Origin of the sequence: Streptomyces sp. NPDC101776 (assembly GCF_044766845.1) — a bacterium.
GTDB lineage: Bacteria > Actinomycetota > Actinomycetes > Streptomycetales > Streptomycetaceae > Streptomyces.
In genome coordinates, this window is record NZ_JBIWMV010000012.1 from 169,226 (window position 1) to 284,568 (window position 115,343).

Below are 115,343 nucleotides of genomic sequence, written 5' to 3' on the forward strand. Positions count from 1 at the left end.
CGCGAGGGGCCGAGGAGAAGGTGACGATGACCGAGGCACGGGGGTCGGCCGGCCTGAACGGCGACACGCACACTCGGCGTACGCAGGGCTCACCCTGCTGGGTGAGTCTGATGGTGCACGGGATGGCCACGACCCAGGAGTTCTACGGAGAGCTGTTCGGTTGGGAATTCCAACCCGGTCCCCAGCAGCTCGGCCCCTACGCGCGGGCCCTGCTCGACGGGCAGGAGGTGGCGGGCATCGGCCAGCTGCCGCCGGACCGGCATCTGCCCATCGCCTGGACGCCGTATCTCGCCTCGGACGACGTGGACCAGACGGCCGAGACGGTACGGATGTGCGGCGGCACGGTCGGAGTGGGGCCCCTGGACGCGGCCGAGGCCGGCCGCCTGGCGATCGGTTCCGACCCGTCCGGGGCGGTGTTCGGCATCTGGCAGGCCTCGGCGCACCTCGGCACGATCATCACCGGGGTCCCCGGGACACCCGCCTGGAACGAACTGCTGACCTCGGAGACCGCGAGCGTCGCCAAGTTCTACGAGGCGGTGTTCGGCTACGAGGAGGTGCCGGTGGAGTCCGCCGACCTCGACTACGTCACCCTGCACCTGGACGGCCACCCGGTCGCCGGCATCCACGGCGTCGGCACGGCCCTGCCCCGCGACCGGGGCCCGCACTGGATGACGTACTTCGAGGTGGCCGACACGGACGAGGCCCTGACCCGCGTCACGGACCTCGGCGGCCACATCCTCAGGCCACCGCACGACAGCCCGCACGGGCGCGTGGCGACGGTCGCCGACCCGGAGGGCGCGATGTTCTCGGTGATCCAGGGGCCGCGCTAGCTCTTCGGGGCGATAGCGGTGTGAGGCGAGTCGCTTCCGGGGCGGGGCGGGGCGGGTCGCTTCCGATGTGAGGCGGGCGCCGCGGCTCTCCGTATCGTTGAACGATTGTCGTTGAACGATCCTACGGAGAGCTAGGCCGACGTCATCGGCAGGACGTCCGGTGACAGGGCCGCCGCGCGGGCCGTGGCCGACGTCATGCGGCGGCGGTGGTGACGGCGGCACAGGACCTCGTAGCCGACCGCCTCCGCCTGGTTGACGTCGCCCACGACGACCTGGGCGCCCTCGACGACCATCTCGCCGCCTATCGTGCGGGCGTTGTGAGTGGCACGGGCGCCGCACCAGCACAGGGCCTCGACCTGGAGGACCTCGACGCGGTCGGCGAGTTCGACCAGGCGCTGGGAGCCGGGGAAGAGCTTGGAGCGGAAGTCGGTCGTGATGCCGAAGGCGTAGACATCGAGGCCCAGGTCGTCGACCACGCGCGCGAGTTGGTCGATCTGCACCGGCGTCAGGAACTGTGCCTCGTCGGCGATGACGTAGTCCGCGCGGCCGCCCTGGGAGAGGTGGTCGACGACGTAGCCGTACAGATCCTGCTCGTCCTCGACCTCCACCGCGTCGGTGACCAGACCGAGCCGGGAAGAAAGCTTTCCCTCGCCCGCGCGGTCGTCCCGCGTGAAGATCATCCCCGCCAGGCCGCGCGCCGAGCGGTTGTGCTCGATCTGGAGCGCCAGGGTCGACTTCCCGCAGTCCATCGTTCCGGAGAAGAACACCAGCTCGGGCATGGGGAGTTGAGCACCTTTCGGCGGAGAGGAGGACGGTGGGGCTTCAGGAGCGTACTTCGAGCAGGGGGACGAGCTGCTCGGCAGGGGTCATCGAACCGTGGTTGCCGACCATCGCCGACTCCTTCGGCTCCCGCTCGGACGCGATGATCAGGACGTCGTCCCGGGCGGCGGCGATCACGTCGCCGAGGCGGTCGTACACCCGCTCGTCGATCTTCGGTCCGAACCAGCCCGCCGCGATCGCCTCGTCCCGCGAGGCGACCCAGAACTGCTCGCCGAGCACCTCGCGCCAGCAGGTCAGCACGTCGCTCTCGGCACCCCGCACCGCGTAGACATGCCGGGCGCGGCCCTCGCCGCCGAGCAGGGCGACCCCCGCGCGCAGCTCCCAGTCCGCGTCGAAGTCGATGCGGTGGTCCTCGTCGAAGGGCACGTCGATCATGCCGTGGTCGGCGGTGACGTACAGCGCGCTGCGCGGCGGCAGTTGCTCGGCGAGGCGCTGGACGAGCCGGTCGACGTACATGAGTTGGCCGCGCCAGGTGTCGGAGGCGACGCCGTGGCGGTGGCCCGCGCCGTCCAGTTCGGCGTAGTACGTGTAGACCAAGGAGCGGTCCCCGGCGGCCAGTTGCTCGGCCGCGAGGTCCATGCGCTCCTCGCCGGTCAGCCGCCCGTGGAACGTTCCCCCACTGAGCGCGACCTTCGTCAGCGGGGTGTTCTGGAAGGTGGGGGACGACACCTGGGCGGCGTGCACGCCCGCGTCCTGGGCCAGTTGGAAGATCGTGGGGTACGGCTGCCAGGACTTCGGCTCGGTCCACGGCTGCCAGCGCAGCTGGTTCATCAGCGCGCCGGTGGCCGGGTTGCGCACGGTGTAGCCGGGCAGGCCGTGCGCGCCGGGCGGCAGGCCGGTGCCGACGGAGGCGAGCGAGGTCGCGGTGGTCGCCGGGTAGCCGGCGGTGAGCGGACGTCCCGTGCCGCCGCGCGAGCTGCCCAGGAGGGCGTGCAGATAGGGCGCCTCGTCGGCGTGGTCCTTGATCTGCTCCCAGCCGAGGCCGTCGATCAGGAAGACGCAATTGCGGTCGGCCGCGGTCAGTTCCGGGATCGCCGCGGTCGTGCCGGGTACGCCCATGCCCGCGGCCAGCGTGGGCAGCAGATCGGCGAGGGAGCCGGAGCCGTACTCGGGAACGGGCGCGGACTCTACGGCGAGGGGTTCGGGGTGGTCCCAGGTGGCGTGCTGGGACATCAGCGCGTGACGTCCGCGGTCGCCTCGGAGAGCGCCTGTGCGAAGGCGAGGGTCTGCTGGACCGTCTCCGGGCCGTCCCCGGCCTCGCTGACGCGCAGGCTCAGGTCGTCCGCCGTCGAGTTGCCCGTGTAGCCGTGGTCGGCCTCGCAGTTGGGGTCACCGCAGGCGGCCGGCTCCAGGTCGATGCGGGCGACGGCGCCCCAGCCGATGGTCAGCACGACCTCGCGGGGCAGGGTGCCCGGCACGTACAACTCCGGGTTGGCGACCACGCGGCTGAGCACCACGGACGAGATCCGGCCGAGCTTCACGGACTCCGTGGACGTCGTGGCGTACGGCGTCGGGGAGGTGGTGTCGGCGGACTGCTCGTCGGTGTGGCTGACGATGAAGCGGTTGCCCGTGAGGACCAGCACCGTCACGTGCCGGCGCACCTCGTTCTGGTCGAACGTGGTCTCCTGGTGGACCAGGAACGACCGCATGGGCTCGCCGCCGACGGCGGCCTCCACCGCCTCGGCCACAAGGGCCGGGTAGTAGCCGCTGCGCTCGATCGCCGCACGCAGCCCCTGGGTCGTCGTACTGGTCTTGGCCATACGTCCATCCTACGGTGGACCACTGACTGCGAGGCACCGCTCAGGACGGTCCGATCCCACCTGTCTCAGTGGGCGGTCGGCACACGGTCGACGCCCGGTCAGTACACGGGAAGCGTCCTCGGGCCGAGGTCGTCCCGGACGGGCGGCGGGGCCACGCGCACGGAGGCGCCGAGCACGCTCAGGCCGTGCGCGGCCACGACGACCGGCTCCAGGGCCACGGCGACGACCTCGGGATGGTCGTCGACCAGCCGCGACACCCGCAGCATCAGCTCCTCCAGGGCAGGCGTGTCGACCGGCGTCGAACCGCGCCAGCCGAACAGGAGCGGCGCCGTCCGGATCGACCGGATCAGCGAGGCGGCCTCCCGGTCCGTGACCGGAATCAGCCGGTGCGCGGTGTCCCCGAGCAACTGCGAGGCGGCTCCGGCGAGTCCGAACGACAGCACGGCCCCCGCCGCCGGATCGATGACGGCCCGTACGACGGTGTCGACCCCGCGCGGCGCCATCCGCTGCACCACCGGCCGCAGCTCCTCGGGCGTCCCGAACAACTCGCCCAACTCGGCGTACGCCCGCAGCAGTTGGTCCTCGTCGGCGAGATCCAGTCGTACGCCGCCCAGGTCGGCCCGGTGTCGCAGGTGCGGGGCGGTGGCCTTCAGGGCGACCGGGTAGCCGAGGGTGCGGGCGGCCTCGGCGGCGTCTTCGGGGGTGGGGGCGGGCAGCGCGCGGTGGACGTCGACGCCGTACTTGCCGAGCAGGTCGCACGTCTCGTCGACGCCGAGCGTGAGGCCCTGCCCGCGCGCGAGGAGCCCGCCGATCAGCCCGGCGGCGCCCTTCTCGTCGATGTCCTCGTACTCGGGCACCCGGCCGGGGTCGACGGCCTCGCGCCGCCACTGCGCGTACTTCACGGCTTCGGCGAGGGCCCGGACGGCGCGCTCGGCGGCGGGGTAGGCGGGGATGAGGCCGGCCCCTTCGGGGGCCTGCGCTGCGGTGGGCGGTCGCTCCGCGGGGCGCTGGGGGTCCCCGCGCTTCGAAACAGCCTGGGGTGCCGTGCTCATCGCGGCCGACAACGCCTCGGCGAGCCCTCCGAGTTCCACATGCACCACCAGCACGGGCTTCCCGGGGACCTCCTCGGCGGCCGACCGCAACGCCTCCGCCAAGGCCGCGTCCTCCGCCGGGCCCTCTCCCACCGCCGGTATCGCCGTCACGACCACCGCGTCGCACGTCTCGTCGGCCAACGCCTCCGACAGGGCCCGGTGGAAGTCCGCCGCCGTCGCCGCCGTGGTCAGGTCCAGCGGAACGAGCGGCCGCAGCCCCTCGGAGAGGCACGCGTCGTAGGTCAGCAGCCCCAGTGACTCGGAATTGCCCAGGATCGCCACCCGTGCCCCGCCGGGCAACGGCTGGCGCGCGAGCAGCAGCCCCGTGTCGACCAGTTCGGTGATCGTCTCGACACGGATCACGCCGGCCTGGCGCAGCAGCGCGGACACGGTCGCGTGCGGCAGGCGCGTCGCGCGTACGGCGTGTCCCTGAGGGGCGGATCCCGCGCCCTGGACCACGACCAGCGGCTTCGCCGCCGCGGTGCGCCGGGCGAGGCGGGTGAACTTGCGGGGGTTGCCGATGGACTCCAGGTACATGAGGGCGACGTCGGTGTCGGGATCGTCGTACCAGTACTGAAGGACGTCGTTGCCGGACACGTCCGCGCGGTTGCCGGACGACACGAACGTGGAGACGCCGGTGACGCCGGTGACCCCGCCGCCGCGCCGGTGCAGCCGGGAGAGCAGGGCGATACCGATGGCGCCGGACTGCGCGAACAGGCCGATGCGTCCGGGGCGGGGCATCTCGGGGGCGAGGGACGCGTTCAGCCGTACGTCGGCGGCGGTGTTGATGACCCCGAAGGCGTTCGGTCCGATGATGCGCATGCCGTACGTGCGCGCGTGGCGCACGAGTTCGCGCTGGCGCTCGCGTCCCTCGGGGCCGCTCTCGGCGTATCCGGCGGTGACCACGACGAGCCCCTGCACCCCGTGCTCGCCGCACTCGGTGACGACTTCGGGGACGTGCTCGACCGGAACGGCGACGACCACGAGGTCCACGGGGCCGTCGATGTCGCGCACCGAGCGGTACGCCGGCACCCCGTCGAGGTCCTTCTGCTCCTCGGGGAGTGCCTTGTTCACGGCGTACAGGCTGCCGGTGAACCCGGCGTCCCTGATGTTGTCGAGAACGCTGCGGCCCACCCCTCCAGGGGTACGCCCCACACCGACGACGGCGACCGAGCCGGGCACCAACAGCCGTCGCACGGACCGCGCTTCGGCGCGCTGCTCCCGCGCGCGCTGCACGGCGAGGGACCGATCCGTGGGTTCGAGGTCAAACTCCAGGCGTACGACGCCGTCCTCGAAGCTGCGCTTCTGGGTGTAGCCGGCGTCCGTGAACACCTTGATCATCTTGTTGTTGGCGGGCAGCACCTCGGCGGCGAAGCGGCGGATGCCGCGCTCGCGGGCGACGGCCGCGATGTGCTCCAGGAGGGCGGAGGCGACGCCCCTCCCCTGGTGCGCGTCCTGCACCAGGAAGGCGACCTCGGCCTCGTCGGCGGGGGCGGAGGCGGCACGCCCGTCGGCACTAATGCGGTCATAGCGTACGGTGGCGATGAACTCGCCGCCGACGGTGGCCGCGAGTCCCACCCGGTCCACAAAGTCGTGGTGCGTGAAGCGGTGGACATCCTTGGCGGACAGGCGAGGATACGGCGCGAAGAAGCGGTAGTACTTCGACTCGTCGGAGACCTGCTCGTAGAAGCTGACCAGGCGCTCGGCGTCGTCGGCGGTGATGGGCCTGACGCGCGCGGTACCCCCGTCGCGCAGCACCACGTCGGCTTCCCAGTGGGCGGGGTACTCGTGCCGGTCCGACGAGGTCTGCTGCATGGGGCCCAGCGTACGGCTCGCGTCCGACATCAGCGCGAGGCAGTCTGTGGGTGAAAAGCAGCGAGGCGAAGTCGGGCCGAGGCCGCGGTCCGACGACTCGCTCCGGACGGTCCACGGGACCGGTCCGGGCTCGCTTCACGTGTGGGAAACTGGTCTAGACAACCCTGAGACTCTGAAGGGCAGCATCACATGGCTGAGCGCCGCGTCAACGTCGGCTGGGCGGAGGGCCTTCACGCCCGCCCCGCCTCCATCTTCGTCCGGGCCACCACGGCCTCGGGTATCCCCGTGACGATCGCCAAGGCCGACGGCAACCCCGTCAACGCGGCCTCCATGCTCGCGGTGCTGGGCCTGGGCGCCCAGGGCGGCGAGGAGATCGTCCTCGCGTCGGACGCCGAGGGCGCGGACGCGGCCCTCGACCGACTGGCGAAACTGGTCGCGGAGGGTCTCGAGGAACTCCCCGAGACTGTCTGAACAACCCGCAATTGATGGTTGCGGTGATTTCGCCGCAAAACCGATGTGCCGCAACCTCGAAGGGCTCGCCCGAATTACCGGGCGAGCCCTTCGCAATTCCATTTGCGGGCAGCAGAAATAATCCCCCGCGAATTATCCTCTCTTTGTATACGGCGCCCGTGTTAATGCCGCAGACCCGACATGTTTACGGGAGGTTGCGAAGTCCTCACACGGTCCGCGCCGCCCGCCCCGCCGGGAAATCGCAGCCGGTGCGCGGTGCCGGCCCGCTCGGTGTGCAGGGCGGTGATCGCCCGCGCGCGCTCGCTGTCGCCGCGCGCCACCGCGTCCACGATGGCCCCGTGCTCGGCCCAGGACTCGACGGGGTTGGCCGGTGCGTCGACCGCGTACATCCAGGCGATCTTGTGCCGCAGCTGGGTCAGCATCGAGGTCAGCGCGGGGCTCCCGGAGGCCTGTGCCAGCGTCTCGTGGAACCAGCTGCCCAGGGAGCGCAGATCCTCGCTGTTGCCCCGCCTGGCGCGCTCCTGGCCCAGCCTGACGAGGCCGCGCAGCACCTTCAGGTGGGCCTCGGTGCGCCGCTGGGCGGCCCGCGAGGCACCGAGCGGCTCCAACAGCATCCGCATCTCCAGCAGGTCGGCGGCCTCCTGCTCGGTCGGTTCCGCGACGCACGCGCCCGCGTGCCGCCGGGTCACGACGAACCCCTCGGCCTCCAGCGTGCGCAGGGCCTCCCGCACGGGGACGCGCGAGACGCCGTACCGGCGCGCGAGGAGTTCCTCGGTGAGCCTGCCGCCGCGCTCGTAGACACCGGCGACGATGTCGTCCCGGATCGCCGTGCATACCGAGTGCGCCGGAATACGCATGTCCGACCTCCGCCTTAATCCCCGTGAAACGTCGACGATTGACGTGTGTTCCGTGACTCTATTGCAATGAGCGGGAATTTCCGATGGCGGGCCGGAATCCATGGATATTTTTTGGACAGGTGGGCTCCGGAAACGCCGAAAGCCCCGGCCGGGCGGGCTGGGGCTTCAGGAAGTGCGGCGCCGTGTCGTCAGACGTTCACGCCGTGCTTGCGGAGGTAGGCGACGGGGTCGACGTCCGAGCCGTACTCGGCGGTCGTGCGGGCCTCGAAGTGGAGGTGCGGTCCGGTGACGTTGCCGGTCGCCCCGGAGAGGCCGATCTGCTGGCCCGGGGTGACCGTCTGGCCGACCGAGACACCGATGGACGACAGGTGGCCGTACATGGTGTACATGCCGTCGGCCATCTTGATCACGACCTCGTTGCCGTACGAACCTCCCCAGCCGGCCTCGACGACGGTGCCGGAGCCCACCGCGTGCACGGAGGTGCCGGTCGAGGCGTGGAAGTCGATGCCGGTGTGGGCACCGGAGGACCACAGGGAGCCGCCGGTCTTGTAGCCGGTGGACACATAGGAGCCGGCGACCGGCGCGACGAAGGTGTTGAGCCTCTTGCGCTCGGCCTCGCGGGCGGCGCGCACCTCGGCCTCGCGGGCCGCCTTGGCCTGTGCGGCGGCCTTGGCGCGGGCGGTCTCCCTGGCCTGCTGCTCGGCGGCGGCCTCCCGCTGTGCGGCGGCCTGGGCGTCGATCTTCTCGGCCACGGAGTCGTTGATGGCGACGACGGGGGTGAGGCCGGTCTGTTCGGGGGCGGGCTCCGCGGCGAACGCCGGGGCGGCGGCCAGGGTGCCTACGACGCCGGAGGTGGCGAGAGCCGCGACACTCGCGGCACGAACGGTGGTGCGGTGGGTCCGGCTCGGGCGACGGTGCTTCCCGGTGGCGCGGGTGAACGCCATGAAGTGGCTGGTCCTTTCCTTCCTTCTCGCCTACCGGGTTAGCTGACGGGTTCGGAGCAGGAAGGTCTCCTACGGACTCCCTCGCGGTGCGCGGGCGTCCGATTCACCCCAGGGACGTGGGTCCCCGGCTCCCCTGGCTCGCGCCGTACGGGGACTCGGCGATGACTGTCCGGTGCCACGAGTGCGGCGCGGTGCCTGACGGACAGCCGGGTTGACGCTAAAGGGGGCCACTTTCAATCCCCAAACGGATCACGGTTTTTGTTGCACATGCCACAGGGCAGACAGGCAACCTCTCCCCCAATTCGGACAATAGGGAGCCCTGGTGACGCTTCAGTCACCAGGGCTCCCCACGCGCGTGTGCAGCTACCGCGTCTACTCCGCCGGAACGACGGTCACTTCGCCGATACCGAGGGCCTCCACGGGCTCCTTGATCTGCTCCGCGTCGCCTACGAGGATCGTCACCAGACGGTCCACCGGGAAGGCGTTCACGACCGCCGCGGTGGCCTCCACGGTGCCGGTCGCGGCGAGTTGCTGGTAGAGCGTCGCCTGGTAGTCGTCAGGCAGGTGCTGCTCGACCTGGTCGGCCAGCGTGCTCGCGACGGCCGCGGCGGTCTCGTACTTGAGCGGCGCCACCCCGACGAGGTTCTGTACGGCGATGTCCCGCTCGGCGTCCGTGAGTCCGCCCTCGGCGAGCTTGCGGAGCACCGTCCACAGGTCGTCGAGCGCGGGACCGGTGTTCGGGGTGTCCACGGAGCCGCTGATGGCGAGCATCGACGCGCCCGTGCCGTCCGGTGCCGAACGCAGCACCTGGCCGAACGCCCGCACACCGTAGGTGTAGCCCTTCTCCTCGCGCAGGACACGGTCCAGGCGGGAGGTGAGGGTGCCGCCCAGGCAGTACGTGCCGAGCACCTGCGCGGGCCACACGCGGTCGTGCCGGTCGGATCCGACGCGGCCGATGAGCAGCTGCGTCTGGACGGCGCCGGGACGGTGCACGATCACGACCCGCCCGGTGTCGTCGGCGGTCACCGGCGGCACGGGGCGTGGCTGCGCGGTGGAGCCCGTCCACGAGCCCAGGGTGTCCGCGAGCAGCGCGTCCAGGTCGATGCCGGTGAGGTCGCCGACGACCACTGCGGTGGCCGTGGCGGGGCGGACGTGCCGTTCGTAGAAGGCGCGTACGGCTCCGGAGTCGATCTTCTGGACGGTCTCCTCGGTGCCCTGGCGCGGGCGCGACATGCGCGAGGTCGCCGGGAACAGCTCCTTGGAGAGCTGCTTGGCCGCGCGGCGGGACGGGTTGGCCGTCTCGTGCGGGATCTCGTCGAGGCGGTTGCGGACCAGCCGCTCGACCTCGCTGTCCGCGAAGGCGGGCGCCCTGAGGGCGTCGGACAGCAGACCGAGCCCCTTGGCCAGGCGCGAGGCCGGGACCTCCAGGCTCAGGCGCAGCCCGGGGTGGTCGGCGTGCGCGTCGAGGGTGGCGCCGGAGCGCTCCAGCTCCGCGGCGAACTCCTCGGCGGAGTGCTTGTCGGTGCCCTCGGAGAAGGCACGCGCGGTGATCGTGGCGACACCGTCCAGGCCGGCAGGCTCAGCGTCCAGGGGCGCGTCCAGGAGCACCTCTACGGCGACGACCTGCTGGCCGGGGCGGTGGCAGCGCAGCACGGTCAGGCCGTTGCCGAGCGTCCCGCGCTCGGGCGCCGGGAAGGCCCAGGGCCTGGCCTCGCCGGCCTGGGGCTGCGGGTGGAACTCCATCGTGGCGAGCTCGGTCACTTGGCCGCCTCCTCGTTCTCGTCGGTGGCCTCGGCCGCTGCTTCGTCGGCGGCGGCTGCGTCGTCGTCATCGTCTTCGTCCGCGATCGGCTCGTAGACGAGCACCGCGCGGTTGTCGGGGCGCAGACGGGCCTTGGCGGCCTCCTGGACCTCCTCCGCCGTCACGTCGAGGACGCGCTGCACGGCGGTCAGGGCGAGCTGCGGGTCGCCGAACAGGACGGCGTACCGGCACAGTTCGTCCGCACGGCCCGCGACCGTGCCCAGCCGGTCCAGCCACTCGCGCTCCAACTGGGCCTGGGCGCGCTCCATTTCCTCGGCCGTGGGGCCCTCCGCGGCGAACCGGGCGAGCTCCTCGTCGATGGCCGCCTCGATGACCGGCACCTCGACGTCACCGGACGTCTTGACGTCCAGCCACCCCAGGGAGGGCGCTCCGGCCAGCCGCAGCAGACCGAAGCCGGCCGCCACGGCCGTACGGTCGCGTCGTACCAGGCGGTTGTAGAGGAGCGAGGACTCGCCGCCGCCCAGGATGGTGAGAGCGAGGTCGGCCGCGTCGGACGCGCGCGTGCCGTCCTCCGGGAGCCGGTAGGCGCACATCAGGGCGCGGGCCGGGACCTCCTCGACGACGACCTCGCGCAGTTCGCCGCCCATCGTGTCGGGCAGTGAGCCGTCACGGGGAGCGGGCTTGCCGTCGTGCGCCGCGATGGACCCGAAGTACTTCTCGATCCAGGCGAGCGTCTGCTCGGGGTCGATGTCGCCGACCACGGACAGGACCGCGTTGTTGGGCGCGTAGTAGGTGCGGAAGAACGCGCGCGCGTCCTCCAGCGTGGCCGCGTCCAGGTCCGCCATCGAGCCGATGGGCGTGTGGTGGTACGGGTGCCCCTCTGGGTAGGCGAGGGCGGTCAGCTTCTCGAACGCGGTCCCGTAGGGCACGTTGTCGTAGCGCTGGCGGCGTTCGTTCTTGACGACGTCCCGCTGGTTCTCCATGGACTCTTCGTCAAGGGCGGCCAACAGGGAGCCCATGCGGTCGGCCTCCAGCCAGAGGGCGAGCTCCAACTGGTGGGTGGGCATGGTCTCGAAGTAGTTCGTGCGCTCGAAGCTGGTGGTGCCGTTGAGCGAACCGCCCGCGCCCTGCACCAGCTCGAAGTGGCCGTTGCCCTTCACCTGTCCGGAGCCCTGGAACATCAGGTGCTCGAAGAGGTGAGCCAGGCCGGTACGCCCCTTGACCTCGTGGCGGGAACCGACGTCGTACCAGAGGCACACCGCCGCGACCGGGGTCAGGTGGTCCTCGGAGAGCACCACGCGCAGACCGTTGGCCAAGCGGTGTTCGGTCGCTGTCAGACCGCCGGACCCTGCCTCGGCGGTGGCCGTGTGACCCATGGGCATGTACGTCCCTTCGATCGCGGATTCTCTGGCTGGAACCGCAGAAATCCTGCTCGTCCCGCCACTGTATGCAAGCGTGCGGACCGTCGGCGAAGTTCCCGGCGGACGTACGCCGAGAGCGAGATCGCGTAGCCTGCGGGCAGTCGCACACGTGGACCCACGCGGCAGCCGTCGGTGACGGAGCCGAGCGGCCAACGCCGGGTCCTGGTCCGCGTTGTCAGTGCCGCGGTCCACAATGGTTCACGTCAAGACCCCGTTCACGCTTCAGCAAGAGTGAGCCGAAGGGGAGCGACCCCCAGGCGAGCGACCAGAAAAGAGGAGCCGGCAGCGATGGCCCGCCGCAGCACGAAGACCCCGCCGCCCGACGACTCGTTCGAGGAGCGGATCCTCGACATCGACGTCGTCGACGAGATGCAGGGCTCCTACCTTGAGTACGCGTACTCGGTCATCTACTCCCGAGCCCTGCCGGACGCCCGGGACGGCCTGAAGCCGGTCCACCGACGGATCGTCTACCAGATGGACGAGATGGGCCTGCGCCCCGACCGCGGCTTTGTGAAGTGCGCGCGTGTCGTCGGCGAGGTCATGGGCAAGCTGCACCCGCACGGCGACGCGTCGATCTACGACGCCCTGGTGCGCATGGCCCAGCCCTTCTCCATGCGCGTCCCCCTGGCCGACGGCCACGGCAACTTCGGCTCGCTGGGCAACGACGACCCGCCTGCCGCGATGCGGTACACCGAGTGCCGGCCGTCCGAGGCCGCCAACCTGATGACCGAGTCGATCGACGAGGACACGGTCGACTTCACCCCGAACTACGACGGCCAGGAGCGGGAGCCGGTGGCCCTGCCCGCCGCCTTCCCGAACCTCCTGGTGAACGGCTCGTCGGGCATCGCCGTCGGCATGGCCACCAACATGCCGCCGCACAACCTGGGCGAAGTCATCGCGGCGGCCCGCCACTTGATCCGCTTTCCGAACGCGGACCTGGACACCCTGATGCGCCACGTCCCCGGCCCCGACCTGCCCACGGGCGGCCGGATCGTCGGCCTCACGGGCATTCGGGACGCGTACGAGACGGGCCGCGGCACGTTCAAGATCCGCTCCACGGTGACGGTGGACGACGTCACACCGCGCCGCAAGGGCCTGGTCGTCACCGAACTGCCCTTCACAGTCGGCCCGGAGAAGGTGATCGCCAAGATCAAGGACCTGGTCGGCGCGAAGAAGCTCCAGGGCATCGCCGACGTCAAGGACCTCACCGACCGCGCGCACGGCCTGCGCCTGGTCATCGAGATCAAGAACGGCTTCGTGCCCGAAGCGGTCCTGGAGCAGCTCTACAAGTTGACGCCGATGGAGGAGTCCTTCGGCATCAACAACGTCGCCCTGGTGGACGGCCAGCCCCTCACGCTCGGCCTCAAGGAGCTCCTGGAGGTCTATCTCGACCACCGCTTCGACGTCGTACGGCGGCGCAGCGAGTTCCGCCGCACCAAGCGGCGCGACCGCCTCCACCTGGTGGAGGGTCTGCTCACCGCGCTCGTCGACATCGACGAGGTCATCCGCATCATCCGCTCCAGCGACAACTCCGCGCAGGCGAAGCAGAGTCTGATGGAGCGCTTCTCCCTGTCGGACATCCAGACGCAGTACATCCTGGACACGCCGCTGCGCCGGCTCACCCGGTTCGACCGGATCGAGCTGGAGTCGGAGATGGAGCGACTCCGCGCGGAGATCGCGGAGTTGACCCGCATCCTGGAGTCGGACACCGAACTGCGCAAGCTGGTCTCGACCGAACTGGCCGCGGTGGCCAAGAAGTTCGGCACCGACCGGCGCACGGTCCTGCTGGAGTCGGCGGGCGCGCCCGCCGCCACCGTGCCGCTCCAGGTGGCCGACGACCCGTGCCGGGTGCTGCTCTCCTCGACGGGTCTGCTGGCCCGTACGGCGAACGGCGAGCCCTTCCCGGAGGACGCGGAGGCCCGGCGCGTCAAGCACGACGTGATCGTCTCGGCGGTCCCGGCGACGGCGCGCGGCGAACTGGGCGCGGTCACCTCGGCCGGCCGGCTGCTGCGGATCAACGTCGTGGACCTGCCCCAGCTCCCGGAGACGGCGGCCGCACCGAACCTCTCCGGCGGCGCGGCGGTCACGGAGTTCGTCTCCCTGGACGAGGGCGAGACGGTCATCTGTCTTACGACCCTCGACGAGTCCTCCCCCGGCCTGGCGATCGGCACGGAACAGGGCGTCGTGAAGCGCGTGGTCCCCGACTACCCCACGAACAAGGAGGAGTTGGAGGTCATCACGCTCAAGGACGGCGACCGGATCGTCGGCGCGATCGAGCTGCGCACCGGCGAGGAGGACCTGGTCTTCATCACGGACGACGCCCAACTCCTGCGCTACCAGGCCGCCCAGGTCCGCCCCCAGGGCCGCCCGGCCGGCGGCATGGCGGGCATCAAACTCACCGAGGGCGCGAAGGTCATCTCCTTCACCGCCGTCGACCCCGCCGCGGACGCCGTGGTGTTCACGATCGCGGGCTCTCGCGGCACCCTGGACGACTCGGTCCAGACGACGGCCAAGCTGACCCCGTTCGACCAGTACCCCCGCAAGGGCCGCGCCACCGGCGGCGTCCGCTGTCAGCGCTTCCTGAGGGGCGAGGACTGCCTCTCCCTGGCCTGGGCGGGCCCCGTACCGGCGAAGGCCGCACAGCGGGACGGCACACCGGCGGAACTCCCGGAGACGGACCCGCGCCGCGACGGCTCGGGCGTGTCGCTGGCGAAGACGGTGTCGGTGGTGGCGGGCCCGGTGTAGCCCACGCCTCTCAGCCCTCCGGCTCCGGGTCCAACTCCCCCTCCTGGTCCGGCTCTTGTACGTAACGCAGGACGCCCCACATGCCATGCTCGTCGGCGTGTGGGGCGTCGTCGTCCTTGCACGCCTCCAACTCCTTGCCGAGGGCGGGCAGATCGAGGCCGGTGCCAATGAGCACGAGCTGGGTCAGTCGCGAGTCGCCGTCGGCCCAGGCCTCGGGATAGAAGCGCAGGAAGCGTCCTACGGCGTGCACGGCGTACCGGTTATGGGGATCGTGGGCGCCGAAGTCGACGTACCCCTTGATGCGGTAGAGCCCCTCGGGCCTGCTGTCCAGGAACGTCATCAGCCGCCGCGGGTCCATGGGCGTGTCGTCGGAGGCGAAGGAGAGGCTGTCGTAGGCGGTGTGCAAGTGGTCGGCGTGCGCGGCGTGTTCGCCCTCCTCCGCACCGGCGTGGTCGTGCAGGTCGTCGAAGGTCAACTGCCCGACGCGCTCCTCGCTCGGCCGGCAGTCGAAGAGGAACTCCGGGTCGATACGGCCGTAGGTGGCGGGTACGACGGCGGCACGGTCGGTGAGCGAGCGGACGAGCCCGAGGACGCGCGGGGCGTCGACCGCCCGGTCGAGCTTGTTGACGACGACGAGGTCGGCGAGGGAGAGATGCCGGTCGATCTCGGGGTGCTTCACGCGCGTGGCGTCGAACTCGGCGGCGTCCACGACCTCGACGAGTCCGCCGTAGACGATCCCCGGATGCTCGCTGGCGAGCAGCATGCGCACCAGTTCCTCCGGTTCGGCGAGCCCGCTGGCCTCGATGACGATGACGTCGATACCGGCGGCGGGCCGGGCGAGGCGCTCCAGGTAGACGTCGAGTTCACTGGCGTCGACGGCGCAGCACAAGCACCCGTTGCCGAGCGAGACGGTCGAGTCGCCGAGCGCACCGGCCACGGCCAGCGCGTCGATCTCGATCGCCCCGAAGTCATTGACGACGGCTCCGATACGGCTGCCTCCGCTGCGGTGCAGGAGGTGGTTGAGCAGGGTCGTCTTGCCGGAGCCGAGGAATCCGGCGAGGACGAGGACGGGGATCTGCGGGGGGATCGGGAGCGGGTTCGGATCCGAGGTCGGAATCGAGGCGGGAGCGGGGGTTGTCGGGGCCGGAGCGGGAGCGGACACCGGGGCCTGGGCCTGGGCCTGGGCAGGAGCGGACATCGGGGCCGGGGCCCGATCGCGGGTCGGAACCGGTGTCGTAGGCAGGTCCGGAGCCGAGGCCGTGGGCAAGCTCGGAACCGAGCTCGCGGGCCGGCCCGGATCCGGATCCGTGCTCGGAACCGACGCCGGATCGATGCTCGGGCTCGGGCCTGTGCTCGGGCTCTGCTGGCTCAACGTGCGACCTCTTTCACGCCGACGCGTGCACCGGCTCGTGGTCCGGCACCCGTACGGAGGTTGAATGCGGCCCCAGGATACGAGCCGGAAGAATCGCCGCGAAGTGAACGATTGTTAGCAGCACTTGCGGGGCAGACGTTGGGGAAGGCGCCGGTTCGTGCGACCCTCGCTTCCCTCCGTGCGCCTCCTCTCCGCCTCCCTGCCGATCAGAGCCGCTCGGCACTCTGGGAGACGGCAAGCGCCGCCCATCGCTCGCCGGTCCCCATCAGTCGACCCGCACCCCGACGACCGGCGGACGGCCGCCTGATTCGGGGGTATTGACATGGCCACACAGAACGTGGGGATACGGGGGCTCAGCTCAGCCGTCAAGGCAGGGATCGTGGCCATGGCCGCACCTTTCGGCAGGTCCGTCTCGCGCCATCGACGCAAAGCCGCTCTCGCCGAGCAACACCGTCTCCACTTCGCCCTGCTGTGCAAGGCCATGGACGACCCGGCACTGGCCAAGGTCCTCGACACCTACGAGACCTCGGTGCCGCCCGAGAAGCAGCGCCAGTACCTCTTCGCGAACGCGCTCTACGCGAACGCCTTGTACTACCACCGGATCGGCGCCATGACGCTGCCGGAACTTCACGGCCATTTCCGGGTCATGTGCCAGAACCAGGTCTTCCGCGAGTACTGGGCAGCGACCAAGCACCACAGGAAGAGCCTGCCCGACTCCTCCGAGGAGGCCGGGCTCGGCCGCGTCATGGATGATCTGATCCAGGAACTCGACGAGTCGGACACCGATGAATGGTGGGTCGTCGGGGAGCCGCCGGGCGACTCGCCCTGACCCCAGGCGGGCACCGGCGCCCCGGAACGCGATTCGTCAAGCGAAGTCGGCGGAGTTCACCTCATCGGTTGCTCTTAAGTGACCCACCGCGAGCCACAGAGTAGATATCTTGTCCCCTGGCCCTCTCCGGGCACTCCGACGAACACCCTTCACGCTCGGAGACGTACGGCTCCGGCGTCACACCTGCCTGGGGCGCCGCCACGCTCGGAGGTCTTCCGTCCCTCCGAGCCACAAGGAGCCACACTCGGAGACGTCAATCACTCCGAGTAAGGCTGGTAAGTCTCAGTGAGAATTGTTCGACGTGTCGGGGCCTCGCCTCGCGAGCGAGGCAGCGCCACAGGCCAGACTTGCCCCGACATCTTCGAACTCAGCGACGGCGACTTCGCCGTCATTGGGCGCGAAGCGACCGCGGAGCTCGACCCCGAGCTCCCTCCAGATGCCGCACGTGCCGACTACGAACGCATCGTCGTCATCAGTCGCGCGACCTTGGTACGCGCGAAACTGGACATCCCCGACGCCTGACGCCTCCCCCTACGAAGGCGTACTTCTCCCTTACATACACAGCCAACCCGTACACAGAGAACCCGGCACCCCTTGGTGCCGGGCCTCCGACAACACCGGCCGCAGGCTCGCGTGTTCGCGCCGGGGACGACGAACCGGCCCACCGCGTCGCCCGGCCGGTTCCACGACGTCAGCTCTCGGTCGGCACCCGCACCGGCGCCCCCACATACCGAGCCACCGGCCTAATGATCTTCGAGTCCTCCGCCTGCTCCACCACGTTCGCGCTCCACCCCACCACCCGCGCCGCCGCGAACGTAGGAGTGAACATCTCCCGCGGCAGCCCGCAGAGTTCCATGACCAGCCCCGCGTAGAACTCGACGTTCGTGTGGAGTTCGCGGCCCGGTTTGAGCTCGGCGAGGATCGTCTCGACCTGGCGCTCGACCTCGACGGCGAACTCGACCCGCGAGCCGCCGAACTGCTGGGCGACCTCGCGCAGCATCCGCGAGCGGGGGTCCTCCGTGCGGTAGATCGCGTGACCGAAGCCCATGATGCGGTCACCAGCGAGGACACGCGCACGAATCCAGGGATCGATACGCTCCGGGGTGCCGATCGCGTCCAGGGTGTCCAGGGCGCGGCTGGGCGCACCCCCGTGCAGCGGGCCCGAGAGCGCCCCCACGGCCCCGACCAGGCAGGCCGCCACGTCCGCGCCCGTCGACGCGATGACCCGCGCGGTGAAGGTTGACGCATTGAATCCGTGGTCAATGGTTGAGATCAAGTATTGCTCGATCGCCCTGGCCTGCTGCTTGTCCGGCTCCGAACCCGTCAGCATGTAGAGGTAGTTGGCCGCGTAGGAGAGGTCTTCGCGCGGCTCGACAGGATCGAGCCCCTGCCCCAGCCGGTACAGCGCGGTGAGCAGCGTCGGTACGGCGGCGGACGCCACGACGGTGTCCTGGCGACGCGTGTCCGCGTCGATGTCGTACACCGGCCGGAAGCCCTTCGCCGCGCCGAGCAGCGACAGTGCCGTACGCATCCCGGACAGCGGTCCGGACGTACCGCTCGCCGCCGCCACGGCGGGCAGCGCGGCCCGCACCTCGTCGGGCAGCCGACGCAGCGCGGCGGTCTCGGCGGCGAAGGCGGCGCTCCGGTCGGCGTCCGGCAGTTCGCCGTGGGCAAGGAGATGCCAGACGTCCTCGAAGCCGCGGGTCCGCGCGAGTTCGACGGCGGAGTACTGGCGATAGTGGTAGAAGCCCTCGACCCCTCGGACGTCACCGATTCGGGTGTCGGTGACGACGACGCCCGCGAGTCCTCGCGGAACCTCGATACGCGTGGCCACGGCCCTGTTGACGGACATGTTTCCTCCCTGGACTTGATTCGACTGTCCATGCTTGACTCAATCTCTGTCAACATTGATTGAATCAATATGACCCAGGGATAGATACCGTGACCTCCATGCGCGATCAAGAGCCCGCCCCCGGTCACCCCGAGCGACGGTTGAGCACCAAGGAGACCGCCGAGCTGCTCGGCGTGAAGCCCGACACCGTGTACGCGTACGTGAGTCGCGGGCAACTGAGCAGCAGACGCGAGCCCGGCGGTCGGGGCAGCACCTTCGACGCCAGGGAGGTGGAGGCGCTCGCCCGGCGCAACAGGCGGGAGAGCAGCGGGAGTTCGGGTTCCGGGGGCGAGCTGTCCGTACGGACCCGCATCACGCTCATCGAGAAGGACCGGTACTACTTCCGAGGCGTCGACGCGACCGAGCTGGCCGCGCGCCACTCCTACGAGGAGATCGCCGAGTGGCTGTGGACCGGTGAGTCGCGCCCCGGGATCACGTTCACCGCGCCCAAGGCGGCCGTCTCCGTCGCCCGTCGGGCCGTCGACGCGCTGCCCGAACACACCGGCCCCACCGACCGGTTGCGGGTCGCGGCCATCGCGGCGGCGACCGCGGACCCGCTGCGCTTCGACCTGTCCGAGGACGCCGTGCTCGGCACCGCGCGCATCCTCATCCCCACGCTCGTCGCGGCCCTGCCGCCGGTGCGGCGCGCCCATCGCGACGAGGGTCCGCTGGCCCACCGCCTGTGGGCACGGCTGAGCGGACGGCCGGCTGACGAGGCGTCACTGCGCGTCCTGGACACGGCACTTGGGCTGCTCGTCGACCACGACCTGGCCGCCTCCACCCTCGCGGTGCGGGTCGCGGCCTCGGCCCGCGCGCACCCGTACGCGGCCGTCTCCTCCGGCCTGGGGGTCCTCGAAGGCCCCCTGCACGGCGCCGCCAGCGGTCTGGCGCACCGGCTGCTGCTCGACGTGCTCGACCAGGGCAGCGCCGGCCCGGTGGTCGCGGACGAACTCCGGGCCGGCCGCCGGATCCCCGGACTCGGTCACCGGCTCTACCCGGGCGAAGACCCACGCGCGCGTGCCCTGTTCGCCCTCCTGAAGGACATCCCGGGGGCCGCGCCCGCCCTCGCCGCGGCCCGGGACATCGTCGCCACCACCGCCCGCCACACCCCGCTGCACGCCAACGTCGACCTGGCTCTCGCCGTCCTCACCGTCTCCTCCGGGATGCCCTCCACGGCGGGCGAGACGGTCTTCGCGGTCGCCCGTACGGCGGGCTGGATCGCACACGCCCTGGAGGAGTACGGCGAGCGCCCGCTGCGCATGCGGCCCAGCGGTCACTACGTAGGCCCCAGACCGCCTCAACCACTGCCGGAGTAGGACACGAGTGCGGCCGGAAGTCGCCCCGGGTCAAGTCAGGTTAGGCTCACCTCTGTGAGTACGTGCGCGACCGTCTCTCAGGACCTCGACGAGCCCATCTCCGGAACCGCTGCCACGGCGACGACGTGGCTGCTGCTGGAACAGCCCGGTCCTTGGGGTGCCAAAGCGCTCACTTCGAGCCACCTGGACCCCGTGCTGGGCCGTGCCCTGGAGGCGGCCGCCGCGAACACGGGCGTACGGATCGCGCTCATCCGCCGTCCCGGACGGCATGCCGACCCCGCGGCGTCGCCGGTGCGCCAGGTGTACGCGGCCCACACCGTTCCCGGAAACGTATGGCTGCACAGCGCCACGACCACCGATCCGCGGGAACTGCTCGCGCTGGACTTCGCCGCTCTCGGCACGGGTGACCCGCGCTCGTTCGGCTCGGCGCTCGGCGGGCGGGCCCACACCGGCGACCCGCTCGCGCTCGTCTGCACCAACGGCAAGCGCGACCGCTGCTGCGCGCTCCTGGGCCGTCCCCTCGCGGCCGAACTGGCCGCCTCCGGGGTCGAGGGCGCCTGGGAGGTCACCCATCTGGGCGGCCATCGTTTCTCGCCCACGCTGCTCGTCCTGCCCTACGGCTACGCGTACGGGCGCATCGGGGCCCACACCGTCAAGGAGATCCTCCAGGGCGTCCAGGAGGGCCGTGTGGTCGTCGAGGGCTGCCGGGGCGGTTCGGCCTGGGAGCGGCCCGGACAGGCGGCGGAGCTGGCCGTGCGGACGGCGGCGGGCGAGTACGCGACGGACGCACTGACCGTCGTACGGACGGACGGCGCCGCACCGCGCTGGGAGGTGACCGTCGCGCACACCGACGGGCGCCACTGGCGCGTGATCGTCGCCCAGGGCGCCTCCCTGCCGCCGCGCCCGGAGAGCTGCGGGACGTCGGTCCTCGGCGCGCCGGCGCGGATGGACGTGGTCGCGGTGCGCGAGCTGACGACGGCACTGACGGGCTGAGCGGCTCGATACGGGTCCCCTGGTGACCTCGTAGGGAAAACGGCCGTCTCCTGGGGGCGCGCGGAAAATCGCCCTCTCCTGGAACCCGGTTTCCCCAAGAACCGGTCAAGAGATCCACGCCACACCCCTGGGGCAGCCCCCACCCCGCCACGTACCGTCATGGGCATGAGCCCCGCACCCCCCGCACGCCGCCGTCGCCTCGGGCTGCCGCGGCGGGTGTTCTCGCAGGTGCTGCTGATGCAGCTGACGATCGCCGCGGGAGTCGCGGTCCTGGCGACCGGGCTGTTCCTCGCGCCGCTGAGCAAACAGCTCGACCAGGAGGCGATGAACCGCGCCCTGGCCATCGCCCAGACCACCGCACAGCAGCCGCAGATCATCGAGGACCTCCAGAACACCCCGCCGACCGTGGACGGGCCCGTGCAGAAGGAGGCGGAGCGGGTCCGCAAGGCCACCGAGGCCGAGTACGTGGTGGTGATGGACTGGCGGGGCATTCGCTGGTCGCACACGACCCCGGGCGAGATCGGCCGGTTCGTCTCGACCTCTCCCGACCAGCCCCTGGCCGGCCAGGAGGTCAAGGAGATCGACAAGGGCACCCTGGGCCGCTCGGCCCGCGGCAAGGTGCCCATACGCGCCGCCGACGGCACGATCATCGGGGCCGTCTCCGTGGGCATCAAGTACGACAGCGTCCGCGCGCAACTGATCAGCGCGATCCCCGGGCTGCTGGCGTACGCCGGGGGCGCTCTCGCCGTCGGCGCGCTGGCGGCCTGGCTGATCTCCCGGAGGGTCCAGCGGCAGACCCGGGACCTCGCCTTCTCGGACATCTCGGCGCTGCTCTCGGAGCGCGAGGCGATGCTGCACGGCATCCGGGAGGGCGTCGTCGCCCTGGACCGCTCCGGCCGCATACGGCTCCTGAACGACGAGGCGCGGCGGCTGCTGGGCATCGGTGACGAGGCGGTCGGCCGCTCCCTGGACGAGGCGCTCGGTGAGGGCCGTACGACCGATGTCCTGGCGGGCCGGGTGACCGGCACCGATCTGCTCGCCGTCCGGGGCCAGCGTGTCCTGGTCACCAACCGGATGCCCACCGACGACGGGGGCGCCGTCGCCACCCTGCGCGACCGCACCGAACTGGAGCAGCTCGGCCGGGAGTTGGACTCGACGCACGGGCTGATCGACGCCCTGCGCGCCCAGGACCACGAGCACGCCAACCGCATGCACACCCTCCTGGGGCTGCTCGAACTGGAGATGTACGACGACGCGGTGGACTTCGTCGGCGAGGTGGTCGGCGATCACCGGGCGACGGCCGAGCAGGTCACCGAGAAGATCCAGGACCCGCTGCTCGCCGCCCTGTTGGTGGGCAAGGCGACCGTCGCCGCCGAGCGGGGCGTCGCCCTGTGGATCTCCGACCGGACCTGGCTGCCCGACCGGTTGATCGACCCGCGCGGACTGGTCACGGTCGTCGGCAACCTCGTGGACAACGCGCTCGACGCCGTCGCCGGCACACCGCACGCACGCGTGGAGGTCGAATTGCGGACGGAAGGGCCCACGGCCGTGCTCCGGGTGCGGGACACGGGCCCCGGAATCCCGGAGGAACAACGGGAGTTGGTGTTCACCGAGGGGTGGTCCACGAAGAAGCCCCCGGCTCATGGCAAGCGCGGTATAGGGCTCCCCCTGGTGCGTCGGCTGGCCGAACGGCAGGGCGGCAGCGCGGTGGTGACGGAGGCGTTCGGCGGGGGCGCGGAGTTCGTGGTCGTCCTGCCCGAGGCGCTGACCGAGCCTGACCTGGCGCCCGCCCTCGCCGCCCCCGGGGAGACCGCCGCCGAGGAGGAGTCACGATGATCGAGGTTCTGGTCGTGGACGACGACACACGGGTCGCCCAGGTCAACGCGGCCTACGTGGAGAAGGTACCGGGCTTCCACGTCGCCGCCGAGGCGCACAGCGCGGCCGAGGCGCTGAACCGGCTGGAGACGCTGCCACATCTGGACCTGGTCCTCCTGGACCACTATCTGCCCGACGAGACGGGTCTGGCGGTCGTCCAGGAGATGCGCCGGCGCGGCCACCAGACCGACGTGATCATGGTGACGGCGGCCCGGGACGTGACGACCGTACAGGCGGCGATGCGGCAGGGCGCGCTGCAGTACCTGGTCAAGCCGTTCGCCTTCGCGGGGCTGCGGGCCAAGCTGGAGGCGTACGCGGAACTGCGCCGCACCCTCGACGGCGGCGGCGAGGCCGAACAGGCCGAGGTGGACCGCATCTTCGGCGCGCTGTCCGCGCCCTCGGAGCCCGGGCTGCCCAAAGGGCACTCCCCCACCACGGCGAAACTCGTGCGCCAGTCCCTGATGAACGCCGAGGGCCCCCTGTCCGCCCAGGAGATCGCCGACCGCACCGGGGTGAGCCGGCAGACCGCCCAGCGCTATCTGAAGCTCCTGGAGCGCACCGGACGGGCCAGGCTGACGCTCAAATACGGCGACGCGGGCCGCCCGGAACACCGTTACGTGTGGGCGACCCGCGCCTGAGGGCACGGCCTGTGGGGGCGGGGGAAGGGGCCGTACCCCTTGCCTTCTGTACGGATGGCGACCGCGCGGCCGTCAGCCCGTCGCGTTCTTCACGAACTCGGTCGTGTACGTCTTGTCGAGGTCCACGTCGGCGTTCTTGATGGTGGGGTTGAACGCCTTGAGCACCTTCTCGACGGTCTCCGGACCGTTCGCCGGCATCACGCCGTCCTTGGTGAACATCGGCAGCGTGCTCTTGATCGCGTCGGCATAGAGGGACTTGTTGCCCTGGGAGTAGTCGGCGGGCATCTTGTCGGCGATCTCGGTCGCGCTGTGGGTGGACATCCAGTTGAGCGTCTTGACGAATGCATTGACCATCTTCTGCACAGTTGACTTGTGGCTGTTCACCCAGTCCGTCTGCATGTACAGACTTGACGACGGGTACGGACCGCCGAGAGCCGCCTGTGATCCCTCGGGCGTCCGCATGTCGACGAGGATCTTGCCGGCCTTCTTGTCGAGAATCGTCGCGACGGTCGGGTCGGTCGTCATCCCGGCGTCGATGGAGCCCTGTTGGAGCGCGGCGACGAAGGTCGGTCCCGCGCCCACGGCGACCGGGGTGAACTCGCTGACGTCGACGCCGTTCTTGACGGCGAGGTACTTGGTGAGGAAGTCGGTGGAGGAGCCGAGGCCGGTCACGCCGAGCTTCTTGCCCTTGAAGTCCTTGGCCGACTTGACCTTCCCCTCCGCCTTGGTGGACACGACCTCCACCTCGCCGGGCGCCTGCGAGAACTGCACCACGGACTCGACCGACTTGCCCTTGACCTGGAGGTCGAGTGTGTGGTCGTAGAAGCCGACGGCTCCCTGGACCTGCCCGGAGACGAGCGCGGTCTCGGCCTGGACGCCGGCCGGTTCGCTCAGCAGCTCGACGTCGAGGCCCTCGGCGTCGAAGTAGCCGAGCCGCTGGGTGAGCATCGCGGGCAGGTAGATGACCTTGTCCAGGCCACCAACCATGATCTTGACCTTCACGCCCTTGCCGTCGCCCTTGCCGCCCGAGCCGGTGGAGGCGGTGCTGGCCGCGTCGTTGGCGCAGGCGGTGAGCGAGGAGAGGGCGAGCAGGCCCGAGGCGGCCAGGGCGGCGTATCTGGCGGTCTTGCGCATGACGGTTCACGTCCTTGTGAGGGTGCGGTGCGGGGAGGAAGGGGGCTCTCCAACAGGGGCCCCAGGAGGGGCCGTTAGCTGTCGGAGCCCGACGGCTTCCAGCGGAAGATGCGGTTCTCGGCGAAGGTGAGGAGCCCTTCGGCGACTAGGGCGACGACCGCGAGGATCACCATCGCGGCGTACACACCGGCCGCGTTGAACGTGCCCTGGGACTGCGCGACGAGCAGGCCGATGCCCTTGGTCGCGCCGATGTACTCCCCGACGATCGCGCCGATGAGGGCGAAGCCGAAGCTGACGTGGAGGCTGGTGAAGATCCAGGAGGTCGCGGACGGGATGACCACCTGGAGGGTGACCCTGCGGTCGCTGGCGCCGAGGATGCGGGCGTTGGCGACCAGGTTGCGGTCGACCTCGCGGGCACCCTGGAAGGCGTTGAAGAACACCGGGAAGAAGACGAGCACGACGGCCGACGCGACCTTGGAGGCCGGTCCGAGTCCGAACCAGATCACGAAGATCGGGGCGAGCACGATCCTCGGTATGGAGTTGAGCACCTTGATGTATGGACCAAGTATGTCGGCCAGCAAGGTGATCCGCCCGAGCGCAATACCGAACACGACACCGGCGATCACACCGATGATCCAGCCCAGCAGCGCCTCCTGAAGCGTGAACCAGATCTGCTCCCCCAGGGAGCCGAGCGCGGTCCCGTGCGTCACCCAGGTGTAGATCTGGTCCCAGATCTTGGAGGGCATCGAGAAGTTGAACGGATCGATGACCTTGGCCCGGGAGAGCGCCTCCCACAGACCCAGAACGGCGACCAGGAGCAGCACTCTCGCCGCCCCGACGCCGACCTTGCGTTTGCGGGCGGCACGCGCGCGTGAATGGGCGCGGTCCGTCTTGGTGCCGGGCTCGGTCGTGGTGACCACGACCTTGTCCTCGGGCATGACGTCAGGCGACATTGGCCACACCTCTCTCGCGCGTGATGCGGACCTCTTCGCCGAGGGACTCCCAGATCTCGCGGTAGATCTCGATGAAACGCGGTTCCAGGCGCACCGCTTCGACCTTGCGGGGCCGCGGCAGATCGATGTCGAAGATCTGCTTCACGGTGGCCGGCCCGGCGGTCATCACGACGACCCGGTCGGCCAGCGCGATGGACTCCTCCAGGTCGTGGGTGACGAAGACGACCGAGGCACCGGTGCCCTCCCACAGCTCCAGGAGTTCGTCCGACATCAGGGCCCTGGTCTGCACGTCGAGCGCCGAGAACGGCTCGTCCATCAGCAGGATCTCGGGGTCGTTGACGAAGGTCGCGGCGAGCGCGACGCGCTTGCGCATACCGCCGGAGAGCTGGTGCGGATAGCGGTCCTCGAAGGCGGAGAGCCCGACCCGGGCCAGCCACTCACGCGCCTTCGCCCTGGCCTCCGCCTTCGGTACGCCGCGAAAGCGCGGGCCCGCCATGACGTTGGACAGGACCGTGCGCCAGGGGAAGGTGGCGTCCTGCTGGAAGACGAAACCGACCTTGTCGCCGACTCCGGAGACAGGCTCCCCGGCCACCAGCACATCGCCCTCGGAGGGCTCTTCCAGCCCGCTGACGAGGGTCAGCGTGGTCGACTTGCCGCAGCCCGTGGGGCCCACGACCGCCACGAACTCGCCACGTCCGACGGTGAGATCAAGCCCCCGTACGGCCGTGTGCAGACCCCCCGACGGGGTCCTGAAGGTCTTGCTCGCGCCCCGCAGCTCGATGGCGGGGCTGGTGTCTGCGCTCATGGCCGGGACCGTAGATGTGGCCCGGACCACAGCAGCAGTCTTCTGGGCGCAAGCCGTTCTTTTGCTCGCAAGAGCCTGTTGTGCTCGTTTTGCTCGCGCTACAACTGCGGAGCCGAAACACGGGCTTAACGCTCGCCATGGCCTTGGGGAAGGAGGCCCGATGATTGACGTCATGGTCGTGGACGACGACTTCCGCGTCGCCGAGATCAACGCCAGGTACGTGGCGAAGGTTCCCGGCTTCCGGGTCGCCGCCCGCGCGCACAGCGCCGCCCAGGCGCTGGCCACCGTGGAGCGCGGGGCCATCGACCTGGTGCTGCTCGACCACTATCTGCCGGACCAGACGGGTCTCGAACTCGTCCACCGCATGCGGCAACAGGGCCACGGCACCGACGTCATCATGATCACGGCGGCCAGCGATGTGACGACCGTGCAGGGGGCGATGCGCCTGGGCGCCCTGCACTACCTGGTCAAGCCGTTCACCTTCGCCGCGCTGCGCACCCGCCTCGACTCGTACGCCGCGCTGCGCCGCACCGTCGACCGCGTCGGCGGCCGCGGCATCGCCGGGCAGGAGCAGGTCGACCGCATCTTCGGCGCCCTGCGCACGACGACCGTGCCGGCCTCCCCCGGTCTGCCCAGCGGCCACTCGGAACCGACCACCGACCTGATCTGCGGCGTCCTGCACAGCGCCGGCCACCCGCTCTCGGCCCACGAGGTCGCCGCCGAGACCGGCCTGAGCCGCTCGACCGCCCAGCGCTACCTCCGCCATCTGGAACAGGCCGGCCGCCTCCGCCTCTCCCTCAAGTACGGCGACACGGGCCGCCCGGAACACCGCTACGCCTGGGTCGCGCCGTAGCCCCGCGTGGCATGGCACACGGGCGCCCTCCGCCGTCGTACGGGATCGGACCGCGCATGTACGACGACGACGGGCGCCCCCGCTACACGGCCCCCGCCCCCGTCAGTGCCCGTACCTCGGTCTCCGCGTGCTTGGCCTCGTCCGGGACCTCCGTCGAGGTGACCGTGCCGAGCCAGCCGGACAGGAAGCCGAGCGGGATCGACACGATGCCGGGGTTCTGCAGCGGGAAGAACTGGAAGTCGACGCCGGGGAACAGCGAATCGGGACTGCCCGACACGACCGGCGACAGCAGTACGAGCACGAGTGCGGGGATCAGTCCGCCGTATACGGCCCACACGGCGCCGCGAGTCGTGAAGCCGCGCCAGAACAGCGAGTAGAGCAGCACGGGGAGGTTCGCCGAGGCGGCGACGGCGAAGGCGAGGCCCACCAGGAAGGCGACGTTGAGGTCCCTGGCGAGCAGGCCCAGCGCGATCGCGACCACACCGATCCCGACGGCCGCCGTCCGCGCGACCGCCACCTCGCTGTACGGCTTGGCGCTCGGTCGGCGCAGCGACGCGTACAGGTCGTGGGCCACGGACGCCGAGGAGGCGAGCGTGATCCCGGCGACCACCGCGAGGATGGTGGCGAAGGCGACGGCGGCGACGATCGCGAACAGGACGGTCCCGCCTGTGGAGTTGGCACCGCCCAGGTCGAGCGCCAGCAGCGGGACCGCCGTGTTGCCCGCCGCGTTCGACTTGCGCATGGCGTCCGGTCCGACGATCGCGGCGGCGGCGAAGCCCAGCACGATGGTCATCAGGTAGAAGCCGCCGACGAGCCCGATCGACCAGATCACCGAACGGCGCGCGGCCCGCGCGGTCGGCACGGTGTAGAAGCGGGACAGGATGTGCGGCAGGCCCGCCGTACCCAGGACGAGGGCCAGGCCCAGGCTCATGAAGTCGAACCGCGCGGTCCAGTCCCCGCCGTACTTGAGTCCCGGCGCCAGGAACGCCAGGCCGTGACCGCTGCGATCGGCGGCGGAGAGCAGCAACTGGTCGACGTTTCCGTGGAAGCGCACCAGGACCAGCACCGTCAGCGCGACGGTGGTGCTGAGCAGCAGGACCGCTTTCACGATCTGGATCCAGGTGGTGGCCCGCATCCCTCCCAACGACACATAGATCACCATGAGCGCGCCGACGCCGATGACGGTCCACACCCGCGCGGCCGTGCTGGTCCCGCCCAGCAGCAGTGACACCAGGCTGCCCGCGCCCACCATCTGTGCCACCAGATACAGAACGGACACGGTGACCGAGGAAGTTCCCGCCGCGATCCGCACCGGCCGTTCGCTCATCCGCGCGGCGACCACGTCGGCGAGTGTGAACCGCCCGCAGTTGCGGACCAGTTCGGCGACCAGGAGCAGCACCACGATCCAGGCCACGAAGAAGCCGACCACGTACAGCATGCCGTCGTAGCCGTACAGGGCGATGAGTCCGGTGACGCCCAGGAAGGAGGCTGCGGACATGTAATCTCCCGCGATGGCAAAACCATTCTCCATCGGGGAGAAGAGTCGTCCGCCCGCGTAGAACTCCTCCGCCGAACCGTGCCGGTTGCGGCTCACCCAGGTCGTGATCCCCAGGGTGACGGCGACGAAGCCGCTGAACAGCAGCAACGCCAGCGTCTGATGATTGCCGGTCACGACACACCGCCTCGCACACCACGCGTCAATTCCTGGGTGTCCCAGCGCAGTTCGAGCGCGGCCCGGTCCCTGCGCAGCCGCGCGTGCCGGGCGTACGCCCAGGTGAGCAGGAAGGTGGTGACGAACTGGCCGAGCCCCGCCACCATCCCCACGTTCACGGCGCCCGCCACCGGCCGGGCCATGAACCCGGGCGCGGTCGTCGCGGTCACCACGTACGCCACGTACCAGGCGAAGAACATGGCCACCGCGGGCACCACGAACCTCAGATACCGGCTGCGCACCTCCTGAAAGGCCGCGCTGCGCTGCACCTCGAGGTAGATGTCCGCGGCGCGCAGCGCCCGTCCCTCGTCCTCCCGGCGGGCGGACGGCACTTCGGAGGCGGGCACTCCCACGCCGTCCGACTCGCCCCAGCCGGACGCGAGCGCGTCGTACCACGGGTCGTGGTACCTCACCTTTCCGGTTGCCTCGGCGGGGGTCAGGTCATGACCTTCGTGGTGCTCGGCCGGACTCTCGTGACCATTCCCGCCACCGCGGGGACGACCGTTGCTTGACTGCATGCCCAAGGATGGACAGAACGGGAAGATCCCCGACTCTTCTTCTCCGCTGTCTTCACCCCATCAGGTGACTCAACCCGCTGGTGGCCGCACCAGTCCCTTGCCGTAGGCGTAACGCACCGCCTGCGCACGGTCCTTGAGCCCCGTCTTGGCGAACAGGTTGTTGATGTGGGTCTTCACGGTCGCCGTCGAGACATGCAACTTGCGGGCGATCTCCTGGTTGGTCAGCCCGTCGGCGATCAGCAGCAGCACCTCGGTCTCCCGCGCGGTGAGCCCGTCCGGCGGCTCGGCGGGCCCCGACGACGGCTGCGGCTCGGGCTCCGACAGGCGCTCCAGCAAACGCCGTTGGATGCTCGGCGACAGCCCGGCGTCCCCCGACAGCACGCTCTGCACGGCCCGTACGATCTCCTCGCCGCCCGCGTCCTTGGTGAGGTAGCCCCGTGCCCCCGCGCGCAGCGCCGGGAACAGCGACGCGTCGTCGGCGAACGTCGTGAGCACCACGACCTGCGTTCCGGGATGCTCCGCGCGGATGCGCCGGGTCGCCTCGACACCGTCGCAGCGCGGCATGCGCAGGTCCATCAGGACGACGTCCGGGGCGAGTTCGGCGACGAGCCGCACCGCCTCGTCCCCGTCAGCGGCGGCGCCGACGACCTCGATCCCGGGCAGCAGCCCCAGCAGCATCACGATGCCTTCCCGTACGACGGTCTGGTCGTCCGCGACCACGACCCGCGCGGGTCTCCTCACGGCCGCCTCCGTCATGCGGGCACCTTCAGCGTCACCACGAATCCCTCCTCGTCCGGTCCTGCTCGCAAGGAACCGCCCAGCAGCTCGGCGCGTTCCCGCATGCCCAGCAGACCGTATCCACCTCCCGACCCGGTGAGTTCGCCGGGCGAACCGCCCGAGTCCCGTACGTCCAGCGTCACTTCATGCTCGCCGTAGTCCAGCGTGAGCAGCACCTTGGCGCCCGGGGCATGCTTGCGGACGTTCGTCAGGGCCTCCTGGGCGACCCGGCGTACGGCCTGCGAGGCCTCGGCGGGCAGTTGTCTGCGGTCACCCGTAACGGTGACCTCCGCACCGCCGGTCGTACCGACGATCTCGGTCAGGAAGTCCTCCAGCGGGCTCATCTCGCCCCGCAGCGCGGACAGGGCCTGCCGGGTCTCCACCAGGCCGTCGCGGGCCATCCCCCGTGCCGCCACGACCCGTTCCAGAATCGTCTCCCGGTCGGCGCCCCGCTCGATCAGCAGCCTGGCCGCCTCCAGGTGCACGAGCTGCGCCGAGAGGCTGTGGGCCAGCACGTCGTGGATCTCCCGGGCGATCCGGGCCCGCTCCGCCAGCGCGGCGGACTCCGCCTCCGCCGTGCGCGCCAGGCGCTCCTGGGTGAGCAGCCGCTGGGCGTTGCCCCGGGCCTCGGCGTCGAGGCGGAGCGTGTATCCGGCGAGGGCCAGCCCGGCCGTGGTGACCGTGGTGGTCAGCCATACGTCGTTGTTGACCGCGGCGAAGATCGCGAGGGACACCGATGTCACCGGCACGGCAACCGCGATGGGCAGCCGCTCCAGCGAGATGACGGCGCAACCGCACCAGACGACGAGGGCCGGGACCGTGAAGCCGATCGCCTGTCCCGCTATCGCGAGCCCGAGGAGCGCGGCGACGAGGGCCACTGACGGCCAGAGTCTGTGGGCGAGGGTGCTGCGCCAGAACGCCCAGCCGAGGGCCGCGGCCGCCAGGATGCCCGACGCACCTCCGGCCAGGGCCCAGCCGTGGATGTGGTTGCCACCGAAGGCTCCGCCCAGCAGCACGCCGATCACCAGCAGCCGGACGGCCCAGGCGAGCAGCCGCCGGGGCCGGGAGACTCCCTCTCGGCCCAGCGCCTCCCGCGAGGGCCAGCGCGTCCACGCGTTCTCCGTCACGCGCGCTCCTTCCGGGCAGGCCGCGCCGTAGCGAAACCGTACGCCGGGGCCGATCCGGCCGCCTCGGTGAAGGACTGGGCCCGCCAGGTCAGGACCCCGGAGCGGACCAGCAGCGTGGCCGCGAGACCGAGCATCAGGGCCGCGCTGTCCTGGTGCACACCGATCATCGCGCCCAGGGCGACGAGACCGACGCGCAGGGCTATGCCGACGACCCAGACGCCACCGCTCGCCTTGGTGCTCTTGCTCCACACGGTTCCGTCCGTCTCGACCCACAGGCGCGTGGTCCAGGCCCAGCCGGCTCCGGTGGCCAGTCCGATGACCAGCTCGACGCCGAGCAGGAAGACCGACTCGGTGTGGTGGTGCGCGTCGAGTATTCCGGGCTCGCGCAGCGCCACGACGGCGAGGATCACGGGGAGGAGCCACCAGCGCCGGTCGGTGTCGATCCGACGGGCGCGGAACTGCCGCACGATCACCACCGCGACGACGGCCACGATCACCAACGCGTTGACGAGCCCGGACATCAGAGCCTCCGTGAGCGGAAGGGATGTCGGCCGCGAGCGCTGCCGACGCCTTCGACGCTACGGAAATTCGCAGGTCGGCAGATCGGCGCCAGGGTGGATCGTGGGTGGATCCCCGAACCGTCCCGGCCTCCACCCACGGGTGGAGCCGACGGGCGGGGCCGGGGCGGTGCTGGGCGGTTGTGCCGGGCCTGGGTCGGGCGATCGCGCCGGGCCGGTGTGAGACGGCCGCGCCGAGCTTGCGTCAGGCAGTCGCGCCGAGCCAGTGGAAGGCGGCTGTGCTGGGCGGTTGTCAGGCGGTCGCGCCGGGCCCGGTCTCAGGCGGTCATGCCGGGTCTGCGTCAAGCAGTCACGCCGAGCCGACGGACGGCGGTCGTGCCAGGCCTGCGTCGAGCGGTCGCGCCGGGCCGGTGTCAGACGGCCGCGCCGAGCCTGCGTCAGGCGACCGGGCCGAGCCGGTGTCAGGCGGTCATGCAGGGCCGGTGGACGGCGGCCGGGCCGAGCCGATGTCGGGCAGTTGTGCCGACCGGTGTCAGATGGTCGCGCCGGACTGCGTCGAGCGGTCGCGCCGCGTCCGAGTCCGTGTCAGGAACGGAGCGATCGTGCCGGGCCCGGGTCAAAGCCTCCGAGCCGTGGCCCGGGCCCAGGTCGGACCCGGGCCCGGCACGGCGGTCAGGCGTCGATCCGTGACCGGTCCAGCGTCGCGGCCGAGCTGGAGATGAACTCCTTGCGGGGCGCCACGTCGTTGCCCATCAGCAGATCGAAGACCTGCTCGGCCGCGTCCAGGTCGGAGAGGTTGATCCGGCGCAGGGTGCGGTGGCGGGGGTCCATCGTCGTCTCGGCCAGCTGGTCGGCGTCCATCTCGCCGAGACCCTTGTAGCGCTGGATGGAGTCCTTGTACCGGACGCCCTTGCTCTGCAGCTCCAGCATCTTCTCGCGCAGCTCACGGTCCGAGTACGTGTAGACGTACTTGTCCTGGCCCTTCTTGGGCTGGACCAGCTCGATGCGGTGCAGCGGGGGCACCGCGGCGAACACCCGGCCGGCCTCGACCATGGGCCGCATGTAGCGCTGGAACAGGGTCAGGAGCAGGCACCGGATGTGGGAGCCGTCCACATCGGCGTCGGTCATCATGATGATCTTGCCGTAGCGGGCCGCGTCGATGTCGAAGGTACGCCCCGACCCGGCTCCTATGACCTGGATGATCGCCCCGCACTCGACGTTCTTCAGCATGTCGGTGACGGACGACTTCTGGACGTTGAGGATCTTGCCGCGGATCGGCAGCAGCGCCTGGAACTCGGAGTTCCGGGCGAGCTTGGCCGTACCGAGCGCGGAGTCGCCCTCGACGATGAAGAGCTCGCTGCGCTCCACGTCGTCGCTGCGGCAGTCGGCGAGCTTCGCCGGCAGCGAGGAGGACTCCAGGGCCGTCTTACGGCGCTGCGCGTCCTTGTGCTGCCGGGCCGCGATACGCGTGCGTGCGGCGGCGACGGCCTTCTCCATGACCACGCGGGCCTGGGCCGCCGCGTCACGCTTCGTCGAGGTCAGGAAGTCCTTGAGCTCCTTGGCGACCACATTGGCGACGATGCGGCGGGCAGCCGACGTACCGAGCACCTCCTTGGTCTGCCCCTCGAACTGCGGTTCGGCGAGCCGGACGGTGACGACCGCGGTGAGGCCCTCCAGGGCGTCGTCCTTGACGACGTCGTCCTCGGCGACGCGCAGCAGCTTCTTGGCGCGCGCCACCTCGTTCATCGTCTTGACGACGGCCTGCTCGAAACCGGCGACATGGGTACCGCCCTTGGGGGTGGCGATGATGTTCACGTACGACCGGAAGGTCGTGTCGTAGCCGGTCCCCCAGCGCATGGCGATGTCGACGCCGAGTTCGCGCGTGACCTCGGTGGGCGTCATCTGCCCGTGGTCGTCCAGGACGGGCACCGTCTCCTTGAAGGTGCCCTGGCCCGAGAGGCGCAGGACGTCGCAGACCGGCTTGTCGTTGGCCAGGTACTCGCAGAACTCGCTAATGCCGCCGTCGAAGCGGAAGGACTCCTCCCCCTTGCTGCCGCCCTCGCCGAGGCCGTACTCGTCGCGGACGACGATGGTCAGCCCGGGCACCAGGAACGCGGTCTGTCGGGCCCGCTGGTGCAGGCCCTCAAGGGAGAGTTTGGCGTCCTTGAGGAAGATCTGGCGGTCGGCCCAGTAGCGCACGCGCGTGCCGGTGCGGGTCTTGGGGATCCGCTTGGTCTTGCGCAGGCCGCCGGGCTCGAACGCGGCGTCCGGGCCGACGGCCGTGAAGGAGCCCGGCACACCGCGCCGGAAGCTGATGGCGTGAGTGTTGCCGCTGCGGTCCACCTCGACGTCCAGCCGCGCGGACAGGGCGTTCACCACGGAGGCGCCCACGCCGTGCAGACCACCGGAGGCGGCGTACGAGCCGCCGCCGAACTTGCCGCCGGCGTGCAGCTTGGTCATGACGACCTCGACACCGGAGAGGCCGGTCTTGGGCTCGACGTCGACCGGGATGCCCCGGCCGTTGTCCCGGACCTCCACCGAGGCGTCGTCGTGCAGGATCACCTCGATGTGGTCGCAGTAGCCCCCGAGGGCCTCGTCCACGGAGTTGTCGATGATCTCCCACAGACAGTGCATCAGGCCACGACTGTCGGTCGACCCGATGTACATACCCGGGCGCTTGCGTACGGCCTCTAGCCCCTCAAGGACGAGCAGGTGCCGCGCGGTGTAGTTGGAACCGTCCCGGTCTGCTCCTGCCAGCAGCGCTGTCGACGGCACGGACGTTTCGGCGGTCACGCGGTTCGCTCCTCGCTGAATTTCAGATGAGGCCCTTTTGGGTAAGGGCTCGGCTTCGGTTGCCGCTCAGAGGGTACCGAGGCCTGGTAGAGCCGTTGTAACGCCACCCTCGTCTCCTCCTCACCCTAATCCAGGGTCGTATGCCTGTTCGATCCCTCGATGGAGTGAAGTACATATCACGTTCCCTTCGGGGCATGAACCATTTAGGCTCCGGGCACGTCCTCATGAACAACCGGCAACCCAGCCGGATGGACCCGACCCTGACCCCACAGCGCGAACCCGTACAGACACATAGACACGCAATACGGCACATTCGCCGCCAACCGGCAGCAGACAGCCGCCCCGGAAGAATTTTTCGAGGAATAGCCACGAGCGGGAACGTTTTCGGGCTGGTTGGATGTTGACCCTGGTACGACAGCTCGTCGAGCTAGAGAAGAGGCGACGTGACTACTGTTCTGACCCCCGCGAGCCCACTGACGGCCGCCGATCGCTGCGACCGCTGCGGCGCCCAGGCATACCTGCGCGTCGTCCTGCTGAGCGGCGGAGAACTGCTCTTCTGCGCCCACCACGGCCGCAAGTTCGAGCCGGAACTCAAGAAGATCGCCGCTGAGATACAGGACGAGTCGGAGCGGCTGACCTCCGCTCCTGCTGCAAGCGTTCCTGAAGAAGACCGCTGACACTTCGCGTCCACGACGAGCCAGCACCGGCCCAGGCCGGCGACGGGCGGCCCCGCTCCTGAACCACAGGAGCGGGGCCGCCCGTCTTCGTGTACCCGCAGACGCCCCTCAGGCGCCGTCAGGCGCCCCTGTGCGGCCCGGGCGAGCCTCGGCGGCCGAGTGTCCGCAGAACGTCCGACACCCGGGTGTAGACGCCGGGGCTCCCGGCCCGCCCGCACCCGCTGCCCCACGACACGAGCCCGATCAGCCTCCCCTGGGCGACCAGCGGGCCCCCGCTGTCCCCCTGACAGGCGTCACGGCCTCCCTGAGCCTCTCCGGCGCACAGCATGGACTCCGGGAGGTAGGTGCCGTCCGCACCGGCCGGATACGCCTCCTCGCAGCTCGCGTCGGACAGGACGTGCAGGCGTGCCGCGTGCAGGCTGCCCGCGTAGTCGCCGCTGCCGGTGAGATCGCCCCAGCCGTAGACCGTGGCGGCCGTGCCCGGCGCGTAGGCCGTGTCGCCGGCAGCCGCCATCTTGATGACCGAGCTCTCTGGCAGCGGATCGGCGAGCGTCAGCACGGCGAAGTCGCCGGCGTTGCTGACGGCGTCGTAGCGCGGGTTGACCGACACGTCACGGACGGCGATCTCCTGGCCCCGGTCCGAGAGCAGGTCCGTACGGCCGGTGACGACCTTGAGGTCGGCCGCGCGGTGCGGCGGCGCCCCCAGGACGTCGTCGCCCATGCAGTGGGCCGCGGTCAGCACGGTGGTCCGGCTCACGGCCACGCCGCCGCAGAACTGTCCTGCCCGGGTACCCCCGAACCGGTCACGGCTGGACAGCGCCACCGTCCAGGGACTCACGGAGACATCGACCGGGAATCCGCCGACGACGATGCTGTCGGCGGCCACGGGGGACGCGGAGACCAGCGGTATGGCGGACGCGGCAGCCGCCAGGACCAGCGGCCGGGTCAGCGCCCGGGAAAGGGGACGACGCATGCACGTTCCTCACTCTGGGATGGTCATGGGAGACCCAGAGTGATCCAGCCCGCCGCGCCCCGCACCCGCGGCCAGCACGAAGGCCCGGCTCCCCGAGGGGAGACCGGGCCTTTCGTGTCGTACGACTACAGCCTAGTCGAGGTAGTCCCGCAGGACCTGCGAACGCGACGGGTGGCGCAGCTTGGACATGGTCTTGGACTCGATCTGGCGGATGCGCTCACGGGTGACCCCGTACACCTTGCCGATCTCGTCGAGAGTCTTCGGCTGACCGTCGGTGAGACCGAAGCGCATCGAGACCACGCCGGCCTCACGCTCGGACAGGGTGTCCAGGACGGAGTGCAGCTGCTCCTGGAGGAGGGTGAAGCTGACCGCGTCGGCCGGGACGACGGCTTCGGAGTCCTCGATGAGGTCACCGAACTCGCTGTCGCCGTCCTCACCCAGGGGGGTGTGCAGGGAGATGGGCTCGCGGCCGTACTTCTGGACCTCGATGACCTTCTCCGGGGTCATGTCGAGTTCCTTGGCCAGCTCCTCCGGGGTGGGCTCGCGGCCCAGGTCCTGGAGCATCTGGCGCTGCACGCGCGCGAGCTTGTTGATGACCTCGACCATGTGCACCGGGATACGGATGGTGCGGGCCTGGTCGGCCATCGCGCGGGTGATCGCCTGACGGATCCACCAGGTGGCGTACGTGGAGAACTTGTAGCCCTTGGTGTAGTCGAATTTCTCGACCGCGCGGATCAGACCGAGGTTGCCCTCCTGGATGAGGTCCAGGAAGAGCATGCCGCGGCCGGTGTAGCGCTTGGCCAGGGAGACCACCAGGCGGAGGTTGGCCTCCAGGAGGTGGTTCTTGGCGCGGCGGCCGTCCTCGGCGATGATCTCCAGCTCGCGCTTGAGCTTGGGGGCGAGCTTGTCGGCGTTGGCCAGCTTGTCCTCGGCGAACAGACCGGCCTCGATGCGCTTGGCGAGCTCGACCTCCTGCTCGGCGTTGAGGAGGGGGACCTTGCCGATCTGCTTGAGGTAGTCCTTGACGGGGTCGGCGGTGGCACCGGCCGCGGCGACCTGCTGCGCGGGCGCGTCGTCCTCGTCCTCGTCGGAGAGCACGAACCCGGCGCTCTCGGCACCCTCGGGCTCGTCCCCGGTCTTGCCGGGGGTCTCCTCGGTGGCCTCTTCGTCGACCAGCTCGGCATCGTCCTTCTTGGCGCTGGTCTTCTTGGCGGCCGCCGTCGTCTTCTTGGCGGCGACCTTCTTGGCGACCGCCTTCTTGGCGGGCGCCGTCTTCTTGGCAGCGACCTTCTGAGCGTCGTCCTCGGCGGAAGCGTCGGCGACGGGGGCGGCCGGAGTGGCGGTGGCGGTGGCCTTCTTGGCGGTCACCGTCTTCGCGGCGACCGTCTTGGTGGCGGTGCGCTTGGCCGGACTCTTCGCTGCGACGCTCTTTCGGGTGCGCTTGGGCTCCGCGGCACTGACCATCAGCGTCACACCCTCTTCCTCGAGGATCTGGTTGAGGCTGCGCAGTACGTTCTTCCACTGAGTGGCCGGAATCTGGTCAGCTTCGAAGGCCCGACGCACGTCATCGCCGGCGATCTGCCCCTCAGCCTTTCCCCGCTCGATGAGCGCCATGACAGAGACGGACTCGGCGATCTCCGGCGGGAGCGTACGGGATGTGCTGGCCGACACGAACAACCTCTCGGAACGATGGAAAACGGCTTCCGGCCCCGTCCGGTACGGACAGGAACCGACGACCGCCGACTGGGGATGGGCCGACGGCGCGGGCTGGGGCCGGGAAGAAACACAGCGCCTTGAACGGCGTCCGTATTCCCTTCCGCGGCTGTCACCTCTTAGGTCATCGCGCAGTGCCCGCGAGCGTTACGCCCAATCTGCGTGGCCCGAGTCACACCCCGTAAGCGTTCAAAAACGGTCAGACACGGGCAGAGGAGGTCACCCCCGGCCGTGACAGGCGCTCCTCAGAGAGATCCGACACCCCGTCGCACCGCCGGACCCCGCCGGATTCCCTGAGGATCCTGCGAGGTCCGGCGGAAAACGGGCGCCCCGGCCTGGCGCCACCACGAGAACGCGGCACACCTCGACCGCGCCGACCACCCGCGCGCGTCAGTGTTCGCGCGGGGCGGGCACCACGCGCTCCGGCTCGGGTTGCACGATGAGCAACTGCCGCATGGCCGCCTCGGCCGACGCGCTGTCACCGGCGGCGAGGGCGTCGACGATCCGGGCGTGGTGCCCCAGGGAGGCGTCGGTCGGGCGGTCACAACCCGTGACCGGGCCCCCGGAGACCTGGAGGGCCGAGGAGACGATTCCGGAAAGGTGCTCCAGCATCCGGTTGCCCGCGACCTGGATGAGCAGCGAGTGGAACTCGGCGTCCGCGCGGGAGAAGGTCAGCGCGTCACCCTGCCCCATGGCGTGGCTCATGATCTCGACCATGTCGGAGAGGCGCTGCTGGACATCCTCGCGCCCGTGCCCGGCGGCGAGGCGCGCGGCGAGCGGCTCGATCGTCCAGCGCAGCTCGCTCAGCTCGCGGCGCTGGTTGTCGCGCTGCGGGCCGAAGGCGCGCCATTCGATGATGTCCGGGTCGAGGAGGTTCCAGTCGCTGACGGGACGCACGCGCGTGCCGACGTTCGGGCGCGCGCTGACCAGGCCCTTGGCCTCCAGGACGCGGAGCGACTCGCGGACGACTGTGCGGGAGACCTCGAAACGCTGGCCGATCTCCTCGGGCACCAGCGGACGGTCGGCGCCCAGGTCCCCGGAGACGATCATCTGACCCAGCTGCTGGACGAGTTGGCCGTGCAGCCCGCGTCCGCGGCTGCCCGCGGCACGCCGGCCCACGCGGCCCAGCTCGGGGTCGGAACCGTCCCAGGAAGGGGCTCCGAGGCGCTCGGTGACGGGCGCCTCGGCATAGGGGTAGCGGTCGAGTCCGCCCGGGCCTGCGAGACCGGAGTCTGCGGAGTGGGCGGCGGTCATCAGGGGGTGCGCAAGGGTACTCACGGATCCTTTGTCGGCGCTGTCCCCAACTCCCTTGAGGTCTTTGGTGAAAAGCACACGAAAGGGTGATCGCTCACCCCGTCGCAATTGACGCCTTATCGGAAAGAAATGGGCTTTCTACGGGGAGTTGTGCGCAGAGCGGAACCCGAAGGGTGCGGACGGTCGTCATCGGACCCTGCTCCGCAGGGTCGTGAGCAGGTACGCGCACACCAGGGCGGTCAGCGACAACGTCAGTGCCCCGCCCACGGGTTGGGCGATCACCCGCGCCGCAGCGGACAGGTATCGCTCTCCCCCGAAGGGCCACTGCAGCAGGAACACCTTCCGCATCCGCACCGGAAAGCCCTCCGCGGTCCGCACGGCGGGCCCGTCCAGTGCCTTGTGCACGAGGGGTACGACGAGAATCGGTACGGCGACCACCGCGGCGAGCCCGGCCGTGGTGGACCGGAAGATGCCAGCGGCCAGAACACCGGCCCACGCACACCCCACGACCAGGCCGATCCAACTCGCGCCCATCGAAAGCCAGTCGGCGGGAACCTGCGCGAGCTCCCGTCCGTAGACGAGGTAGAGCACTTCGGCGTCGCAGCCCACCGTGAGGAACGCCAGCAGCAGCGCGGTGGCTGCGGAGACGAGGAGCTTCGCGACGAGCAGCCCCATCCGGCGGGGCACGGTGCCGCGGTCCGCCGCCAGGGCAGGGTGGCGGAACTCGTCACCGAACGCGAAGGCCCCGAGCAGTCCCGCACCGAGCGCCGCGGGCGGCAGGGGCAACTCCCGTGGCCACGCGGCCAGGAGACGTGACTGCGGGGTGTGCCCGATGCGGGCCAGCAACAGCGCGGTGAGGGCGGACACGACGAGCACGGCGGCCCCGGTGAGAAACCCGGTGCCGATACCGGCGGCACGACGCAGCTCGTAGCGGAGCGGGCGCAGTGGACTGGGGGCGGAGCGGACGGAGATGGGGGGCGGGAGCGGGGGCAGGGCATCAAGGGTGAGTGCCTGGGAGGTACGTGCGGCACGCGCGCGTGGGTGCGTGCCGGTCGACTCGTCGGGGTCTACGAGGGGGACCAGCCGGGAGTTCGCGGTGCGGGGGCCTGGAGGAGCCGGGTGAGCCTCGTGCGGCGGGTGGGGTTCAGCGACGGGTTCCCGTGCTTCGGCGACGGGCAGGTCGGGTCCGACGGCGGGTCTCTGCTCTTCGGCGGCGGGCTGCTCGGCGGTGGGCAGCGTGGCCGTGAGTGGCAGCGGGCCGTGGGCGGGAGGCATCACGGCGTGGGGTTGTGTGCTCTCGGCCGGCAACGTATCGGTGGAGGGCGCCTCGGCGGGCACGGTGGCTGTTCGTCGTGCCGACAGTGCGGGAAGTGCGGTGTCGGTGCGGGCCGATGGCAACTCGGCTGTCGACGAGGGGCCCGGCGCTCTCGGCTCGTCGACGGATTCCGTCTCGCCTTGGAGGATTCCTCCGGCGCCCGGCCCCATGTCCCCGATCTCGTCCGCGAGTTGATGGACGAGGATGTCGTGCCGGAACGCCGTCTCGCCGACGTCGGCGCATGTACTGCCGTACACGGAAAGGCGGTTGCCGTCCTCTCGTACGACTTCGACGGAGTGGTGTGCGGTGCGTGCCTCCTTGGTGAGGAGGGCGGCGAGGCGGTTGGCGTGCGGGCTGCGGACGACGACGCGGGGGCGCAGCCGGGTGCGGGCGAACTCTCCGGCCTCCTGGTCGGCGACGAGTCTGCCCTGCTCCAGGGTGACGACCCGGTCGGCGCTGCGGACGGCCTCCTTGGGGTCGGCGGTGGTGAACAGGACCGTGCCGCCCTGGGCCGCGTGTGCGCGCAGCATGCCGTACAGCCAACGGCTTTCGCGAGCGGAGAGCGCGTCCGCGGGTTCGTCCAGCACGAGCGTGTGCGGGTCGGACAGCAGGGCGCAGGCGAGGCCGAGGCGGCGGTCCATGCCGCGCGCGAGGCTGCCGAGGCGTTCGTCGCGCAGGCTCACGAGGCCCACCACTTCGAGGACTTCGTCGGCGCGCCGGGCCGGAACACCCGCCGCGGCGCACAGCATCCGGAGGTGGCCGCGGACCGATCGCGCCGGATGTCCCGGCACATCGCCCAGGAGGACCCCGACCTCACGCGAGGGATGGGCGATGCGGTGCAGGGGACGGCCCCTGAAGTAGGTGATTCCACGTCCCTGTTGGAGTTCGAGCATCAGCCTGAGCGCGGCCGTCTTACCCGCGCCCGGCGCTCCGAGGAGTGCGGTGACACGGCCCGCACGAGCCTCGAAGGAGACGTCGTCGACGGCGGGCGGATGCTCCTTGCGGGCGTTGCTGGTCAGTCCGAAGGCCTGGATCACCCACAGCAAGATAGCGCGCTATGTCCGTTTTTCCGGGCACCGAACGGCCCGCTCCGCAACGGTTGATCGCCTCCGCCGCTCCCTCGGTCTAGGCGATACGACCTCACACCTCGGGGCGCAGCATCGGCGGGTTGAGCAGCGTGGCCCCGCCGGCCCGGAACAACTGTGCCGGGCGGCCGCCCTGACGGGTCGTCGTACCGCCCGTCGGGACGAGGAACCCGGGCGTGCCGGTCACCTTGCGGTGGAAGTTGCGCGGGTCGAGCGCAACGCCCCACACCGCCTCGTAGACACGGCGCAGCTCACCCACGGTGAACTCGGTGGGGCAGAACGCCGTGGCCAGGGACGAGTACTCGATCTTCGAACGGGCTCGCTCCACCCCGTCGGACAGGATCTGGGTGTGGTCGAAGGCGAGCGGCGCCACCGGATCGCCGTCGCGTCCGAACCCCGCTTGTTGCAGCAGCTCCTCGACGGGCGCCCACCGTGCGTTGCTGGCGTCGCCGCCCGCGCGGGGTGCGGGCAAGTCGGGAGCGAGCGCGAGGTGCGCGACGCTGACGACGCGCATCCGCGGGTCGCGCTTGGGGTCGCCGTAGGTCGCGAGCTGCTCCAGGTGTGCTCCGTTGTCCTGGGCGGGGGCGGCCGGTTCGTGGGCGCGCAGTCCCGTCTCCTCTGCCAGTTCGCGCGCCGCGGCCTGCGCCAGATCCTCGTCGGCCCGCACGAAGCCGCCGGGCAGCGCCCAGCGCCCCTGGAACGGCGGCTCGCCCCTGCGTACCGCCAGCCCGCACAGAGCATGGCGGCGCACGGTCAGCACGACCAGGTCCACGGTGACGGCGAAGGGCGGATACGCTGACGGGTCGTAGGACATGCGGCGATCATAGTCGTCTGCCTGACGATAAACACTCCCTTCGCCGGTACCGCCATGACTGATCCACTTCGTTGCGATACACGGCCCGGCGTCCGTCTCGGACCGTCGGCCGGTACAGCCCCGTACGAGGTCACGCCCCCAATTGCAGGCCGTCGGCCGCCTCCTCGACCATGGCCACACCGAGTCGGCCGACCCGTACGGAGAAGGGGGCGCCCGCGATCCGCAGCCCGGTCAGGCCGATCTCACCCAGGGGCGCGCTGCGCACCGGGCGGAGGGTGACCGTGCGGGCGGGGGCGTCGGGGCGGATGCCCGCGAGGGTGGTCAGCAGCAGGACGCCGGCGGCCGCCGCCGTGGCGGCCGGACGGCAGGCCGCCGGGTGCGGGAGGGGAGCGCTCCCGTCCGTGCGCTGCTCTCCCGCGTACATCTCGGGGAGCCGGTGCCCGAACGCCTCGGCCGCGGCGAGGACGCCCCGCAGCAGCGAGGTCGCCTCCTTGTCGTACGCGGCGGCGGCCAGGCCCGCGACGGCGATCGCCGTATCCGCCACCCGCACGGCTCCGCCCCGGTGACTGAACGGGCTGTATCCCGGTTCCTTCGCGCCCAGGCCGCGCAGTCCCCAGCCCGAGTCCATGGCCGGGCCGCCGAGCAGCCGGGCGAGTTGTTCGGCCCGCACCTTGTCGAGCAGGCCTGGCGCGTACTCGCCACCGCCCAGGAGCCCGGTGTCGAGGAGGTGGGCCGCGGTCGCGCCCAGGTGCGGGACGAGGCGTCCGTCCGGAGCGCGGGCCGCCGCCGGGCGGCCGCCGCCCAGGTCTCCGATCCAGAAGTCCGCGCGGAAGGCGGTGCGCAACTCCTGGGCCCACTGCCGCAGTTCCGCGCCGCCGGGTCTGTCGAAGGCGTCGAGCAGCTCCGCACCGAGCAGCGCCGCCCGGTGGGCGTGGGCCTGCGTCTCACAGCGGCCGGGTCCGCCCGGGTGCGGGTCGCGCAGATACGTGCCGCCGCCCACCGTCGTCCGCAACCAGGTCAGACAGCGCTCGGCGGCCGGAAGTAACTCCCGTGTCTCCGACTCCGGGAGCCCCCAGCGACGGGCCTCCGCGAGCAGCACCGGGAAGAGCAGGGTCGCCTCGGTCCCCGTGCAACTCGGCGGCAGATGGGCACCGGCGTCCCGACGCGGTCCGGGAATCATGCCCAACTGCGCTCCAGCACGCTGGAGTTGGGTGCGGGCGAGGATCCGCAGGGTGCCCGCGGCGAGCCGCGTGCCGAGAGGCAGCGACATCCGCGCCGCCGTGAGCGACTCCGTCGGCGCCAGACCGCAGCGCCAGGGGGCCCCGGCCGCGAGGTGTGTGTCGGAGGGGTGCGCGGGGTCGCGCAGCAGCAGTGCCTGGAGGTCCTCGACGCTGGTCCGCAGGAGCGCTTGGACTCGCGGGTCGTCGCCGGTCGCCCGCGCGGAGGCCAGGGGACTGGTCGCCCCATGGCCCACGGCCCGGACCGGACCCGCGCCGTCCGGCCGTACCCGAAGTTCCACGCTCACCGTGCCGCCCGGTGGCAGTTCGAACTCCCAGCGCAGGAGCCCCGCGGAGGCCATCGCGTCGGCGGGGGGCGGGTCGGCCGTGACCGCCGAGCTGCCGGTGGCGCCGGACCAGCGCAGGCCTGAGTCGTGCACGCTGGCGGGCAGTTCGGGTCCGGTGCTGCCTGCGGCGATCGCACCCAGCTCGGCCATGTCGGTGCCGAGCGCCACCTCGACCGGTAGGCGTATCGAGCGCCGGGAGACGCTGCGCAGGGTGATGCGCTCGGTGCCGTCGGCGTGCCGGATCCGCTCGACGACAAGGTCCGGGTCGGGGCCGCAGTCCGGGGACACCCGCACCGTCCCGACGAAACGGGCGCGGTCCGCCGCCGTCATCCTGGCCTGAACCGCCAGCGGTTCCCGCCCGGCCACCCGCAGCTGGCAGCGCGAGAGCACGCGTCGGCCCGCGCGGTAGAACCCCTCCAACCCCCGGCCGTTCAACTGCCCTTGCTCAGTGGAAACGGCTAAGCCCGGGAGAGCTACGCAGATCAGGGTGGTGTGGGTCGGGGGCAGTTCGAGGGAACGGCGGGGCATCGGGCGAGACGGGGGCGGCTGGTGTGGCGGAGGGCTTTGAGGCGGGGAGACGGGAGGGGACTGGCGTGGGGGTGCGAGCGGTGGCGGTCGGCGGAGTCGGCCCGGCGCCCACCCTCCGGCCGGCCGATGGGACGGTTGCGGCGGATGCTCGGGATCGGCGGTGCCCGTGTGTGGCGGCGCTGAACCGGTGCCTGTGTTCGGCGGCGCTGAACCGGTGCCTGTGTTCGGCGGCGCTGAACCGGTGCCTGTGTTCGGCGGCGCTGAACCGGTGCCCGCGTAAGACGGCGACGAGTTGGTGCCCCGGATCGGGCGTGGCTCGGGATCACCTGAGTCAGGGCGGTCGTCGTCGGCGGAGGGCGGAGTCGGCTGGTGCATGGGCGGCTTCTTCTGCGCTCTGTGCGCCTCAGACGTGTTCGGCGCCGGATGGACGGTTCCGGGAGGACAAGGGCTGTCCGGCGACACGACCCGTTCAGACGTTCCGCCACTCCGGTGAACGGAGCCGGGCTCCTCCTGGTCACGCCCGCAGCCCGGGAAGCCGACCGAATGGCGGCGCGGCGGAGGGGGCGGGCAGGAGGAGACATTCCTCCGGTTCCGGTGGCCTCCGACCCGGAGCTCGATCCGTCGGTCACCCGCACCCGCTTCTCGCGCCACGTGCCCCTCAGCGAGTCCGGCGCACGCCCGCGCGCTGGGGACACCGAGGACTTGTCGAGTCGCCGCCCGCATCCGGACGACCCGGTGCAACCAGGCTCCGAGCGCGCCGAGTCGGCCACTGGACCGGTGAGGTTGCCTGCCACTCCGCCAGCTCTTGATCACCCGTCCCCCTCAATGCCGTTGCTCCCCGGCTGCGGCGCCTCCGAGCAGGTGTCGTAACGCTGCGAACCGCCCTTGCCAGAGGTCCGCGACCGTGGGCTACCGGGGCGTGCGGTGCCCTGTGCCGGCGTGCGCGGACGGGATCCGTCCGTACCGGACCGGCGGCCGTCCGCGCCCGAGAGACGGGGACGGCCGTCAACTCCGTCGGCGGCACGCGTACGGCGCCGACGACGGGAGGCCGCGGGCGAGGTCTCCGATGCCGGAGCATCGCCGGGATCGGCCGTGCCTTGCCGTCGGGGACCGTCGGCGGTCTCCTCGCCACCCACCGCCCCTCCAACTCGCGCCACGTCTCCGACTGCCGCCCCTGAGGCTCCCGTCGCTCCCCCAACTCCCGCCTTTTCTCCGGCTCCGGCCAACTCTGCGGCTCCGGCCACCCTTCCGGCACGCGTCACTTCTCCCACCGTCCTTCCAGCGCCCGTCACTTCTCCGGCTCCCGCCATCTCTCCAGCGCCCGCCGCCCTTCGGGCTCCCGTCACTGCTCCGACTCCCGTCACCCCTCCAACACCCGTCGCTTCTCCGGCTCCCGCTGCTCCCGCAACACCTGCCGCCTCTCCAACTCCCGCCGCCCCCGCGCGCCCCACCTGTTCCGCCCGCAGACAGCGCCGGATCGACTCCGGGTCCAGGCCCTCGTTGCAGGCCTGGTGCAGGAGGCGGGCGAACAGGTAGTCGGGGTCCGCGCCCAGGGCCATGGCCAGGGCCTCCCTGGCCTCCAGGTCGTCGCCGGTCGACCAGGCGACCCAGCCGGCGAGCGTGAGAGGAGCCGCGGCGTGTTCCCGGTACGGTCCGACGCAGCGGCGGGCCAATGAACGCCACAGGCGCAGGGCCGGTACCGCGTCGTCGCCCTCCATCCATTCGGCGGCGCGGTCGCGCGTCGTACGGTCCTGGAGGCCGAGGATCAGCGTGGCGGCTTCGTCGTGGGCGAGCAGCGCGTCGTCGCGGAAGTCCGAGTGGAGTGCACCGGACACAAGCGGTGACGCCGCGAATCGCCTCATGATCCGCTGGGCGAGGTCCAGAGTCTCCTCAGCCACGTCCGCCCGGCTGACCTCGTCGAGGATCCTCGGAACCAGAACCATGCCGGCGGCGTCCAGGGCGACTTCCTGCTGAAGCGCCGCCGCCGTCTCCCAGGGCAGCAACCTGGTGCGCAACTCCCTTAGCGTGCCGCGCACTTGGAGTCCCGCGTAGGTCGCCGCCGCAGCGAGTACGGAGGTGCCCGGCAGGCCCATCGAGGATCCGTCGACCGGGCAACATCCCTCGATCGGGCAGCAGTACGACCAGAAGCGGCCGTCCGAGATACAGAGCGCCTCGATCACGGTCACGTCGAGTCGGCCGCACTCCGTGCGCAGCTTCTGCACGAGCGGGCGCAGACGTTCCATGACCTGGCGTCCCGACTCTCCCGGCGCCGGTTCCTGACAGACGTAGGCGATCATCTGCTCGGGCCGGGGTCCCCTGCGCTCGCTGCCGGTCACGAGGCCGTGGGCCAACTGCCGTGCCACGGAAGCCCAGTCGTCCGCGCCGGCGGGAATGCCGAGCCGGGCCCGGCCGCCGAAACGGCCCCGGCCTTCCCGATCGTGCAGGGCGACAAGGACAATGCTGTCCTCGGGGCGGTACCCGAGCAGATAGGGCAGAGCGTCGGCGAGTTCGCCGGGGGTGCGCAGGGTGACCTGGTGCTCGGCGCCGTGTCGCTCGTACGCGGTGGGGTCGATGTCGCCGTTTTCGGAGGATCCGGTCGTTTCGCTGTGATTCGTCATGCGTCGACGATCTCGCGGATCACGAGATTCCGCTTGGGCCTGTGGATAAGTCCGGTCAGGGACACGCCACATGGGATTCGGCATGGCCAAGTCGGCCCACAAGCCCGGGACATCGGGGCCGCCCTCGGCGATCGCGCGATCACCCAGCGAGGAAGGGCGACCGAGCCGAGTCAGTCGCCACCGAACATCGCTCCGACCCAAGGGAATTCGCCGCGCCCGCAGGCCGAATCACCCCGCTCGCAGGCCGACGGCAAGGGTCCCGAAAAACGAATCTCAGCCCGCCGCCGCGAGGACCAGCGGAAGAACCTGTTCGCTGCCTGCGCGGCGGACCAGACGGGCGGCGACTGCGAGGGTCCAGCCGGAGTCGGTGTAGTCGTCCACGAGCAGCACGGGTCCGGGAGAGGCGGCCAGGGCGTCGGCCAGTTCGCCCGAGACGGCGAAGACATCGGACAGGGCCCTCAGCCGTTGGGCGGAGTTGCTGCGGCGCGCCGCGTGCGTGCCGTCCGGTCCGGTGTACGTCAGGGTGCCCAGGAGGGGGAGCCGGCCGATGGTCGCGATGCCCTGGGCGAGGGAACCGACCAGTTGCGGGCGGGCCAGGGACGGTACGGCCACGACCCCCACGGGCCGGGCGGAGGGGTCCGTGACGTTCGGTGCCCAACCTCCCGCAGAGCGCGCCCAGTCCGCGAGAACCGACACCGCGGCCTTCAGGACGTCGTCGGGGACCGGACCGTCGGGCGCGTTGTCGGCCAGCAGCGGGCGCAGCCGGTTGCCCCAGCCGATGTCGGAGAGCCGGCCCAGCGCACGCCCTGTGGAGCACTGGTCCTTGGCCGGGATACGGCCCTTGAGGTCGACACCCAACGCGGCCATCCCGGTCGGCCACATCCGGCGCGGCTCCACCTCAACGCCCGGGCGGTCCAGTTCCTTCGTCGCCCCTGTCAGCGTCTCCGCCGAGACCGAGGCGTCGATCCAGGCGCCGGCGCAGTTGTCGCAACGGCCGCACGGCACCGCGCCTTCGTCGTCCAGTTGCCGGCGCAGGAACTCCATCCGGCACTCGGACGTGCTCACGTAGTCGCGCATGGCCTGTTGCTCGGCCGCGCGCTGCTTGGCCACCCATGTGTACCGCTCGGCGTCGTACATCCACTCCGCGCCCGTGGCCGCCCAGCCGCCCTTCACGCGCTTGACCGCCCCGTCGACGTCCAGGACCTTCAACATCGTCTCCAGGCGACCGCGTCGTAGGTCGACCGCGGTCTCCAGGGCAGGCACGGACAGCGGCCGTCCCGCCTCGGCGAGGGCAGCGAGGGTCTGCCGGACCTGCGTCTCGGGCGGGAACGCCGTATCGGCGAAGTAGCGCCAGATGGCCTCGTCCTCGCGGCCCGGCAGGAGCAGCACATCGGCGTGGGCCACACCGCGCCCCGCACGACCCACCTGTTGGTAGTACGCGATCGGAGAGGAGGGCGAACCGAGGTGGACCACGAAGCCCAGGTCCGGCTTGTCGTAGCCCATGCCCAGTGCCGACGTGGCGACCAGCGCCTTGACCCGGTTCTCCTGGAGGTCGATCTCGGCCTGCAGCCGGTCGGCGTTCTCCGTCTTCCCGGTGTACGACGCAACCTTGAAGCCGCGTTGGCGCAGGAAGGCGGTGGCTTCCTCGGCGGCGGCCACGGTGAGCGTGTAGATGATCCCCGAGCCGGGCAGTTCGTCCAGGTGCTCGGCGAGCCACGCCAAACGGTGGGCGGCGTCCGGCAGTTGGACCACTCCCAGCCGCAGGCTCTCCCGCTCCAGCGGACCGCGCAGCACCAGTGCCTCACCGGCGCCCGTGCCCAGTTGCTCGGCCACGTCGGCGGTCACGCGCGCGTTGGCGGTCGCGGTGGTGGCCAGCACCGGTACACCTGCGGGCAGTTCGGCCAGCATCGCCCGCAGCCTGCGGTAGTCGGGGCGGAAGTCGTGTCCCCAGTCGGAGATGCAGTGCGCCTCGTCGACCACCAGGAGGCCGGTCGTGGCCGCGAGCTTGGGCAGCACCTGGTCGCGGAAGTCGACGGAATTCAGCCGTTCGGGACTCACTAGGAGCACGTCGGTCTCGCCTCGTTCGACCTCTCCGTAGATGTCGTTCCACTCCTCCGGGTTGGCGGAGTTGATGGTGTGCGCCCGGATGCCGGCCCGCGCCGCCGACTCGACCTGGTTGCGCATCAGCGCCAGCAGCGGCGAGATGATCACCGTAGGCCCGGAGCCACGTCGGCGCAGCAGAGCGGTGGCGACGAAGTACACCGCCGACTTGCCCCAGCCGGTGCGCTGCACCACCAGGGCACGTCGGCGCTCCTGCACGAGAGCGGCCACCGCCTGCCACTGGTCCTCGCGCAGCCGCGCCGTGCCGCTCGGGTCACCGACGAGCTCGGCGAGGATGGCGTCGGCTTCGGCACGCAGCTCCTGGTTGCTCATGCCCCCATGCAACAGCACGCCACTGACAACGGCCCAATCCCCCGCCGTGGCTCAGCGCGCGGCACCTGTGCCCGCACCCGGGCCGACCGGCTCCCTATGGACCTCGCGCACATGAATGGCGTACGAAAGTGTTGTGCTCGAACGTCCCAGGCGTCGCCGGGTGACGCAGAGGGTAGGGATATAAGCCACAGACCGGCAGATAAGGGTCTGTGGCCCCATTTGCTCGTTGCCGCATCCAAGTTCGCCAGGAAGAATTGGAGTCCGCTCCCCGCACGGCTCGTCCGTGATCCGGTAGGGCTCTGCTGCGGTGTGCGCTCCCCCCCCAATCCGACCTCGCCCGTAGTGTGGGCGCGTAGCCGAAGGGAGGACCGTGACCTTCGGATTCGCTCCGTCCTCCGCGGCATCCACGTCGACGTCTGCCGACCTGTCCGCCGCTTCCGCCAACCCCCTGGCTCGTCTGCTCGAACCCTCCGAATGGGCCGCCGCGGGAATCCCGTTGCTGCGCAATCCGCGCGAGGTCGTCAGCGGGCTGCACTCCCGGCATCGCCCGAGACCGGCGACCGCGATCGTCGCCGTCCTCGACCCGGACGAACGACTGCTCGCGAGCGCCTCGTTCGTCCGGCGGTCCGCCCCGGCCGACGGATGGATGTTCCGCAACGCGCTGCTCGCGCAGCTCCGCCGCGTCATCCCGCACGATCTGCGCCGCCGCACTCCGGTGCGCACGGCCGTGCTGCTCTACTGCCGTGAGGGCGACGCGCGTTGGACGGAGGAGGACGGCGCGTGGATGTGGGGGCTGCGGGACGCCTGCACCCTGCACGGGCTGCGCTGCGGGGCCTACATCACGCTGACGCGTGACGGCTGGCAGGTGCTCGGCGAGGGGCGCGGTGGCCGCAGGCCCAGCGCGGACTCCACGCCGGAACCTTTCGCCATGTCCGAGGTACCGCCCCTGCTGCCCCGCACCGGCGGCGCCGCCTCGGATGTCCTGCGCCGCGCCGCGGCCCGCTGAAACCCGGTCCGGGCGCCGAGCCCGGACCGCGAGTCGGCACCATGGGGAGTCCGCACGCCACGCAGCAGGGCTGGGTGGAGACTCCGTGCACGCCCGGGTCACAGGGTGGCACGCACGGATGAAGTACGCGCGCGGACAGCGCACTTCACGGACCGCACCAGAAATCCGCGCATGCCGGATGGCTCACCGTGCACAGATCGCCGCGACGGCGTTCACCTGACCGCCGTCGCCCTCCGAAAGCCTTCCGGGAACTCCCGGAAGGCTCAGACGCCCGCTCCCAGCGCCGAGTTGATCTGCTGCGACTCGCCGCAGACGATCAGCAGGGTGCCGGCCCGGCCGAGGGCCAGGGGCAGGGCGGTGGTGGCAACGGCGGCTGCGCCTCCGTTGACGGCGACCACGACGACGGGACGGGATGCCGCCCGGCCCGCGACAGCGGCGTCCGCGAAGAAGACGTCGTCGCGCGCGTCGTGCTGCGCCCAGTAGGAGGCTTCACCGAAGGACAGTTCGTGAGCGGCCCACGGGTGCGGTTCGCCGGTGGTGATCACCAGCACGTCACCGGGGGCACGACCGGACTCCAGGAGCAGGTCGACGGCTTCCTCGGCAGCGTCCAGCGCGCCCTCGGCCGAGGCCGGGATCAGCTGGATCTGCGGAGTCGCCACAGCGGTTTCGGAGGAGGCGGGAACAGCCGGACCCGCGGGTCCGGGCTTGGTCACGGCCACGTCGCGCGGCGTACGTTGCGCCGGAGCCGTGGGCCGCAGTGGGCCGGGGCGACCGGGACGCGACGGAGCCGCGGGGCGGGGGCCGGGTACAGGGCGGGGGGTCGGCGCGACGCGGCCACTGGCCGGAGTGGCGCGGGGACCCTGGACACTCTCGTGAATCTGAGGCTCCTCGGGAATGAGAGGCATGAACTGATTTTTATCAAACGCTGGTGCGGCTTGCGGCAGCGGGTGGCACATGAGTGCGAGCGGAACGGTCAGAAGTCGAATCCGAGTTGGCCCTCGATCTTCGGAACGTTTCCCTCCGCCCAACTGCGGGCCTTCTTGAGGTGCCGCCACTGGGGCAGCGCATCAAGATACGCCCACGACAACCGGTGGAACGGGGTGGGGCCCCGCTCCTCCAGTGCGGCCTTGTGCACGGGCGATGGATACCCGGCGTTGGCCGCGAAAGCGAAGTCTGCATGGTCGATGCCCAGTTCGGCCATCATTTTGTCGCGCTGAACCTTGGCGATCACCGAAGCGGCCGCGACCGCCACGCACGACTGGTCGCCCTTGATCACCGTACGAACCCGCCAGGGGTCCCCGAGGTAATCGTGCTTCCCGTCGAGAATGACCGCGTCGGGGCGAACGGGCAAGGCCTCCAGGGCACGCACTGCGGCGAGCCGCAGCGCGGCCGTCATCCCCAGGTCGTCGATCTCCTCCGGAGAGGCGTGTCCCAGGGCGTACGCCGTGACCCACTTGCGGAGTTCCGCCGCGAGTTCGGTGCGTCGTCTGACCGCGATGAGTTTGGAGTCGGTGAGGCCTTCGGGGGGTTGGCGCAGTCCGGTGACCGCCGCGCAGACGGTGACGGGGCCGGCCCACGCACCGCGCCCCACTTCGTCGACGCCTGCAATGACCTTGGCCCCGGTCGTGGCGCGGAGTGAGCGCTCGACGGTATGAGTGGGTGCTTCGTACGGCATGACGCCCCCAGAGTACGCCGCCCGGAACCCCCTGCGACACCCGGGTTTCCCCGGCCCCTCCCAGACCGTTCCAAGCCGGTTCACGCACCGCCCGGTCGGAGTAGCGGAAGCATCAACTGGTCGATCATTTCCTCGATGTCACGGTCGACCCATTCGCTGCCGCACATCTTCGAGCGGTACATCATCATCGCCGGGATGACATCGAAGACATAGCTGTTGGACGCGTCGGCGCGGACCTCACCTCGCTCTATTCCACGGTTGATCGCGTCGCGGAGCATTCTGATCGTCGGTTCCACGACCCCTTCGAAGATCACGCCGTGGAACCGCTCCGCCTGCACGGTGTCGCATTCGTGAATCACCGCACGGAGGGCGAATCCGGGGCGCGAGAACATCGCGTCGCGCGCCCGCGTGCACAGCGCCAGCAGATCCTCGCGCACATTGCCCAGGCCGGGCGGCCCTTCCAGACGCGGCAGTCCGGCCTGCAACGCGTCCGCGACGAGGTCCTCCTTCGAAGACCAGCGCCGATAGACCGCAGCTTTGCCCGTCTGGGCACCGGCGGCGACGCCTTCCATTGTGAGGGCGTTCCATCCGACCGTACTGAGTTGTTCCAGCGCGGCGTCCAGGATCGCGCGTTCGAGCACGGCACCACGACGACGGAGGGAGGCCGCCTGAGCGGGGGCGGCCGTCCAGCCCGAAGTAACCATCTGAGTGTCTCCAGCGAGCAGTGGAATGGGGGATTCCGGGGATCGGGGATGCGTCACTCGGCAGCGACGGGGGATGCGCCGCTCGAAGGCGAGTTAAGTGAACGCTTGCGTTCACTGTCGGGGACTCACTACCGTTGACGCGGCAGTGAACGCGAGCGTTCACTAACACACTTAGGGGGGACCCATAGTGACAACCTCTCAGTTGACTCAGGACCCACGACCAGGAGCGGCCCGCCGGGAGGGGCATCCCGGCATCGCGCTCGCGGTCATCGCGGCCTGCCAACTCATGGTGGTACTCGACGCGACGATTGTGAACATCGCGCTCCCGCACATTCAAGCCGCGCTCAGCTTCAGCACCACCGACCTCACGTGGGTCGTCAGCGCCTACACCCTCACCTTCGGCGGTCTGCTGCTCCTCGGCGGCCGGGCCGGCGACATCCTCGGCCGGCGCCGGGTGTTCATCACCGGCATCCTGCTCTTCACCTTCGCCTCGCTGCTCGGCGGACTCGCCCAGGAACCATGGCAGTTGCTGGCCGCGCGCGTCCTCCAGGGCGTGGGTGGCGCGATCGCGTCGCCCACCTCGCTGGCGCTCATCACCACCACGTTCCCCGAAGGTCCCGAGCGGAACAGGGCGTTCGGGGTCTTCGCCGCGGTCTCGGCGGGCGGCGGCGCGATCGGTCTGCTCGCGGGCGGCATGCTCACCGAGTGGCTCGACTGGCGCTGGGTGCTCTTCGTCAATGTGCCGATCGGCCTGCTGATCGCCGTGCTCACGCCGCTGTACATCAGTGAGTCCGAACGGCACACCGGCCGGTTCGACATCACGGGCGCGCTCACCTCGACAGCGGGCATGGCATCCCTCGTCTACGGCTTCATCCGCGCGGCGGACAAGGGGTGGCGCGACAGTCTGACCATTGGGTCCTTCGGCGCGGCCGCCGTCCTGCTGTTGGCCTTCGTGATCATCGAGTCCAGGGCCAAGGAGCCGATCACCCCACTGAGGATGTTCGCCGACCGCAATCGCTCGGGCACGTACGTGATCATGCTGAGCCTGGCCGCCGCGATGTTCGGCATGTTCTTCTACATCGTGCTCTTCGTGCAGAACGTGCTGGGGTACAGCCCGATCCAGGCAGGGCTCGCCTTCCTGCCGGTGACGGTCGTGATCGCGGCCGGTGCGGGACTGTCCCAGCAGTTCCTGCCGAGGTTCGGACCACGGCCGTTCATGCTCGTCGGCTCGGCCCTCGCGGTGATCGGGCTGGCGTGGCAGACCCTCATCAGCTCGGACAGTTCGTACGTCGACGGAGTGCTCGGCCCCATGCTGGTGTTCGGCTTCGGCATGGGCCTGAACTTCGTGACGCTGACGATCACCGCGGTGTCCGGTGTCGCACCGCACGAGGCGGGCGCGGCGTCCGCGCTGCTCAACGCCATGCAGCAGGTGGGCGGTTCGCTCGGTCTGTCCATTCTGACCACGGTGTTCGGCTCGGCCAGCAGGGACGAGGCGAAGAAGCAACTGCCGAAGTTCCTGGCCAATGGATCGGCAGAGCAGAAGGCCGAGTTCGGCAAGACACACCAGTTGCCCGCGCCATGGGGGCATGAGGTGCTCGCGCACGGCATCTCGACGGCTTTCATCCCGGCCGCCGCGATGGCCGTACTCGCCCTGGCCACAGCCTGGTTGGTGATCCGGGTCCGCAAGAGCGATCTCGACGCCCTCGCGGGCACGGCGGGTCCGGGGATCGGCTGACCGGCCGGGCCCGGTCAGGACCCGGCCGACCGACAACGACGAAGACCTCACATGCCACCCCCCTACAACTGCCGAGTCCTGTCTGCCGTATGGACTCATGAGTCACACAGCGGCTGCCGGGACAACGGCCGGGCGGTCACAGAGAGTTCCCGACAGGCACAGAGAGTTTCAGTCGCGTGCGGGGGCGTTGCCCGGGCGAGGAGTTGGGGGCGTCAGACGGACGTCGGAACCCAGCCCGGCAGTGCTTCCGTCTGCTCCACCCACCCGGCGGGCGGCGTCCCCGCCTTCCCGCCGGCGATCACGCCGCCCACGATGGCGCAGGTGGTGTCCACATCCCCGCCGACCTGGGAGGTGGCCCAGAACGCCCCCTCGTAGTCACCGAGGCCTCGCGCGGCCGACCAGAGAGCGAACGGGACCGTGTCATGAGCGGACGTACGGCGACCGCAGCCCAGTACGGCCGCGACGGTGCCCGGATCGGCGTAGTCGAGCATGTCCCGGGCACGCCGCAGGCCCGCGCCGACCGCGCTCTTCGGTACGAGTGCGATGACGCCGTCGAGGAGCGCTTCGGGGCCGGGTGGGCCGTCGGGGGCGGCGGCCAGCGCGGCGGCCGCGGCGACGGCCATGGCGCCGACCACGGCCTCACGGTGCTGGTGCGTGGGGTAGGCGGAGATCTCCGCCTGGTGGGTGGCCTGCTCGGGGTCGTCCGCGTACCAGGCGCCCAAGGGCGCGATCCGCATCGCCGCGCCATTGCCCCATGATCCCTGTCCGTTGAAGAGCGCGGCGGACAGTTCGCGCCAGTCGCCGCCTTCACGGACAAGGCGCAACAGCCGGTTGACCGCAGGGCCGTAGCCGCGGTCGAAGTCGTGGTGCTCGGCGAAGGAATGCGCCAGGGCGTCCTGGTCGATGCGTTGGTGGGCCGCCAGGACGGCGACCACGGAGCCCGCCATCTCCGTGTCGTCCGTCCACTGCCAAGGAGCCGGAGGCAGTTCGCGGCGCTTGAGCAGCGGGTGGTTCGCCGGCACGAAGAACTGCGAGCCCAGCGCGTCCCCCACAGCAAGCCCCCGAAGGCTGGCCAGGGCCCGGCCCAAGCGCGCGTCGGGAGAGTCGGGAGAATCCGAAGAGTCGAGGTCGGGACAGTCGAGAGAGTCGGGAAAGGAGTCAGAGGTCATCGCTCCGCACCCTATCCACTGATCCCGTACGGTTCCGGGTCTCGCCAACTGTCGAACGGCCGGTCCAGCGCGTACCGGCCGTCGTCTCCGAGAACGAGCATCCGCATCTCGGCGTTCCCCGGATTCGACAGCGACTCGAACTCCGCGACCGTCCAGTGGAACCAGCGCATGCAGAACAGCCGCATCGCCAGGCCGTGTGTCACCAGGAGCACGTTCGGCGGGTGGTCGGGGGCCTCGAAGCTGCGGTACAGGCTCTCCAGGAAGCCGCCCACCCGGTCGTACACGTCGGCACCGGACTCGCCCTGGGCGAAGCGGTAGAAGAAGTGCCCGTACGCGTCCCGGTACGCCTTCTGGAGGCGTACGTCGTCCCGGTCCTGCCAGTTCCCCCAGTCCTGCTCGCGCAGCCGGGGTTCCTCGCGTACGCGCACGAGGTCGGGGTCGAGGTGGAAGGCGCGGAAGGTCTCGTGCGTACGCCGGTACGGGGAGACGTACACGCTGATGCGCTCGCGGCCGAAAACCTCCCGCAGCCGCTTGCCGGTCTCCTCAGCCTGCCGCCAACCCTGATCGGTCAGCGCCAGAGAATGGTCGGGTTCACGCTCGTACACGGTGTCATCAACATTGCCCGTTGACTCGCCGTGCCGGACAAGGACGATGCGCCGTGGTCGTGCCATGCCAAAACCCTAGATCGAGTGACGGCATATCGAGCACTCGTACGGGCTCCATACGGCGTAGGTCACACGAATTCTGCCCGATCGGCCACATAGGGGCGCACGATTCACACACCGGGACGCCGATGGCGTCAGTTTGGATCTCAAACCGTCCAGCTCGGTTCCAGTTGCACGATGTCCCCCGTGAGGGACACGACGTCCGCCTCGATCTGGGCTCTCAGGGCGAGCCGCTCCACCCGCTCGGCGCGGTACTTGCCGTGCTCGGCGGCCGAGTGCCACATCGACAGCACCATGAACTCGTGTTCCGGTGCCTCACCGAACAGCCCTCGGAGCATGCCGGGGGAACCGGCCATCGCCGGATTCCAGACCTTCTCCTGCATCAGCGTGAAGTGCTCGGCGCGCTCCTCGTGGACACGGCACAGGGCCACCCGCACCAGATCGGCATCAGTGAAGCGCGGCTCGAAGCCGGTCTTCACGTCGAAGCGATGGTCGAACAGCTTGACCTGCGCGTCCTTGAAGGTGCCCGCCTGGGCCGAGGCCAGTCGGTCATGTGATCGGGCCATGAACGAGTCGTAGAAGGCACGGCTTTCCCAGAACGCGAAAATGTGTGCCACTCCTGGCCGCGCTCTGCTCCAGCCTCCCCCCTGTCCCCGAAATCCCGGCTCCCCCGGAAGCCCCGCCCACTTTCGCTGCCCGCGCTCGAAGCCGCGGCGGTCCACCACGGTGCAGCGAATCCACTTGACCAGCACCGCGCCATCGTAAGGCCACCTGGCGTGGCGCCGGTCACGCTCCGGCGGAGATCGTCGGCGCACACGCCCCCGCGCGCGTGGCACGATGGACAACGAACGCTGATTGCCCAGCAGTTGGGGCGCGCGATCAAGGCGAACGGGGAAGGGGAACTGTGGTGAACGGCCTCAGCAAGGGGATCCGCAAGGCCGAAGTCGGGCTCCAGTGGGATCCGAGTCCCACCGGGCAGCCGCCCGTCGATCTGGACATCGTCGCCACCACGTATGTGGCGGGCGATCTGCACGGCGCTCCCGCGTATGCGGTGCACTTCGACAGCCGCTCCCCCGACGGCACCATCTATCTCAACCGGGACAGCAAGGACGGCAAGGGCTTCGGCTGGGACGAGGTCATGACGCTGGAGCTGGACCGGCTCGCCGACCGGTACGCGCGCGTGGTGGTCGGCGTCGTCATCCAACAGCGCGCCGCCCATCGCACGTTCGTCAACGTCCTCAACCCGAAGCTGCGTATCCGCGAGGGGTACGCCGTTCTCACCGAGCACGACTTCGGTGACGTGCTCGGTGCGACGGCGGCGACAGTCGGGGAGTTCGTCCGGGACGAGTCCGGAAGCTGGGACTTCCATCCCGGCATCCGGGGCTTCGACGACGACCCCGCGACCTTCACCAGGACGATGGGCAGGGCGCAGCAGTCCTGACCCCATCGGGACGGCGCGTCAGCCGGCGGTCCAGCCCGGGACCGTCGGCAGCACCTCCTCGGCGATGCGGAACAGCGCCTCGTCGTCCGGCGGCACGTCGTCCTGCCGCCAGATGGATATCTCGAAGGAGTCGCCGCCGTCCTTCGCGCTCGTGGAGACCAACAGGCTGCGGGCGATACCTCCGGGGCCCGTACTGGCCTTGCCTCCGCCGAGGCTGAAGCTGATGGCGATGGTCCGGTCCGAGTAGAGGACCGCCGGGTGCCCCAGCACCCTCTTCACCTGCGAGGTCGAGTCCACGTAGCGGGCCGCCTCGGTGATGGGAATGTCGTCGTAGGACGCCGACAGCCGCACCGAATAGGTCTCCAGGTCCACGTCGGCCTCGGGACTGGCGATCTTGGTGCCACCGGCGAGCGTCATCCAGCCCGCACTGCCCGAGGCGCTCTGCGCGTGTTCGTCCGGAGTCCCCAGCAACACCGGAAGATCCGCGCGGTTCAGCGCCGTACAGAGCGCCTTCGGCGAGGCGTACCCCGCCGGCAGGGTCTTGTCCGTGCTCGCCGAGCAGGTCGCCGGTTTGCCCTCCTGTGACGTCGTCTTCGGCAGGACTGCCCCAAGTCCCCACATGCCGCCCACGACACCCCCGACCACCACCACTGCCGCGACCGCCTGGGCCCCCGCCCTCATGCCTCTTTCGGGCTCGACGGAATCGTCGCTCATGCCCCCACCCTCCCCTGTGCGCGCGCTATGCGCGCTGAGGGAGATTAACCGCTGATCGTTCCACTGGGAAACCGGATTCGCCCCGGGCCGGGAAACGCCGAGGGCGGCGAAGCCGGAACACCGACTCCACCGCCCTGAACAGCTAGTTCACTTCAAGCGGATGCCCTGACTCAGCTGCAGCCGCTGGTCGAGCCGCACCCCTCGCAGATGTAGCAGGAACCGGCCCGCTGCATCTTCGTACCGCAGGAGAAGCACAGCGGGGCGTCGGCCTGGATGCCGAGCTGCATCTCCACCAGTTCGGCGCTGGTGTGCACCTGCTGGAGGACCGGCTTGGGAGCCTCGACCACGGCCTTCGGCGTGGCCACGGCCTTCAACTCCTGGGCGCGCGGCGCCGACTGGGCCAGGCCCTCTACGTCGACCTCGTCGTCCGTCGGCTCGTACGAGCCGGTGTCCAGGTGACGCTGGCGCTCCTCGGCGGAGTGGATGCCGAGCGCGGAGCGCGTCTCGAAGGGCAGGAAGTCGAGCGCCAGGCGACGGAAGATGTAGTCGACGATCGACTGCGCCATCCGCACGTCCGGGTCGTCCGTCATGCCGGCCGGCTCGAAGCGCATGTTCGTGAACTTCGAGACGTACGTCTCCAGCGGGACGCCGTACTGCAGGCCTACGGAGACGGCGATCGAGAAGGCGTCCATCATGCCCGCGAGGGTCGAGCCCTGCTTCGACATCTTCAGGAAGACCTCGCCGAGACCGTCGTCCGGGTAGGAGTTGGCGGTCATGTAGCCCTCGGCGCCGCCGACCGTGAAGGAGGTCGTGATGCCCGGGCGGCCCTTGGGGAGACGCTTGCGGACGGGGCGGTATTCGACGACCTTCTCGACCGCGGTCCGGATGGTCTCCTCGGCCTTGGCGGTGACCTCGACCTTCTCCTTCTCCTTGGTCTTGGCGGAGAGGGGCTGGCCGACCTTGCAGTTGTCGCGGTAGATCGCGAGCGCCTTGACGCCCATCTTCCACGCCTCGAAGTAGACCTCTTCGACGTCCTCGACGGTCGCCGTCTCCGGCAGGTTGACCGTCTTGGACAGCGCGCCGGAGATCCAGGGCTGGATGGCGGCCATCATGCGGACGTGGCCCATCGCGGAGATGGAACGCTCGCCCATGGCGCAGTCGAACACCTCGTAGTGCTCGGTCTTGAGGCCCGGGGCGTCGATCACATTGCCGTTCTCGGCGATGTGGGCGACGACCGCCTCGATCTGCTCCTCCTGGTAGCCCAGGCGGCGCAGGGCCTGCGGGACGGTGCCGTTGACGATCTGCATCGAGCCGCCGCCGACGAGCTTCTTGAACTTGACCAGGGCGAGGTCGGGCTCAAGTCCGGTGGTGTCGCAGGACATCGCGAGACCGATGGTGCCGGTCGGGGCGATGACGGAGGCCTGCGCGTTACGGAAACCGTTCTTCTCGCCGAGGTGCAGCACGTCCTGCCAGGACTCCGTGGCGGCGGCCCAGATGGGCGTGTCCAGGTCGTCCGCGCGCGGGGCCACGGCGTTGGCGTCGGCGTGCTGCTTCATGACGCGCAGGTGCGGCTGCTCGTTGCGGGCGTAGCCGTCGTACGGGCCGACGACCGCGGCGAGTTCGGCGGAACGCCTGTACGACGTGCCGGTCATCAGGGAGGTGATGGCACCCGCGAGGGCACGGCCGCCGTCGGAGTCGTACGCGTGGCCGGTCGCCATCAGCAGGGCGCCGAGGTTGGCGTAGCCGATGCCCAGCTGGCGGAACGCGCGCGTGTTCTCGCCGATCTTCTGCGTCGGGAAGTCCGCGAAGCAGATGGAGATGTCCATCGCGGTGATGACGAGCTCGACGACCTTGGCGAAGCGCTCGACCTCGAAGGACTGGTGGCCCTTGCCGTCGTCCTTCAGGAACTTCATCAGGTTCAGCGAGGCGAGGTTGCAGGACGTGTTGTCCAGGTGCATGTACTCGCTGCACGGGTTCGAGCCGTTGATACGGCCGGACTCCGGGCACGTGTGCCACTGGTTGATGGTGTCGTCGTACTGGATGCCCGGGTCGGCGCAGGCCCAGGCGGCCTCGGCCATCTTGCGGAAGAGCTGCTTGGCGTCGACCTCCTCGATGACCTCGCCGGTCATACGGGACGTCAGGCCGAACTTGTCGCCGTTCTCCACGGCCTTCATGAACGTGTCGTTCACGCGGACCGAGTTGTTGGCGTTCTGGTACTGCACCGACGTGATGTCGTCGCCGCCCAGGTCCATGTCGAAGCCCGCGTCACGGAGGGCGCGGATCTTCTCTTCTTCCTTGACCTTGGTCTGGATGAAGTCCTCGATGTCGGGGTGGTCGACGTCCAGGATGACCATCTTGGCCGCGCGGCGGGTGGCGCCACCGGACTTGATGGTGCCCGCGGAGGCGTCGGCACCGCGCATGAAGGAGACCGGTCCGGAAGCGTTGCCACCGGACGAGAGCAGCTCCTTGGAGGAGCGGATCCGGGAGAGGTTCAGGCCGGCGCCGGAGCCACCCTTGAAGATCATGCCCTCTTCCTTGTACCAGTCGAGGATCGACTCCATGGAGTCGTCGACGGCCAGGATGAAGCAGGCCGAGACCTGCTGGGGCTGCGGGGTCCCGACGTTGAACCACACAGGGCTGTTGAAGCTGAAGACCTGGTGCAGGAGGGCGTACGCCAGCTCGTGCTCGAAGATCTCGGCGTCGGCGGGCGAGGCGAAGTACTTGTGGTCCTCGCCGGCCTTCCGATACGTCTTCACGATGCGGTCGATGAGCTGCTTGAGGCTCACCTCGCGCTGCGGGGTGCCCACAGCACCGCGGAAGTACTTGCTGGTGACGATGTTGACCGCGTTCACCGCCCACTCGGCGGGGAACTCGACGCCACGCTGCTCGAAATTGACCGAGCCGTCGCGCCAGTTGGTCATGACGACGTCACGACGCTCCCACTCCACCTCGTCGTACGGATGCACGCCGGGGGTGGTGTGAATACGCTCGATGCGCAGTCCCTTGGTGGCCTTGGTGCCCTTCGCGCGGGAACCTCTTGCCGGACCGCTCGCCGTCTCTGTCATGCCGCCTCCCTCTACAGGCAAAAACGCCCTGAAATGCCACGATGTTCCCGTGGCAGAGTGTTTGTCTGGTGTCACGGCAGCCCACACGCTCATGGCTCCGCGACAAGTCCTGGTCCACCGCCGCCCGACCGGACCCGGGGTCTCCGCCCGGTTCCGGCCCGTCGGTCAGTCGGCGGAGTGGGCGGGCACCGGGACCTGAACAGTCCCTCCGGGCCCGCCGTCGTCTTCCTGGCTCCCCGATACCGCGTCTTCGTCGTCCGCGGCGGGTCCTGGCGTCGCTTCCCGCAGTTCCACGATCGCGGCCTCGAAGTCCTCGAGCGAGTTGAACGCCCTGTAGACGGAGGCGAATCGCAGATAGGCGACGAGGTCGAGCTCCTGCAACGGGCCGAGTATGGCCAACCCGACGTCATGGGTGGTCAGTTCGGCGCTTCCGGTGGCCCGCACCGCCTCTTCGACCCGCTGGCCGAGCTGGGCGAGTGCGTCCTCGGTGACAGGCCGTCCCTGGCATGCCTTGCGCACACCGTTGATGACCTTGGTACGACTGAAAGGCTCGGTGACTCCGGACCGCTTGACCACCATGAGCGAGCACGTCTCCACGGTCGTGAAACGACGGGAGCAGTCAGGGCACTGGCGGCGCCGGCGGATCGACGTGCCATCGTCGGTCGTACGACTGTCGACGACACGGCTGTCGGGGTGCCTGCAGAAGGGGCAGTGCATGGTCTCCAACCCTCCCTCACAGCAGACTCAATAGCCTCGTGAGACCTCTTGGGCCTCTCGAAGCAGCCCCAAGCATAGGCGATGGCCGAGACGCTGGAGACCCGGGGGACCACAACTTCTGGGCTGCTGCCGCAATCCAACCACTAGATGTGGTGATTGGCCCACACAAACACGCCGCACGCGCGTGTCGCACCCGTATTGGCATGTGCCATACGACCGTCCCGTCGCCCCGAACACGCGGGCGCACAGCCGTACCGCCAGGCCACATACGGAGATACCGTGAGCGCGGCACGGAGGAGGCGTGGGGCTCCCGCACAGAACGGGACCGGCCCCCTGCCGCCGGGACACCGGGTGACAGACTGAGGCGACAACCCACGAGGTCACCACCCCGGCGGCGAAGAGTACAACAATGAACTCTTTTGTCCGCCAGGTGCCACGTCGGCCATACACCCAGACGCATGATCGCGACAGGCTATCCGCGGTTTTTCACTCGAACGTGTGTTTGGCGCAACCTTTCGAAAGCAACTACCGTTGTCCAGCAGGGAGACCATCGAGAGGGGCCGACGTGACCACCACCGCAGACAGTGCCACCATCACTGCCCAGGATCGCTCCCAGGGCCGACTCGAGCCGGTGCATGCAATGAACGAAGCCGCGAATCCCGAGGGACACAAGCGCTCCCTGCCGGGCCGACCTCCCGGCATCCGGGCGGACAGCTCGGGGCTCACGGACCGGCAGCGCCGGGTGATCGAGGTCATCAGGGACTCGGTGCAGCGACGGGGCTACCCGCCGTCGATGCGCGAGATCGGCCAGGCCGTGGGCCTGTCCAGCACATCCTCGGTCGCACACCAACTGATGGCGCTGGAGCGCAAGGGCTTCCTGCGCCGCGACCCGCACCGCCCGCGCGCGTACGAGGTCCGCGGCAGCGACCAGTCCTCGTCGGCACAGCCCACGGACACCGCGGGCAAACCCGCCGCGTCGTACGTCCCGCTGGTGGGCCGGATCGCCGCCGGTGGCCCGATCCTCGCCGAGGAGTCGGTCGAGGACGTCTTCCCCCTCCCCCGCCAACTGGTCGGTGACGGTGAGCTGTTCGTCCTCAAGGTCGTCGGCGACTCGATGATCGAGGCCGCGATCTGCGACGGCGACTGGGTGACCGTACGCCGCCAGCCGGTCGCCGAGAACGGCGACATCGTGGCCGCCATGCTCGAGGGCGAGGCCACCGTCAAGCGCTTCAAGCGCGAGGACGGCCACGTCTGGCTCCTCCCGCACAACTCGGCCTACGAGCCGATCCCCGGTGACGACGCGACGATCCTCGGCAAGGTGGTGGCAGTGCTGCGTCGCGTTTGACGGCGGCTGCGGCGGGCGGGCCACATCGGCCCGGCCCCCTGACCGGACCCCGGGACCCCTGCGCCGGTTCCGGGGTCCTGTGCTGTGCGGACTCCTGTGGCAGCCGGTTCTGGGGGCGGTGTCGGCCCAGCACGCCAGGCCGGCACCGCCCCGAATCACTCCGATTCCGCTTCCGATGCCTCTTCTTCCTTCGCCTTCGCGTCGATCGCGGCCAGCGACCTCCGGGCCTGGTTAGGGTCCGTGGTGTACCAGAAGTCGGGCAGTGACGCCTTGAGATAGCTGCCGTAGCGGGCGGTGGCCAGCCGTTGGTCGAGTACGGCGACCACGCCTCGGTCTCCCGACGCGCGGACGAGACGGCCGGCTCCCTGGGCCATCAGGAGGGCCGCGTGTGTGGCGGCCACCGCCATGAAGCCGTTGCCCCCGGCGTCCTCCACCGCCTTCTGTCGGGCGCTCATCAGCGGGTCGTCCGGACGCGGGAACGGGATCTTGTCCATGACGACCAACTGGCAACTGGCTCCGGGGACATCGACGCCCTGCCAGAGCGACAGCGTGCCGAAGAGACAGGTCTTCGGGTCGGCCGCGAAGTTCTTGATCAGCTCGCCGAGCGTCTCCTCGCCCTGAAGCAGGATCGGGTACTCGGGGATACGGGAACGCAGTTCCTCGGCGGCGAGCTGGGCACCCCGCATCGAGGAGAAGAGGCCCAGGGTGCGACCGCCGGCCGCCTGGATCAGCTCCGTCAACTCGTCCAGCATGTCGGCACGATCGCCGTCCCGCGCGGGGCGCGCGAGGTGCTTGGCGACGTACAGGATGCCCTGTTTCGGGTAATCGAAGGGCGAGCCTACGTCGATGCCCTTCCACTGCGGCAGATCGTCGCCCGCGGTGCCCTCGGGGGCGAGGCCCAGGGAGGCTCCCACGCCGTTGAAGTCGCCGCCGAGCTTGAGCGTCGCGGAGGTCAGGGTCACCGAGCGGTCCGCGAAAAGCTTCTCCCTCAGGAGACCCGACACGGACATGGGGGCGACGCGCAGCGAGGCGCCGAAGCGGTCGTGCCGTTCGTACCAGACGACGTCCCATTCGGAGCCGTTGGTGATTCGCTCCGCCACATCGTGCACGCTCTCCACGGAGGCCAGCGCCTGCTTACGGACCGCGTCCTCGTCCTGCACGGACTTGTCGCGGGTGGCGCCGATCGCGGAGATCACCGTACGGCAGGCGTCGCGCAGCGCCATAAGGGCGTAACCGAGGTCTTCCGGGATCTCCTCCAGGCGGCCCGGCAGGGCGAGCTCCATCAGCCGCTCGAAGCCCTCGGCGGCGGTCTGCAACTGGTCGGCGGCCTTCTCGTTGGCCAGCTTCGCGGCCCGGCGCACCGCGCGGTTGACCTGGCCGGAGGTGAGCTCGCCGGTGGCCACTCCGGTGACCCGCGAGACCAGTTCATGGGCCTCGTCGACGATCAGCACCTCATGCTGCGGGAGGACGGGGGCGCCTTCGATCGCGTCGATCGCGAGCAGCGCATGATTCGTGACGACGACGTCGGCGAGCTTGGCCCGCTCGCGGGCCGCCTCGGCGAAGCACTCCGCTCCGTAGGCGCACTTCTGGGCACCCAGGCACTCACGGGAGGACACCGAGATCTGCGCCCACGCGCGGTCGGAGACTCCGGGGGTGAGGTCGTCGCGATCGCCGGTCTCGGTCTCGTCCGTCCAGTCGCGCAGCCGCAGCAGGTCCTGACCCAGCTTGCTGGTCGGGGCTGCCGCCTCGAACTGATCGAAGAGGCCCTCCTCCTCGTCCTGCGGCATGCCCTCGTGGAGTCGGTGCAGACACAGGTAGTTCGACCTGCCCTTGAGCATCGCGAACTGGGGGCGGCGGCGCAGCACCGGATGCAGGGCGTCGACCGTGCGCGGCAGGTCGCGCTCCACCAGCTGCCGCTGGAGCGCGAGCGTGGCGGTCGCTACGACCACCCGCTCACCGTGCGCGAGCGCGGGCACGAGGTAGCCGAGCGACTTTCCGGTGCCGGTGCCGGCCTGGACCAGCAGATGGGAACCGTCGTCGATCGCCTCCGCGACGGCTTCGGCCATGGTCACCTGGCCGGGGCGCTCCGAACCGCCGACGGCAGTGACGGCAGCATGCAGGAGTTCGGGGAGTGAGGGCTTCGTCATAGCCCGACCACCCTACGGGGCGGGACTGACAACCGGGCGATCAAGGCTGCGGGGAGAGGGCGGATCAAGACCGGGGGCTTTGGGGTGGGGGTGGTTTTTGTTCGGGTGGGGATCGGGTCGGTTCGGGGTGGGGACTGTTCTGGATCGGAAGGGGGTTCGTTCGGGGCGTACGGCGGTTGGTTCGGGGTGGTTTGGTTCGGTCGGGGGCCGGTTTGGTTCGGGTGGGGTCGCCTGGCTGGGGATGGGGCGGATTGGTTCGGGGCGATTGGACCGGCTTGGAGAGGGTGGGACGGGCTCCGGTTGTTCGGTGACCCGGCCGGTTCGAGTGGTGTCGGTCGGATTCGGTTGGTGAGGCCGGTCGATCGGGGCACGGGGCTTGGAAGTTGGCGTGTGAAGGTCGACACGTGGATGTCGGCGGGTGGACGTCGGCGCGACGACGGTCGGAATCCGATTCGAGGGAGTGGGAACCGGATCGGGCCGAGCGGTGTACCAAAAGTGATGGCGCCGTCATGTGGCGCTACAGCAGATCACGCAAGGAACGGTCTCGGACCATGAGGGCGGCCCGCTTGGCGGGCAGGTCGACCTCGGCGGAGAACCGGAAACCGGCGCACAGGAAGGCGGCTACGGAAGGGGTGTTGCGAATGTCGGGTTCCGCGACGATACGAGCGCAGGCGGGGCGCCTGTCGAGTACAAGGTCGGCGACTGCTCGAAGCAGGGTGCCGCCCAGCCCTCGTCCTCGATCGGTACCGTTACCGATGAGCAGGTGAATGCCGGTGTCGTGCGGTCGGGCGGGGTAACGGCGGGCCAGGGGATCGAGGTCCGCCCGGTAGATCTCCCAGTAGCTCATCGGGGTCCCTTCCAGCACGCCGAGACAGGGAACGCTGCGTCCGTCACCGGCGAGTTGGGCGCGCAGGTGGTCCTCGGTCAGCGTCTGAGGGCCAGCCAGTTCCCAGAATTCTGCGACGGCAGGGTCGTTCATCCAGCGGTTGATCAGCGGCAGGTCGCGTTCGATGTGGACGGGGAGGAGGTGAAAGGTACCGACGGGGGTGTGGGTCGGGCCCCAGGTGCCGACGCGGTCGAGCAGGTAGTCGCCGGGCGGGACAGGGCAGTTGGGCAAGCCTTCGGAGACAGGCGGGGTGTCCGAGTCGGACCGGGCCGTGCCCTCCGGGCCAGTTGGCCGGTGATGCCGCCTGATGGTGTCGGCCTCGTGGGCGACCGGATCGAGGGCGGAGGGATCGGAGGCCGAGGGATCGGGGGCGGACACGCGATGGTCAACCGCGTCGGGGACTGCCGCACGGTGGAGTACCGCGTCAGCTGCGTCCGCCTCGGCGCAAAGCGCGATGAACTCCTCGGGTAGGCGGAGGTCGAGGGTGTCCTCGCCGTCTGTGCAGGGACTTTGGCTCACGCTCGCGCTGGTGCCTAGGCCAGAGCCAGAGACAGTCGCGGTGTCGGCGCTCGCGTCAGTGGGAGGCACGGTGACGCTCCTCTCAGGAGATGGGGTGGGTCATGTTCCTCAGGTGCGAAGGGAGTTGGTGGTGGTCGGGAATGCTCGGTGCTGGTCGGGATTGAAAGGAGTCGGTGGCGATCGAGGTCGGAAGGAACTGGTGCTGTTCAGAGCCGGAGGCTGCTGCTGACGGTCGAAGCCGCAGACAGTTGTCGACGGTCCAAAGCGGAGGCCGTTGGTGGTGATCGGATCAGGGGGACGGTTGACGATGGCGCTCGTAGCCGACGGTGGTCAGCAGTAGAGGGGGTTCGCGATGGTGACGTAGACGGACTGGGTGTCGACCGGGCCGATGAGTTCGTCGAGGCCGTGCAGCCGGGTCAGCAGGTTGGCCTTGCAGCGCAGGACGGGTGAGTCGAGCAGGCGAGCCGGCAGGGAGGTGCGCAACCGGGCGGGACCGGAGGCCACGTCCCCGAGGAAGCGGCGGAAGGCGGAGAGCAACAACCGCTCGTCGGCGAGGCGTTGTGAGCCGAACGCTCCGATGAGACCGAACACGTTGTTGATCGCGAGGTAGTACGCGAAACGTTCGTCGGTGACCTCGTCGGAGACGAAGGTGTCGCTGTGTTCGCCGATGCCGGGCAGTCGGGCATCGAGTTCCGCGCGCCGGGATGCACGGAAGTAGTAGCCCTGGTTGTCGCGGTAGCGGCCGCCCACGGGCCAACCTTCACCGTCCAGCAGAAGCAACGTGTTCTGTTGATGTGCCTCCAGTGCGATCCCCGCCTCACTGTCCAGCCACAGCACGGGCCGGACGACCTGCTCCAGGTAGCGCAGGAACCACTCGGCGGCGACTGCTCCGCAGGACCGGTCGGTGCGCGCGGCGAGACTCGTGACGACCTCGGCCAGACGGGACCGCAACGGCGGTACGCCGGATGCGGAGTGGCTGGTGTGCGAGGCGGTCGCCGGTCCGCCGTCAGTGGCGCTCCGTCCGATGTACGGCCGGAGTGAGACGAGCCCGGCGATGCAGGACACATCGTCGGACGCGCTGAACGGGTTGTGCCGGATCACCACGTCGATTCCGGCCAGGGGAACACGAGCATTCCGCTCGCCACGGCCAACGCGGTCGACGGCGCTCGCGCCGAGGCCAGCACCCCGCTCGCCCGCACCCGCACCCGCACCCGCACCAAGCTCACCCGAGTCGACGCCGTACCCGTCCAGCGCGTCGACGGCCAGCCACGCCGGGTCGCGGACGATGTCGAAGCCCGGGTGAGCGGCGTGCCAGTGCTGGGACAGGCCGGTGCGGAGCAGGCGGTGCACCTCGACGCCGCGGTGGAGTTCTTTGCGGAGGTTCTCGCGGCGGGAGTTGGTGATACTGAGGCCCAGGGAGAGCTTGAGCATGGCGGGGGCGCCGGATTGGTGGACGGTACGTACGGAGGAGGTGGGGTGCCACGGGGTGCCATGAGGGCCGACGTCCTGGATCAGGCCGGCGCCGAGCAAGGCTGCGATATCGGCTCGGTGTTGGATCTCGCGCCACTGCCAGGGGTGAAGGGGAAGAGCGGCATGGCCTTCGGGCAACGGCAGTTCGGGGCCGGCCAGTCGGGCCGTGAGGCGGGCCGCGGGAACAGGTCGGCCGCGTTCGGTCCAGGCCGAGTCGGTGGCGAGTACGGAAGGGGCGACAGCCAGCCAGCGCAGCGGGAAGGAGCCGCGCAACTCCGGTGAGTACAGGCGGGCTTCGGCCTCGGAGAGGCCCTCGCGGCTCTTCGGGGTCGGGTGCAACGGGTGGCCGAGCAGGAGTGCTTGCTCGGCGGAGAGGAAGAGATCGGGACCGTCGGCCGGGCGGGCGCGGCGGTCGGTGATGAAGGTGACGGTACGGCGGACGGAGTCGGCTACACGGGCCACCAGGTCGGTCACGGTTTCGGGTGCCGTTGCGAGTGCTGTTGCGGATGTCCTTGCCGCTGCCGCTCTCACCGCCTCGTCGACGACCGAGGGTGCGCCGGGGAGTGCCGAGCCCGAGAGGGTGGTGGGTACTGCCGATACGTCGGCGGCTCCGGCTACGCGACCGGCCCCCTCCATCTCCTCGCTCACCGAGATGGTCGCCGCGTTCGCACCCGCTACGGAGCCGCCGCCGCGCACGGCCGTCTCCCTGGCGAGCAACGCCGCGATCGTCACCGCGTCGGCCGGTGGTGCGCCGTGGGAAGCGTGGGAGAGGTACGGGAGGCCGAAGCGGTGCCAGCCCGTCGGGGACCAGTAGTGGACCTGGGCGAGCAGGGCCGTGTTGCTGGCGGGGAGGGGGATGTGGAGGGTGTCGTTGGTAGGGGCAGAGAGGTTCGTTTCCCGCACCCAACAGCGCAGGAGGTTCTCGACGGCTGCAGTCTGGGCTGCGGTGCAGGGGTCGGGGTGTTCCAGGAGGTCGGCGATTGCGCCGCGCGGTCGACCGACTTCCGGGCTGCGGGGTTGCTGCCGGGGAACGGACTCGCCAGAGGACGACGCCGACTCCGTCAGGGTCCGCGTGTGTCGCGGGCTCGCCTCGTAGGAGTGCCCGTCAGAGGTGTGCGTGGGATTCAAGACTGTTCCTCGGGAGGTGTTTCGGAGTGGGAATCGTGTGGGGTCGAGTCCTGGTGTTCTGGGGGGCGTCGAGCTTGGGCGATCTGCAACTGGTGTGGGGGATAAGCCGAGTTGGCGGCTGGCGGCGCTCCGTCCTCCACAGCGGGCGGTCCGGCGTGGCAGTGGCGCCTGGCCGATATGCCGAGTGCAAGCCACGCCGATACATCGACGTACCTGCGCAGAGGCACACGCGAACGCGTCGATCACACCGTCTGCGGCGCACTACCCGGCCCCCTCGGAGCGACCGCCGGTACGCCCGCTTCTGCCATCGGTCTGACCACGGGCCACGGCCTCCGCCACACCAACTGATGACCCGGGTTCCGGTCGTACCCCTCGCCGTCGGACTCACACAGCAGGGCGCCCCCGTCCTGCCCGTGCCCCGACCGGCACCTCGGTCCACCCTCGTGCTCCCCGTCCGCACGCCGACGCCCCAAGGCCCCCTGCTGCACCACGTTCACCACCACGCGCGCACCGCTAAGTCCGCGCACCCCACCCTGAGGGAGCCGCCATCTCCCGTACGCAGACGCCGCGTCGGCCACGGTTCTCTGTCCCTCCCGCTGTCCAAAGGCGAGTTGAGGTCGCGCGTCGCCACGGGCGCAGGGGACCGCGCATCGACAGCAGGCTCCCCATCGCTACCAACCCCGCACCGCCCACGGGGTTACGGGTCGCCTCAAGATCCTTGCCGTGACGGAACCGTTGCCGTTCCGTGGGAAGTCCCCCACAGCGACCGCATAGTGTGTGGTGCCGTTCCCGAAGGCAGTGAGTTCAGCGTGAACTCACCATGAGTTCCGGCTGAGATCACAGCTTGGCGCACCATCCGTTCACCCAGGGGGAGTTAAGACCATGCGATCGATACGGCCGTCCTTCACCGCCCATCGAGGGAGGGGCGCGCGTCGCGGAACCTCCCCCGCGCTGGCCGCCGTTGCCCTCGCCTCGGTGCTCGCGCTCACCGCGACCGCGTGCGGTTCCAGTGACACGAAGGCCGATGGGAAGTCCACCGCATCCGCCACCAGCAGTGACACCGGTGACGGCAAGATCAAGATCCCGGACGACATCAAGGACAAGCTCAAAGAGCACGGGATCGACATCGACAAGTGGAAGAACGGCGCCTGGAAGAACTGGAACAAGGACGACTGGCTGCGCGAGGCCGACGACTACATCAACCCGATCATCAAGGGGTTGTGGAGTTCCGGCCGGATGCAGGACGCCAACGACCCGGACACGGGCGTCGACACCAACGACATCTCCGGTGACCAGGGCGTGACCGACCCGACGCCCGCGGTAGTGGACGCGAAGGCCGTGTCGCCTACGTACCACGCCAACGCGGCGACGGCGGGCAAGGTGTTCTTCGACTCCCCCGAGGGCACGATGGTCTGCTCGGCGACGGTCGTGGAGGACCCGGCGCACCCGGGCAAGTCCAACCTGGTGTGGACGGCGGGCCATTGCGTGCACGCGGGCAAGAAGGGCGGCTGGTACCGCAACCTCGCGTTCGTGCCGTCGTACAACAACGCGGGCCGGACGGCAGCGCAGTTGGAGACCGCGAGCCGGGAGCAGGTCGCTCCGTACGGTGTCTGGTGGGCCGACTGGGCGCAGACCTCGCAGCAGTGGATCGACCAGGGCGGCGAGACGGGCGGGCAGGGTTCGTCGTACGACTACGCCGTGATCCATGTGACGCCCGAGAAGGCCAACGGGGGCAAGTCCCTTGAGGAGACGGTCGGTTCGGCGCTGCCGGTGAACTTCGGAGCGCCGGCCGTGCCGAAGGTGTCCAGCATCACGGCGACCGGCTACCCCGAGGCGAAGCCGTACGACGGTTCCACGCTGTATCAGTGCACGGACAAGCCGGGGCGGCTGTCGATCAACGCCTCGGACCCGACGATGTACCGCATCGGCTGCAGCATGACCGGCGGTTCGTCCGGTGGCGGCTGGGTCGAGACGGGCTCCGACGGCAAGCCGTCGCTGGTGTCCAACACCTCGATCGGGCCGGTGACTTCGGGCTGGCTGGCGGGTCCGCGGCTGGGTGATGTGGCCAAGGGTGTGTACGACTCGGTCAGCAAGAAGTTCGCCGGTCAGTAGGCGCGGCAGGCGCGGCGACAGACACGGTAGGGGGACGGGCGTCGGCGGGGTGCCTCACAGGAACCTCGCCGCCTCACCGGCGATCGTCCTCAACTCACCGGGCACAGCGGGGCGTTGAAAGCGATCACCGGTTTCCACGGGGGGCGTCGCACCACGCGTTCCACACGTACGACCACTGCGTCTCGGCGCGGGCGGCGCACCGGCCGGGTCGCCGCCGTCACCGCCGCCTCGGTCTCCGGCCAGGACAAGGCCCGAGTCGCTCCCTACAGCCCGCGGCGGGCAGAGTGGGCTCGTCCCTCGAACCAGTGGCCTCAGGGCGGTTCGGAAACGGTCGGCGCCGCGCTCGACGTGAACCTCTCGGCACCGGCACCGGCCGTGACGGAGGTCGACTCGATGAGCGCCGGAGCTATCCGTCGTAAGCGCAAAGGCTCGCCCCGGGTGGGACGAGCCTTCGGTGTGAGCTACCGCGTTACGACTGGTCAGGCCAGCGGTGCCGGGACGTACGGCGCGAGGTCCGCCGCCAGTTCCTCGTGCACCCGCACCTTGAGCTGGGTGCCCTCCGGGGTGTGCTCCTCGGAGATCACCTCGCCCTCGGAGTGGGCGCGGGCGACCAGCTTGCCGTGGGTGTACGGCACGAGCGCCTCGATCTCGACCGAGGGGCGCGGCAGTTCGCTGTCGATGAGCGCGAGCAGTTCGTCCATGCCCTGGCCGGTACGGGCCGAGACCGCGATGGAGCGCTTCTCGTTCCGCATCAGCCGCTGGAGCGTCAACGGGTCGGCCGCGTCCGCCTTGTTGATCACGACGACCTCGGGCACCTTGGTGGCGCCGACATCCCGGATCACCTCGCGTACGGCGGCCAGTTGCTCCTCCGGGAACGGGTGCGAACCGTCCACCACGTGCAGGATCAGGTCGGCGTCGCCGACCTCCTCCATCGTGGAGCGGAAGGCCTCGACCAGGTGGTGCGGCAGGTGCCGAACGAATCCGACGGTGTCGACCAGCGTATACAGCCGTCCGCCCGGGGTCTCGGCCCGGCGCACGGTCGGGTCGAGGGTCGCGAACAGAGAGTTCTCGACCAGCACGCCCGCGCCCGTGAGGCGGTTGAGCAGGGACGACTTTCCGGCGTTGGTGTAACCGGCGATCGCGACCGAGGGCACCTTGTTGCGCCGGCGCTCCTGGCGCTTGATGTCGCGGCCCGTCTTCATGTCCGCGATCTCCCGGCGCATCTTCGCCATCTTCTCGCGGATACGACGCCGGTCCGTCTCGATCTTGGTCTCACCGGGACCACGGGTGGCCAGGCCGCCGCCCGAGCCGCCGCCCATCTGACGGGACAGCGACTGACCCCAGCCGCGGAGCCTCGGCAGCATGTACTGCATCTGCGCGAGCGCGACCTGCGCCTTGCCCTCTCGGGACTTGGCGTGCTGAGCGAAGATGTCGAGGATCAGGGCCGTACGGTCGATGACCTTGACCTTGACGACGTCTTCGAGGTGGATCAGCTGGCCCGGGCTGAGCTCACCGTCGCAGATGACGGTGTCGGCGCCGGTCTCCAGGACGATGTCCCGCAGTTCGTTGGCCTTGCCCGAGCCGATGTAGGTGGCCGCGTCCGGCTTGTCGCGGCGCTGGACGACACCGTCGAGCACGAGCGCGCCCGCGGTCTCCGCGAGGGCGGCCAGCTCGGCGAGCGAGTTGTCCGCGTCCTGCACCGTTCCCGTGGTCCAGACGCCGACGAGTACGACGCGCTCCAGGCGGAGCTGTCGGTACTCGACCTCGGTGACGTCCTCGAGTTCGGTGGAGAGGCCGGCGACACGGCGCAGGGCCGCGCGCTCGGAGCGGTCGAACTGGTCGCCGTCCCGCTCTCCGTCGATCTCGTGGCTCCAGGCGACGTCCTCTTCCATCAGGGCATCGGCCCGAAGACCTTCGGGGTAGGCGTGCGCGAAGCGCTCAGTGTCCTGGGAAGGGGAAGAAGAGGAGGTCATTGCGTCCTTACGTCGATGGGAGTCCTGCAAAGGTCATAACGTGCGAGTGCCCCCGGAGATTCCCGGTGACCGGAGATTCCGGGCGATCCGCGCCGCCGACCCGACGATGGTCGCACGGTGCGGATCGCCACGTCACTGCCTTATTTCGCGGGTGCCTGCGACTTCCAGTCCGGGTGACCCGGCATCGGCGGGGTCTTCGCGCCGTAGAGCCAGGCCTGGAAGAAGTCGCTCAGGTCGCGGCCGGAGATCGCGGAGGCGAGTTCCTCGAAGTCCGCCGTGGTGGCCGTGCTGTCGTGGTGGATGTGCACCCAGGTGCGTTCCAGGCGTTCGAAGGCCGGGCGGCCGATCTCCTGGCGCAGCGCGTAGAGGGCGAGGGCGGCGCCGTCGTAGACGTTCGGGCGGAAGATGCTGATCTTCTGGCCGGGTGCGGGCGACTTGGGGAGCGCGGGCGGACCGCCGGCGGCGCGCCAGCCGTCGGAGGCGCCGTAGGCGGCCTTCATGCGCGTCTCCATGGGCCGGTGGGCCTTCTCCTCGGCGTACAGCTCCTCGTACCAGGTGGCGTGTCCTTCGTTGAGCCACAGGTCGGACCAGGCGCGGGGGCTGACGCTGTCGCCGAACCACTGGTGGGACAGCTCGTGCACCATGATCGACTCGACGTACCACTTGGGGTAGGCGGGCTCGGTGAAGAGATCTCTCTCGAAGAGAGAGATCGTCTGCGTCTCGAGTTCGAAGCCGGTGGACGCGTCGGCCATGAGCAGCCCGTACGTCTCGAAGGGGTACCGGCCGACCTTGCTCTCCATCCAGGCGATCTGGTCGGGGGTCTTCTTGAGCCACGGTTCGAGCTTTTCGGCGTCCTTGGCGGGGACGACGTCGCGCATCGGCAGTCCGTGCGGTCCGGTGCGGTGCAGTACGGCGGAGCGGCCGATGGACACCTGGGCGAGTTCGGTGGCCATGGGGTGCTGGGTGCGGTAGGTCCAGGTGGTGTTCCCGCCGACCTTGTCGACGCCGGCCGGGAGTCCGTTGGCCACTGCCGTGTAGGCGTTGGGGGCGGTGACCCTGATGGTGAACATCGCCTTGTCGGAGGGGTGGTCGTTGCACGGGAACACCAGGTGCGCGGCGTCGGCCTGGTTGGCCATCGCGAGCCCGTCCTTGGTGCGCACCCACCCGCCGTCCTGACCCTTGGCGGACACGGGATCGCTGGTGTGCCGCACGGTGATCCGCGTCCAACTCCCCTCGGAAATCGGCCTCTCCGGGGTCACGACCAGATCCTCACCGGCACCGGCGAAGGTCGCGGGTCGCCCGTCGACCTCGACCGAGTCCACGGTGCCGTGCGCGAAGTCGAGGTTGATCCGGTCCAGCGTCTCGGTCGTCCACGCGTCGATCGTGGTGACGGCCTGGAGCGGCTTGGTGTTGCTCCCGGGATACGTGAACGAGAGGTCGTACGACGCCACGTCGTACCCCGGATTGCCCAGGGTCGGGAAGAGACGGTCACCGACCCCCAGAGGCGTGGGCGGAGCACTCGCGGCGACGAGACAGACGGACACGGCGGAGGCGAGCAGCGCCGCCTTCAGCCGTCGGGAGTTCCTGGTGCGCGGCCGTGGGACCGGATCACCGGAGCGAGTGCGGGGGACTTCGATGCCGGTCGTACCGGTGCGAGGGGTGAGCAGCATGCACCACCGCTACCAGCGCACACGTGCCCTACGGCGACGACTCACGCCCGGCCCACTCGAACGAGGTCTTTCGGGGGGCTACGGGGGCTTGCTGTCCGGGTGCGTGTGGGCCGGGGGGGCGCGCAAGCCGAAGCGCACTCGGGGTCGGAACATGCCCCGCGATCCGACGGCGCTCAACCCGCCCGCGTCTCAGAACGCCGCCGTATGGTGCTGGGCCCGGCTCACGTCGTAGACGCCCGGTACGTTGCGCATCGCCCGCATGAGGGTCAGGAGGTGGGCGGCGTCCGGGAGTTGGAGTGTGTAGGTGTGGCGGACGCGTTGCTGGGTCGGGGGTTCCACGGTCGCCGAGACGATTTCCGCGCCCTCCAGGGCGATCGCCTCGGTGAGATCGGCGAGCAGATGCGGGCGGCCGAACGATTCGGCTACCAGCGTGACCCGGCACTCGGTGGTGTCGCCCCAGCGCACACCGACCTCCGCGCGCCCCACGCCCTTCATGTGCGCCACCGCGCTGCACTCCACGCGGTGGACGGTCACGACCCCGCCGCGCACCGAGAATCCGGTGACCTCGTCGGGCGGTACGGGCGTACAGCAGCCCGCGAGCCGTACGGTCGCGCCGGGCTGGTCCACGACGGGGGTGGCGGGGCTCGGCGCGGTGGATCTGTCCAGGGTGTCTTCGGAAGTGGGGGGCGCTGACCGGAGGCTCTGCTCCCCCTTGTCCGACTTCGCAGTCCTGTCCGGCTTCGCGGTCGAGTCCGCCTCGGCACTCTCCCCGCCGGCACCCTCGCCGTCCGCGCTCCCCGGATGCGCCGCGATCCACCGCTGGATGGCGATCCGGGCAGCGGGCGTGTGCGCGTGCTCCAGCCACTCCCTGGAGGGCTCGGAGGCCGGGTCCTGGCCCATGAGGAGCTGGACGGTGTCGCCGTCCTTCAGGACCGTGCTGAGGGTCGCCAGGCGGCCGTTGACGCGGGCGCCGATGCAGGCGTGGGCGTCCTCGCCGTACTGCGCGTACGCGGCGTCCACACACGTCGCGCCGTCGGGCAGGCCCAACGTGCCGCCGTCGGGCCGGAACACGGTGATCTCGCGGTCCTGGGCGAGGTCCTCGCGGAGTGTCGACCAGAAGGTGTCGGGGTCGGGCGCGCCCTCCTGCCAGTCGAGGAGGCGGGAGAGCCAGCCGGGCCGGGTGGGATCGGCGCGCTCGCCGTCGTTCGCGGCCTGTTGCTCCTCCGAAGGAGGAGCGTAGGGATTGCCGAGCGCGATGACGCCGGCCTCGGCGACCTTGTGCATCTGGTGGGTGCGGATGAGGACTTCGACGACCTGTCCGTCCGTGTGGGCGACGGCCGTGTGCAGCGACTGGTAGAGGTTGAACTTGGGTACGGCGATGAAGTCCTTGAACTCCGAGACGACGGGCTTCAGGCAGGTGTGCAGCTCGCCGAGGACGCCGTAACAGTCCGCGTCCTCGTTCACCAGCACCAGCAGGCGGCCGAAGTCGGCGCCGCGCAGCCTGCCGCGCTTGCGGGCGACGCGGTGCACGGAGACGAAGTGCCGTGGCCTGATGAGGACTTCGGCCTGGATGCCGGCGTCGCGCAGGACGGTGCGCACCTCGTCGGTGATCTCCGCGAGCGGATCATCCGTACGGGAGGCGTTGTCGACGATCAACTCGCGTGTGTGGTCGTACTCCTCGGGGTGGAGGATCGCGAAGACGAGATCCTCCAGTTCGGTCTTGAGCGCCTGGACGCCGAGCCGTTCGGCGAGCGGGATGAGGACGTCCCGGGTGACCTTGGCGATGCGCGCCTGCTTCTCGGGGCGCATCACGCCCAGGGTGCGCATGTTGTGCAGGCGGTCGGCGAGTTTGATCGACATCACGCGGACGTCACTGCCGGTCGCGACCAGCATCTTGCGGAAGGTCTCCGGCTCGGCCGCGGCGCCGTAGTCGACCTTCTCCAACTTCGTGACGCCGTCGACGAGATAGCGCACCTCGGCGCCGAACTCCTTGCCGACCTGATCGAGTGTCACTTCCGTGTCCTCGACGGTGTCGTGGAGCAGGGAGGCCGTCAACGTCGTTGTCTCGGCGCCGAGTTCGGCGAGGATCAGGGTCACCGCGAGGGGGTGTGTGATGTACGGCTCACCGCTCTTGCGCATCTGACCGCGGTGCGAGGACTCGGCCAGGACCCAGGCGTGACGCAGCGGTTCGAGATCGGCGTCGGGATAGTGGGCGCGATGGGCCTCGGCGACATGGCCGATGGCGTCGGGCAGCCGGTCGCGCGCGGTGGGACCGAGCAGGGCGGCCCGGCCGAGCCGGCGCAGGTCGATCCGGGGGCGGGCCTTCCTGCGGGGCACTGTGTTGATCACAGGGCCTGGGCTCGCAGGGTTCGTGGCCTCCGCACTCATGGGCACCTCCGGCTGCTTGACCGGCGGACGGGTGCCCCATGGCGTACTCGGCTCAGGGGATGGTGACGATCCCCCGTCCGGGCCGGTGCTTGATGCTACCGAGCCCACCACGTGCGACTGACCGCCTCTCGCCGAGCGTGAAACGGATCACCCATTCGAGCGAAGGTCAGGAGGTTTACGGTTTTGCGCCACGTAACAGAGGGTCAGCCGTGGTTTCGAGCCACACCTGGCGCCACAGACCTTCCGATCGGGGCGCCCGGAGCCGCTACAACTGCGAATCACCCGTTCAGTGGATGGCGTTTTCCAGCCATTCCGCGTCGATCTCGCCTTCGGCGACGATCACCGCGGGACCGGTCATCTCGATCTGGCCGTCGGGCCGCTCGGTGATCACCAGCGTTCCACCGAGCACATCGACCGTGTACGTCACGGGCGTCCCGGTGACGGCCGGGTCGGCGCCGTCTCTGCGGGCGGCGGCCACGGCGACCGCGCACGCGCCCGTGCCGCACGAACGGGTCTCGCCGGCGCCGCGCTCGTGCACGCGCATGGCGACGTGCCCGGGGCCGCGGTCGACCACGAACTCCACGTTCACACCGTCCGGGTAGGCCGTGGCCGGGCTGAAGGGCGGCGGGGAGTACAGATCGCCGGCCTGCGCGAGGTCGTCGACGAAAGCGACCGCGTGCGGGTTGCCCATGTTCACGTTCCGCGCGGGCCAACTGTGCTCGTCGACGCTCACCGTGACATCCCCTTCGGGGAGGCGGGCCTTGCCCATGCCGACGGTGACGTCACCGTCCTTGGCGAGGTGGACGGTCTTGACTCCCCCGCGCGTGGCGACCGCGATATCACCTTCGGCCACATGTCCGACGCGTTGGAGATAGCGCGCGAACACACGCACTCCGTTGCCACACATCTCGGAGACGGACCCGTCGCCGTTGCGGTAATCCATGAACCACTCCGCCTCGGCCGCCATGTCCCGCGCCTCGGGGTGCGTGGCGGACCGCACCACATGCAGCAGTCCGTCGCCGCCGATGCCCGCGCGGCGGTCGCACAGGGCGGCCACGGCGGCCGGGGACAGGTCGATGACGTTCTCGGGGTCCGGGACGATCACGAAGTCGTTCTCGGTGCCGTGCCCCTTGAGGAAGGCGATCCGCGTGCTCATTCCTCGATCGTACGGGGTGGCTATGACATCCCGACGATCACGGCGACAGGACGCGGAGACCAGCCGGATCGGGCAACGCCCACCACGCCACAGGAGCGCTTCGAAGTGGCGCAGGGCGATGTCGATGTACGGCTCCGCAGCTTGGGCGCGACCAGCCGCCACAGCACCACGGACGTTCTACGGCGTATCGCCGCCCGCCCAGCGGAGTGCTCAGCGCAGTCGGGCCACGCGCCACACGGCCAGCACCGCCACCACGGTCAGCACGAGGGCGTACGCGACGACGACCCGCCAGTCCGGGCGGCGGTCGGAGCCGCGCTGCGGGAAGCCCGGCCAGGTGTAGCCGACGCGGCGGGCGGCCGTCGTGCCCCAGCCGGCCGCGCAGCAGCAGATGAGCAGGCCGAGCATGGCGATCACGGCCCCGCTGTCGCCGAAGTCGAAGGCGAGCGGGAAGGCGAACATCAGGGAGCCGACCGCGGCCAGGGCCACGATGGGGGCGAGCTGCCAGATCCGCAGCCGACGCTGCGGGCGCAGTTCCACCTCGACCTCGGGTCCGGCGAACATCTCGTCGGGCCCGGGACCGTCGGCGGTCACGCCGCCCTGGATCTCGTCCGGGCCGTCCGGGCTCAGCAGGCCGTCGCCCTCTTCCGGTTCAGCACGGTCCGCAGTGACCTGCTCGATGCCTTCTGCGGTGTCGCGAGGGCCGGCCTCCATCGCCACGCGCCCTCCCAACTCGGACTCCACTTGGTCGATCGAAGCTCGATGATGGCACGCCCCCGAAGGCCACAACGGCGGCCGGAGCGTCCCGATGCCATGACGTGATCAGGCTGTGACCGGTCGTTCGACCAACGCCAGTGCCAGCTGCGGAAGTTCTGTGAGATCCGCCGCAGCCCCACTCAACCAGTGCACCCGGGGATCGCGTCTGAACCACGAATCCTGGCGGCGCGCGAAGCGCTTGGTGGCACGCACGGTCTCCGTGCGCGCCTCCTGTTCCGTGCACGCTCCCGCGAGCGCCGCGAGCACCTGCTGATAGCCGAGCGCGCGGGACGCCGTGACCCCCTCACGCAGACCGCCCACCTCCAGCGCCCGCACCTCGTCCATGAGTCCCGCGCTCCACATCCGGTCGACCCGGCGCGCGATGCGCTCGTCCAACTCGGGACGCGCCACGTCGACGCCGATCTGGAGGGTGTCGTAGACCGAGTCGTGACCGGGGAGGTTGGCGGTGAAGGGCTTGCCGGTGATCTCGATGACCTCCAGGGCCCGGACGATACGGCGGCCGTTGCTCGGCAGGATCGCGTGCGCGGCCTCGGGGTCGGCGGCGGCGAGGCGGGCGTGCAGGGCGCCGGAGCCGCGCAGGGCGAGCTCCTCCTCCAGGCGGGCCCGGACCTCGGGGTCGGTGCCGGGGAACTCCAGGTTGTCGACCGCGCCGCGCACGTACAGCCCGGAGCCGCCGACCAGGATCGGCCAGCGCCCCTCGGCGAGCAGGGCGTCGATGCGCTCACGGGCGAGCCGCTGGTACTCGGCGACGGATGCCGTGACCGTCACGTCCCAGATGTCCAGGAGGTGGTGCGGGACGCCGTCGCGTTCCTCGGGCGTCAGCTTGGCGGTGCCGATGTCCATCCCTCGGTAGAGCTGCATGGAGTCGGCGTTGACGACCTCGCCACCTAGACGCTGGGCCAGGAAGACGCCCAGATCGGACTTTCCGGCCGCGGTCGGTCCGACGACGGCGATGACTCGGGGGGCGGGGGGTGCGCTGCTCACGTTCCCAGTCTCGCAAACGTCGGGCCCAGGGCTCGAACGAGTTACGTGACGGCCCGCGTGTGGGGTCGTTGCCCGATGCGAGGTACCCCGCCGCCGGTGTCGGGAGGCGGTGACCCGGGCGACGCAAACGGACGCACCGGGCTACGCGGGATTTCGCCCGCACGAGTAACGTATGGAGTTAATATGGGCGTTTTGGACCGAATTCTTCGGAGGTCGAAGGCTACGGAGGAGGCGTCGACCGCCGAAGCACAGGCCGACCCGCAGACGGCCGAGCCCCTGACGGCTGACACGGCGGACGAGGTGTCGGAGACCGAGGCGGGGGCAGGCGTCCAGGAAGCGGCGGCGACGGAGGCTGTCGAGGCCGCGGACGGCGTCGAGATCCCCAAGCAGCAGTCCGCCGAAGAGGCCGCCGACAACGAGGCCGGTGAAGGCGCCCGCACGTAACCGCCCCGCGTGGAAAGGTGAACCATGGGTCTGATGGACAACTTCAAGGCCAAACTCGCCCCGGCGAAGGACAAGGTCTCGGGCCTCGCGCAGCAGCACGGAGGCAAGATCGAGAACGGCCTGGACAAAGCCGCGAAAATGGTCGATGAGAAGACCAAGGGCAAGTACAGCGACAAGATCCAGACCGGCACGGGCAAGGCCAAGGACGCCATGGACCGACTCGCGCACAAGGACGAGCCGGGAAGCCCAGGGAGTACGGCGAACACAGGGAGCACAGCGCCGGAGGGCGGCGGCACGACCACGCCCCCGGACGCGCCCCCGCCGGCTTCCTGAACAGGCACCTGCACATCGATCGGCGGACGGCCGCGGAGCGTACTGCTCCGCGGCCGTCCGCCGTTTCTTGAGACGAGGGCGAAGGCGAGGGCAGCGGCTCGAAGGTCGGAGTGCTGCGTTGGCTTCGGGTGGGCGGATGGTGGACTCGGTTCGTGCGCGTTACGACGGGACCGCCTCGCACCCGCCTGCCGCTTGACCCAGCCGCCTGCGACCTACGACCTACGACCTACGCGACGACCGCAGCGTTCGATACGACTACGGCATGCGGTTGGGTGGGCGCGACACGTGGCGCACGGCACGCGCCTCAACGACGCGCAGACCGGCCCCACGACCCCACCGGCAACGCTGAGACCACACGCCACCGCCCTCGGGCGACGTCACCGAGGGCAAGCCGCCCTCGCCCCAAGCACCCGCACCCGCACCTACGACCAGGTAGCAACCACGTACCCGACCCCATACGGCGCGTCCTCGTACAACAGCGCACCGCCGAGGTCCGCGCCCTCGGCAGCGCCCGCGAGAACCTGCCAGGCCGCGCGGCCCGAAGCCTTCAGTTCGTACGCCAACTCGGTGTCCAGCGCCTTGATGGCCGCCACGTCCGCCGACCCCAGCGCACGCGCGACCTCCGCGTCGAACGGTGCCGCCCGCTCGTCGAGATAGCCCGGCGCCTTCAGCGTCCGGCACGCGCTGGCGTCGCCCATCACCAGCAGCGCGACCCGGTCGGCCGGCGCGACGAGGTCCCTCCCGGCTTGAATACACCGCTCGGCCTCAAGAGGTTCCCCCACGCCGAGTCCCGCGATCGGGGCGTCGGACCACCCGGTCCGCTCCAGCAGCCACGCGGCGACAGCCAGCGAGGGCGGAAGCTCACGCTCCGATACCGCGCCGCCGTCCCCGGGCCGGTCCCCTCCCAGCCGTACGTCGAGCTCCACGCCGAAGCCGCGGAACGAACCCTGTGTGCCCTCGGGATGCGTCCCGCGCCCGCTCTGCTCGGCGGGTCCGACGACCACCAGGCGGTCGGGCCGCGCGGCGGCGAGCACGCCCAGCGCGTCGGTGCACGCGGCCCGCGCGGCGGCCAGCTCGGGCGCCGCACCGGCGGCAACATCGGGGACGAGGAGCGGAGGACAGGGGCAGACGGCGGCGGCTACGAGCATGGCCGGAACACTAACAAGCCGCACTGACACGGCACGCCGACAGTCCACATGGCCGACGGTCCACATGGTCGAGCCGCCGCCCGCCTTCGACTCGGCGTCGCTCAGCGGCCCGCGATCTCAGTCGCAGCCGCAACCGCTCCCCGTGGCGACCGGCAGTGGCGCGGGTGCGCCGATCTTCGGGAGGCCCAGCATCACGCCGACCGGCTTGGCGGCCTCGGCCACGTTGCGCTTCTCCCAGGCGTCGCCCGCGCGCGTGGGACGCACCTTCAGGGTGGGGCCCTCGGCGAGGAGGTGGTGCGGGGCGGCGTACGTGATCTCGACCGTCACCACGTCGCCGGGGCGGACGTCCTGGTCCGGCTTGGTGAAGTGCACGAGGCGGTTGTCGGGGGCGCGCCCGGAGAGGCGGTGGGTGGCGCCGTCCTTGCGGCCCTCGCCCTCGGCGACCATCAGCTCCAGGGTGCGGCCGACCTGCTTCTTGTTCTCCTCCCAGGAGATCTCCTCCTGGAGGGCGACGAGACGCATGTAGCGCTCCTGGACGACCTCCTTGGGGATCTGGTTCTCCATGGTCGCGGCCGGGGTGCCGGGCCGCTTCGAGTACTGGAACGTAAACGCTTGCGCGAAGCGCGCCTCGCGGACCGCGTGCATCGTCTGCTCGAAGTCCTCCTCGGTCTCCCCGGGGAAGCCCACGATGATGTCGGTGGTGATGGCGGCGTGCGGGATGGACGCGCGGACCTTCTCGATGATCCCCAGGTAGCGCTCCTGGCGGTAGGAGCGGCGCATGGCCTTGAGGATCGGGTCGGAGCCGGACTGCATGGGCATGTGCAGTTGCGGCATCACGTTCGGCGTCTCGGCCATCGCGGCGATGACGTCGTCGGTGAAGTCACGCGGGTGCGGGGACGTGAACCGGACACGCTCCAGGCCCTCGATCGCGCCGCACGCGCGGAGCAGCTTGCCGAAGGCCTCGCGGTCGCCGATGTCGGAACCGTACGCGTTGACGTTCTGGCCGAGCAGGGTGATCTCGGAGACGCCCTCGCCGACCAGGGCCTCGATCTCGGCGAGGATGTCGCCGGTGCGGCGGTCCTTCTCCTTGCCGCGCAGCGCCGGGACGATGCAGAAGGTGCACGTGTTGTTGCAGCCGACGGAGATCGACACCCAGGCCGCGTAGGCGCTCTCGCGCCGGGTCGGCAGTGTCGAGGGGAAGGCCTCCAGGGACTCCGCGATCTCGACCTGCGCCTCTTCCTGCACGCGTGCGCGTTCCAGCAGGACCGGCAGCTTGCCGATGTTGTGCGTACCGAAGACGACGTCCACCCAGGGCGCCTTCTTCACGATGGTGTCGCGGTCCTTCTGGGCGAGGCAGCCGCCGACGGCGATCTGCATCCCAGGGCGCTTCGTCTTCATCGGGGCGAGCCGGCCGAGGTTCCCGTAGAGCTTGTTGTCGGCGTTCTCGCGTACGGCACAGGTGTTGAAAACGACGACGTCCGCGTCCCCGTCCGAACCCTCGGGCGCGCGCACATAACCGGCGCCCTCCAGGAGACCGGAGAGGCGTTCGGAATCGTGGACGTTCATCTGACACCCGTAGGTGCGCACTTCGTACGTTTTGACGTCCACTGCCCCGCTCCGGTCACCGCTGCTCATGTGACAAGGGTAGGCGGTGCCAGGAGTGGCTCTTCCGACGGCCGAGAACCGCCTCCCCGTAGGCCGGTCACTCCCCGCCGGTGCCCCACCCCTGCTTGCGCAGCACCCCCGACACATCCGGCACCTCGTAGTGCTCCCCCTTGAGCACCTTGCCGTCGGCTCTGCGGGCGATCTCGCCGGCCGGTCCGATCTTGGTCATGTTGGAGCGGTGGATCTCGGCGATCACCGCGTCGAGGTCGACGCCGTGGACGAGGGCTGTGCCGTACCCGACGTAGACGACGTCGGCCAGCTCGTGCGCCAGCCGGTCGAGGGGGCCGCTCACCGAGACCTCGGCGACCTCCGCGGCCTCCTCGGCGAGCAGTTCGCCCCGGTGGGCGGCGAGGTCGGGGGTGACCTCGGTGGGCGTGCTGCGGGCGTCGAGCCCGAAGGCGAGGTGGAATTCGCGGACCAGGTCGGCGGGCGAAGAACTCATGATCAGACCCTAGTGGCCGCCACTGACACTCCCGCCCGCCAGGGGATTTCGGGCGGGCAGGCCCGCAGACGCGGGGTCGGCGCACACTCCCCCAGCCGCGCTGCGTCGGCCACCGACTCCCGCCCCCGCACCGCACCGCCTTCGGGCCGCACGCACCAGCCCCCGCTCACCGGCACCGATCAGCCACCGTCGATTCGCTCCACCCCCTCAGCCCTCGCCGCCCGCCCTGGTCAGCACCACGCGCGGACTGGCAGGATCGCGCGCATGCTCAAGGTGTTCTCCCGTATCAGCAGGCGCCGGGCCCTCCAGGGCGCGGCCGCCGGCGTCGTCGCGTTCGGGCTGTTGCTCTGGTGGCTGCTGCCTCTGGGCGACGAGCCGCCGACCGGGACGATCACCTTCAGCACCGGGACCCGGCTCGGGGTCTACCAGGAGTACGGCAAGCTCCTGCGCACCGAGCTGGACAGGGACATGCCAGGCCTCAAGGTGACGCTGGCGAACAGTGACGGGTCGCAGGAGAACGTCGCGCGCGTGGCGACCGGAGACGCCGACTTCACGATCGCCGCGGCCGACGCGGTGGGGGCGTACGAAATGGACGGCAAACCCGGTGCGGCCGGGCTGCGCGGGGTCGCGCGGCTCTACGACGACTACGTCCAGCTCATCGTGCCGCGTGACTCGGACATCGACTCGGTCACCGACCTTCGGGGCAAGCGGGTGGCCATAGGGCCGAACCGCTCCGGTGTGCGGCTGATCGCCAACCGGGTACTGACGGCGGCCGGCATCGACCCGAAGAAGGACATCAAGCCGCTGGCGGCCGGTATCGACACCGGTCCCGACCTGCTCAGGCGGGGCAAGATCGACGCGTTCTTCTGGTCGGGCGGGCTGCCGACGGACGGCCTGAAGGACCTCGCCAAGAACTACGCGTTCCGGTTCGTGCCGATCGAGGCGAGTCTCGTGGCCAAGATGCACGAGGAGGGCGACGCGACCCGCTACTACCGTGCCACCAACATGCCGGAGTCGGCCTACCCCACCATCCAGCGGGGGTCCACCGTCCCGACGATCGCCGTGTCCAACCTGCTGATGACCCGCAAGGACGTGAACGCCAGGCTCACGGAGTGGATCACCAAGACCGTGATCAAGAGCCGCGACGGCATCGGCAAACAAGTCCACTCCGCACAGTTGGTGGACCTGCGCACGGCGATCTACACCGACCCCCTGGTCCTGCACGAGGGCGCCCGGCGCTACTACCGCTCCGTCAAGCCGTAGCGCCACAGGGCCCGTCCGGGCCCCTGAGCGGGCCGCTCGGGCCGAAAGCCCGGAAACCCCAACACCGGCCCCAGGGAAGCCCGTTCAGGCCGTAGGCCCGCTCCTGGGCACCGACACGGTCACCTTGAGGCCGTGCGGATCGTGGTGGTCGTACGTGAGCGAGCCGCCGCCCGCGGCCAGCAGGACCTGGGAGATGGAGAGGCCGAGGCCGGAGCCCTTGATGTTCTGGTGACGGCCGCTGCGCCAGAAGCGGTCGCCGACGCGGGCGAGTTCGTCCTCGGTGAGGCCCGGGCCGTGGTCCGTGACGACGACGGTCGAGGTCTCGCCGTTCGACGCGACCGTCACCTCGACGGACTCGTCCTCGGGCGTGAACTTCACCGCGTTGTCGATCACCGCGTCCAGGGCGCTGGACAGCGTGACCGGGTCGGCCCAGGCCGTGGTGGGCGGGCAACTGCCCACCAGGCGCACGCCCTTGGCCTCGGCGGTCGGTGCCCAGGCCGCGACGCGCTCGGCGGTCAGCGCGCCGATGTCGGTGATCCTGAGGTCCGCGTCAGCGTGCTCGGCCAGGGCCAGGTCGAGCAGGTCGTCCAGGACCTGGGTCAGGCGTTTGCCCTCGGTGCGGACCGAGGCGATCTCGTCGTTGTCCTCCGGCAGTTCGAGCGCGAGCAGTTCGATGCGCAGCAGCAGCGCCGAGAGCGGGTTGCGCAACTGGTGCGAGGCGTCGGCGACGAAGGCGCGCTGCTGCTCCAGCACGTCCTCGACGTTGTCCGCCATCTCGTTGAACGAGCGGGCCAGGCGCTGGAGTTCCGGTGGCCCGCCGGCGGCCGCGACCCGGGACTTGAGGCGTCCGGTGGCGATGTCGTGGGTGGTGGCGTCGAGGACCCGTACGGGTCGCAGGACCCAGCCGGTCAGCCGTAGGGCGGCGCCTACGGCCAGCAGCATCGCGGCGATCTCGCCGGCGCCGATCGTCAGCCAGCCGCGCAGGGTCCGTGAACGCATCGGCCCGGTGGGTGAGTCGGTGACCACGACCGCGATGACGTCGCCGTCCCGGATGACCGGCGAGGCGACGACCAGGCGGTGACGCTGCCAGGGCCACACCTGCTCCGGGTCGTGGCTGCGGCGGCTGAGGAGCGCCTCGGCGAACGCGTCGCGCACCTCGCCCGACTGGGGCAGCAGGAAGTCGTCCGGCGCGTTCGCCATGGAGGTGTCGGTGCGGTAGAAGACGCCCGCGCGGATGCCGTAGACCTCGTAGTAGCTGGCGAGTTCGCGGCCCAGGGTCTGCTGGCGCTCGTCCGGGATCGCGTCGGCGGGGCGTGTTCCCGTGGGGGCGTCGGTGACGAACTGGGCGAGTGCCGCGAACCGCGCGGTGTCGTCGATACGGTCGACGATCACCTTCTGCTGCTGTGCCCTGGCGACGCTGATGGCGAGCGGGACGCCGAGCGCCAGCAGCACGGCCGCCATCAGGACGATGAGCAGCGGGAGAAGACGTGTACGCACCCGTGCCCGCTACGCGGCCGGGGCGACGAGCCGGTAGCCGACGCCTCGTACGGTCTCGATCAGTGCGGGCATCCGCAGTTTGGCGCGCAGGGACGCGACATGCACCTCCAGGGTGCGTCCCGTGCCCTCCCAGCTGGTGCGCCACACCTCGCTGATGATCTGCTCCCGTCGGAACACCACTCCTGGGCGCTGTGCCAGCAGGGCGAGCAGATCGAACTCCTTGCGGGTCAGTTGGACGATCGAACCGTCCACGCTGACCTGCCGGGTGGGCAGTTCGATGCGCACCGGGCCGAGCATCAGCGCGGTGTCGCCGCCTCCGCTCACGTCCTCGGGGACGCTGCGCCGGCTCACGGCGTGGATGCGGGCGAGCAGTTCCCCGGTGTCGTACGGCTTCACTACGTAGTCGTCGGCTCCGAGGTTGAGGCCGTGGATGCGGGAGCGCACGTCGGAGCGGGCGGTGACCATGATCACCGGGGTGCTGGTGCGCTTGCGGATCTTGCCGCAGACCTCGTAGCCGTCCTGGTCGGGCAGGCCGAGGTCGAGGAGGACGACACCGAAGACGTCGCCTTCCGGGACGAGTGCCTGGAGGGCCTCCTCGCCGCTGCGGGCGTGCGTGACGTCGAATCCGTGCCGCGCCAGGACCGCGGACAGAGCGGCGGCGACATGGTTGTCGTCCTCGACGAGGAGCAGTCGCATCCCGGCCCCCTCCGGTTCATCGTTCGTATGGTGTCGGCCTGTACAAAAGCACGTCTCACGCGCGCGTGCACCCAGGCAGTCACGCCGATGGACGAAGACGCCGTCAAGTGGGTTCCGGTTGCGGTGGCTTCCGTTACCCAGCCGGTACGCGTCGCGCCGGTCCGGCCGGTAAGGGTCTCGCCGGTGAACTGCTACGACACGTGTCCGATTGCTATCCGATCGTGATGCTCAGATCTCGCTCAGATGTGATGACGCTGGTCGTAAGGCCTCACTACTGTCCTCCGCAACCGACGAGGACGGAGCCAGCAAGCGATGACCGAAGTATCGGTGGCCAAGGAAGATGTGGCCGCGACCGGCGAACTCGTCGTCCTGAAGAGCGTCAACAAGCACTTCGGCGCGTTGCACGTACTCCAGGACATCGATCTGACGATCGCCCGCGGCGAAGTCGTCGTGGTGATCGGACCCTCCGGGTCCGGGAAGTCCACTCTGTGCCGCACCATCAACCGCCTGGAGACGACCGATTCGGGTTCGATCACGATCGACGGCAAGCCGCTGCCCCAGGAGGGCAGGGAGCTGGCCCGGCTGCGTGCGGACGTCGGGATGGTCTTCCAGTCCTTCAACCTCTTCGCGCACAAGACCGTGCTCGAGAACGTGATGCTGGGTCAGATCAAGGTCCGCAGGGCCGACCGCAAGCAGGCCGAGGAGAAGGCCCGGGCGCTGCTCGACCGGGTCGGCGTGGCCACGCAGGCGGACAAGTACCCGGCCCAGCTGTCCGGCGGTCAGCAGCAGCGCGTCGCCATCGCGCGGGCGCTGGCCATGGACCCCAAGGTGATGCTCTTCGACGAGCCGACCTCGGCCCTCGACCCGGAGATGATCAACGAGGTGCTGGAGGTCATGCAGCAGCTCGCCCGGGACGGGATGACGATGATCGTCGTCACCCATGAGATGGGCTTCGCCCGCTCGGCCGCCAACCGAGTGGTGTTCATGGCCGACGGCCGCATCGTCGAAGAGGCCGTACCGGACCAGTTCTTCAGCAACCCGCGCAGCGACCGGGCCAAGGACTTCCTGTCGAAGATCCTTCACCACTGACGACCTGGCGACCTGGCGAATACCGACAACCGCTGACGGCCTCCGACGACCGCTGCCGAACACCGACGATCAGCGCCGCCGACCACTGACGATCAGCCACGACCGCTGACGAACACCGACAGCCAGCCACTGGCGGCCCGCCGACGACGGGCGGCCGCCGACTGCCGCTGAGGGTCCCGCACGCCCTCAGGGCCACCGTCACGCGCTCTGACGGGCCCTCATCTCCTCACCAGCCGAAGGAAGTTCATCATGAAGCTCCGCAAGGTCACCGTTTTCGCGACCACCGCTCTCGTCCTCTCGCTCGCCGCGACGGCCTGCGGCAACAGCGACAAGGACGACGACTCGGGTTCGGGTTCCAGCGGCGGCGGCAAGATCAAGATCGGCATCAAATTCGACCAGCCGGGCCTCGGCCTGAAGCAGCCGGACGGGTCGTACGCCGGCTTCGACGTCGACGTGGCGACCTATGTGGCCGGGCAGCTCGGCTACAAGGCCAACCAGATCGAGTGGGTCGAGACCAAGAGCGCCGACCGCGAGAACGCGCTGTCGCGCGGTGACGTCAAGTTCATCGCGGCCTCGTACTCCATCAACGACGAGCGCAAGCAGAAGGTCGACTTCGCCGGCCCCTACCTGCTGGCCCACCAGGACCTGCTCGTCAAGAAGGACTCGACGATCGCCAAGGCCACGGACCTCAACGGCAAGAACCTCTGTTCCGTGACCGGCTCCACCTCGGCGCAGAACATCCACGACAAGATCGCGCCGAAGGCCAACCTGCGGGAGAACGCGGGCTACTCGGAGTGCATCGCGGCCCTCCAGAGCGGTGCCGTCGACGCGGTGACCACCGACGACTCGATCCTCGCGGGCTTCGCCTCGCAGGACAAGTTCAAGGGTGAGTTCAAGCTCGCCGGCCTCAAGCTCAGCAACGAGAACTACGGCATCGGCGTCAAGAAGGGCGACTCCGCGACCGTCACCAAGATCAACACCGCGCTGGAGAAGATGGTCAGCAGCGGCGCCTGGCAGACGGCGGTCACCAAGAACTTCGGCCCGGCCGACTACAAGAACGAGCCCGCCCCGAAGATCGGCGACATCGTCAAGTAACCCGAGAAAACCCCCGGTAAGGCAGGCCCCATACCCGGAAGCGCGGGAGATCGTGTTCGACTTTCTTCAAGGTTATGACGTCCTCGGGGCGTTCTGGATGACGGTGAAACTGACCGTCCTCTCCGCCCTCGGCTCCCTGGTCTGGGGCACACTGCTGGCCGGAATGCGGGTCAGCCCGGTCCCACTGATGCGTGGTTTCGCCACCTTCTACGTCAACACCGTCCGGAACATCCCTCTGACGGTCATCATCGTCTTCACCTCGCTCGGCCTCGCCGACATCTTCGGCGTGACGATGGGCGCGTCCGACAACTTCAAGGTGCAGGGTTTCCGACTCGCGCTGCTGGGTCTCATCGCATACCACGCGGCCTTCGTCTGCGAGGCGGTGCGCTCCGGCATCAACACCGTGCCCGTCGGACAGGCGGAGGCGGCCCGCGCCATCGGGCTGAGCTTCAGCCAGGTGCTGCGGATCGTGATCCTTCCGCAGGCGTTCCGCGCGGTCATCGCACCGCTGGCCAACGTACTGATCGCCCTCACCAAGAACACGACCGTGGCGGCCGCGATCGGCGTCGCCGAGGCGGCCGCCCTGATGAAGACGATGATCGAGAACGAGGCCCAGACGGTCGCCATCGGCGCGGTCTTCGCGTTCGGCTTCGTGGTACTGACCCTGCCCACCGGCCTCCTCCTCGGCTGGCTGGGCAAGCGAATGGCGGTGAAGCGATGACCTCCGTCCTCTACGACGCGCCCGGCCCCCGCGCCAAGCGGCGCAACGTGCTCCTCTCCGTCGTGTTCTTCGTGCTACTGGCCCTCTTCTTGTGGTGGGTCTGGCGGACGATGGACGACAAGGCGCAGTTGAAGTGGTCCCTGTGGCAGCCGTTCACCACGTCGGACGCCTGGACGACGTATCTGCTGCCGGGCCTCGGCAACACCCTGAAGGCCGCCGGGCTCGCCATGGTGATCGCCCTCCCCCTGGGAGCGTTCTTCGGCATAGCCCGGATGTCCGACCACAGGTGGGTGCGTGTCCCCGCCGGAGTGGTGGTCGAGTTCTTCCGGTCGATCCCTGTCCTGCTGCTGATGCTGTTCGCGAACGAGTTCTACGTCCGCTCCACGGGTATCAGCAGCGAGGAACGGCCCCTGTACGCCGTCATCACCGGCCTGGTGCTGTACAACGCCTCGGTGCTCGCCGAGATCGTCCGGGCGGGCATCCTGTCCCTCCCGAAGGGACAGACGGAGGCCGCGTACGCGATCGGTCTGCGCAAGGGCCAGACGATGACGAGCATCCTGCTCCCGCAGTCCGTCACCGTCATGCTGCCGGCCATCGTCAGCCAGCTCGTGGTCATCGTGAAGGACACCGCACTGGGCGGCGTGATGCTGGGCTTCACCGAGCTGCTCAACTCGCGCAGCACGCTGGCGGCCAACTACGCCAATGTGGTGGCGAGTTTCATCGTCGTCGGGATCATCTACATCCTGCTGAACCTCGTCCTCACCACCTTCGCGAGCTGGCTGGAGCGCAGGCTGCGGCGCAGCAAGAAGAGCTCGGGCGGGATCGTCGACCTCCAGGACGCCACACCGCTCAACCCCGCACAGGTGGAAGGCAGCTTCGGAACCGGCGCCGGCGGCTCGATCTGATGATCGGTCAAGTGGCATGAACGACACGGAGGCAGTGGCATGATCGCCACTGCCTCCGTCACTTGACGCAAGCACCGGCAATGGGTTGCATACGTTCTGTGATCGTGCACCCTGCTCCAACTTCCTGTTCACATGCGTCCCTGAGGACACCGTCACGGGCAGGGGGCGCCGCACCGTGGACCCGGTGATCATCGTCGGGGCGGGGCCCGTGGGGCTCACGCTCGCCCTGGCACTGGCGCGGCAGGAGGTGCCCTCCGTCGTCCTCGACGAGGGCCCGGGCAAGGACGAGCAACGTCTCGCTCGTACGGTCGTCCTGCGCGAGGACACCGCGGCGCTCCTGGAGCGGCTGACCGGCATGCCGCTCGGTGAGGCCGGGACGCACTGGGCCGGATGGCGGTCGATGCGGCGCAAGCAGGTGATGCGCGAGATCACGTTCGACGAGACCGAGCCCGCCCCCCTGCACATCGCCCAGCACGTCCTCACCGGCGCCCTCCGCCAGACCCTCGCGGGCGAGCGGCTCGTGAGGATCGCCGTGGACAACCGTCTCGACTCGCTCGAACAGGAGCCCTCGGGCGTCACCGCCCACACCCGCGGCCCCAACGGCACCTGGTGGCGCGGCAGTCATCTGGTCGGCTGCGACGGCCCGCGCTCGACCGTGCGCAAGCTCCTGGACATCCGCTTCCCCGGCCGTACGGCGGTGGAGCGACACGCCGTGGCCGCGCTGCGCACGGAACTTCCGTGGCCCGACCAGGCGTTGTTGCATCGGGTGCCGCCGTGGCGGACGTCCGGACCCTCGGCCGGGGAGGTCACCGGACGCCCCCTCCCGGACGGTGTGTGGCGCCTGGACTGGCTGCTGCCGCCGGGCAAGGACCTGGTCACCCCCGAGCTGCTGCTGGCCCGCATCCGGGAGACGCTCGCGGGCTGGACCGAGGGCCCGACACCACCGTACGAACTGCTCGACACCGGCGTACACACCGTGCACCACCGGCTCGCGCGCCGGTGGCGGGCGGGGCGGGTGTTTCTCGCGGGGGACGCGGCGCATCTGCTGGGGGCGCTCGGGACGCAGGGGCTGGACGAGGGGCTGCGGGACGCCGACAACCTCGCCTGGAAGCTGGCGCTCGCCTGGCACCACGGGCCGCACGAGGCGCTGCTCGACAGCTATCAGGCGGAGCGGCGGGCCATAGTGGCGGCCCGGCTGCGCGCCGCCGACCAGGCGCTGCCGCTGGTGCGCGGCGGCGCCGGACTGCGCGCGGTCGTGCCCGGCTCGGCCCGCGGCCATGACGTACTGCTCACGGACGGTCACCTGGGGCACGGCGCGCTCGGTGCGCCGGGGGCGTACGCCGACTCGCCGCTCGCGCCCCAATACATCGAGGCGGAGGTCCCCGTCGACACCCCGCCCGGTGCGCCGATCGCCGACGTCCTGGTCACCGCCGAGGACGGTGGCTTCGTACGGCTGCGGGACCGCCTCGGGCGCGGCTCCCTGCTGGTCGTCCTGGTCGCGCCGGGCACGGGCGTGTGGGAGCGAAAGCACTGGGTGACCGCCGGAATCATGCCCCGCCTGGCGGCCGCGGTGACGGCGCTGCCGCACCCGGCCGAGCTGCTGGTCGCAGAGACCTACCCGGGCGCCGCCGCCCACACCGTCCTGCTCGTACGGCCCGACGGCCACCTGGTCACCGCGTTGAGCGGGGTCCGCCCGGCCGACCTCTACGCGGCGGCCGAGGCGACCCTGGGCGGCCCGACGAAGACGGAGGCCACGGCCGGTTCCCGCTGAGGCCTCCGTACCCGAACTGTCCACATAGTGACGCTGAGTTGACCGGCACGCACCGCCGTGCTGTACTCCGGATCATGACCGACACCTCTGTCCATCTCTGGCGGAAGGTCCATCTGGACCTCGTCCGCTATGTGGGCTGTGTCTGTCACGTCTCCTGCTGAATTCGCATCTCTCTCACTCGCGCGCACCACGTCTGTGTGTCCGCGCGCACGCTCGCGAACTCTCATCAGGACGGTGCACGTGTCTGTCTCCCCCTCTGCCTCCGTGTCCCCCGGCGCGCCCGCCCAGGCCCCGACGCAGGCGGACCTGCTCGACTTCGTCCGGCGTACGGCAGCCGACGCCGAGCTGGTCGCCTCGCTCCCCCTCGACCCCGAGGGCCGCACCTGGGTACGGCTCGAAGGTCCCGGTGGCAGCGAGGCCTGGCTGATCGGCTGGCCGCCCGGCAGCGGGACGGGCTGGCACGACCACGCCGAATCGGTCGGCGCCTTCCTCACCGCCGCCGGCGAACTCAAGGAGAACTCGCTCGCCGCTCGACTCCCGAGCGACGGCTGGAAGACCCTCGAACTGGAGGAGGGCGTGGACCGCGAGCGCCGGCTGCCGACCGGCAAGGGCCGCGCCTTCGGCCGCCACCACGTCCACGAGGTACTCAACGAGTCCTCCGAGGAGCACGCGATCTCGGTCCACGCCTACTACCCGCCGCTCCCGCAGATCCGCCGCTACAGCCGCACGGGCCCGGTGCTGCGTCTGGAGCAGGTCGAGCGCCCGGAGGACTGGCAGTGAGTGCCGTACGCGAACAGCCGCTCGGCATAGACGAGTTGCTGGAGCGGGTACGCGAGACCTACGAGCGGATCGAGGCACGCGCGGCGTACGACGCGGCCCTCGCCGGCGAGGCCATCCTGGTCGACATCCGCTACGCCGCCCTGCGCGACCGGGACGGCCTAGTCCCCGGGGCCCTGGTCGTCGAGCGCAACGAACTGGAGTGGCGCCTCGACCCCCAGGGCAGCCACCGCGCCCCCGAGGCCACCGGCCACGACCTGCGCGTCGTGGTGATCTGCAACGAGGGCTACGCCTCCACCCTGGCAGCCGCGTCTCTGCACCAGCTGGGCCTGCACCGCGCGACGGACCTCGTCGGCGGCTTCCAGGCCTGGAAGGCGGCGGGACTGCCTGTCACGTCGTAGACACTCTGTCCACGACGTGACAGTCCGGCTCGCTCAGGACCCGTCGGAGGGGCAGTAGAGCGGGGCGGTGTCCGCGTTGGACCTGGTGATCAGGCGGGCCGGTGTGGTGGCGATCTTCTCCACCTTCTCCTTACGGAGAAGGCTGATGGTGTTGGTGACGGCCAGTTCGCCGGTGTCCTTGGCCGAGTTGGAGACGGTGGCGGCGAAACGGCCGTCCTTGAGGGCGGCGAGGGCCTCGTCGGTGCCGTTGACCGTCACGATCTTGACCTTCTTCCCGCCGGCCGCGTCGAAGGCTTTGCGGGCGGCGAACGCCATCTCCTCGTTGGCGACGAAGGCGTAGTCCAGATCGGGATGCGCCTTGATCATGCCGTCGGCCACGGTCCTCGCCTTCGCGGCGACGAACATGGCGGGCTGGTTCGCGACCACCTTCACGTTCGCCGGCAGCCCCTTGGTGAATCCGCCGACGAGCAGGTCGGAGGCGGCACCGGGGGCGCCCGCGATGACGGCCACCCGCACCTCGCGCCCCGCGGCGTCGTCCTCGATCCACTCGGCGTCCAGCTTGCCCACGCCCTTCAGGTCGACGACGACGGCTCCGAGGATGTCGGACGGGTCGGCGCTGACCGAGGTCAGGAAGATCGGGATGTGCGCCTTGTCGGCCTGGTCGATGTCGCTCTTGAGCACGGTGGTGTCGACGGTCTGCACGATGATCGCGTCGACATGGCGCGCGATCATGGCCTGGATGTTGGCCAGTTCCTGCGCGGCGTCCTGATGCGAGTCGGCCGTGACGAGCTTCGCGAAGTTGCTCCTGGCCGTGTTCTCGATCGACTCCCGCAGACAGGTGTGGAACTCGGTACTGCCGCCGTTGACGAACCCGAGAACGGTGGGCCCGTCGTGGGCGGACCTGGCACCGGACTCCAGTCCGCAGCCACTCAGTAAGAGACAGATACCGACCAGGAGGACCACCGGTGTTCTTCGGTGGTGAGCGGTCAGGGACAAGAACAAGGGGGCCGCCTTTCAGCGCGTACGAGGACCGGTCGGCGAAGCGGCCGGAGGCACTCGGGCAGGCCTGACTGCGGCTCAGCAGGTGGGGAGGGCCGAGGGTCGGCAAGCGCGAAGGCCTGGGGTCGGCAGCCGAAGCTACCCTCACGCCAAACGTGCGCGCCCTCCGCGTAACGCACGCTAAGTGTGCGCGATACGCATGCTTTGGTGACGCGAGTGACCTCAGTGGCAGTCGGCCGGCGGGTTCCCTCGCTGACAATCGGCCGGCGGGTTCCCCCGCTCACTCCCGGGCCGTCGCCACCGTGACCGCCCGGACCCGGAGCGCCACGCGTGCCGGCAGTGCCGTGGCGACGAGAGCGAGGGTCCCGGCCACCGCGACCACCGTGAGATACCCGAGGAGGGTGACCGACGGTGCCACCCGGCCGGTCATACCGACGCTGAACGCGGCCAGGACGGCGAGGGCGATACCGCTGCCGAGCACCGTGGCGAGCAGCAGCACGGACAGCGCCTCGGTGCGCAGCATCCGCAGCACCTGCCGGCGGGTGGCCCCGGTGAGGCGGAGCAACGCGAACTCGCGCACACGTTCCGCGACCGACATGGCCAGCGTGTTCGCCACGGCGATGGCCGTGAACGCCAGAACGAGTCCCATGGCCAGATAGTTGACCTCGGCGTTCGCCTGCTGCTGCCGCGCCTGGAGCGATTCGGCGGCGGTCGGCGCGAGAACGTGGACACCCGGGAACTCACGGAGGGTAGTCGCGAGTTGTGTCTGTGTACGGGACGTACTGACGAGGACGGAGGAGGCGAGCGGGTTGTCGACATGCCGGGCGACGAGATCGTGCGCGAAGGTGAGATCGCCGAAGCCGAGGCCCCTGGCGTAGACGGCGACGACGGTGAGCGTGGCGGGCGTGCCGTCGCCGAGCGTCAGTTCCAGGGTGCTGCCGGGCCTCAAATGGAGTTGATCCGCCGCCAGTTCGCTTACGGCCGCAGTGTGCTCAGTGAGCCCGTCGAGCGATCCGGCGGTGACCTCGGGGTCCCAGGTGCGGGTGAGTCCGGTGGGGGTGACGCCTTGGGCCGCGTATTTGTCGAGGCCGACACGGACGGTCGTACGGACGACTTCGGTGACGACATCGTGCCGAGTGCGGAGTTGCTGTGCGGCCCCGGCCGGGACGCCCAGCCCCTTGGAGGCGACGACCCAGTCGGCGCGGACGCCCTCACGGACCTGGGCTCGGGCGGCGTCATCGAGGGTGGGCTGGACGAACAGGACGGTGCAGGTCATGCCGATCAGGAGGGTGAGGGGGGTGACGACGGCGGCCATGCGGGTGGCATTGCCCCGGAGATTGGCGACAGCGAGTCGACCGCACGGCCCGGTCCGCCGGAGCGGGCCACCGATCACCAGAATGGCCGCCCTGACGAGGAGCGGCCCGAGGAGGGCGACGGAGGTACAGAGGACCACAACGGCGAGGAAGGTCACGGGAGTTGAGGCCGGTTCGGTGCGGAGCGTGCTGAGCAGGGTGATCAGGGTGACGCCGAGTGCGAGGAGGACCAGGCCGACGAGGAGACGGGTGAGGCGGGGGTACTTGGGCCTGCTGGGGCCGGGGCGGGCTCGACGTTTGAGGTTGGGTTCGGGTTCGGCTCCGGGCCGGACTCCGGGTTCAGTTCCGGCTCCAAACTCGACTCCGGGCTCGGTCGCGGCTTCGGAGAGTGCCTGGGCCGGGTGGATCCGGGAGATACGGCGGGAGGCGACCCTGGCTGCGGCCCAGGCGCCGAACACGGTCGCAGCGAGGGCGGCCAGCGGTGGGACGACTCCGGTGGTGTGCTGGAGCGTGGCGGGGACGGCGCCCAGGGCGACGAACCTGTCGTAGAGCCAAGCGCCCAGGGGAAGTCCGAGCAGGGCGCCCGTGATCCCGGCCGCCGTGCCGACGATCAGGGCCTCGCGGCCGAGGAGTTTGCGGATCTGGCCGGAGGTTGCGGCCACCGCGCGAAGCAGGGCGAGTTCGCGGTGCCGCTGTTGGACGGAGAGCGCGAAGGTACCGACGACCACGAGGATCGCCACGAGCAGCGAGGTGCCGCCCATCGCTCCACCCATGCTGACCAGCCTGTTCCTGGCCGCGGCGGCGTCCAGGAACTCGACGGGACCGCGTGCGTCGCCTGTGGTCACCTGGACGCTGGAACTGACCTGGGCGGTGGAGCCGTGTGGGGCGGTGGAGCCAGGGGGCGCTGTGGAACCAGCATTTGTTGCGTAGGTGCCGGCGTCTGGTGCGGTGGTGGCACCCGGCGAGCCGGTTCCGTGGAGCGCGGCGATGACAGCTTGGCGTAGCCGGGCCGTGCTCGTGCCCTTGGTCGGGAGTATGCCGAACGCGGAGACCTGCCCAGGGTGCGCGGCCAGGCGGCGGGCCTCGCTGGTGGAGAAGAAGAGCGACGTCTGATGGCGTACGGCCGTGGCGGGAGCGGCGATTCCGGTGATCCGATAGCTGCGTGGAGCTTGTGTCGACTGGACGGTGAGACGGTCGCCGGTCCGTAGGCGGGCCCGTTCGGCGAGGTCGCGGTCGATGACGAGATCGTGCGCGGTCTGCGGAGCCCTGCCTGCGACGAGCCGGTACGGCGTCAGCGCGGCGGAGTCCCAGGCGTGCCCGTAGGCGGTCCGGTCGCCGGTACCGGCGGGGGTCAACGGCTGGGCGAGGAAGGTGAGTTCGGGCACGACACGGGCGACGCCCGGGGTCCGTGCGAGCGGGCCCTCCAGGCTCACGGGGAGCCAGGCACGCTCGGCGATCGGCTTCGCCTTGTGCTTGACCTTGGTCTTGCCCTTCTTGTGCTTGACGGTGGTCCGGTGGACGTTCTGGTCGGCGGTGACCACGACGGGGCTCGCCGCGTAACGCTCGGTGCGGATGGTGCCGCGCAGGCCGGTGTCGAGCAGAGTGCCGCAAGCCGTGATGAGGGCGGCCGCGCACATCAGAGCGAGGAAGGCGCCGAGAAAACCTGCCTTGCGAGCACGGACGGCCCGGAGGGCGTAGCGCAGCATCATGAGGGCTCGGTCTCTTTTCCGCTGTGTACCGGGGCTGCGTCGGTGGGGCGCACAAGGGCGACTTCTGCGCAGGCACCGGCACCAGCCCCCGCATTCGATTCGGCGTCCGCATCCACATCGGCGAAAGGGGCTGGAAAGGCCAGGAACCTGGTGACCACAGTGCGCGCGCCGGCCGGCGTCTCGGCTTCGGGGCGCTTGTAGCGGTTGAGGAGGGCGATGTACTCCTCGAAGAACGCCCGGAGTTCGAGCGGGGTCAACCGGACGGTGCCGCGTGAGTACGGGAACGCGTCCGCCCATGGCCCGGTCTCGGCGGAGTCCCGCTGGAGCTGCTCGAAGAGCTCCAGATCGGCGGCGTACGCATGGTGGTTGAGCTCATCCATGACGAGCCGCATCTCGGCACTCTGACGGCTGCGCGGCGGAAACCGGCGGTCACCGGGAACGGCCCGCCACCAACGCTCGCGACCATGACCGGACGCGCGCTCCTTTCCCGTCCCCGTTTCCTCGTCCCCTTCGGCAACCCCCGCCCCCACCCCCGTCGTTACCGTCTCCGTTGCCGTCTCCGTCTCCTCGACGAAGCCGTAGCGGGCGAGTTCACGTAGGTGGTAGCTGGTGGAGCCGGTGTTCAGGCCCAGCGCGCGGGCGAGCGTGGCCGAGGTCGCGCGGCCGTGCAGGGTGAGGTGCTGGAGCATGCGCTGGCGGCGGGGCTGTGCAAGGACCTTGAGCGCGGCGAGATCAGAGAGTTCGACCGGTGCGGGTGTCGCCGAGGTCCGCACGGCAGGTGTCTCCACGCCGGGTGTGCCGGGTTCGTGTGCCATGCGTACACAGTCGTTTGTGCACAGGTGTCTGTGCACTGAGGCAATCCAGCGTCTTCAGCCGGGGGTTGGCCCTACCTCGGGCACCGGCCCGAGGCTTGCCTGAACGCGGTCGGCGCCCCCGCGCGTCCACCGTGTTCAGGACGTTCGCATCACCGAGGGATCGGGATCGGATCGGTTCCGGATCAGTTCCGGACCGGCTCCGGATCAGTACCCCTCGTCCCCGAGGAACTCCGTATCCTCGCCCTCTTCCTCCAGCGCCTGCCGGACCACTCTGAGGGCCATGCCCTGGGAGTAGCCCTTGCGGGCCAGCATGCCCGCGAGGCGGCGCAGCCTCTTGTCGCGGTCGAGGCCCTGGGTGGACCGCAGTTTGCGGTCGACCAGTTCGCGGGCCGTCGCCTCTTCCTGATCGGGGTCGAGCTGGGAGACGGCCTCGTCGATCAGCGTCGAGTCGACGCCCTTGGTGCGCAGCTCCTGGGCGAGCGCGCGCCGGGCCAGGCCCCGGCCATGGTGCCGGGACTCCACCCAGGCGTCCGCGAACGCGCCGTCGTTGATCAGTCCGACCTCTTCGAACCGCGACAGCACCTCGTCCGCAACCTCGTCCGGGATCTCCCGCTTGCGCAGGGCGTCCGCGAGTTGCTTGCGGGTACGCGGGTTCCCGGTGAGCAGGCGCAGGCAGATGCCCCGCGCCCGCTCGGCCGGGTCCGCCGGCGGCTCCTCCTTCTCGGCCCTCGACGAGGAGAAGTCACCTCCGTCCGCTCCGGACGACTCGCCGAAGCCGTGACCACGGCCACGGCGCCCACGCTTACCGCGCGCGCCGTCACCGCGCGCCGTGGACCCTCGTGAGCCGCCATCGCCACGCGCTCCACGGCTGCGGCGTGAGCCACGGCCGGGTGCGTCGTCGGCAGCGGACCCGTCGCCGGGCGGCATGCCGCCGGGCGCCGAGCTTCTGAAGAGCCGGCCGGTGCCCGCCGAACCGTCACCGGGCTCCGGGCCACCGAAAGGTGGACCGGTCTCGTCCGCGACACCCGCGAAGCCGCCGGCCGGCCACTCGCCGCCCGGCTCGTCGCCGTACGGCCCGTCCGTGCCGTACGGCTCCTCGGGGCCGCCGTCCGCACCGTAGGCCGGGCCGTCACCGCCTCCCCCGCGCCCCTGCGGGGCGCCGGGATACGCGTACTCGGCCCAGTCCGTTCGTCGTGTCACGGGTCAGCTCTTGGCTGCCGCGGCCTTGGCCTTGGTGGTCTTGGCCGCGGCAGGAGCGGGCACCGCCTTGGCGGCGTCGTCCGTGGCGGCGGAGACCGCCGCGTCCACGGCCGGCTCGGCGCTGGGCGTCTCCGGACGGACACCCACGCCCAGCTTCTCCAGGATCTTCTTCTCGATCTCGTTGGCCAGGTCGGGGTTGTCCTTCAGGAAGTTGCGCGCGTTCTCCTTGCCCTGGCCGAGCTGGTCGCCCTCGTACGTGTACCAGGCGCCGGCCTTGCGGACGAAGCCGTTCTCCACGCCCATGTCGATCAGGCCGCCCTCGCGGCTGATGCCGTGGCCGTAGAGGATGTCGAACTCGGCCTGCTTGAAGGGTGGCGCGACCTTGTTCTTGACGACCTTGACGCGGGTGCGGTTGCCGACCGCGTCCGTGCCGTCCTTCAGGGTCTCGATGCGACGGATGTCGAGTCGCACCGAGGCGTAGAACTTCAGCGCGCGGCCACCGGTCGTGGTCTCCGGGGAGCCGAACATCACGCCGATCTTCTCGCGGAGCTGGTTGATGAAGATCGCGGTGGTCCCGGACTGGTGGAGCGCGCCTGTGATCTTGCGGAGCGCCTGGCTCATCAGACGGGCCTGCAGACCGACGTGACTGTCACCCATCTCGCCCTCGATCTCCGCGCGCGGGACGAGCGCCGCGACGGAGTCGATGACGATGAGGTCGAGGGCACCGGAGCGGACCAGCATGTCCACGATCTCCAGGGCCTGCTCGCCGTTGTCCGGCTGGGACAGGATCAGGTTGTCGATGTCGACGCCGAGCTTCTTCGCGTACTCGGGGTCGAGTGCGTGCTCCGCGTCGATGAAGGCCACCTGTCCGCCGGCCCGCTGGGCGTTCGCCACCGCGTGCAGGGTCAGGGTCGTCTTTCCGGAGGACTCCGGGCCGTAGACCTCCACCACTCGGCCGCGCGGCAGGCCGCCGACACCGAGGGCGACGTCCAGTGCGGTCGACCCGGTGGGGATGACCTCGATGGGCTCGTTCGGCCGCTCGCCGAGGCGCATCACCGCGCCCTTGCCGAATTGCCGTTCAATCTGTGCGAGCGCGGCGTCCAACGCCTTCTCGCGGTCGGTTCCTGCCATGGGTTCCACCCGGTTTGCTTGAGTCGATCGCTTCACGTCAAAGACGCTAACGCCTGCCACTGACAATGCGCCCCGACGCCCGTCCAGCCTGTGGATAACTCGGACACTTCACCATCAAAAGCCTGCCGAAATGCCCGTCATGGCCTCGCCGGAGCTTCCATAAGAATGGATGTTCGATTTACGTGTCAAGCGCACCACGCGGCACTCGCGTCATCGTTGTCCGGTGACTCCGAGCGTCGTGGCGACGCTTCGAAGGACACGGAAATCCTTCCCGCGCCGGGTGCCGGGCCCGTTCACTGGCAGCAGTCAACGGCATTCGACGCGGGGAGAGCGTGATGACGGTGTGGAAGCGTGTGGGGATCGCGGTCGTGGTGGCCGCGGCGACTGTGGGCGTCATGAGTCCGGCGGCATCGGCCGCCCCCATGCCCTGGGAGACCAGCCGCGTGCATCGGCCCGCGCCTGCACAGGGCACGGCGATCTCCTCGGCCGACGGGACCGGCACCGTCACCGTCCTGTGCATCGGTGGCTGCTACCAGTAAGGCTCTCGCGCTCCGCGCCCCAGGAGAGGCACGCCCCCCGACCGGCCGGCAGCGCACGTTCACCGCGGCCGAGTGATCGTCACCGTTCAGCAGCCTGAGCCGGACCGGGGCGCCCGCCAGGGTTGTCGACGAGCCGGATGCCGTCGCCGAGGAGCACCGGCGAGAAGTGCAGGTCGATCTCGTCGCCGCCCAGTACGGCGCCGGTCGTCGCGATGTGCTCCTCGACAAAGTCGGGCCGGAACGAGAACCCCGTCATCCAGTCCTTCGCGTGGTCCGGCCCCGCCACGAACCCGTCCGGCGACATCGTGAAGTGCCAGAGCACCTTGCCCGCCGCCGTCTGTGGTGCCGGTTCCGTCCGCCAGGGTGAGGTGGGCATGATCGATCCTCGCCTCTGCGGGTCGCCGCTCCGCTTTCCGCGTTCCGCTGACTCCGGACGGCCTTCGTAGCCGTGGACCCGGCGCACCCCCGGAACTCATCGCCCGAAGTCTCCGACCGCGCTACTTCCCCTGGCGTACGGCGGGTGTCTTCGGCCGTACGACGACCGCGCGGCGAGTTCCCGCGAGGCTCGGCCCATGACCAGGGCCATGACGAACCACGCACGCCCCGCCGAGCGGCTCTGCCACGCGACCGGTGCCCTGTTGATCCTCTCCGGCCTGGTGCACCTGGTGGTGTTCGCGGTGGACGGCGGCCCCTGGTACGGGCCCGTCTCCTGGCGCAAGCCCGTCACGTTCGGGCTCTCCTTCGGGGCGACACTGATCGCGGTCACCTGGGTGACGTCGTATCTGCGCGTCGGGGCCCGGCTGCGTACCGTGCTGCTCGTCGTGTTCGCCGCCGACTGTGTCGTCGAGGTCGGCGGCATCACCCTCCAGGCGTGGCGCCGGGTGCCGTCGCACCTCGACATGGAGACGTCCTTCGACACGGCGGTGTCCATGACGCTCGCGGTGGGAGGCGGTGTCCTCGTGGTGCTGCTCACCGTGTTCGCGGTGGCGTCCTTCCGGCACCGGCCGACGGGGCCCACGGGGATGGCGCTCGCGGTGCGTTCCGGGTTCGCGATCCTACTCGTGGCGCTGGCTTCGGGCGCCGCGATGATCGCGCGCGGGGTCGTCCTCACCCGGACCGGCCACCAGGAGGCGGCATACCACTCGACGGCCCCGCTCAAGCCGCTGCACGGGGTGAGCCTGCACGCCGTCCTGGTGCTGCCGGCCCTGGCCTGGCTGCTGTCCCGCACGTCCTGGAGCGAGGCGGTACGGCGGCGGACCGTCACAGTCGCGGTCGGCTGCTACGTGGTCGCCGTGGCCGTGGCCGGCGTGTGGGCGGTGCTCACGTACTGACCGCGATACCCCGGCTGACCGCGGCACCCCGGTGTTCTCGCCGGATCATCCCTCAGGAGGAGCCGTCTCCGGAGTCCTTCGGTGCGGGGTCAGTTGATTCGGGGTCGGTTGGTTCGGGACCTGTCGGCTTCGGACCGGTCGGCCGCGAGTCGGCTGCCCCGGAATCGACCGAACCGGAGGCAGTCGTGTCGGAGCCCGCCGTACCCGAGGTTGCCGTACCTGAGCCTGCCGTACCGGAATCGGTCGTACCGGCGGAGTCGTTCGCCGTGCCGTTCTCCGCCCCCTGTCTCCGGTCCCAGGCCCGTCGTGCGCGTGTCAGCATGCCGGGGCCTCCGGAGTCGCGGATCCGGTGACCTTGGACCCGGGGGTCGTCCGTGACGGCGTAGCGCTTCACATACGCCCCGAGGAACGCCTGGAGTGTGGCGACGGCCGGGATGGAGATCAGCGCGCCCACGGCGCCCAGGAGCGCGGTGCCGGCGATGACCGAGCCGAAGGCGACGGCGGGGTGGATGTCGACGGTCTTCGCGGTCAGTTTGGGCTGCAGCATGTAGTTCTCGAACTGCTGGTAGACCACGACGAAGATGAGCACCCACAGCGCGTACCAGGGGTCCACGGTGAAGGCGATCAGCATGGGCAGGGCGCCCGCGAGATAGGTGCCGATGGTCGGGATGAACTGGGAGACCAGGCCCACCCAGACGGCGAGCACGGGCGCGTACGGGATGCCCAGCGCCTGCAGCAGGATGTAGTGCGCCACTCCGGAGACCAGCGCCATGAGGCCGCGTGAGTATATGTAGCCGCCTGTCTTGTCGACGGCGATCTCCCACGCGCGCAGCACCTCGACCTGCCTGGCGGGCGGCAGTACGGAGCACAGCGCGCGGCGCAGTCGCGGGCCGTCGGCGGCGAAGTAGAACGAGAACAGACCGATCGTCAGGAGTTGGAAGAGGCCACCGAGCACCTGGGTGGACACGTCCAGCACGCCGGTGGCGCTGTTCTGCACGTACTTGCGCAGCCAGTCGGAGTGGAGCAGCCCCTCCTGGATGTCGACCCGTCTCAGGTCGGTGTGGAAGTGCGTGTTGATCCAGTTGATGACGGAGTCGAGGTAGTCCGGGAAGTCCTCGATCATCTTGATGATCTGGCCGGCGAGCATCGACCCGAGGAGGGTGACGAACCCGGCGCTCACGATCAGCAGGCCGAGGAAGACCAGGAAGGTGGCCAGTCCGCGGCGCATGCCGTAGGCGGCCATCCGGCTCACCGCGGGCTCGATGGCGAGGGCCAGGAAGAACGCGATGAGGATGTTGATCAGCAGCCCGATGAGCTGGTGGAAGGCCCAACTGCCCAGCTGGAACACGGCGACGAGGGCGAGCGCGAGCACCATGGCGCGGGGCAGCCAGCGCGGCATGCTCGTGCCCGGCGCGGGGCCGTCGACCGGGGGCCGGGTCGGCGGCGTCGTACCGAACGGGGGTGCCTGCTGGGCTTCGGGCCCGGTCTCGTCAGTGGCTGCCACGGTGCAAGTCTCGCCTACGCCACTGACAACCGGTCACCGCCGTCGATCTTCGTGACCGATCAGCGACTTTCCCGCGGAAGATCAGCGGCTTTGGCTCGGAACGTTCATGACGTCGCAGACCACGCGCCATACGTCCTTGGCCTCCCAGCCCGCGTCCAGCGCCTCGTGCACCGTCCGCCCGCCGAGTTCCGTCATCACGTGATCGCGCGCGAAGCTCTCGGCGTACCCCGCGCCGAAGTGCTCCGTCATCCGTCGCCAGAAGACCGTCAACCGCATGACACCAGTATCCCGCCCCTGAAGAGTGGGCCCGGGCCGAGGCCGCTCGCCGAGACCGCTTTCCGCCCTACGGTCTGACGCATGGCCGAAACAGGAGCTTCCCCACTCCCCCCGACGCCCCCGGCGCACTCCCCGCTCTTCCGCGCCGAGCACTTCGTGTGGCTCACCGCGCGCGTGCTGGAACAGCGCCTCTTCGCGTACCACTTCCTCAACGGCGAACCCGATCCGGTGGAGATCGCGCTGGACGCCTACCGCAACGAGGACGGCGGATACGGTCACGCCCTGGAGCCCGATCTGCGCGGCCCGGTCAGCCAGCCGCTGCACACCGGTCACGCGCTGCGCGTCCTGGACGCCGTCGGGCGCTGCGGCGGGCAGCGGGTGGAACGCGTGTGCCGCTATCTGACCTCGGTCTCCACGGCCGACGGTGCCCTGCCGGCGATCCTTCCCGGCCAGCGCGGCTATCCGACGGCGCCCTTCGTGCCGATCGTGGACGACCCGCCCAGCGAACTCCTCGCCACCGGGCCGGTGGTGGGCCTGCTGCACCGCAACGAGGTGTGGCACGCCTGGCTGTTCCGGGCCACCGACTTCTGCTGGCAGGCCGTCGACTCCCTGGAGAAGTCGCATCCTTACGAGATCCAGGCCGCCGTGGCCTTCCTGGACTCGGCACCCGACCGCCCGCGCGCGGAGGCCGCCGCCGACCGCCTCGGCCGCTTGGTCCGCGAGCACCGGCTCGCCGCCCTGGACCCGGAGCACCTGGAGGCCTATCCGGTCGCCCCCGGGTACGCGCAGGGCGAGCACCACTTCCCCTACGACTACGCGAAGACGCCGAGTTCCCTCTCGCGCGCGTGGTTCACGGACGACGAGATGGCCCGCTCCCTGGACCACCTGGCGGGCGATCAGCGGGAGGACGGCGGCTGGCCGATCCGCTGGCGTCAGTGGGCGCCGGGCATCGCCCTGGAGGCACGCCCCATGGTGACGATCCAGGCACTGCGCACCCTGAAGGCGTACGGCCGCTCCGTGGGCTGACCCCGGGCCGTCTCAACCGGCGATGGCCCGGACGCCCGCCGTCACCAGCACGGCCGCCGCGACCACGAGCAGGAACGGTGCCCGCAGCACCAGCGCCACGGCGGCGGCCGCGAGCCCCACGGCCCGGGCGTCGAGCACGAGCGCGTGCCCGTCGGCGAAGGTCTGCTGGGCCGTGAGCGCGGCGAGCAGGGCGACCGGCAGCAGCGCCGCGAGCCGCCTCACCAAGGGCCGTTCCAGCGCGCCCGCGGGCACCAGCAGTCCGGCGAGCTTGACGACGTAGCAACCGAGAGCGGTCGCCACGATCGCGATCCAGATGCTCAACGGTCTTCCTCCTGTGCGTCGTTGGGGGTCCCTCGATGTGCGTCGCTACGGGACCCACGTTGCCGACGGCCCTCTACGTAGAGGGCGATCGGGGCCGCGAGAGCCGCCGCCAGGACGGGCACACCGGACGGCAGCACGGGCAGCAGGCCCAGTCCCAGCAGGACCGCGAGCGCGGCGACGGCACGCTCGGTGGTGGTCTTGAGCATGGGTGCGAGCAGCGCCAGGAAGACGGCGGGCCCGGCCGCGTCGAGACCCCAGGCGTCCGTGTCCCCGATGGCCTTGGCGCCCAGCGCGCCGAGCAGCGTGGTGAGGTTCCACAGCAGGTACAGGGTGAGCCCTGTGACGGTGAACCCGATCCGCGCGGCACGTCGTGTGGGCTGCGCGAGGGTGACGGCCGTCGTCTCGTCGATGACCCACTGGGCGGCGAACGGCCGCACCGCGCGCGGGAGGGCCAGCAACTGCGAGAGGCGCAGGCCGTAGAAGGTGTTGCGCACGCCCAGGAAGAAGGCTCCCGCCGCCGCGGTGAGCGGATTCCCGCCGGCCGCGAGCGCTCCCACGAGCGCGAACTGGGAGGCGCCGGTGAACACCAGGAGGCTGAGGGCGCAGGTCTGCAGCACGGTGAGCCCGGCACCGGCGGAGGTCACCCCGAAGGCGAACCCGGACAGCCCTACGGCGACCCCGACCCCGAGGGCGTCCCGTACGACGGCGGAGTCCGGCTTGCCCCCGGCCTCGGGGTCCTGTCCTTCTCCCGTTCCGGCGCGTATGTCTTCTGAAGCGATCTGTTCTGCCACGTGTCGGACGGTACGAGCAGCCGACGGTCCGCGTCTTGTACGTTCTTGCGCTCCCGCTGGTACGCGCCCGGGGGCACGCCCACGATCCGGGCGAAGTGCCGGTTGAGGTGCGGCTGGTCCGTGAACCCGACGACGACAGCCGCCTCAGCGGGCGCGGTACCCGCGTCCAGGAGTCGACGGGCCCGGCGCACGCGGGCGTCGGTCAGCCAGGTGTGGGGCGGCATCCCGTAGGCGTCGCGGAAGGCTCGCAGTAGCGCGAACGGGCTGGTCCCCAGGTCCCCGGCGAGCTTCTCCAGGGTGGGCGGATCCGCCATGCGCTCCTCCAGCACGGCACGCGCGCGTGCCGCGACCCCACCGCCCGCCGTGGGGACGGAGCGCTGCGGCAGCGGTCCGCCGTTCAACCGGAGCAGCCTGGTGACCGCGACCCGTAGCAAGGTGTCGGCGGCGAGCGCGTTGCCCTCGTCGGCCGCGCGCAGGACCTGGTGGACGAGTCCGACGGTGTAGGGATCGTCGAGCACGGGACTGACGAAGCCGGGTGTGCCGCGGATCGAGGTGGTCTCGGCGGCTATCGCGGCCACCACCTCGGGCGACGGGTAGACCGCCCCGTACCGCCAGCCTTCGGGAACACCCGCCCGGCCGGTGTGCGGAGTGTCCGGGTTCACCAGCGCGAGCGCTCCCGCCCCGGCGTAGACATCGGTCCCGCCGTGGTGGAACACCTCGGCGCCGTCCGCGATGGCGGCGATGACGAAGTTCTCGTGGGTGTGCCGCACGAAGGTCTTGCGGATGTACCGGGCCCGGAGCAGGTCGACCCCGGGCAGTTCCGTGTACCGCCAGTGCCTCGCCCGCTCGCCCGAACCTGCCATACGCCCATTCTCCGCCACGACGGCCGACAGACACCGAAACGGTCCTGCAAGCCACCGCGAGAGAATTCCCGCAGGTCAGACGCATTGTCAGTGGTCGGGTGCAGGATGGACGCATGGTCAGCTCCGCACATCGAGCCCTCGACGGCTTCTCCCCCGCGACCCGCGGCTGGTTCACGGGGGCCTTCTCCGCGCCCACCGCGGCCCAGGCGGGCGCGTGGCGGGCCATCGGCGAGGGCTCGGACGTGCTGGTGGTGGCGCCGACCGGCTCCGGCAAGACCCTGGCGGCCTTCCTCGCCGCGCTGGACCAGCTGGCCGCGACGCCCCCGCCCGCCGACCCGAAGAAGCGCTGCCGCGTCCTGTACGTTTCTCCGCTCAAGGCCCTCGCGGTCGACGTGGAGCGCAACCTCCGCAGCCCATTGACCGGCATCCGTCAGGAATCCGTCCGCCTGGGCCTGCCTGAGCCCGAGGTCAAGGTCGGCATCCGCTCCGGCGACACCCCGCCCGCCGAGCGCCGCGCACTGTCCACCCGCCCGCCGGACATCCTGATCACCACCCCGGAGTCCCTGTTCTTGATGCTGACGTCGGCCACGCGTGACGCGCTGACCGGCATCGAGACGGTGATCCTGGACGAGGTGCACGCGGTCGCGGGCACCAAGCGGGGCGCGCATCTCGCCTTGTCCCTGGAGCGGCTGGACGAGCTGCTGCCGAAGCCGGCCCGCCGTATCGGCCTCTCGGCGACCGTGCGCCCGGTCGACGAGGTCGCCCGCTATCTCTCCCCGCGTGGCAGGGTGGAGATCGTCCAGCCCAAGTCCGGCAAGGAGTTCGACCTCTCCGTGGTCGTCCCGGTCGAGGATCTGGGCGAGTTGGGCGGCTCCCCGGTGGCCGACGGCAGCGCGGGCGGGGAGAAGCCGTCGATCTGGCCGCATGTCGAGGAGCGCATCACCGACCTCGTCCAGTCCCATCGTTCAACGATCGTCTTCGCCAACTCCCGGCGCCTCGCGGAGCGCCTGTGCAACCGGCTCAACGAGATCGCCTACGAGCGCGCGACCGGCGTGCCCCTGGACGAGCATCACGCACCGGCCGAGCTGATGGGCGGCTCCGGCGCCGCCCAGGGCGCGCCCCCGGTCATCGCCCGCGCCCACCACGGCTCGGTCTCCAAGGAGCAGCGCGCCCAGGTCGAGGAGGACCTCAAGGCGGGCCGACTCCCCGCCGTGGTGGCCACGTCCAGTCTGGAGCTGGGCATCGACATGGGCGCCGTCGATCTCGTCATCCAGGTGGAGTCCCCGCCCTCCGTGGCCTCCGGTCTCCAGCGCGTGGGCCGCGCGGGACACCAGGTCGGCGCGGTCTCCACGGGCGTGGTCTTCCCGAAGTACCGGGGCGACCTCGTCCAGGCCGCCGTGGTCACCGAGCGGATGCGCACGGGCTCCATCGAGTCCCTGAAGGTCCCCGCCAACCCCCTGGACGTGCTGGCCCAGCAGCTCGTGGCGATGACGGCGCTGGACACCTGGCAGGTCGACGACCTGCTCGCCACCGTCCGCCGCGCCGCGCCCTTCGCCTCGCTCCCGGAGTCGGCGTTCACGGCCGTCCTCGACATGCTCGCCGGCCGCTATCCGTCGGACGCCTTCGCCGAGTTGCGCCCGCGCGTGGTGTGGGACCGCATCGCCGGCACGATCACCGGCCGCCCCGGCGCACAGCGCCTCGCCGTCACCTCCGGGGGCACGATCCCCGACCGCGGACTCTTCGGCGTCTTCCTCGCGGGCGCCGACCCCAAGAAGGGCGGCGGCCGGGTCGGCGAGCTGGACGAGGAGATGGTCTACGAGTCCCGGGTGGGCGATGTCTTCACCCTCGGCACCAGTTCCTGGCGGATCGAGGACATCACCCGCGACCGCGTCCTGGTCTCCCCCGCGCCCGGCGTCCCGGGCCGGCTCCCCTTCTGGAAGGGCGACCAGTTGGGCCGCCCGCTCGAACTGGGCCGCGCGGTGGGCGCGTTCCTGCGCGAGGTCGGCTCCCAGCCCAAGGAGGACGCCCGGCTGCGCCTCCTCGCCGCGGGCCTCGACGCCTGGGCGGCGGAGAACGTGCTGTCGTACCTGGCCGAACAGCGCGAGGCCTGCGGCCACATCCCGGACGACCGCACGATCGTCGTGGAGCGCTTCCGCGACGAACTCGGCGACTGGCGCGTGGTCATCCACTCCCCCTTCGGCGCCCAGGTCCACGCCCCATGGGCCCTCGCCCTCGGCGCCCGCCTCTCCGAGCGCTACGGCATGGACGCCCAGGTGATGCACGCCGACGACGGCATCGTCCTGAGGCTGCCCGACGCCGATCTGATGGGCCTGGACCTGCTCGACCAGGAGCCCATGAAGGCCGGCACGGAGTATGACGCCGACCAGGCCCCCGTAGGCGCGGCGGACGTGGCCTTCGACAAGGGCGAGGTCAATCAGCTCGTCACCGACCAGGTCGGCGGCTCGGCCCTGTTCGCGGCCCGCTTCCGCGAGTGCGCCGCCCGCGCGCTGCTGCTGCCGCGCCGCAACCCCGGCAAGCGCACCCCGCTCTGGCAGCAGCGCCAGCGGGCCGCCCAACTGCTCCAGGTGGCAAGCGAGTTCGGCTCGTTCCCGATCGTCCTGGAGGCGGTCCGCGAGTGCCTCCAGGACGTCTTCGACGTCCCGGGCCTCACCGAGCTGATGGGCGACCTGGAGTCCCGCAAGGTACGCCTCGTCGAGGTCACCACCCCCGAGCCGTCCCCCTTCGCCCGCTCCCTCCTCTTCGGGTACGTCGCCCAGTTCCTCTACGAGGGAGACTCACCGCTCGCCGAGCGCCGCGCCGCCGCCCTGTCACTGGACTCCCACCTGCTGGCCGAGCTGCTCGGCCAGGCGGAACTGCGCGAACTCCTCGACGCCGAGGTGCTGACCGAGCTGGAGCGCGAACTCCAGTGGCTCACCGAGGACCGCCGCATCAAGGACGTCGAGGGCGTCGCCGACCTGCTGCGGATGCTCGGCCCGCTCACCGACGCCGAGTTGGCCGAGCGGGGCGCGGCACCGCAGTGGGCCCACGACCTCGCCTCGGCCCGCCGCGCGATCCGGGTCCGTATCGGCGGTGCCGACCACTGGGCGGCGATCGAGGACGCGGGCCGCCTGCGCGACGCACTCGGTACGGCGCTGCCGGTCGGCGTCCCGGAAGCGTTCACCGAACCGGTCAAGGACCCGCTCGGCGACCTCCTCGCGCGCCACGCCCGCACCCACGGCCCGTTCACGTCGGCCACGGCGGCCGCCCGCTTCGGCCTCGGAGTCGCGGTCACCGACGGCGCGTTGCAGCGGCTCGCGGCGAACGGCCGTGTCGTACAAGGGGAGTTCCATCCCGCAGGGATCGGCCAGGAGTGGTGCGACGCGACGGTGCTGCGACGGCTGCGCCGCCGCTCCCTGGCCGCGCTGCGGCACGAGTTGGAGCCGGTGCCCCCGGCCGCGCTCGCGCAGTTCCTGCCCCAGTGGCAGCACATCGGCAAGGGCCACGGGCTGCGCGGCATCGACGGACTGGTCCGCGCCGTCGAGCAGTTGCAGGGCGCCTCCGTACCGGCGTCCGCTCTGGAGAAGCTCGTCCTGCCGTCCCGCGTGGCGAACTACACACCCGCGATGCTCGACGAACTCACCTCCGCAGGCGAGCTGGTGTGGGCGGGCGCGGGCTCCCTCCCCGGCAAGGACGGCTGGGTCTCCCTGTACCTGGCGGACGCGGCCCCCCTGCTCCTCCCGCCCCCGCACCCGCTCGAACTCACGGCACTGCACCAGTCGGTCCTGGACACCCTCTCCGGCGGCTACGGCCTCTTCTTCCGCCAGATCACCGACCAGATCCGCGCGACCACCCACCCCGACGTCACCGATCCCCAACTGGCCGACGCCGTATGGGACCTGGCCTGGTCCGGACGGCTCACGAACGACACACTCGCCCCCATGCGCTCCCTGCTGGGCTCCGGCCGTACGGCTGGTTCCACGGCCCACCGCGCCAAACGCACGGTCCCGCGCGGGCGCTACGGCTCCCTCACCGGCGCCGCACGCCCCGCCTCCCGCACCGGCCCGCCGACCGTAGCGGGCCGCTGGTCCCTGCTCCCTGCCCACGAACCGGACCGCACCGTGCGCGCCCACGCCCTGGCCCGCACCCTGCTCGACCGGCACGGCGTAGTGACCCGGGGAGCGGTCGCCGCCGAGGGAGTCGAAGGCGGCTTCTCCGCGACGTACCGCGTCCTGTCCGCCTTCGAGGACAGCGGTCAGGCCCGGCGCGGCTATGTCGTGGAGGGGCTGGGCGCAGCCCAGTTCGCGATGGACGGCGCGGTGGACCGCCTCCGCGCGGTCGCCAACGCCCGCGATCGGGGCGACGACCTGCCCACACCGGACGCGACGGACAACGACCCCTACGGCTTCGGCGCCCTCACCGGTTCCCACTCCCCGACCGCCGACTCCGGCAACGGTTCCGCAGCCCCCTTCGGAGCACCGAGCACCACCTACGACCCGTCTGACAACGGCGGCCGACAGGACCCGTACGCCTCGCCTGAGACCCAGAATCGGCAGGACCTGGACGCCTCCCTCGCCGACCACGGCCGAGGCAACGCATCCAGCACATCCGACTCCCCCGGAGTCCACGACTTCGCCGACGCTTTCGGCCCGTTCACCGACTTCGACGACCTCGACGACCTGGTCTCACCGGACGACCGCGCCGCGAACCCGGGCGCCTCCACCTCCCGGCACCACCGTTCCCCGTCCTCCCACCCCCCGTCCCCGGGCGACTACATCTCCCCCCGCGACTACCCCGCCCCGACGCCTCAGGCCAACACCAGCTCCCCCTACGCCAACCACCGCACCCACCGCCCCTCCCTCTCCACCCGAGCCGTGGTCCTGGCCGCCGCCGACCCCGCGAACGCCTACGGCGCCGCCCTCTCCTGGCCCGAACCGCCGACCGGTGCCGGGCACAAGGCAGGGCGCAAGGCGGGCTCTCTCGTAGTGCTGGTCGAGGGTGAGCTGACGCTCTACATGGAGCGCGGCGGCAAGACCCTGCTCGCCTGGCCCTCCGCACCCGACACCACGGCCGCCGAGGACCCACGCCTCCAGGCAGCCGCCGAGGCCCTGGCGGCAGCGGCCCGAGCCGGTTCCCTCGGCACGGTCACGGTGGAGCGGGTCAACGGCGCCTCGGCCCTGACCTCACCGATCGGCACCCTCCTGGAAGGAGCGGGCTTCATCGCAACACCACGCGGCCTGCGCCTCCGCGCATGACCCAGCTCAACGACCTCCGGGGTTCGGCCACCCGTCACCCCAAGCCGGCCCTTACCCCGGCCACCTCTCACTCCGAGCCACCTCTCACCCCGCGCCACCCCTCACTCCAAGTCGACCCTTCACCTCAGGCCACCCAACCCCGACCCCACCCCCGAGCCGCCCACCCCTCCCCCATGCCACCCTTGACCCATGCCTGAAGGCGACACCGTCTGGCAGTCCGCGAAGCGCCTCCACACGGCCCTCGCGGGCAAGGTGCTGACCCGTAGCGACCTGCGCGTGCCCAAGTACGCCACGGCAGACCTCACCGGCCGCACCGTCCTGGACGTCACGCCCCGGGGCAAACACCTGCTGACCCGTATCGAGGGCGGCCTCACCCTCCACTCGCACCTGCGGATGGACGGCACCTGGAGGGTCTACGCGAACGGTCAGCGCTGGAGCGGCGGCGGCCCTGCCCACCAGATCCGCGTGATCCTCGGCACCGCCGACCGCACGGCCGTCGGCTACCGCCTCCCCGTCCTGGAACTCCTCCGCACAACCGAAGAACACCGCGCCATGGGCCACCTCGGCCCCGACCTCCTGGGCCCCGACTGGAACCCGGAGCGGGCCCTCGCCAACCTCCTCGCGGGCCCCGCCCGCCCCCTCGGCGAGGCCCTGCTCGACCAGCGCAACCTGGCCGGCATCGGCAACATCTACAAGAGCGAACTCTGCTTCCTCCTCGGCGCCACCCCCTGGCTCCCCGTCGGCGCACTCCCGTCCGACCGCGCCACGAAGCTCCCCGCCATCGCCAAGTTGCTCCTGGAAGCGAACCGCGACCGCCCGGTCCGCAACACCACAAGCACCGTCACGACCAGCTCCCGGAATCAAGCCCGCATCACAGACCCCGGCGCCACAGCCACCCACAACGCTCCACGCGCCCGCCCCCCAGCCGCCCACACCCCCGACCTCTTCGTCTACGGCCGCGCACCCCGCCC

Annotated in this window: 92 protein-coding genes and 1 riboswitch (1 of these 93 cut by a window edge); of the genes, 31 read left to right on the top strand and 61 right to left on the bottom strand. The window is 70.3% G+C overall.

Going from position 1 to position 115,343, the window contains the following annotated elements:
• The first annotated feature begins 26 nt into the window (after window positions 1-26).
• Window positions 27-830, top strand: a complete 804-nt coding sequence (locus ACIRRY_RS31825; protein ID WP_403979377.1) for a VOC family protein — start codon at window positions 27-29, stop codon at window positions 828-830.
• Between the two features lie 131 nt (window positions 831-961).
• Here the strand turns inward: ACIRRY_RS31825 and ACIRRY_RS31830 are convergent, their stop codons facing one another.
• The 4 genes from ACIRRY_RS31830 to ACIRRY_RS31845 form a co-directional block, all read right to left on the bottom strand.
• On the bottom strand, window positions 962-1,609 hold the full coding sequence (locus ACIRRY_RS31830) for a thymidine kinase (RefSeq protein WP_403979380.1): 648 nt from the start codon (window positions 1,607-1,609) through the stop codon (window positions 962-964).
• A 43-nt stretch (window positions 1,610-1,652) separates the two neighbouring features.
• The gene (locus tag ACIRRY_RS31835) at window positions 1,653-2,843 is read right to left on the bottom strand and encodes an alkaline phosphatase family protein (protein ID WP_403979383.1); all 1,191 of its coding nucleotides are present in this window, start codon (window positions 2,841-2,843) and stop codon (window positions 1,653-1,655) included.
• The gene (locus ACIRRY_RS31840; protein ID WP_403979386.1) at window positions 2,843-3,430 is read right to left on the bottom strand and encodes a DUF5998 family protein; all 588 of its coding nucleotides are present in this window, start codon (window positions 3,428-3,430) and stop codon (window positions 2,843-2,845) included. The genes ACIRRY_RS31835 and ACIRRY_RS31840 overlap by 1 nt, the downstream gene beginning before the upstream one ends.
• A gap of 98 nt (window positions 3,431-3,528) precedes the next feature.
• Window positions 3,529-6,336, bottom strand: coding sequence for a GNAT family N-acetyltransferase (locus ACIRRY_RS31845; protein ID WP_403979389.1), 2,808 nt, complete (start codon window positions 6,334-6,336; stop codon window positions 3,529-3,531).
• Window positions 6,337-6,525: 189 nt separating this feature from the next.
• Between ACIRRY_RS31845 and ACIRRY_RS31850 the strand changes: the two genes are divergently transcribed.
• The gene (locus ACIRRY_RS31850; protein ID WP_013000229.1) at window positions 6,526-6,807 is read left to right on the top strand and encodes an HPr family phosphocarrier protein; all 282 of its coding nucleotides are present in this window, start codon (window positions 6,526-6,528) and stop codon (window positions 6,805-6,807) included.
• A gap of 161 nt (window positions 6,808-6,968) precedes the next feature.
• On the opposite strand, the gene ACIRRY_RS31855 is transcribed toward ACIRRY_RS31850, so the two are convergent.
• From ACIRRY_RS31855 to ACIRRY_RS31870, 4 genes are all read right to left on the bottom strand, one after another.
• A complete protein-coding gene (locus ACIRRY_RS31855) occupies window positions 6,969-7,664 on the bottom strand; it encodes a GntR family transcriptional regulator (protein ID WP_403979392.1) in 696 nt (231 codons plus the stop codon).
• Between the two features lie 188 nt (window positions 7,665-7,852).
• Window positions 7,853-8,608, bottom strand: coding sequence for a M23 family metallopeptidase (locus ACIRRY_RS31860; protein ID WP_403979394.1), 756 nt, complete (start codon window positions 8,606-8,608; stop codon window positions 7,853-7,855).
• A 13-nt stretch (window positions 8,609-8,621) separates the two neighbouring features.
• Window positions 8,622-8,779: riboswitch (cyclic di-AMP (ydaO/yuaA leader) on the bottom strand.
• 201 nt (window positions 8,780-8,980) lie between these two features.
• Window positions 8,981-10,369 carry a M16 family metallopeptidase gene (locus ACIRRY_RS31865; protein WP_403979397.1) on the bottom strand — a complete coding sequence of 463 codons (1,389 nt, stop codon included), beginning with the start codon at window positions 10,367-10,369 and terminating at the stop codon, window positions 8,981-8,983.
• Window positions 10,366-11,745: a M16 family metallopeptidase gene (locus ACIRRY_RS31870; RefSeq protein ID WP_403979642.1), complete on the bottom strand. Its 1,380-nt coding sequence runs from the start codon at window positions 11,743-11,745 to the stop codon at window positions 10,366-10,368. The genes ACIRRY_RS31865 and ACIRRY_RS31870 overlap by 4 nt, the downstream gene beginning before the upstream one ends.
• 333 nt (window positions 11,746-12,078) lie before the next feature.
• Here ACIRRY_RS31870 and ACIRRY_RS31875 point away from each other — a divergent pair, with 333 nt between their 5' ends.
• Entirely contained in the window at window positions 12,079-14,535 is a 2,457-nt protein-coding gene (locus ACIRRY_RS31875) for a DNA topoisomerase (ATP-hydrolyzing) subunit A (protein WP_403979400.1), read from the top strand.
• A gap of 10 nt (window positions 14,536-14,545) precedes the next feature.
• Here the strand turns inward: ACIRRY_RS31875 and ACIRRY_RS31880 are convergent, their stop codons facing one another.
• Window positions 14,546-15,733, bottom strand: a complete 1,188-nt coding sequence (locus tag ACIRRY_RS31880; RefSeq protein WP_403979402.1) for a CobW family GTP-binding protein — start codon at window positions 15,731-15,733, stop codon at window positions 14,546-14,548.
• Window positions 15,734-16,229: 496 nt separating this feature from the next.
• Here ACIRRY_RS31880 and ACIRRY_RS31885 point away from each other — a divergent pair, with 496 nt between their 5' ends.
• Entirely contained in the window at window positions 16,230-16,736 is a 507-nt protein-coding gene (locus ACIRRY_RS31885; RefSeq protein WP_403979405.1) for a DUF6082 family protein, read from the top strand.
• Window positions 16,737-17,021: 285 nt separating this feature from the next.
• Window positions 17,022-17,258, top strand: coding sequence for a hypothetical protein (locus tag ACIRRY_RS31890; RefSeq protein ID WP_403979408.1), 237 nt, complete (start codon window positions 17,022-17,024; stop codon window positions 17,256-17,258).
• 169 nt (window positions 17,259-17,427) lie between these two features.
• Here ACIRRY_RS31890 and ACIRRY_RS31895 read toward each other — a convergent pair whose 3' ends face one another.
• Window positions 17,428-18,588 (bottom strand): citrate synthase/methylcitrate synthase, encoded by a 1,161-nt coding sequence (locus tag ACIRRY_RS31895; protein WP_403979410.1) that lies wholly within the window; start codon window positions 18,586-18,588, stop codon window positions 17,428-17,430.
• 98 nt (window positions 18,589-18,686) lie between these two features.
• On the opposite strand from ACIRRY_RS31895, the gene ACIRRY_RS31900 reads away from it, so the two are divergent.
• From ACIRRY_RS31900 to ACIRRY_RS31915, 4 genes are all read left to right on the top strand, one after another.
• A complete protein-coding gene (locus ACIRRY_RS31900; protein ID WP_403979413.1) occupies window positions 18,687-19,943 on the top strand; it encodes a citrate/2-methylcitrate synthase in 1,257 nt (418 codons plus the stop codon).
• A gap of 54 nt (window positions 19,944-19,997) precedes the next feature.
• On the top strand, window positions 19,998-20,936 hold the full coding sequence (locus ACIRRY_RS31905; protein WP_403979416.1) for a sucrase ferredoxin: 939 nt from the start codon (window positions 19,998-20,000) through the stop codon (window positions 20,934-20,936).
• 165 nt (window positions 20,937-21,101) lie between these two features.
• Window positions 21,102-22,772: an ATP-binding protein gene (locus ACIRRY_RS31910; protein WP_403979418.1), complete on the top strand. Its 1,671-nt coding sequence runs from the start codon at window positions 21,102-21,104 to the stop codon at window positions 22,770-22,772.
• Window positions 22,769-23,449, top strand: coding sequence for a response regulator (locus ACIRRY_RS31915; protein WP_403979421.1), 681 nt, complete (start codon window positions 22,769-22,771; stop codon window positions 23,447-23,449). The genes ACIRRY_RS31910 and ACIRRY_RS31915 overlap by 4 nt, the downstream gene beginning before the upstream one ends.
• A gap of 72 nt (window positions 23,450-23,521) precedes the next feature.
• Here the strand turns inward: ACIRRY_RS31915 and ACIRRY_RS31920 are convergent, their stop codons facing one another.
• The 3 genes from ACIRRY_RS31920 to ACIRRY_RS31930 form a co-directional block, all read right to left on the bottom strand.
• Window positions 23,522-24,583 (bottom strand): ABC transporter substrate-binding protein, encoded by a 1,062-nt coding sequence (locus tag ACIRRY_RS31920; RefSeq protein WP_403979424.1) that lies wholly within the window; start codon window positions 24,581-24,583, stop codon window positions 23,522-23,524.
• Between the two features lie 74 nt (window positions 24,584-24,657).
• A complete protein-coding gene (locus ACIRRY_RS31925) occupies window positions 24,658-25,536 on the bottom strand; it encodes an ABC transporter permease (RefSeq protein ID WP_403979426.1) in 879 nt (292 codons plus the stop codon).
• Complete coding sequence (locus ACIRRY_RS31930) at window positions 25,526-26,341, bottom strand: ABC transporter ATP-binding protein (protein WP_403979429.1); 816 nt, start codon at window positions 26,339-26,341, stop codon at window positions 25,526-25,528. The genes ACIRRY_RS31925 and ACIRRY_RS31930 overlap by 11 nt, the downstream gene beginning before the upstream one ends.
• A 160-nt stretch (window positions 26,342-26,501) precedes the next feature.
• Between ACIRRY_RS31930 and ACIRRY_RS31935 the strand changes: the two genes are divergently transcribed.
• On the top strand, window positions 26,502-27,194 hold the full coding sequence (locus tag ACIRRY_RS31935; RefSeq protein ID WP_403979431.1) for a response regulator: 693 nt from the start codon (window positions 26,502-26,504) through the stop codon (window positions 27,192-27,194).
• Window positions 27,195-27,276: 82 nt separating this feature from the next.
• On the opposite strand, the gene ACIRRY_RS31940 is transcribed toward ACIRRY_RS31935, so the two are convergent.
• The 6 genes from ACIRRY_RS31940 to ACIRRY_RS31965 form a co-directional block, all read right to left on the bottom strand.
• Window positions 27,277-28,866 (bottom strand): cation acetate symporter, encoded by a 1,590-nt coding sequence (locus ACIRRY_RS31940; RefSeq protein ID WP_403979434.1) that lies wholly within the window; start codon window positions 28,864-28,866, stop codon window positions 27,277-27,279.
• Entirely contained in the window at window positions 28,863-29,423 is a 561-nt protein-coding gene (locus tag ACIRRY_RS31945) for a DUF485 domain-containing protein (protein ID WP_403979436.1), read from the bottom strand. The genes ACIRRY_RS31940 and ACIRRY_RS31945 overlap by 4 nt, the downstream gene beginning before the upstream one ends.
• A gap of 69 nt (window positions 29,424-29,492) precedes the next feature.
• Window positions 29,493-30,179 carry a response regulator gene (locus ACIRRY_RS31950; protein ID WP_403979439.1) on the bottom strand — a complete coding sequence of 229 codons (687 nt, stop codon included), beginning with the start codon at window positions 30,177-30,179 and terminating at the stop codon, window positions 29,493-29,495.
• Window positions 30,176-31,327 (bottom strand): sensor histidine kinase, encoded by a 1,152-nt coding sequence (locus ACIRRY_RS31955; protein ID WP_403979442.1) that lies wholly within the window; start codon window positions 31,325-31,327, stop codon window positions 30,176-30,178. The genes ACIRRY_RS31950 and ACIRRY_RS31955 overlap by 4 nt, the downstream gene beginning before the upstream one ends.
• Window positions 31,324-31,848 carry a DUF1453 domain-containing protein gene (locus ACIRRY_RS31960; RefSeq protein WP_403979444.1) on the bottom strand — a complete coding sequence of 175 codons (525 nt, stop codon included), beginning with the start codon at window positions 31,846-31,848 and terminating at the stop codon, window positions 31,324-31,326. Before ACIRRY_RS31960 ends, ACIRRY_RS31955 begins: the two co-directional genes overlap by 4 nt.
• A 669-nt stretch (window positions 31,849-32,517) precedes the next feature.
• On the bottom strand, window positions 32,518-34,638 hold the full coding sequence (locus ACIRRY_RS31965; RefSeq protein WP_403979447.1) for a type IIA DNA topoisomerase subunit B: 2,121 nt from the start codon (window positions 34,636-34,638) through the stop codon (window positions 32,518-32,520).
• Between the two features lie 443 nt (window positions 34,639-35,081).
• On the opposite strand from ACIRRY_RS31965, the gene ACIRRY_RS31970 reads away from it, so the two are divergent.
• On the top strand, window positions 35,082-35,315 hold the full coding sequence (locus tag ACIRRY_RS31970) for a hypothetical protein (protein ID WP_019061015.1): 234 nt from the start codon (window positions 35,082-35,084) through the stop codon (window positions 35,313-35,315).
• A gap of 118 nt (window positions 35,316-35,433) precedes the next feature.
• Here ACIRRY_RS31970 and ACIRRY_RS31975 read toward each other — a convergent pair whose 3' ends face one another.
• From ACIRRY_RS31975 to ACIRRY_RS32010, 8 genes are all read right to left on the bottom strand, one after another.
• Window positions 35,434-36,288, bottom strand: coding sequence for a S1 family peptidase (locus tag ACIRRY_RS31975; RefSeq protein ID WP_403979450.1), 855 nt, complete (start codon window positions 36,286-36,288; stop codon window positions 35,434-35,436).
• A gap of 132 nt (window positions 36,289-36,420) precedes the next feature.
• Window positions 36,421-37,959 carry an RNA polymerase sigma factor gene (locus ACIRRY_RS31980; protein WP_403979452.1) on the bottom strand — a complete coding sequence of 513 codons (1,539 nt, stop codon included), beginning with the start codon at window positions 37,957-37,959 and terminating at the stop codon, window positions 36,421-36,423.
• Between the two features lie 432 nt (window positions 37,960-38,391).
• Complete coding sequence (locus ACIRRY_RS31985; protein WP_403979455.1) at window positions 38,392-39,279, bottom strand: FadR/GntR family transcriptional regulator; 888 nt, start codon at window positions 39,277-39,279, stop codon at window positions 38,392-38,394.
• 162 nt (window positions 39,280-39,441) lie between these two features.
• The gene (locus ACIRRY_RS31990; protein ID WP_403979458.1) at window positions 39,442-41,607 is read right to left on the bottom strand and encodes an ATP-binding cassette domain-containing protein; all 2,166 of its coding nucleotides are present in this window, start codon (window positions 41,605-41,607) and stop codon (window positions 39,442-39,444) included.
• Window positions 41,608-41,710: 103 nt separating this feature from the next.
• A complete protein-coding gene (locus tag ACIRRY_RS31995) occupies window positions 41,711-42,469 on the bottom strand; it encodes an NUDIX domain-containing protein (protein WP_403979460.1) in 759 nt (252 codons plus the stop codon).
• Between the two features lie 130 nt (window positions 42,470-42,599).
• On the bottom strand, window positions 42,600-44,561 hold the full coding sequence (locus ACIRRY_RS32000; RefSeq protein WP_403979462.1) for a glycogen debranching N-terminal domain-containing protein: 1,962 nt from the start codon (window positions 44,559-44,561) through the stop codon (window positions 42,600-42,602).
• Window positions 44,562-45,370: 809 nt separating this feature from the next.
• A complete protein-coding gene (locus ACIRRY_RS32005) occupies window positions 45,371-47,179 on the bottom strand; it encodes a DUF4192 domain-containing protein (protein ID WP_403979464.1) in 1,809 nt (602 codons plus the stop codon).
• Window positions 47,180-47,452: 273 nt separating this feature from the next.
• Window positions 47,453-49,612 (bottom strand): RecQ family ATP-dependent DNA helicase, encoded by a 2,160-nt coding sequence (locus tag ACIRRY_RS32010; protein WP_403979467.1) that lies wholly within the window; start codon window positions 49,610-49,612, stop codon window positions 47,453-47,455.
• A 370-nt stretch (window positions 49,613-49,982) separates the two neighbouring features.
• Here ACIRRY_RS32010 and ACIRRY_RS32015 point away from each other — a divergent pair, with 370 nt between their 5' ends.
• Complete coding sequence (locus ACIRRY_RS32015) at window positions 49,983-50,618, top strand: hypothetical protein (RefSeq protein ID WP_403979470.1); 636 nt, start codon at window positions 49,983-49,985, stop codon at window positions 50,616-50,618.
• A 263-nt stretch (window positions 50,619-50,881) separates the two neighbouring features.
• On the opposite strand, the gene ACIRRY_RS32020 is transcribed toward ACIRRY_RS32015, so the two are convergent.
• The 3 genes from ACIRRY_RS32020 to ACIRRY_RS32030 form a co-directional block, all read right to left on the bottom strand.
• Window positions 50,882-51,523, bottom strand: a complete 642-nt coding sequence (locus tag ACIRRY_RS32020) for a hypothetical protein (RefSeq protein ID WP_403979473.1) — start codon at window positions 51,521-51,523, stop codon at window positions 50,882-50,884.
• 68 nt (window positions 51,524-51,591) lie between these two features.
• Window positions 51,592-52,293: a ribonuclease HII gene (locus ACIRRY_RS32025; RefSeq protein WP_403979475.1), complete on the bottom strand. Its 702-nt coding sequence runs from the start codon at window positions 52,291-52,293 to the stop codon at window positions 51,592-51,594.
• Between the two features lie 80 nt (window positions 52,294-52,373).
• Window positions 52,374-52,997 carry a TetR/AcrR family transcriptional regulator gene (locus tag ACIRRY_RS32030; protein WP_403979478.1) on the bottom strand — a complete coding sequence of 208 codons (624 nt, stop codon included), beginning with the start codon at window positions 52,995-52,997 and terminating at the stop codon, window positions 52,374-52,376.
• 187 nt (window positions 52,998-53,184) lie between these two features.
• Between ACIRRY_RS32030 and ACIRRY_RS32035 the strand changes: the two genes are divergently transcribed.
• Complete coding sequence (locus tag ACIRRY_RS32035) at window positions 53,185-54,732, top strand: MFS transporter (RefSeq protein ID WP_403979481.1); 1,548 nt, start codon at window positions 53,185-53,187, stop codon at window positions 54,730-54,732.
• Between the two features lie 212 nt (window positions 54,733-54,944).
• On the opposite strand, the gene ACIRRY_RS32040 is transcribed toward ACIRRY_RS32035, so the two are convergent.
• The 3 genes from ACIRRY_RS32040 to ACIRRY_RS32050 all read right to left on the bottom strand — a co-directional run bounded on the left by ACIRRY_RS32040 (window position 54,945) and on the right by ACIRRY_RS32050 (window position 57,318).
• A complete protein-coding gene (locus ACIRRY_RS32040; RefSeq protein ID WP_403979484.1) occupies window positions 54,945-55,901 on the bottom strand; it encodes an ADP-ribosylglycohydrolase family protein in 957 nt (318 codons plus the stop codon).
• An 11-nt stretch (window positions 55,902-55,912) separates the two neighbouring features.
• Window positions 55,913-56,572 (bottom strand): histidine phosphatase family protein, encoded by a 660-nt coding sequence (locus ACIRRY_RS32045; RefSeq protein WP_043677931.1) that lies wholly within the window; start codon window positions 56,570-56,572, stop codon window positions 55,913-55,915.
• 140 nt (window positions 56,573-56,712) lie between these two features.
• Window positions 56,713-57,318, bottom strand: a complete 606-nt coding sequence (locus ACIRRY_RS32050) for a YdbC family protein (protein ID WP_403979487.1) — start codon at window positions 57,316-57,318, stop codon at window positions 56,713-56,715.
• A gap of 155 nt (window positions 57,319-57,473) precedes the next feature.
• On the opposite strand from ACIRRY_RS32050, the gene ACIRRY_RS32055 reads away from it, so the two are divergent.
• Complete coding sequence (locus ACIRRY_RS32055; protein WP_403979490.1) at window positions 57,474-58,007, top strand: TerD family protein; 534 nt, start codon at window positions 57,474-57,476, stop codon at window positions 58,005-58,007.
• A gap of 18 nt (window positions 58,008-58,025) precedes the next feature.
• Here ACIRRY_RS32055 and ACIRRY_RS32060 read toward each other — a convergent pair whose 3' ends face one another.
• The 3 genes from ACIRRY_RS32060 to nrdR all read right to left on the bottom strand — a co-directional run bounded on the left by ACIRRY_RS32060 (window position 58,026) and on the right by nrdR (window position 62,503).
• Complete coding sequence (locus ACIRRY_RS32060) at window positions 58,026-58,721, bottom strand: DUF6215 domain-containing protein (protein WP_403979493.1); 696 nt, start codon at window positions 58,719-58,721, stop codon at window positions 58,026-58,028.
• Window positions 58,722-58,891: 170 nt separating this feature from the next.
• Window positions 58,892-61,786 carry a vitamin B12-dependent ribonucleotide reductase gene (locus tag ACIRRY_RS32065; RefSeq protein ID WP_403979495.1) on the bottom strand — a complete coding sequence of 965 codons (2,895 nt, stop codon included), beginning with the start codon at window positions 61,784-61,786 and terminating at the stop codon, window positions 58,892-58,894.
• A 165-nt stretch (window positions 61,787-61,951) separates the two neighbouring features.
• A complete protein-coding gene (gene nrdR / locus ACIRRY_RS32070) occupies window positions 61,952-62,503 on the bottom strand; it encodes a transcriptional regulator NrdR (protein ID WP_403979497.1) in 552 nt (183 codons plus the stop codon).
• A 565-nt stretch (window positions 62,504-63,068) separates the two neighbouring features.
• Here nrdR and lexA point away from each other — a divergent pair.
• The gene (lexA, locus tag ACIRRY_RS32075) at window positions 63,069-63,848 is read left to right on the top strand and encodes a transcriptional repressor LexA (protein ID WP_043677921.1); all 780 of its coding nucleotides are present in this window, start codon (window positions 63,069-63,071) and stop codon (window positions 63,846-63,848) included.
• Between the two features lie 155 nt (window positions 63,849-64,003).
• On the opposite strand, the gene ACIRRY_RS32080 is transcribed toward lexA, so the two are convergent.
• The 3 genes from ACIRRY_RS32080 to ACIRRY_RS32090 form a co-directional block, all read right to left on the bottom strand.
• Window positions 64,004-65,995, bottom strand: a complete 1,992-nt coding sequence (locus ACIRRY_RS32080) for an ATP-dependent DNA helicase (RefSeq protein WP_403979500.1) — start codon at window positions 65,993-65,995, stop codon at window positions 64,004-64,006.
• 517 nt (window positions 65,996-66,512) lie between these two features.
• Window positions 66,513-67,469, bottom strand: a complete 957-nt coding sequence (locus tag ACIRRY_RS32085) for a GNAT family N-acetyltransferase (protein ID WP_403979503.1) — start codon at window positions 67,467-67,469, stop codon at window positions 66,513-66,515.
• 261 nt (window positions 67,470-67,730) lie between these two features.
• Complete coding sequence (locus ACIRRY_RS32090; RefSeq protein ID WP_403979506.1) at window positions 67,731-69,998, bottom strand: IucA/IucC family protein; 2,268 nt, start codon at window positions 69,996-69,998, stop codon at window positions 67,731-67,733.
• A gap of 882 nt (window positions 69,999-70,880) precedes the next feature.
• Here ACIRRY_RS32090 and ACIRRY_RS32095 point away from each other — a divergent pair.
• Window positions 70,881-72,110, top strand: coding sequence for a trypsin-like serine peptidase (locus ACIRRY_RS32095; RefSeq protein WP_403979509.1), 1,230 nt, complete (start codon window positions 70,881-70,883; stop codon window positions 72,108-72,110).
• Window positions 72,111-72,589: 479 nt separating this feature from the next.
• Here the strand turns inward: ACIRRY_RS32095 and hflX are convergent, their stop codons facing one another.
• From hflX to miaA, 6 genes are all read right to left on the bottom strand, one after another.
• The gene (gene hflX / locus ACIRRY_RS32100; RefSeq protein WP_403979512.1) at window positions 72,590-74,083 is read right to left on the bottom strand and encodes a GTPase HflX; all 1,494 of its coding nucleotides are present in this window, start codon (window positions 74,081-74,083) and stop codon (window positions 72,590-72,592) included.
• Between the two features lie 140 nt (window positions 74,084-74,223).
• Entirely contained in the window at window positions 74,224-75,753 is a 1,530-nt protein-coding gene (locus tag ACIRRY_RS32105) for a M1 family metallopeptidase (protein ID WP_403979515.1), read from the bottom strand.
• Window positions 75,754-75,942: 189 nt separating this feature from the next.
• Window positions 75,943-78,141 (bottom strand): RelA/SpoT family protein, encoded by a 2,199-nt coding sequence (locus tag ACIRRY_RS32110; RefSeq protein ID WP_403979518.1) that lies wholly within the window; start codon window positions 78,139-78,141, stop codon window positions 75,943-75,945.
• A gap of 286 nt (window positions 78,142-78,427) precedes the next feature.
• Entirely contained in the window at window positions 78,428-79,297 is an 870-nt protein-coding gene (gene dapF, locus ACIRRY_RS32115; protein ID WP_403979521.1) for a diaminopimelate epimerase, read from the bottom strand.
• A 210-nt stretch (window positions 79,298-79,507) separates the two neighbouring features.
• Window positions 79,508-80,008, bottom strand: coding sequence for a hypothetical protein (locus tag ACIRRY_RS32120; protein ID WP_403979644.1), 501 nt, complete (start codon window positions 80,006-80,008; stop codon window positions 79,508-79,510).
• Between the two features lie 108 nt (window positions 80,009-80,116).
• Window positions 80,117-81,055 (bottom strand): tRNA (adenosine(37)-N6)-dimethylallyltransferase MiaA, encoded by a 939-nt coding sequence (gene miaA, locus ACIRRY_RS32125; RefSeq protein WP_403979524.1) that lies wholly within the window; start codon window positions 81,053-81,055, stop codon window positions 80,117-80,119.
• A 183-nt stretch (window positions 81,056-81,238) separates the two neighbouring features.
• Between miaA and ACIRRY_RS32130 the strand changes: the two genes are divergently transcribed.
• Window positions 81,239-81,499, top strand: coding sequence for a hypothetical protein (locus ACIRRY_RS32130; RefSeq protein WP_403979527.1), 261 nt, complete (start codon window positions 81,239-81,241; stop codon window positions 81,497-81,499).
• A gap of 24 nt (window positions 81,500-81,523) precedes the next feature.
• A complete protein-coding gene (locus ACIRRY_RS32135) occupies window positions 81,524-81,832 on the top strand; it encodes an antitoxin (RefSeq protein WP_403979530.1) in 309 nt (102 codons plus the stop codon).
• Between the two features lie 422 nt (window positions 81,833-82,254).
• Here ACIRRY_RS32135 and ACIRRY_RS32140 read toward each other — a convergent pair whose 3' ends face one another.
• The 3 genes from ACIRRY_RS32140 to ACIRRY_RS32150 form a co-directional block, all read right to left on the bottom strand.
• Window positions 82,255-82,980 carry a class III extradiol dioxygenase subunit B-like domain-containing protein gene (locus ACIRRY_RS32140; protein ID WP_403979533.1) on the bottom strand — a complete coding sequence of 242 codons (726 nt, stop codon included), beginning with the start codon at window positions 82,978-82,980 and terminating at the stop codon, window positions 82,255-82,257.
• A 117-nt stretch (window positions 82,981-83,097) separates the two neighbouring features.
• On the bottom strand, window positions 83,098-84,615 hold the full coding sequence (gene miaB / locus ACIRRY_RS32145; RefSeq protein ID WP_403979536.1) for a tRNA (N6-isopentenyl adenosine(37)-C2)-methylthiotransferase MiaB: 1,518 nt from the start codon (window positions 84,613-84,615) through the stop codon (window positions 83,098-83,100).
• Between the two features lie 67 nt (window positions 84,616-84,682).
• Window positions 84,683-85,087, bottom strand: coding sequence for a hypothetical protein (locus ACIRRY_RS32150; RefSeq protein WP_403979539.1), 405 nt, complete (start codon window positions 85,085-85,087; stop codon window positions 84,683-84,685).
• 264 nt (window positions 85,088-85,351) lie between these two features.
• Here ACIRRY_RS32150 and ACIRRY_RS32155 point away from each other — a divergent pair, with 264 nt between their 5' ends.
• On the top strand, window positions 85,352-86,350 hold the full coding sequence (locus tag ACIRRY_RS32155; protein ID WP_403979542.1) for a TAXI family TRAP transporter solute-binding subunit: 999 nt from the start codon (window positions 85,352-85,354) through the stop codon (window positions 86,348-86,350).
• 84 nt (window positions 86,351-86,434) lie between these two features.
• Here ACIRRY_RS32155 and ACIRRY_RS32160 read toward each other — a convergent pair whose 3' ends face one another.
• Window positions 86,435-87,847, bottom strand: a complete 1,413-nt coding sequence (locus ACIRRY_RS32160) for an ATP-binding protein (protein WP_403979545.1) — start codon at window positions 87,845-87,847, stop codon at window positions 86,435-86,437.
• Window positions 87,848-87,856: 9 nt separating this feature from the next.
• The gene (locus ACIRRY_RS32165; RefSeq protein WP_403979548.1) at window positions 87,857-88,543 is read right to left on the bottom strand and encodes a response regulator transcription factor; all 687 of its coding nucleotides are present in this window, start codon (window positions 88,541-88,543) and stop codon (window positions 87,857-87,859) included.
• 312 nt (window positions 88,544-88,855) lie between these two features.
• Between ACIRRY_RS32165 and ACIRRY_RS32170 the strand changes: the two genes are divergently transcribed.
• From ACIRRY_RS32170 to ACIRRY_RS32200, 7 genes are all read left to right on the top strand, one after another.
• Complete coding sequence (locus tag ACIRRY_RS32170) at window positions 88,856-89,632, top strand: amino acid ABC transporter ATP-binding protein (RefSeq protein WP_403979551.1); 777 nt, start codon at window positions 88,856-88,858, stop codon at window positions 89,630-89,632.
• A gap of 249 nt (window positions 89,633-89,881) precedes the next feature.
• Complete coding sequence (locus ACIRRY_RS32175) at window positions 89,882-90,727, top strand: glutamate ABC transporter substrate-binding protein (RefSeq protein WP_403979553.1); 846 nt, start codon at window positions 89,882-89,884, stop codon at window positions 90,725-90,727.
• 52 nt (window positions 90,728-90,779) lie between these two features.
• Window positions 90,780-91,448 carry an amino acid ABC transporter permease gene (locus ACIRRY_RS32180; RefSeq protein WP_403979556.1) on the top strand — a complete coding sequence of 223 codons (669 nt, stop codon included), beginning with the start codon at window positions 90,780-90,782 and terminating at the stop codon, window positions 91,446-91,448.
• Window positions 91,445-92,353 carry an amino acid ABC transporter permease gene (locus ACIRRY_RS32185; protein ID WP_403979559.1) on the top strand — a complete coding sequence of 303 codons (909 nt, stop codon included), beginning with the start codon at window positions 91,445-91,447 and terminating at the stop codon, window positions 92,351-92,353. Before ACIRRY_RS32180 ends, ACIRRY_RS32185 begins: the two co-directional genes overlap by 4 nt.
• 175 nt (window positions 92,354-92,528) lie before the next feature.
• Window positions 92,529-94,124, top strand: a complete 1,596-nt coding sequence (locus tag ACIRRY_RS32190; RefSeq protein WP_403979561.1) for an FAD-dependent monooxygenase — start codon at window positions 92,529-92,531, stop codon at window positions 94,122-94,124.
• Between the two features lie 240 nt (window positions 94,125-94,364).
• On the top strand, window positions 94,365-94,904 hold the full coding sequence (locus ACIRRY_RS32195) for a cysteine dioxygenase (RefSeq protein ID WP_403979564.1): 540 nt from the start codon (window positions 94,365-94,367) through the stop codon (window positions 94,902-94,904).
• Window positions 94,901-95,302, top strand: coding sequence for a rhodanese-like domain-containing protein (locus ACIRRY_RS32200; protein WP_403979567.1), 402 nt, complete (start codon window positions 94,901-94,903; stop codon window positions 95,300-95,302). Before ACIRRY_RS32195 ends, ACIRRY_RS32200 begins: the two co-directional genes overlap by 4 nt.
• A 33-nt stretch (window positions 95,303-95,335) precedes the next feature.
• On the opposite strand, the gene ACIRRY_RS32205 is transcribed toward ACIRRY_RS32200, so the two are convergent.
• The 5 genes from ACIRRY_RS32205 to recA all read right to left on the bottom strand — a co-directional run bounded on the left by ACIRRY_RS32205 (window position 95,336) and on the right by recA (window position 102,469).
• Window positions 95,336-96,298, bottom strand: a complete 963-nt coding sequence (locus ACIRRY_RS32205; protein WP_403979646.1) for a sugar ABC transporter substrate-binding protein — start codon at window positions 96,296-96,298, stop codon at window positions 95,336-95,338.
• 283 nt (window positions 96,299-96,581) lie between these two features.
• The gene (locus ACIRRY_RS32210; protein WP_403979570.1) at window positions 96,582-99,323 is read right to left on the bottom strand and encodes an FtsX-like permease family protein; all 2,742 of its coding nucleotides are present in this window, start codon (window positions 99,321-99,323) and stop codon (window positions 96,582-96,584) included.
• Window positions 99,320-100,138 carry an ArsR/SmtB family transcription factor gene (locus ACIRRY_RS32215; protein WP_403979573.1) on the bottom strand — a complete coding sequence of 273 codons (819 nt, stop codon included), beginning with the start codon at window positions 100,136-100,138 and terminating at the stop codon, window positions 99,320-99,322. The genes ACIRRY_RS32210 and ACIRRY_RS32215 overlap by 4 nt, the downstream gene beginning before the upstream one ends.
• Window positions 100,139-100,342: 204 nt before the next feature.
• Window positions 100,343-101,338 carry a recombination regulator RecX gene (recX, locus tag ACIRRY_RS32220; protein ID WP_403979576.1) on the bottom strand — a complete coding sequence of 332 codons (996 nt, stop codon included), beginning with the start codon at window positions 101,336-101,338 and terminating at the stop codon, window positions 100,343-100,345.
• Between the two features lie 3 nt (window positions 101,339-101,341).
• Entirely contained in the window at window positions 101,342-102,469 is a 1,128-nt protein-coding gene (gene recA / locus ACIRRY_RS32225; RefSeq protein ID WP_403979578.1) for a recombinase RecA, read from the bottom strand.
• A gap of 335 nt (window positions 102,470-102,804) precedes the next feature.
• Here recA and ACIRRY_RS32230 point away from each other — a divergent pair, with 335 nt between their 5' ends.
• Window positions 102,805-103,008: a hypothetical protein gene (locus ACIRRY_RS32230; RefSeq protein ID WP_403979581.1), complete on the top strand. Its 204-nt coding sequence runs from the start codon at window positions 102,805-102,807 to the stop codon at window positions 103,006-103,008.
• Window positions 103,009-103,087: 79 nt separating this feature from the next.
• On the opposite strand, the gene ACIRRY_RS32235 is transcribed toward ACIRRY_RS32230, so the two are convergent.
• On the bottom strand, window positions 103,088-103,384 hold the full coding sequence (locus ACIRRY_RS32235) for a hypothetical protein (protein ID WP_403979584.1): 297 nt from the start codon (window positions 103,382-103,384) through the stop codon (window positions 103,088-103,090).
• Between the two features lie 196 nt (window positions 103,385-103,580).
• Here ACIRRY_RS32235 and ACIRRY_RS32240 point away from each other — a divergent pair, with 196 nt between their 5' ends.
• Complete coding sequence (locus ACIRRY_RS32240; RefSeq protein ID WP_403979587.1) at window positions 103,581-104,339, top strand: hypothetical protein; 759 nt, start codon at window positions 103,581-103,583, stop codon at window positions 104,337-104,339.
• Window positions 104,340-104,391: 52 nt separating this feature from the next.
• Here the strand turns inward: ACIRRY_RS32240 and ACIRRY_RS32245 are convergent, their stop codons facing one another.
• A complete protein-coding gene (locus tag ACIRRY_RS32245; RefSeq protein ID WP_403979590.1) occupies window positions 104,392-105,843 on the bottom strand; it encodes an AI-2E family transporter in 1,452 nt (483 codons plus the stop codon).
• A gap of 81 nt (window positions 105,844-105,924) precedes the next feature.
• Window positions 105,925-106,119: a DUF3046 domain-containing protein gene (locus ACIRRY_RS32250; protein WP_403979593.1), complete on the bottom strand. Its 195-nt coding sequence runs from the start codon at window positions 106,117-106,119 to the stop codon at window positions 105,925-105,927.
• 81 nt (window positions 106,120-106,200) lie between these two features.
• Between ACIRRY_RS32250 and ACIRRY_RS32255 the strand changes: the two genes are divergently transcribed.
• Window positions 106,201-107,145 (top strand): hypothetical protein, encoded by a 945-nt coding sequence (locus tag ACIRRY_RS32255; protein ID WP_403979596.1) that lies wholly within the window; start codon window positions 106,201-106,203, stop codon window positions 107,143-107,145.
• A gap of 12 nt (window positions 107,146-107,157) precedes the next feature.
• Here the strand turns inward: ACIRRY_RS32255 and ACIRRY_RS32260 are convergent, their stop codons facing one another.
• From ACIRRY_RS32260 to ACIRRY_RS32270, 3 genes are read right to left on the bottom strand one after another with little or no spacing between them, the layout of a single operon-like run.
• Entirely contained in the window at window positions 107,158-107,466 is a 309-nt protein-coding gene (locus ACIRRY_RS32260) for an AzlD domain-containing protein (RefSeq protein ID WP_403979599.1), read from the bottom strand.
• Complete coding sequence (locus tag ACIRRY_RS32265) at window positions 107,463-108,230, bottom strand: AzlC family ABC transporter permease (protein ID WP_403979649.1); 768 nt, start codon at window positions 108,228-108,230, stop codon at window positions 107,463-107,465. The genes ACIRRY_RS32260 and ACIRRY_RS32265 overlap by 4 nt, the downstream gene beginning before the upstream one ends.
• A complete protein-coding gene (locus ACIRRY_RS32270; RefSeq protein WP_403979602.1) occupies window positions 108,134-109,120 on the bottom strand; it encodes an AraC family transcriptional regulator in 987 nt (328 codons plus the stop codon). The genes ACIRRY_RS32265 and ACIRRY_RS32270 overlap by 97 nt, the downstream gene beginning before the upstream one ends.
• Before the next feature lie 113 nt (window positions 109,121-109,233).
• Here ACIRRY_RS32270 and ACIRRY_RS32275 point away from each other — a divergent pair, with 113 nt between their 5' ends.
• Window positions 109,234-114,372, top strand: coding sequence for an ATP-dependent helicase (locus ACIRRY_RS32275; RefSeq protein ID WP_403979605.1), 5,139 nt, complete (start codon window positions 109,234-109,236; stop codon window positions 114,370-114,372).
• Between the two features lie 189 nt (window positions 114,373-114,561).
• A protein-coding gene (locus tag ACIRRY_RS32280) for an Fpg/Nei family DNA glycosylase (protein WP_403979608.1) crosses the window boundary here: on the top strand, window positions 114,562-115,343 show its 5' portion. Its footprint extends 148 nt past the window's final position; only the first 782 of its 930 coding nucleotides appear in the window; it begins with the start codon at window positions 114,562-114,564; the stop codon falls past the right edge of the window.

Coding starts and splice junctions, on each gene's coding strand:
- ACIRRY_RS31975 (WP_403979450.1), bottom strand. CDS start 36,288: ATGCGTCGTCCCCTTTCCCGGGCGCTGACCCGGCCGCTGGTCCTGGCG.
- ACIRRY_RS31835 (WP_403979383.1), bottom strand. CDS start 2,843: ATGTCCCAGCACGCCACCTGGGACCACCCCGAACCCCTCGCCGTAGAG.
- ACIRRY_RS31845 (WP_403979389.1), bottom strand. CDS start 6,336: ATGCAGCAGACCTCGTCGGACCGGCACGAGTACCCCGCCCACTGGGAA.
- ACIRRY_RS31950 (WP_403979439.1), bottom strand. CDS start 30,179: ATGACGGAGGCGGCCGTGAGGAGACCCGCGCGGGTCGTGGTCGCGGAC.
- ACIRRY_RS32130 (WP_403979527.1), top strand. CDS start 81,239: ATGGGCGTTTTGGACCGAATTCTTCGGAGGTCGAAGGCTACGGAGGAG.
- ACIRRY_RS32210 (WP_403979570.1), bottom strand. CDS start 99,323: ATGATGCTGCGCTACGCCCTCCGGGCCGTCCGTGCTCGCAAGGCAGGT.
- ACIRRY_RS32240 (WP_403979587.1), top strand. CDS start 103,581: ATGACCAGGGCCATGACGAACCACGCACGCCCCGCCGAGCGGCTCTGC.
- ACIRRY_RS32275 (WP_403979605.1), top strand. CDS start 109,234: ATGGTCAGCTCCGCACATCGAGCCCTCGACGGCTTCTCCCCCGCGACC.
- ACIRRY_RS31855 (WP_403979392.1), bottom strand. CDS start 7,664: ATGCGTATTCCGGCGCACTCGGTATGCACGGCGATCCGGGACGACATC.
- ACIRRY_RS31900 (WP_403979413.1), top strand. CDS start 18,687: ATGCGCGATCAAGAGCCCGCCCCCGGTCACCCCGAGCGACGGTTGAGC.
- ACIRRY_RS31875 (WP_403979400.1), top strand. CDS start 12,079: ATGGCCCGCCGCAGCACGAAGACCCCGCCGCCCGACGACTCGTTCGAG.
- ACIRRY_RS32175 (WP_403979553.1), top strand. CDS start 89,882: ATGAAGCTCCGCAAGGTCACCGTTTTCGCGACCACCGCTCTCGTCCTC.
- recA (WP_403979578.1), bottom strand. CDS start 102,469: ATGGCAGGAACCGACCGCGAGAAGGCGTTGGACGCCGCGCTCGCACAG.
- miaB (WP_403979536.1), bottom strand. CDS start 84,615: ATGAGCAGCGGTGACCGGAGCGGGGCAGTGGACGTCAAAACGTACGAA.
- ACIRRY_RS32105 (WP_403979515.1), bottom strand. CDS start 75,753: ATGCTGCTCACCCCTCGCACCGGTACGACCGGCATCGAAGTCCCCCGC.
- ACIRRY_RS31920 (WP_403979424.1), bottom strand. CDS start 24,583: ATGCGCAAGACCGCCAGATACGCCGCCCTGGCCGCCTCGGGCCTGCTC.
- ACIRRY_RS32020 (WP_403979473.1), bottom strand. CDS start 51,523: ATGCCTCTCATTCCCGAGGAGCCTCAGATTCACGAGAGTGTCCAGGGT.
- ACIRRY_RS32030 (WP_403979478.1), bottom strand. CDS start 52,997: ATGGTTACTTCGGGCTGGACGGCCGCCCCCGCTCAGGCGGCCTCCCTC.
- ACIRRY_RS32060 (WP_403979493.1), bottom strand. CDS start 58,721: ATGAGCGACGATTCCGTCGAGCCCGAAAGAGGCATGAGGGCGGGGGCC.
- ACIRRY_RS31830 (WP_403979380.1), bottom strand. CDS start 1,609: ATGCCCGAGCTGGTGTTCTTCTCCGGAACGATGGACTGCGGGAAGTCG.
- ACIRRY_RS31880 (WP_403979402.1), bottom strand. CDS start 15,733: ATGTCCGCTCCTGCCCAGGCCCAGGCCCAGGCCCCGGTGTCCGCTCCC.
- ACIRRY_RS32000 (WP_403979462.1), bottom strand. CDS start 44,561: ATGCCCCGCCGTTCCCTCGAACTGCCCCCGACCCACACCACCCTGATC.
- ACIRRY_RS31925 (WP_403979426.1), bottom strand. CDS start 25,536: ATGTCGCCTGACGTCATGCCCGAGGACAAGGTCGTGGTCACCACGACC.
- ACIRRY_RS32170 (WP_403979551.1), top strand. CDS start 88,856: ATGACCGAAGTATCGGTGGCCAAGGAAGATGTGGCCGCGACCGGCGAA.
- ACIRRY_RS32215 (WP_403979573.1), bottom strand. CDS start 100,138: ATGGCACACGAACCCGGCACACCCGGCGTGGAGACACCTGCCGTGCGG.
- ACIRRY_RS31935 (WP_403979431.1), top strand. CDS start 26,502: ATGATTGACGTCATGGTCGTGGACGACGACTTCCGCGTCGCCGAGATC.
- ACIRRY_RS31895 (WP_403979410.1), bottom strand. CDS start 18,588: ATGTCCGTCAACAGGGCCGTGGCCACGCGTATCGAGGTTCCGCGAGGA.
- ACIRRY_RS31910 (WP_403979418.1), top strand. CDS start 21,102: ATGAGCCCCGCACCCCCCGCACGCCGCCGTCGCCTCGGGCTGCCGCGG.
- ACIRRY_RS31915 (WP_403979421.1), top strand. CDS start 22,769: ATGATCGAGGTTCTGGTCGTGGACGACGACACACGGGTCGCCCAGGTC.
- ACIRRY_RS31960 (WP_403979444.1), bottom strand. CDS start 31,848: ATGTCCGGGCTCGTCAACGCGTTGGTGATCGTGGCCGTCGTCGCGGTG.
- ACIRRY_RS32045 (WP_043677931.1), bottom strand. CDS start 56,572: ATGGCACGACCACGGCGCATCGTCCTTGTCCGGCACGGCGAGTCAACG.
- ACIRRY_RS31840 (WP_403979386.1), bottom strand. CDS start 3,430: ATGGCCAAGACCAGTACGACGACCCAGGGGCTGCGTGCGGCGATCGAG.
- ACIRRY_RS31850 (WP_013000229.1), top strand. CDS start 6,526: ATGGCTGAGCGCCGCGTCAACGTCGGCTGGGCGGAGGGCCTTCACGCC.
- ACIRRY_RS32025 (WP_403979475.1), bottom strand. CDS start 52,293: ATGCCGTACGAAGCACCCACTCATACCGTCGAGCGCTCACTCCGCGCC.
- nrdR (WP_403979497.1), bottom strand. CDS start 62,503: ATGCACTGCCCCTTCTGCAGGCACCCCGACAGCCGTGTCGTCGACAGT.
- ACIRRY_RS32150 (WP_403979539.1), bottom strand. CDS start 85,087: ATGAGTTCTTCGCCCGCCGACCTGGTCCGCGAATTCCACCTCGCCTTC.
- ACIRRY_RS31860 (WP_403979394.1), bottom strand. CDS start 8,608: ATGGCGTTCACCCGCGCCACCGGGAAGCACCGTCGCCCGAGCCGGACC.
- dapF (WP_403979521.1), bottom strand. CDS start 79,297: ATGAGCACGCGGATCGCCTTCCTCAAGGGGCACGGCACCGAGAACGAC.
- ACIRRY_RS32250 (WP_403979593.1), bottom strand. CDS start 106,119: ATGCGGTTGACGGTCTTCTGGCGACGGATGACGGAGCACTTCGGCGCG.
- ACIRRY_RS32120 (WP_403979644.1), bottom strand. CDS start 80,008: ATGGAGGCCGGCCCTCGCGACACCGCAGAAGGCATCGAGCAGGTCACT.
- ACIRRY_RS31870 (WP_403979642.1), bottom strand. CDS start 11,745: ATGGGTCACACGGCCACCGCCGAGGCAGGGTCCGGCGGTCTGACAGCG.
- ACIRRY_RS32155 (WP_403979542.1), top strand. CDS start 85,352: ATGCTCAAGGTGTTCTCCCGTATCAGCAGGCGCCGGGCCCTCCAGGGC.
- ACIRRY_RS31995 (WP_403979460.1), bottom strand. CDS start 42,469: ATGTCCTACGACCCGTCAGCGTATCCGCCCTTCGCCGTCACCGTGGAC.
- ACIRRY_RS32010 (WP_403979467.1), bottom strand. CDS start 49,612: ATGAGCAACCAGGAGCTGCGTGCCGAAGCCGACGCCATCCTCGCCGAG.
- ACIRRY_RS32270 (WP_403979602.1), bottom strand. CDS start 109,120: ATGGCAGGTTCGGGCGAGCGGGCGAGGCACTGGCGGTACACGGAACTG.
- hflX (WP_403979512.1), bottom strand. CDS start 74,083: ATGACCTCCTCTTCTTCCCCTTCCCAGGACACTGAGCGCTTCGCGCAC.
- ACIRRY_RS32235 (WP_403979584.1), bottom strand. CDS start 103,384: ATGCCCACCTCACCCTGGCGGACGGAACCGGCACCACAGACGGCGGCG.
- ACIRRY_RS31825 (WP_403979377.1), top strand. CDS start 27: ATGACCGAGGCACGGGGGTCGGCCGGCCTGAACGGCGACACGCACACT.
- ACIRRY_RS32165 (WP_403979548.1), bottom strand. CDS start 88,543: ATGCGACTGCTCCTCGTCGAGGACGACAACCATGTCGCCGCCGCTCTG.
- ACIRRY_RS32135 (WP_403979530.1), top strand. CDS start 81,524: ATGGGTCTGATGGACAACTTCAAGGCCAAACTCGCCCCGGCGAAGGAC.
- ACIRRY_RS32080 (WP_403979500.1), bottom strand. CDS start 65,995: ATGACGAAGCCCTCACTCCCCGAACTCCTGCATGCTGCCGTCACTGCC.
- ACIRRY_RS32095 (WP_403979509.1), top strand. CDS start 70,881: ATGCGATCGATACGGCCGTCCTTCACCGCCCATCGAGGGAGGGGCGCG.
- ACIRRY_RS32065 (WP_403979495.1), bottom strand. CDS start 61,786: ATGACAGAGACGGCGAGCGGTCCGGCAAGAGGTTCCCGCGCGAAGGGC.
- ACIRRY_RS32185 (WP_403979559.1), top strand. CDS start 91,445: ATGACCTCCGTCCTCTACGACGCGCCCGGCCCCCGCGCCAAGCGGCGC.
- ACIRRY_RS32110 (WP_403979518.1), bottom strand. CDS start 78,141: ATGAGTGCGGAGGCCACGAACCCTGCGAGCCCAGGCCCTGTGATCAAC.
- ACIRRY_RS32255 (WP_403979596.1), top strand. CDS start 106,201: ATGGCCGAAACAGGAGCTTCCCCACTCCCCCCGACGCCCCCGGCGCAC.
- ACIRRY_RS31885 (WP_403979405.1), top strand. CDS start 16,230: ATGGCCACACAGAACGTGGGGATACGGGGGCTCAGCTCAGCCGTCAAG.
- ACIRRY_RS32140 (WP_403979533.1), bottom strand. CDS start 82,980: ATGCTCGTAGCCGCCGCCGTCTGCCCCTGTCCTCCGCTCCTCGTCCCC.
- ACIRRY_RS32005 (WP_403979464.1), bottom strand. CDS start 47,179: ATGACGAATCACAGCGAAACGACCGGATCCTCCGAAAACGGCGACATC.
- ACIRRY_RS31945 (WP_403979436.1), bottom strand. CDS start 29,423: ATGCAGTCAAGCAACGGTCGTCCCCGCGGTGGCGGGAATGGTCACGAG.
- ACIRRY_RS32230 (WP_403979581.1), top strand. CDS start 102,805: ATGACGGTGTGGAAGCGTGTGGGGATCGCGGTCGTGGTGGCCGCGGCG.
- ACIRRY_RS31930 (WP_403979429.1), bottom strand. CDS start 26,341: ATGAGCGCAGACACCAGCCCCGCCATCGAGCTGCGGGGCGCGAGCAAG.
- ACIRRY_RS32040 (WP_403979484.1), bottom strand. CDS start 55,901: ATGACCTCTGACTCCTTTCCCGACTCTCTCGACTGTCCCGACCTCGAC.